Annotated in this window: 117 protein-coding genes and 1 pseudogene (1 of these 118 cut by a window edge); 68 read left to right on the top strand and 50 right to left on the bottom strand. The window is 65.0% G+C overall.

The features are described 5' to 3' along the window. Positions 1 to 556, top strand: partial view of a LysR family transcriptional regulator gene (locus J6525_RS00585; RefSeq protein WP_225641227.1) — the 3' portion only. The gene continues 356 nt to the left of window position 1, outside the view; the window shows 556 of its 912 coding nt (coding positions 357–912); the start codon falls outside the window, past its left edge; the stop codon is at positions 554 to 556. A 20-nt stretch (positions 557 to 576) separates the two neighbouring features. On the opposite strand, the gene J6525_RS00580 is transcribed toward J6525_RS00585, so the two are convergent. After that, positions 577 to 1,494: a LysR family transcriptional regulator gene (locus tag J6525_RS00580; RefSeq protein ID WP_225641225.1), complete on the bottom strand. Its 918-nt coding sequence runs from the start codon at positions 1,492 to 1,494 to the stop codon at positions 577 to 579. Positions 1,495 to 1,699: 205 nt separating this feature from the next. On the opposite strand from J6525_RS00580, the gene J6525_RS00575 reads away from it, so the two are divergent. Next, entirely contained in the window at positions 1,700 to 3,217 is a 1,518-nt protein-coding gene (locus J6525_RS00575; RefSeq protein ID WP_225641222.1) for an MFS transporter, read from the top strand. A 51-nt stretch (positions 3,218 to 3,268) separates the two neighbouring features. Here J6525_RS00575 and J6525_RS00570 read toward each other — a convergent pair whose 3' ends face one another. Next, the gene (locus J6525_RS00570) at positions 3,269 to 3,673 is read right to left on the bottom strand and encodes a cupin domain-containing protein (RefSeq protein WP_225641579.1); all 405 of its coding nucleotides are present in this window, start codon (positions 3,671 to 3,673) and stop codon (positions 3,269 to 3,271) included. 96 nt (positions 3,674 to 3,769) lie between these two features. Then, positions 3,770 to 4,171: an Ohr family peroxiredoxin gene (locus J6525_RS00565; RefSeq protein WP_225641219.1), complete on the bottom strand. Its 402-nt coding sequence runs from the start codon at positions 4,169 to 4,171 to the stop codon at positions 3,770 to 3,772. A gap of 101 nt (positions 4,172 to 4,272) precedes the next feature. Between J6525_RS00565 and J6525_RS00560 the strand changes: the two genes are divergently transcribed. Continuing rightward, a complete protein-coding gene (locus J6525_RS00560) occupies positions 4,273 to 4,785 on the top strand; it encodes a MarR family winged helix-turn-helix transcriptional regulator (protein WP_233288214.1) in 513 nt (170 codons plus the stop codon). A gap of 114 nt (positions 4,786 to 4,899) precedes the next feature. Here the strand turns inward: J6525_RS00560 and J6525_RS00555 are convergent, their stop codons facing one another. From J6525_RS00555 to J6525_RS00545, 3 genes are read right to left on the bottom strand one after another with little or no spacing between them, the layout of a single operon-like run. After that, positions 4,900 to 6,243, bottom strand: coding sequence for an ATP-binding protein (locus tag J6525_RS00555; RefSeq protein ID WP_225641217.1), 1,344 nt, complete (start codon positions 6,241 to 6,243; stop codon positions 4,900 to 4,902). Beyond that, positions 6,240 to 6,962: a response regulator gene (locus tag J6525_RS00550; protein WP_026192667.1), complete on the bottom strand. Its 723-nt coding sequence runs from the start codon at positions 6,960 to 6,962 to the stop codon at positions 6,240 to 6,242. The genes J6525_RS00555 and J6525_RS00550 overlap by 4 nt, the downstream gene beginning before the upstream one ends. Positions 6,963 to 6,982: 20 nt before the next feature. Beyond that, the gene (locus J6525_RS00545; protein WP_225641215.1) at positions 6,983 to 7,204 is read right to left on the bottom strand and encodes a hypothetical protein; all 222 of its coding nucleotides are present in this window, start codon (positions 7,202 to 7,204) and stop codon (positions 6,983 to 6,985) included. Between the two features lie 42 nt (positions 7,205 to 7,246). Between J6525_RS00545 and bamA the strand changes: the two genes are divergently transcribed. Then, the gene (bamA, locus tag J6525_RS00540) at positions 7,247 to 9,757 is read left to right on the top strand and encodes an outer membrane protein assembly factor BamA (protein WP_225641213.1); all 2,511 of its coding nucleotides are present in this window, start codon (positions 7,247 to 7,249) and stop codon (positions 9,755 to 9,757) included. 135 nt (positions 9,758 to 9,892) lie between these two features. Then, positions 9,893 to 10,444 carry a carboxymuconolactone decarboxylase family protein gene (locus J6525_RS00535; protein ID WP_092089828.1) on the top strand — a complete coding sequence of 184 codons (552 nt, stop codon included), beginning with the start codon at positions 9,893 to 9,895 and terminating at the stop codon, positions 10,442 to 10,444. Positions 10,445 to 10,452: 8 nt separating this feature from the next. Here the strand turns inward: J6525_RS00535 and J6525_RS00530 are convergent, their stop codons facing one another. Next, complete coding sequence (locus tag J6525_RS00530) at positions 10,453 to 11,001, bottom strand: AAA family ATPase (protein ID WP_225641211.1); 549 nt, start codon at positions 10,999 to 11,001, stop codon at positions 10,453 to 10,455. Between the two features lie 110 nt (positions 11,002 to 11,111). Between J6525_RS00530 and J6525_RS47410 the strand changes: the two genes are divergently transcribed. From J6525_RS47410 to frp, 4 genes are all read left to right on the top strand, one after another. Beyond that, positions 11,112 to 11,819: an HNH endonuclease gene (locus J6525_RS47410; RefSeq protein WP_376708401.1), complete on the top strand. Its 708-nt coding sequence runs from the start codon at positions 11,112 to 11,114 to the stop codon at positions 11,817 to 11,819. A 90-nt stretch (positions 11,820 to 11,909) separates the two neighbouring features. Continuing rightward, entirely contained in the window at positions 11,910 to 13,076 is a 1,167-nt protein-coding gene (locus tag J6525_RS00520; RefSeq protein WP_225641207.1) for an ABC transporter substrate-binding protein, read from the top strand. A gap of 132 nt (positions 13,077 to 13,208) precedes the next feature. Further along, on the top strand, positions 13,209 to 14,426 hold the full coding sequence (locus J6525_RS00515; RefSeq protein ID WP_225641205.1) for an MFS transporter: 1,218 nt from the start codon (positions 13,209 to 13,211) through the stop codon (positions 14,424 to 14,426). Between the two features lie 157 nt (positions 14,427 to 14,583). Continuing rightward, on the top strand, positions 14,584 to 14,916 hold the full coding sequence (frp, locus tag J6525_RS00510) for a fluorescence recovery protein (protein ID WP_225641203.1): 333 nt from the start codon (positions 14,584 to 14,586) through the stop codon (positions 14,914 to 14,916). A 12-nt stretch (positions 14,917 to 14,928) separates the two neighbouring features. On the opposite strand, the gene J6525_RS00505 is transcribed toward frp, so the two are convergent. Beyond that, on the bottom strand, positions 14,929 to 15,576 hold the full coding sequence (locus J6525_RS00505; protein WP_225641195.1) for a Vgb family protein: 648 nt from the start codon (positions 15,574 to 15,576) through the stop codon (positions 14,929 to 14,931). Positions 15,577 to 15,708: 132 nt separating this feature from the next. After that, positions 15,709 to 16,929, bottom strand: coding sequence for a winged helix-turn-helix domain-containing protein (locus J6525_RS00500; RefSeq protein ID WP_225641193.1), 1,221 nt, complete (start codon positions 16,927 to 16,929; stop codon positions 15,709 to 15,711). Positions 16,930 to 17,021: 92 nt separating this feature from the next. On the opposite strand from J6525_RS00500, the gene J6525_RS00495 reads away from it, so the two are divergent. Continuing rightward, on the top strand, positions 17,022 to 17,270 hold the full coding sequence (locus J6525_RS00495) for a hypothetical protein (RefSeq protein WP_225159130.1): 249 nt from the start codon (positions 17,022 to 17,024) through the stop codon (positions 17,268 to 17,270). A gap of 5 nt (positions 17,271 to 17,275) precedes the next feature. Here the strand turns inward: J6525_RS00495 and J6525_RS00490 are convergent, their stop codons facing one another. Beyond that, complete coding sequence (locus J6525_RS00490; RefSeq protein ID WP_225641191.1) at positions 17,276 to 18,367, bottom strand: adenylate/guanylate cyclase domain-containing protein; 1,092 nt, start codon at positions 18,365 to 18,367, stop codon at positions 17,276 to 17,278. A 77-nt stretch (positions 18,368 to 18,444) separates the two neighbouring features. Between J6525_RS00490 and J6525_RS00485 the strand changes: the two genes are divergently transcribed. After that, the gene (locus tag J6525_RS00485; protein WP_057019819.1) at positions 18,445 to 18,903 is read left to right on the top strand and encodes an SRPBCC family protein; all 459 of its coding nucleotides are present in this window, start codon (positions 18,445 to 18,447) and stop codon (positions 18,901 to 18,903) included. A gap of 7 nt (positions 18,904 to 18,910) precedes the next feature. Here the strand turns inward: J6525_RS00485 and J6525_RS00480 are convergent, their stop codons facing one another. Continuing rightward, the gene (locus J6525_RS00480) at positions 18,911 to 19,552 is read right to left on the bottom strand and encodes an HD domain-containing protein (protein ID WP_225641189.1); all 642 of its coding nucleotides are present in this window, start codon (positions 19,550 to 19,552) and stop codon (positions 18,911 to 18,913) included. Positions 19,553 to 19,757: 205 nt separating this feature from the next. Between J6525_RS00480 and J6525_RS00475 the strand changes: the two genes are divergently transcribed. Further along, the gene (locus J6525_RS00475; protein WP_225641187.1) at positions 19,758 to 20,723 is read left to right on the top strand and encodes a GlxA family transcriptional regulator; all 966 of its coding nucleotides are present in this window, start codon (positions 19,758 to 19,760) and stop codon (positions 20,721 to 20,723) included. A 90-nt stretch (positions 20,724 to 20,813) separates the two neighbouring features. Further along, entirely contained in the window at positions 20,814 to 21,380 is a 567-nt protein-coding gene (locus tag J6525_RS00470) for a hypothetical protein (protein ID WP_018271230.1), read from the top strand. A gap of 21 nt (positions 21,381 to 21,401) precedes the next feature. Here J6525_RS00470 and J6525_RS00465 read toward each other — a convergent pair whose 3' ends face one another. Next, positions 21,402 to 21,755 (bottom strand): MmcQ/YjbR family DNA-binding protein, encoded by a 354-nt coding sequence (locus tag J6525_RS00465; protein WP_018271231.1) that lies wholly within the window; start codon positions 21,753 to 21,755, stop codon positions 21,402 to 21,404. Between the two features lie 191 nt (positions 21,756 to 21,946). On the opposite strand from J6525_RS00465, the gene J6525_RS00460 reads away from it, so the two are divergent. The 5 genes from J6525_RS00460 (at position 21,947) to J6525_RS00440 (ending at position 25,906) form a co-directional block, all read left to right on the top strand. After that, a complete protein-coding gene (locus J6525_RS00460; RefSeq protein ID WP_225641185.1) occupies positions 21,947 to 22,579 on the top strand; it encodes a PadR family transcriptional regulator in 633 nt (210 codons plus the stop codon). A 26-nt stretch (positions 22,580 to 22,605) separates the two neighbouring features. Then, a complete protein-coding gene (locus tag J6525_RS00455; protein ID WP_225641182.1) occupies positions 22,606 to 23,250 on the top strand; it encodes an O-methyltransferase in 645 nt (214 codons plus the stop codon). Between the two features lie 123 nt (positions 23,251 to 23,373). Then, positions 23,374 to 24,069 carry a GNAT family N-acetyltransferase gene (locus J6525_RS00450; protein WP_225641180.1) on the top strand — a complete coding sequence of 232 codons (696 nt, stop codon included), beginning with the start codon at positions 23,374 to 23,376 and terminating at the stop codon, positions 24,067 to 24,069. A 100-nt stretch (positions 24,070 to 24,169) separates the two neighbouring features. After that, the gene (gene hchA / locus J6525_RS00445) at positions 24,170 to 25,045 is read left to right on the top strand and encodes a glyoxalase III HchA (RefSeq protein WP_225641178.1); all 876 of its coding nucleotides are present in this window, start codon (positions 24,170 to 24,172) and stop codon (positions 25,043 to 25,045) included. A gap of 156 nt (positions 25,046 to 25,201) precedes the next feature. Further along, positions 25,202 to 25,906, top strand: a complete 705-nt coding sequence (locus J6525_RS00440; RefSeq protein ID WP_225641175.1) for a PA1136 family autoinducer-binding transcriptional regulator — start codon at positions 25,202 to 25,204, stop codon at positions 25,904 to 25,906. A 48-nt stretch (positions 25,907 to 25,954) separates the two neighbouring features. Here J6525_RS00440 and J6525_RS00435 read toward each other — a convergent pair whose 3' ends face one another. Then, positions 25,955 to 26,896: a LysR family transcriptional regulator gene (locus J6525_RS00435; protein ID WP_225641173.1), complete on the bottom strand. Its 942-nt coding sequence runs from the start codon at positions 26,894 to 26,896 to the stop codon at positions 25,955 to 25,957. Positions 26,897 to 26,994: 98 nt separating this feature from the next. Between J6525_RS00435 and J6525_RS00430 the strand changes: the two genes are divergently transcribed. Both J6525_RS00430 and J6525_RS00425 read left to right on the top strand, forming a co-directional pair. Beyond that, the gene (locus J6525_RS00430; protein ID WP_225641171.1) at positions 26,995 to 28,218 is read left to right on the top strand and encodes an MFS transporter; all 1,224 of its coding nucleotides are present in this window, start codon (positions 26,995 to 26,997) and stop codon (positions 28,216 to 28,218) included. A 62-nt stretch (positions 28,219 to 28,280) separates the two neighbouring features. Further along, entirely contained in the window at positions 28,281 to 28,625 is a 345-nt protein-coding gene (locus J6525_RS00425) for a Lin0512 family protein (protein WP_225641169.1), read from the top strand. A 32-nt stretch (positions 28,626 to 28,657) separates the two neighbouring features. On the opposite strand, the gene J6525_RS00420 is transcribed toward J6525_RS00425, so the two are convergent. Further along, positions 28,658 to 29,539, bottom strand: coding sequence for an SDR family oxidoreductase (locus J6525_RS00420; protein ID WP_225641167.1), 882 nt, complete (start codon positions 29,537 to 29,539; stop codon positions 28,658 to 28,660). Positions 29,540 to 29,633: 94 nt separating this feature from the next. Between J6525_RS00420 and J6525_RS00415 the strand changes: the two genes are divergently transcribed. Next, entirely contained in the window at positions 29,634 to 30,338 is a 705-nt protein-coding gene (locus J6525_RS00415; RefSeq protein ID WP_225641165.1) for a glutathione S-transferase family protein, read from the top strand. Here J6525_RS00415 and J6525_RS00410 read toward each other — a convergent pair. Together J6525_RS00410 and J6525_RS00405 are read right to left on the bottom strand one after the other, a co-directional pair. Beyond that, a complete protein-coding gene (locus J6525_RS00410) occupies positions 30,335 to 30,889 on the bottom strand; it encodes a disulfide bond formation protein B (RefSeq protein WP_225641151.1) in 555 nt (184 codons plus the stop codon). The two genes, J6525_RS00415 and J6525_RS00410, sit on opposite strands and share 4 nt — an antisense overlap. Before the next feature lie 8 nt (positions 30,890 to 30,897). Then, positions 30,898 to 31,056, bottom strand: coding sequence for a DUF5993 family protein (locus J6525_RS00405; RefSeq protein ID WP_016842788.1), 159 nt, complete (start codon positions 31,054 to 31,056; stop codon positions 30,898 to 30,900). 140 nt (positions 31,057 to 31,196) lie between these two features. Here J6525_RS00405 and J6525_RS00400 point away from each other — a divergent pair, with 140 nt between their 5' ends. Then, positions 31,197 to 32,525, top strand: a complete 1,329-nt coding sequence (locus J6525_RS00400; protein WP_076831866.1) for a dicarboxylate/amino acid:cation symporter — start codon at positions 31,197 to 31,199, stop codon at positions 32,523 to 32,525. A 415-nt stretch (positions 32,526 to 32,940) separates the two neighbouring features. Beyond that, complete coding sequence (locus tag J6525_RS00395; protein ID WP_225641149.1) at positions 32,941 to 33,585, top strand: glutathione S-transferase family protein; 645 nt, start codon at positions 32,941 to 32,943, stop codon at positions 33,583 to 33,585. Positions 33,586 to 33,742: 157 nt separating this feature from the next. Here the strand turns inward: J6525_RS00395 and J6525_RS00390 are convergent, their stop codons facing one another. Then, a complete protein-coding gene (locus tag J6525_RS00390; RefSeq protein WP_225641146.1) occupies positions 33,743 to 34,639 on the bottom strand; it encodes a LysR family transcriptional regulator in 897 nt (298 codons plus the stop codon). Positions 34,640 to 34,951: 312 nt separating this feature from the next. Between J6525_RS00390 and J6525_RS00385 the strand changes: the two genes are divergently transcribed. From J6525_RS00385 to J6525_RS00375, 3 genes are all read left to right on the top strand, one after another. Further along, on the top strand, positions 34,952 to 35,719 hold the full coding sequence (locus J6525_RS00385) for an SDR family oxidoreductase (RefSeq protein WP_225641144.1): 768 nt from the start codon (positions 34,952 to 34,954) through the stop codon (positions 35,717 to 35,719). An 85-nt stretch (positions 35,720 to 35,804) separates the two neighbouring features. Next, on the top strand, positions 35,805 to 36,590 hold the full coding sequence (locus J6525_RS00380) for a carboxymuconolactone decarboxylase family protein (RefSeq protein ID WP_225641142.1): 786 nt from the start codon (positions 35,805 to 35,807) through the stop codon (positions 36,588 to 36,590). Between the two features lie 116 nt (positions 36,591 to 36,706). Beyond that, positions 36,707 to 37,102, top strand: coding sequence for a (R)-mandelonitrile lyase (locus J6525_RS00375; RefSeq protein WP_092088330.1), 396 nt, complete (start codon positions 36,707 to 36,709; stop codon positions 37,100 to 37,102). 214 nt (positions 37,103 to 37,316) lie between these two features. Here the strand turns inward: J6525_RS00375 and J6525_RS00370 are convergent, their stop codons facing one another. After that, a complete protein-coding gene (locus J6525_RS00370; protein ID WP_225641139.1) occupies positions 37,317 to 38,606 on the bottom strand; it encodes an IS4 family transposase in 1,290 nt (429 codons plus the stop codon). 430 nt (positions 38,607 to 39,036) lie between these two features. Here J6525_RS00370 and J6525_RS00365 point away from each other — a divergent pair, with 430 nt between their 5' ends. After that, a complete protein-coding gene (locus J6525_RS00365) occupies positions 39,037 to 39,801 on the top strand; it encodes an SDR family NAD(P)-dependent oxidoreductase (protein WP_225641136.1) in 765 nt (254 codons plus the stop codon). A gap of 36 nt (positions 39,802 to 39,837) precedes the next feature. On the opposite strand, the gene J6525_RS00360 is transcribed toward J6525_RS00365, so the two are convergent. After that, complete coding sequence (locus J6525_RS00360; protein ID WP_225641133.1) at positions 39,838 to 41,391, bottom strand: winged helix-turn-helix domain-containing tetratricopeptide repeat protein; 1,554 nt, start codon at positions 41,389 to 41,391, stop codon at positions 39,838 to 39,840. A 164-nt stretch (positions 41,392 to 41,555) separates the two neighbouring features. On the opposite strand from J6525_RS00360, the gene J6525_RS00355 reads away from it, so the two are divergent. From J6525_RS00355 to J6525_RS00345, 3 genes are all read left to right on the top strand, one after another. Beyond that, on the top strand, positions 41,556 to 42,596 hold the full coding sequence (locus tag J6525_RS00355) for an alpha/beta fold hydrolase (RefSeq protein ID WP_225641131.1): 1,041 nt from the start codon (positions 41,556 to 41,558) through the stop codon (positions 42,594 to 42,596). Between the two features lie 20 nt (positions 42,597 to 42,616). Beyond that, the gene (locus J6525_RS00350) at positions 42,617 to 43,126 is read left to right on the top strand and encodes a cytochrome P460 family protein (protein ID WP_225641129.1); all 510 of its coding nucleotides are present in this window, start codon (positions 42,617 to 42,619) and stop codon (positions 43,124 to 43,126) included. Between the two features lie 99 nt (positions 43,127 to 43,225). Then, positions 43,226 to 43,594: an ArsC family reductase gene (locus tag J6525_RS00345; RefSeq protein ID WP_225641127.1), complete on the top strand. Its 369-nt coding sequence runs from the start codon at positions 43,226 to 43,228 to the stop codon at positions 43,592 to 43,594. Between the two features lie 45 nt (positions 43,595 to 43,639). Here the strand turns inward: J6525_RS00345 and J6525_RS00340 are convergent, their stop codons facing one another. Further along, positions 43,640 to 44,257, bottom strand: coding sequence for a hypothetical protein (locus J6525_RS00340; RefSeq protein WP_225641125.1), 618 nt, complete (start codon positions 44,255 to 44,257; stop codon positions 43,640 to 43,642). A 3-nt stretch (positions 44,258 to 44,260) separates the two neighbouring features. Then, positions 44,261 to 44,416: a hypothetical protein gene (locus J6525_RS00335; RefSeq protein ID WP_225641123.1), complete on the bottom strand. Its 156-nt coding sequence runs from the start codon at positions 44,414 to 44,416 to the stop codon at positions 44,261 to 44,263. A gap of 339 nt (positions 44,417 to 44,755) precedes the next feature. Between J6525_RS00335 and J6525_RS00330 the strand changes: the two genes are divergently transcribed. From J6525_RS00330 to J6525_RS00300, 7 genes are all read left to right on the top strand, one after another. Further along, entirely contained in the window at positions 44,756 to 45,511 is a 756-nt protein-coding gene (locus J6525_RS00330; protein WP_016839877.1) for an ABC transporter ATP-binding protein, read from the top strand. Continuing rightward, positions 45,504 to 46,247, top strand: a complete 744-nt coding sequence (locus J6525_RS00325) for an ABC transporter ATP-binding protein (RefSeq protein WP_076831885.1) — start codon at positions 45,504 to 45,506, stop codon at positions 46,245 to 46,247. Before J6525_RS00330 ends, J6525_RS00325 begins: the two co-directional genes overlap by 8 nt. Positions 46,248 to 46,287: 40 nt before the next feature. After that, positions 46,288 to 47,517 carry an ABC transporter substrate-binding protein gene (locus J6525_RS00320; RefSeq protein WP_057019844.1) on the top strand — a complete coding sequence of 410 codons (1,230 nt, stop codon included), beginning with the start codon at positions 46,288 to 46,290 and terminating at the stop codon, positions 47,515 to 47,517. A 64-nt stretch (positions 47,518 to 47,581) separates the two neighbouring features. Next, complete coding sequence (locus tag J6525_RS00315) at positions 47,582 to 48,445, top strand: branched-chain amino acid ABC transporter permease (protein WP_016839880.1); 864 nt, start codon at positions 47,582 to 47,584, stop codon at positions 48,443 to 48,445. 1 nt (position 48,446) lies between these two features. Beyond that, the gene (locus J6525_RS00310; RefSeq protein ID WP_057019845.1) at positions 48,447 to 49,415 is read left to right on the top strand and encodes a branched-chain amino acid ABC transporter permease; all 969 of its coding nucleotides are present in this window, start codon (positions 48,447 to 48,449) and stop codon (positions 49,413 to 49,415) included. Between the two features lie 146 nt (positions 49,416 to 49,561). Continuing rightward, a complete protein-coding gene (locus J6525_RS00305) occupies positions 49,562 to 50,206 on the top strand; it encodes a DUF47 domain-containing protein (RefSeq protein WP_057019846.1) in 645 nt (214 codons plus the stop codon). Between the two features lie 99 nt (positions 50,207 to 50,305). Beyond that, on the top strand, positions 50,306 to 51,310 hold the full coding sequence (locus tag J6525_RS00300) for an inorganic phosphate transporter (RefSeq protein WP_092088304.1): 1,005 nt from the start codon (positions 50,306 to 50,308) through the stop codon (positions 51,308 to 51,310). 50 nt (positions 51,311 to 51,360) lie between these two features. Here J6525_RS00300 and sugE read toward each other — a convergent pair whose 3' ends face one another. Then, positions 51,361 to 51,675, bottom strand: a complete 315-nt coding sequence (gene sugE / locus J6525_RS00295) for a quaternary ammonium compound efflux SMR transporter SugE (RefSeq protein WP_016839884.1) — start codon at positions 51,673 to 51,675, stop codon at positions 51,361 to 51,363. A 153-nt stretch (positions 51,676 to 51,828) separates the two neighbouring features. Between sugE and J6525_RS00290 the strand changes: the two genes are divergently transcribed. Continuing rightward, positions 51,829 to 53,448: a peptide chain release factor 3 gene (locus J6525_RS00290; RefSeq protein ID WP_092088300.1), complete on the top strand. Its 1,620-nt coding sequence runs from the start codon at positions 51,829 to 51,831 to the stop codon at positions 53,446 to 53,448. A gap of 63 nt (positions 53,449 to 53,511) precedes the next feature. On the opposite strand, the gene J6525_RS00285 is transcribed toward J6525_RS00290, so the two are convergent. Further along, the gene (locus J6525_RS00285; protein ID WP_225641120.1) at positions 53,512 to 54,657 is read right to left on the bottom strand and encodes an FAD-dependent oxidoreductase; all 1,146 of its coding nucleotides are present in this window, start codon (positions 54,655 to 54,657) and stop codon (positions 53,512 to 53,514) included. An 86-nt stretch (positions 54,658 to 54,743) separates the two neighbouring features. On the opposite strand from J6525_RS00285, the gene J6525_RS00280 reads away from it, so the two are divergent. The 9 genes from J6525_RS00280 (at position 54,744) to J6525_RS00240 (ending at position 63,707) form a co-directional block, all read left to right on the top strand. Then, entirely contained in the window at positions 54,744 to 55,430 is a 687-nt protein-coding gene (locus J6525_RS00280) for a TetR/AcrR family transcriptional regulator (protein WP_225641118.1), read from the top strand. Between the two features lie 99 nt (positions 55,431 to 55,529). Then, the gene (locus J6525_RS00275) at positions 55,530 to 56,141 is read left to right on the top strand and encodes a UCP034077 family protein (protein ID WP_092088294.1); all 612 of its coding nucleotides are present in this window, start codon (positions 55,530 to 55,532) and stop codon (positions 56,139 to 56,141) included. A gap of 193 nt (positions 56,142 to 56,334) precedes the next feature. After that, a complete protein-coding gene (locus J6525_RS00270) occupies positions 56,335 to 56,919 on the top strand; it encodes an NnrU family protein (RefSeq protein WP_092088328.1) in 585 nt (194 codons plus the stop codon). Between the two features lie 2 nt (positions 56,920 to 56,921). Then, complete coding sequence (gene panB / locus J6525_RS00265) at positions 56,922 to 57,743, top strand: 3-methyl-2-oxobutanoate hydroxymethyltransferase (protein WP_016839889.1); 822 nt, start codon at positions 56,922 to 56,924, stop codon at positions 57,741 to 57,743. 10 nt (positions 57,744 to 57,753) lie between these two features. Continuing rightward, on the top strand, positions 57,754 to 59,352 hold the full coding sequence (locus J6525_RS00260) for a class I adenylate-forming enzyme family protein (protein ID WP_225641116.1): 1,599 nt from the start codon (positions 57,754 to 57,756) through the stop codon (positions 59,350 to 59,352). 267 nt (positions 59,353 to 59,619) lie between these two features. Beyond that, positions 59,620 to 60,276 carry a tetratricopeptide repeat protein gene (locus J6525_RS00255; protein ID WP_225641107.1) on the top strand — a complete coding sequence of 219 codons (657 nt, stop codon included), beginning with the start codon at positions 59,620 to 59,622 and terminating at the stop codon, positions 60,274 to 60,276. A gap of 33 nt (positions 60,277 to 60,309) precedes the next feature. Then, positions 60,310 to 60,867 carry a hypothetical protein gene (locus J6525_RS00250; protein WP_225159102.1) on the top strand — a complete coding sequence of 186 codons (558 nt, stop codon included), beginning with the start codon at positions 60,310 to 60,312 and terminating at the stop codon, positions 60,865 to 60,867. A 213-nt stretch (positions 60,868 to 61,080) separates the two neighbouring features. Continuing rightward, on the top strand, positions 61,081 to 62,463 hold the full coding sequence (gene der, locus J6525_RS00245; RefSeq protein WP_225641105.1) for a ribosome biogenesis GTPase Der: 1,383 nt from the start codon (positions 61,081 to 61,083) through the stop codon (positions 62,461 to 62,463). Beyond that, entirely contained in the window at positions 62,460 to 63,707 is a 1,248-nt protein-coding gene (locus J6525_RS00240; RefSeq protein ID WP_225641103.1) for an MFS transporter, read from the top strand. The genes der and J6525_RS00240 overlap by 4 nt, the downstream gene beginning before the upstream one ends. A gap of 33 nt (positions 63,708 to 63,740) precedes the next feature. Here J6525_RS00240 and J6525_RS00235 read toward each other — a convergent pair whose 3' ends face one another. After that, on the bottom strand, positions 63,741 to 64,133 hold the full coding sequence (locus tag J6525_RS00235) for a YybH family protein (protein ID WP_225641101.1): 393 nt from the start codon (positions 64,131 to 64,133) through the stop codon (positions 63,741 to 63,743). 196 nt (positions 64,134 to 64,329) lie between these two features. Here J6525_RS00235 and J6525_RS00230 point away from each other — a divergent pair, with 196 nt between their 5' ends. The 4 genes from J6525_RS00230 to J6525_RS00215 all read left to right on the top strand — a co-directional run bounded on the left by J6525_RS00230 (position 64,330) and on the right by J6525_RS00215 (position 67,106). Then, positions 64,330 to 64,590 (top strand): hypothetical protein, encoded by a 261-nt coding sequence (locus J6525_RS00230; protein ID WP_159109494.1) that lies wholly within the window; start codon positions 64,330 to 64,332, stop codon positions 64,588 to 64,590. Between the two features lie 169 nt (positions 64,591 to 64,759). Continuing rightward, on the top strand, positions 64,760 to 65,434 hold the full coding sequence (locus J6525_RS00225; RefSeq protein ID WP_225641099.1) for a TetR/AcrR family transcriptional regulator: 675 nt from the start codon (positions 64,760 to 64,762) through the stop codon (positions 65,432 to 65,434). A 391-nt stretch (positions 65,435 to 65,825) separates the two neighbouring features. Then, complete coding sequence (locus tag J6525_RS00220; RefSeq protein WP_225641097.1) at positions 65,826 to 66,488, top strand: DUF3313 domain-containing protein; 663 nt, start codon at positions 65,826 to 65,828, stop codon at positions 66,486 to 66,488. A 51-nt stretch (positions 66,489 to 66,539) separates the two neighbouring features. Next, a complete protein-coding gene (locus tag J6525_RS00215; RefSeq protein WP_225641085.1) occupies positions 66,540 to 67,106 on the top strand; it encodes a DUF2147 domain-containing protein in 567 nt (188 codons plus the stop codon). A 48-nt stretch (positions 67,107 to 67,154) separates the two neighbouring features. Here J6525_RS00215 and J6525_RS00210 read toward each other — a convergent pair whose 3' ends face one another. From J6525_RS00210 to J6525_RS46900, 13 genes are all read right to left on the bottom strand, one after another. Beyond that, a complete protein-coding gene (locus J6525_RS00210) occupies positions 67,155 to 68,381 on the bottom strand; it encodes an ABC transporter substrate-binding protein (protein ID WP_225641083.1) in 1,227 nt (408 codons plus the stop codon). A gap of 149 nt (positions 68,382 to 68,530) precedes the next feature. Continuing rightward, the gene (locus J6525_RS00205) at positions 68,531 to 69,670 is read right to left on the bottom strand and encodes an NHL repeat-containing protein (RefSeq protein WP_225641082.1); all 1,140 of its coding nucleotides are present in this window, start codon (positions 69,668 to 69,670) and stop codon (positions 68,531 to 68,533) included. Between the two features lie 195 nt (positions 69,671 to 69,865). Beyond that, a complete protein-coding gene (locus J6525_RS00200) occupies positions 69,866 to 70,606 on the bottom strand; it encodes an SDR family NAD(P)-dependent oxidoreductase (protein WP_225641081.1) in 741 nt (246 codons plus the stop codon). Between the two features lie 219 nt (positions 70,607 to 70,825). Continuing rightward, positions 70,826 to 72,352: an amidophosphoribosyltransferase gene (purF, locus tag J6525_RS00195; protein ID WP_092088326.1), complete on the bottom strand. Its 1,527-nt coding sequence runs from the start codon at positions 72,350 to 72,352 to the stop codon at positions 70,826 to 70,828. Positions 72,353 to 72,386: 34 nt separating this feature from the next. After that, positions 72,387 to 73,022 (bottom strand): CvpA family protein, encoded by a 636-nt coding sequence (locus tag J6525_RS00190; protein WP_026192677.1) that lies wholly within the window; start codon positions 73,020 to 73,022, stop codon positions 72,387 to 72,389. Between the two features lie 204 nt (positions 73,023 to 73,226). Beyond that, on the bottom strand, positions 73,227 to 74,696 hold the full coding sequence (gene radA / locus J6525_RS00185) for a DNA repair protein RadA (RefSeq protein ID WP_225641072.1): 1,470 nt from the start codon (positions 74,694 to 74,696) through the stop codon (positions 73,227 to 73,229). Positions 74,697 to 74,792: 96 nt separating this feature from the next. Beyond that, a complete protein-coding gene (locus J6525_RS00180) occupies positions 74,793 to 75,407 on the bottom strand; it encodes a hypothetical protein (RefSeq protein WP_225641070.1) in 615 nt (204 codons plus the stop codon). A 172-nt stretch (positions 75,408 to 75,579) separates the two neighbouring features. Next, positions 75,580 to 75,867: a hypothetical protein gene (locus J6525_RS00175; RefSeq protein WP_092088264.1), complete on the bottom strand. Its 288-nt coding sequence runs from the start codon at positions 75,865 to 75,867 to the stop codon at positions 75,580 to 75,582. A 443-nt stretch (positions 75,868 to 76,310) separates the two neighbouring features. Next, entirely contained in the window at positions 76,311 to 77,036 is a 726-nt protein-coding gene (locus J6525_RS00170; protein ID WP_225641061.1) for a sulfite exporter TauE/SafE family protein, read from the bottom strand. A gap of 285 nt (positions 77,037 to 77,321) precedes the next feature. Then, entirely contained in the window at positions 77,322 to 78,092 is a 771-nt protein-coding gene (locus tag J6525_RS00165; protein ID WP_225641575.1) for an exodeoxyribonuclease III, read from the bottom strand. 30 nt (positions 78,093 to 78,122) lie between these two features. Next, positions 78,123 to 79,427: an alanine racemase gene (alr, locus tag J6525_RS00160; protein ID WP_225641059.1), complete on the bottom strand. Its 1,305-nt coding sequence runs from the start codon at positions 79,425 to 79,427 to the stop codon at positions 78,123 to 78,125. A gap of 48 nt (positions 79,428 to 79,475) precedes the next feature. Then, complete coding sequence (locus tag J6525_RS00155) at positions 79,476 to 80,978, bottom strand: replicative DNA helicase (protein WP_225641057.1); 1,503 nt, start codon at positions 80,976 to 80,978, stop codon at positions 79,476 to 79,478. 292 nt (positions 80,979 to 81,270) lie between these two features. Next, entirely contained in the window at positions 81,271 to 81,393 is a 123-nt protein-coding gene (locus tag J6525_RS46900) for a hypothetical protein (RefSeq protein ID WP_256520498.1), read from the bottom strand. Between the two features lie 34 nt (positions 81,394 to 81,427). On the opposite strand from J6525_RS46900, the gene J6525_RS00150 reads away from it, so the two are divergent. Next, positions 81,428 to 81,748, top strand: coding sequence for a hypothetical protein (locus J6525_RS00150; protein ID WP_225641055.1), 321 nt, complete (start codon positions 81,428 to 81,430; stop codon positions 81,746 to 81,748). A gap of 20 nt (positions 81,749 to 81,768) precedes the next feature. Here J6525_RS00150 and J6525_RS00145 read toward each other — a convergent pair whose 3' ends face one another. Then, the gene (locus J6525_RS00145; protein WP_225641053.1) at positions 81,769 to 83,022 is read right to left on the bottom strand and encodes a cyclopropane fatty acid synthase; all 1,254 of its coding nucleotides are present in this window, start codon (positions 83,020 to 83,022) and stop codon (positions 81,769 to 81,771) included. Between the two features lie 257 nt (positions 83,023 to 83,279). On the opposite strand from J6525_RS00145, the gene J6525_RS00140 reads away from it, so the two are divergent. The 3 genes from J6525_RS00140 to J6525_RS00130 all read left to right on the top strand — a co-directional run bounded on the left by J6525_RS00140 (position 83,280) and on the right by J6525_RS00130 (position 85,406). Further along, positions 83,280 to 84,251, top strand: coding sequence for a hypothetical protein (locus J6525_RS00140; protein WP_225641051.1), 972 nt, complete (start codon positions 83,280 to 83,282; stop codon positions 84,249 to 84,251). 91 nt (positions 84,252 to 84,342) lie between these two features. Then, entirely contained in the window at positions 84,343 to 84,948 is a 606-nt protein-coding gene (locus J6525_RS00135) for a TetR/AcrR family transcriptional regulator (RefSeq protein ID WP_225641049.1), read from the top strand. Further along, a complete protein-coding gene (locus tag J6525_RS00130; RefSeq protein WP_225641046.1) occupies positions 84,945 to 85,406 on the top strand; it encodes a PaaI family thioesterase in 462 nt (153 codons plus the stop codon). Before J6525_RS00135 ends, J6525_RS00130 begins: the two co-directional genes overlap by 4 nt. Before the next feature lie 36 nt (positions 85,407 to 85,442). Here the strand turns inward: J6525_RS00130 and rplI are convergent, their stop codons facing one another. The 4 genes from rplI to rpsF form a co-directional block, all read right to left on the bottom strand. Next, a complete protein-coding gene (gene rplI, locus J6525_RS00125) occupies positions 85,443 to 86,045 on the bottom strand; it encodes a 50S ribosomal protein L9 (protein WP_057019875.1) in 603 nt (200 codons plus the stop codon). Between the two features lie 51 nt (positions 86,046 to 86,096). Further along, positions 86,097 to 87,065: a hypothetical protein gene (locus tag J6525_RS00120; RefSeq protein ID WP_225641044.1), complete on the bottom strand. Its 969-nt coding sequence runs from the start codon at positions 87,063 to 87,065 to the stop codon at positions 86,097 to 86,099. Between the two features lie 126 nt (positions 87,066 to 87,191). Next, on the bottom strand, positions 87,192 to 87,431 hold the full coding sequence (gene rpsR, locus J6525_RS00115; RefSeq protein ID WP_016844287.1) for a 30S ribosomal protein S18: 240 nt from the start codon (positions 87,429 to 87,431) through the stop codon (positions 87,192 to 87,194). A gap of 6 nt (positions 87,432 to 87,437) precedes the next feature. Then, positions 87,438 to 87,905: a 30S ribosomal protein S6 gene (rpsF, locus tag J6525_RS00110; RefSeq protein WP_026192679.1), complete on the bottom strand. Its 468-nt coding sequence runs from the start codon at positions 87,903 to 87,905 to the stop codon at positions 87,438 to 87,440. 338 nt (positions 87,906 to 88,243) lie between these two features. Here rpsF and J6525_RS00105 point away from each other — a divergent pair, with 338 nt between their 5' ends. The 9 genes from J6525_RS00105 (at position 88,244) to gmk (ending at position 97,246) form a co-directional block, all read left to right on the top strand. Next, positions 88,244 to 88,960, top strand: coding sequence for a TetR/AcrR family transcriptional regulator C-terminal domain-containing protein (locus J6525_RS00105; RefSeq protein ID WP_092088250.1), 717 nt, complete (start codon positions 88,244 to 88,246; stop codon positions 88,958 to 88,960). Continuing rightward, a complete protein-coding gene (locus J6525_RS00100) occupies positions 88,957 to 89,982 on the top strand; it encodes a fatty acid desaturase family protein (protein ID WP_092088248.1) in 1,026 nt (341 codons plus the stop codon). The genes J6525_RS00105 and J6525_RS00100 overlap by 4 nt, the downstream gene beginning before the upstream one ends. Positions 89,983 to 90,408: 426 nt before the next feature. Further along, positions 90,409 to 91,362 (top strand): ACP S-malonyltransferase, encoded by a 954-nt coding sequence (fabD, locus tag J6525_RS00095; protein WP_092088246.1) that lies wholly within the window; start codon positions 90,409 to 90,411, stop codon positions 91,360 to 91,362. Between the two features lie 21 nt (positions 91,363 to 91,383). Next, entirely contained in the window at positions 91,384 to 92,121 is a 738-nt protein-coding gene (gene fabG / locus J6525_RS00090; protein ID WP_076831958.1) for a 3-oxoacyl-[acyl-carrier-protein] reductase, read from the top strand. A 289-nt stretch (positions 92,122 to 92,410) separates the two neighbouring features. Further along, positions 92,411 to 92,650 (top strand): acyl carrier protein, encoded by a 240-nt coding sequence (locus tag J6525_RS00085; protein WP_002716125.1) that lies wholly within the window; start codon positions 92,411 to 92,413, stop codon positions 92,648 to 92,650. Between the two features lie 96 nt (positions 92,651 to 92,746). Next, positions 92,747 to 94,012 (top strand): beta-ketoacyl-ACP synthase II, encoded by a 1,266-nt coding sequence (gene fabF, locus J6525_RS00080; RefSeq protein ID WP_225641041.1) that lies wholly within the window; start codon positions 92,747 to 92,749, stop codon positions 94,010 to 94,012. Positions 94,013 to 94,238: 226 nt separating this feature from the next. Next, positions 94,239 to 95,489, top strand: a complete 1,251-nt coding sequence (gene mltG / locus J6525_RS00075) for an endolytic transglycosylase MltG (protein ID WP_225641038.1) — start codon at positions 94,239 to 94,241, stop codon at positions 95,487 to 95,489. A 212-nt stretch (positions 95,490 to 95,701) separates the two neighbouring features. Further along, entirely contained in the window at positions 95,702 to 96,589 is an 888-nt protein-coding gene (locus J6525_RS00070) for a YicC/YloC family endoribonuclease (protein ID WP_225641036.1), read from the top strand. Positions 96,590 to 96,592: 3 nt separating this feature from the next. Further along, positions 96,593 to 97,246, top strand: a complete 654-nt coding sequence (gmk, locus tag J6525_RS00065; protein ID WP_225641034.1) for a guanylate kinase — start codon at positions 96,593 to 96,595, stop codon at positions 97,244 to 97,246. A gap of 59 nt (positions 97,247 to 97,305) precedes the next feature. Here gmk and J6525_RS00060 read toward each other — a convergent pair whose 3' ends face one another. The 8 genes from J6525_RS00060 to lptF form a co-directional block, all read right to left on the bottom strand. Continuing rightward, positions 97,306 to 98,412 carry a hypothetical protein gene (locus J6525_RS00060; RefSeq protein WP_225641032.1) on the bottom strand — a complete coding sequence of 369 codons (1,107 nt, stop codon included), beginning with the start codon at positions 98,410 to 98,412 and terminating at the stop codon, positions 97,306 to 97,308. Between the two features lie 291 nt (positions 98,413 to 98,703). After that, entirely contained in the window at positions 98,704 to 99,762 is a 1,059-nt protein-coding gene (locus J6525_RS00055; RefSeq protein WP_225641030.1) for an alcohol dehydrogenase, read from the bottom strand. A gap of 19 nt (positions 99,763 to 99,781) precedes the next feature. Continuing rightward, positions 99,782 to 100,636: a 16S rRNA (adenine(1518)-N(6)/adenine(1519)-N(6))-dimethyltransferase RsmA gene (gene rsmA, locus J6525_RS00050; protein WP_092088236.1), complete on the bottom strand. Its 855-nt coding sequence runs from the start codon at positions 100,634 to 100,636 to the stop codon at positions 99,782 to 99,784. Further along, positions 100,637 to 101,638, bottom strand: coding sequence for a 4-hydroxythreonine-4-phosphate dehydrogenase PdxA (gene pdxA / locus J6525_RS00045; RefSeq protein ID WP_225641028.1), 1,002 nt, complete (start codon positions 101,636 to 101,638; stop codon positions 100,637 to 100,639). Between the two features lie 17 nt (positions 101,639 to 101,655). Further along, a complete protein-coding gene (locus J6525_RS00040) occupies positions 101,656 to 102,603 on the bottom strand; it encodes a SurA N-terminal domain-containing protein (RefSeq protein WP_092088232.1) in 948 nt (315 codons plus the stop codon). A gap of 86 nt (positions 102,604 to 102,689) precedes the next feature. Next, a complete protein-coding gene (locus tag J6525_RS00035) occupies positions 102,690 to 105,107 on the bottom strand; it encodes an LPS-assembly protein LptD (protein WP_225159076.1) in 2,418 nt (805 codons plus the stop codon). A 77-nt stretch (positions 105,108 to 105,184) separates the two neighbouring features. After that, on the bottom strand, positions 105,185 to 106,282 hold the full coding sequence (gene lptG / locus J6525_RS00030) for an LPS export ABC transporter permease LptG (protein WP_028335173.1): 1,098 nt from the start codon (positions 106,280 to 106,282) through the stop codon (positions 105,185 to 105,187). Next, a complete protein-coding gene (gene lptF, locus J6525_RS00025) occupies positions 106,279 to 107,445 on the bottom strand; it encodes an LPS export ABC transporter permease LptF (protein ID WP_016847429.1) in 1,167 nt (388 codons plus the stop codon). The genes lptG and lptF overlap by 4 nt, the downstream gene beginning before the upstream one ends. Before the next feature lie 370 nt (positions 107,446 to 107,815). Between lptF and J6525_RS00020 the strand changes: the two genes are divergently transcribed. The 4 genes and pseudogenes from J6525_RS00020 to J6525_RS00005 all read left to right on the top strand — a co-directional run. After that, positions 107,816 to 109,318, top strand: a complete 1,503-nt coding sequence (locus tag J6525_RS00020) for a leucyl aminopeptidase (RefSeq protein ID WP_225641026.1) — start codon at positions 107,816 to 107,818, stop codon at positions 109,316 to 109,318. Positions 109,319 to 109,333: 15 nt separating this feature from the next. Continuing rightward, a complete protein-coding gene (locus tag J6525_RS00015) occupies positions 109,334 to 109,786 on the top strand; it encodes a DNA polymerase III subunit chi (protein ID WP_092088226.1) in 453 nt (150 codons plus the stop codon). Between the two features lie 101 nt (positions 109,787 to 109,887). Beyond that, positions 109,888 to 110,442 (top strand): hypothetical protein, encoded by a 555-nt coding sequence (locus tag J6525_RS00010; protein WP_083715152.1) that lies wholly within the window; start codon positions 109,888 to 109,890, stop codon positions 110,440 to 110,442. A gap of 395 nt (positions 110,443 to 110,837) precedes the next feature. Further along, positions 110,838 to 110,950, top strand: a pseudogene (locus J6525_RS00005) (IS5/IS1182 family transposase); the annotation flags it as partial.

The raw sequence follows: 110,950 nt of genomic DNA, 5'->3' as shown, positions 1-110,950 counted from the left end.
GCATCCGGAGATCCATCCGGAAATCATCATTTCGAATGCGATGGCGAACCTGACGCGCCGCGAGGCCGAGATCGCGATCCGGCCGACACCGGCGCCATCCGAACTGCTGGTCGGACGGCGCATTGCCGATATTGCCCATGCGGTCTACGGATCGCGCGCCTATCTCGCCCGCCGCGTCGACAGGGATCTGTCGGTGCACGACTGGATCGGGCTCGACGATGCGCTGGCGGGGACCGTCATCGCCGGCTGGATGCGCGAGAACCTGCGTTCGGCGCGGATCACCTGCCGGGTCGATGCGCTTCCGGCGCTGCGCGATGCCGCGGCGGCGGGACTGGGGCTTGCCCTGCTGCCCTGCTATGTCGGTGATGTCGTGCCCACGCTGCGCCGCCTGACGCCGAAAGCAATCGCGGAGCCGCGCTCGGCGCTGTGGCTATTGACGCATGACGATCTCAAGCGCACCGCGCGCATCCGCGCGACGCTCGATTTTCTCGCCAGGGCACTCGCCTCGGAGCGTGCGCTGTTCGAGGGAAAGCGCGCCGGAGGCGCGCGCCGCTAGCCGGCCGGCACGCAGACCGTTCAGGAGCCGACGACTTCCGTGACGGTATGGGCGTCCTCTGCAGCGCGATTCGCAGGCATCCGATGATGCTCGCGAAAGGCGCCAACGATCGTCTTCAGCACCGCGCGGGATTTTGCATCTGACAGCGCCGACAGCAGCATGATCTCGGACGGCGGAAGAGCAGGTAAGCCAAGCCGTCGGCTGACCTCAATCGTCCCGGCCGGTGCAAGGCGGCAGGAGAACACGGACGTGGCGAGACCGGCGGCGACCGCATCGGCGACAGCAAAGGACCCACAGCCCAGGAAGCTTTCCGTCCACGGGATGTTCGCCGCCGCCAGCGCGCGCGTCGCGATGTTGAGCACGCCGCAGGACGGCGAGGAGGCGGCGAGCCGCAGCGGCTCGCCCGCGCGATGGACGAAGTCCGGCGTGGCGAACCAGCCATAGTGGTCCGTCGCCAGCATCTCGCCGTCGCGGCGGTCGTCCTCGCGGCGGATGATGGCGGCATCGATCTCGCCGCGGTCGAAGGCGTCGAGCAGGTCGCGGGAATCCTCGAGCCTTACTTCGATGGTGAGCGCCGGGTCGTGCGCATGCAGCCGCGTCAGCAAGGTCGGAACCTCCGCGCCTCCGACATGGGTGGCAATGCCGAGCGAGAAGCGACGCGGGCGCACGGGCGACAACGCCGCGACGGCGCGATCATGCGCGCCGAGCAATTCCTGCGCCGGGGCGAGGAAAGCTGCGCCCTGCGCCGACAGGCGCACCAGGCGCGGTGTCCGTTCGATCAGCCTGTGGCCGAGCTGGCTTTCAAGCCGCTTCAACTTGACGCTGATCGCGCCTTGCGTGGTGCCGAGTGTTTCGGCGGCGCGCGTAAAGCTCTTGAGATCGGCGATGGTCACGAATGTCTTCACGGCGTCGACGTCGAGCGTGGTCATGTCAGTCATCCGGATTTGTTGTCTCTGAAATATCTAGTCATCCAATTCACCAATGCTCAAGCCATGACTAGCTTTGCGTTGTGAAGCGCCGTGGCCACCCGATTCCTGCCGCTGCTGCCTCAATACATCGTGAGTCGATCGATCGACGCTGCTGCCAGCACCCTGGCAACAGCGTGCGGTACTCCGTTGGCTTGCCACAACAAAAGGCCTGATCATGTCTACTGAACTGAGCCGCCGCGGCGCTGTCGTGCTGTCCGCCGTTTGCCTTGCCTGCCTGATGTTCGGATTGGAGATTTCCAGCATCCCCGCGATCCTGCCGACGCTGGAGCGGGTGCTGCATGCCGACTTCAAGGCGCTGCAATGGATCATGAACGCCTACACGATCGCGGTCACCACGGTGCTGATGGCGATCGGGACGGTCGCGGACCGCTACGGACGCAAGCGCATCTTCCTGGTCGCGATCGCGGCATTCGGCATCACCTCGCTGATCTGCGGTGTCGCCTCGAGCGTCGAAATGCTGATTGTCGCCCGGTTCCTGCAGGGCCTCAGCGGCGGTGCGCTCTTGATCTGCCAGATCGCCGTGCTCTCGCACGAATTCCAGGGCGGCCGGGTGCGCGCCGTCGCCTGGGGCTGGTGGGGCGTCATCTTCGGCATCGGCCTCGGCTTCGGGCCGATCATCGGCGGCGCCGTTGTCGCGGTGCTGAGCTGGCAGTGGGTGTTCCTCGTCCACGTGCTGTTCGCGGCCGTTGCGTTCGTGCTCACGATCGGCGGCGTGCATGAATCGAAGGATCCGAAGGCGAGCAGCCTCGACGTCGCTGGTATCGTGACGATGTCGCTCGCGGTGTTCTGCCTCGCCTTCTATATCACGCAGGGGCCGGATCTCGGCTTTGCCAGCTCGAAGGGGCTTGCGATCCTCGGCGTTTCCGCCGTGAGCTTGATCGCGTTCCTGGTTGCTGAGAGAATCAGCCGGCGGCCGATGTTCGACTTCTTAGTGTTCCGGATCTCAGCTTTCTCCGGTTCGATCGTCGGCTCCGCGGCGATGAACCTCAGCTACTGGCCGTTCATGATCTATCTGCCGATCTGGTTCCACGCCGGCCTCGGCTATGACAGCGTGTCCGCGGGACTTGCCTTGTTGGCCTACACGCTGCCGACACTGGTGATGCCGCCCTTCGCCGAGCGCCTGTCGCTGCGCTATCAGCCGGGACTGATCATCCCGGTTGGGCTGTTCACGATCGGCGCCGGATTCATGCTGATGAAGTTCGGCAGCGCCGCCGCGCAGGCGAACTGGGCGACGATGCTGCCGGGCTGCCTGCTCGCGGGAATTGGCCTCGGCATCACCAACACGCCGGTGACCAACACGACGACCGGCTCGGTCTCGAGCGACCGCGCCGGCATGGCCTCGGGCATCGACATGAGCGCGCGGATGGTTTCGCTTTCGGTCAACATCGCGCTGATGGGCTTCATCCTGGCAAGCGGCGTGCTGGCGCATCTGAAGGCGGTGTCGCCGGCGCTGGACGGCGCGCAACTTCGCACCATCGCCGAGCGGATCGCGGCCGGCGACGTCGCAGCCGCGCCGGAGCTGACCGGCCCGGTCGTGCATCAGGCACTCGCGAGCGGCTTCGGCTGGGTGATGCTCTATGGCGGCATCGGTGTGTGGATCATGGCCGCGCTCAGCTTCCTGATCTTCAACGCGCGGCCGGTGCGGCAGGCCGAGGCTCACGGCACGAAGTGAACACGATGTCGCCGTGCCTGCCCAGGGACAGGGGCGGGCAGGCGGTACCGGTCACTTCACGAGGGTCAGCAGCGGCTTGTCCTTCTCGACGATGTAGGTCGCAAGCTCGCTGGCGGTGACGTCGCCGACATTCCTCGCCGCATGGACCGTGCCGGCGGGAATGAACAGCACGTCGCCGGCCTTCAGGCTCGCCGGCGGCCTGCCGTCGACGTCGTATTCGAGCGTGCCTGCGAGCACGTAGATGATTTCTTCGCCCGGATGCGTATGGCGGCCGAAGGCCTTGCCCGGCGCGATGTCGACCCGCACCTGCACGGCTTCACGTCCGCCGACGCTGAGGTCGTGGCGCTGCAGGTCGGTTCGCGTGAAACCGGCCGATTGCTGCGCCTGTGCGCTCGGTATGGTCAGGAGGCTTGCGGCGAACAAGGCCGTCCTTGCGAGCAGGCGCGTTGCCTTCATCAGCTTGCTGGTCATCTTGAACTCCAGTCTTCTGGACTTGCCCGACCGCGAGCCGGCAAGCGGCCGGCCCGCGTCGGAGATCGTCATGTGCTCGTTTCAGACGAGGGTGGTCGTGACATCGATGTTGCCGTGGACCGCCTTGGAGTAGGGGCAGATGCCGTGCGCGGCTTCGATCAGCTCCTGCGCGACCTCGCGCTCGACGCCGGGGACGTGGACGTTGAGGCGGGCGCTCAGGAAGAAGGCGCTGCCGGCCTGGTTCAGATCGATCTCGGCGTCGACCTCGGGCTCGCTCGCGAGCTTGACCTTGCGCTGACCGGCTGCAAGCTGGATCGCGCCGATGTAGCAGGCCGACCAGGCGGCCGCGAACAGGTTTTCCGCGGCGGGGTGCGGCTGCGGCAGCTTGACGTCGAGGAAGCCGTCGCGCGAGCGGGCGGCGCCGTTCGGGCCGGCGGTGACGTGGGTCTTTCCGGTGACAAGAACCTTTGCAGTGGCGGTCATGGCGAGCTCCTTTGGTGAATATAGATCGTATCCGATCTAATCGTGTACGCGTTGAAATAGGCCCGAGACTTGATTGTGTCAAGCACTTCCGATTTAATCGGATGCGATTTATATTGACTGCGACATCACAAACTCCGGAGACGTCCGTGACCCGCACCTCCAAGGCCGAGACCAAGGGCCGAAAACTCTCGAATTTTCTGTGCTTTGCGGTCTATTCGGCCAATCTGGCTTTCGGCCGCGCCTACAAGCCGATCCTGGATGCGGTCGGCCTGACCTACACCCAATACATCGCCATGGTGGCGCTGTCGGAAGAGGACGAGCAGACGGTCAGCGCGCTCGGCGAGAAGCTGTTTCTGGAATCCAACACGCTGACGCCGATCCTCAAGAAGCTCGAGCAGAGCGGCTATATCAGCCGCGTCAGAGATCCCGCCGATGAGCGGCAGGTTCGGGTGAGCCTGACGGCGGCGGGCCGGCGCCTGCTCGACAAGGACATCAATGTGTCCCTGGTCGAAGCCACCGGGCTCGGCGACGAATTTCCCGTCGTGCAGAAGACCGTCGCGAGGCTGCGCGACAATCTGCTGCGCAACACGCGCGCCGATCCGAAGAAGGGCTGATCCTGCGCGCCGAATTGTAACGCGCTGTATCCGCGCCGCGCCGGACGAACTAAAGCAGTCCGGGTCTGATCAAAAGCGGCCGGGTGGCGGGGGCAAGCGATTCTGAATCTTGCTCTAGCCGGACACGAGCTCAGGAAGCACGGGGCGCGACGCGTTCGTCCCGCTTCGATCCGATCCGAGGTGCACGGGCCCCGGCAATTTGATGCGGACAAGAAGGCCGTGCGGCGTGTTGTCGTGCAGCGACAGCTCGCCGCCATGCCCGCACACCATGGCCTGCGCGATCGAAAGGCCAAGCCCGAAGCCGCTTGTCTCGTCCATGGTGCGGGCTTCGTCGCCGCGGACGAACGGCTTCAGCATTTCGGCCCGGCGGTGCTCTGGAATCCCCGGACCGTCGTCCGAGACATCGATGGTGGCCTGATCGGCTGACGCGGTCAGCCGGATATCGACTTCGCTACCGAACCGCAGGGCATTCTCCACCAAATTGGTCACGGTGCGGCTGATTTCGCTCGGGCGGATCAGAAGCGAAGCCCTGGTCGGGCCCTGGTAGCGAACGACGTGACCGCAATCGGAGAATTGCTCGCAGATCGTCTGCAGCAGCGCCGCCACGTTCACCAGGGTCGGCTTTGCCGCGCTGCCGCCGCTCAGGAATGACAGTACGGATTCCAGCATGGCCTGCATCTGGTCGAGGTCATGCAGGGTCTCCGCGCGCTGGGCATCGTTTTCGATATATTCGGACCTGAGCCGCAGCCGGGTGATCGGGGTGCGCAGGTCGTGACTGATGGCGGCGAGCATCCGCGTGCGGTCATTCATCAACGTGGTGATGCGTTCGCGCATGCGATTGAGCGCGACTGCTGCGGCGCGGATTTCCTCCGGGCCGGTCTCCGGCAGCGGCGCGGCCGCCTGGCTGATGCTGAAATTCTCGGCGGCGCGGGCGAACGCGGACAGCGGCGCGCTGAGCGCGCGGCCGGCCCACACGCCGAGCAGCGTGACGCTGACGAACAGGAACAGGAATGTGCTGACCCAGAATCCGCCGAAGAAGGGCGGCATTTTCGTCGGGCCGATCGTCGCTTCGAACAGGGCTCCGTCCGGCAACCGAACCGCCGCCGGCGCGGTCTTCGAGGAAAACTCGTCGATATCGTCGACGCCGGGCGGCTCTGACGAAGCACCGTCAGACGAGCCCGGACCTGCGTCGCGCAATGTGAGGTGCAGGCGAGGAAAGGCTCGATCGGCCGCGCGCAACAGCGTTGCGCGATCGGCCGCAGGGGCCTCGGCCAGAAGCTTGGCAACCAGCTGGAACTGATGGATCGGCCTGTCCGCGAACGATCTCGGCTTCTGGCTGACGAAATAGAGCCCGATCAGCGCATGGATGAGCACCAGCGACAGCAGGATCAGCGCGGCGATCTGGCCACTGATCCGGTGGAAGCTGAAAAGCGCGGCAATCCTGCGGGTCCAGCTCATGCGTCCTCCACATGCGGTGTGAAGATGTAGCCGCCGGTGCGTACCGTCCGGATCACCGACGATCCTTCGCTCGTATCGAGCTTGCGGCGAAGCCGGCTGACCAGCACATCGATGCTGCGCCCGAACGGACTGGCCGGCCGGCTGCGCGTCATGGTCAAGAGGCCATCCCGCGTGAGGATCCGGCCAGGCCGCTCGCAGAACACCTGCAGCAGGTCGAACTCCGCGCTGGTCAACGGAACCTGGGCGCCGTCGGGATCGCGCAATTCGCGCAGGCGAAGATCGATGGTCCAGTCCTGGAAGCGCAGGCGCGCGGCGCTTTGGCCCGAGCGCCCGGCAAGGCCGGCCTGGGCCTGGCGGCGCAGCACCGCGTTGATCCGCGCCAGCAGCTCACGCGGATTGAACGGTTTGGCGAGATAATCATCCGCGCCCATCTCGAGCCCGAGGATCCGGTCGAGGTCCTCGCCTTTCGCCGTGAGCATGATGATCGGGATCGTCGAGTCGCCGCGCAGGCGGCGACACAGGGTCAATCCATCCTCTCCGGGCAGCATCAGATCGAGGACGACGAGATCGAGCGAATGCCCGGCAAGGTAACGATCCATTTCCCTGCCGTTCGAGGCGGTGGCCACCAGGCAGGATTGGTCGCGCAGGTAGCGGGCAATCAAGTCTCTGGTCTGCAGATCGTCTTCGACGATCAGGATCTTCGGAGTGTTTGCAAGCATGATCCGCGACTGGGTCCTCATCATAACGTCATTGGCGCGCGTTCCAGCGCGCTCAGCCACCAATCGACCAGCATAGGCGTCGCTTGTGGGCGGCATTGCGCCTTTTCGTAAGCATAGTGTTTCTGAACTGTAAGCGTCGCTCGCAGCAAGAAACAATCCGCGATGCCGGCTGCATCGCTTCGCGCTAACAGTCCCAAACCACTGGAAATAATACCGCAATCCTGCAGCCACACCGCAGCCATCACCATCCCGTCACAACGGGCTTGTTGTTCGCGAGGTGTGGAATGAAGACGTGGCGGGGCTTTGTCGCGGCGATCGTGCTGTCGGGCTTTTCGATCCCGGGGACGCCGGTGACATGGCCATTGTTGGCTCCGGCGGCGGCCCAATCGGTTGATGCGATCACTGTCGAAGGTAACCGGAGGGTAGAGGTGGAGACCATCCGCTCCTATTTCAGGCCCGGGCCCGGTGGCCATCTCGATCAGGCTGCCATCGACGACGCCCTCAAGGAGCTGGTCGGGACCGGGTTGTTCCAGGACGTCAAGATCAATCAGGCGGGCGGCCGGATCGTCGTTTTGGTGATCGAGAATCCGGTGATCGACCGCGTTGCGTTCGAGGGCAACAAGAAGATCAAGGACGAGCAGCTCTCGGCCGAAATGCAGTCCAAGCCGCGGGGTACCCTGTCGCGGCCGATGGTGCAGTCGGATGCATTGCGGATCGCCGAGATTTATCGGCGCTCAGGCCGCTACGACGTGCACGTCACGCCGGAGATCATCGAACGCTCGAACAACCGCGTCGATCTCGTCTTCACCGTCGATGAGGGAGCGAAGACCGGCATCAAGACCATCGAGTTCATGGGCAACAACAGTTTTTCGGCGGCGCGCCTGAAGGACGTGATCAAGACCCATGAGACGAACTTCCTGAGCTTTCTCGGCAACGCCGACATCTATGACCCGGATCGGGTCGAGGCCGATCGTGACCTGATCCGCCGCTTCTATCTGAAGCACGGCTACGCGGACGTCCAGGTCGTGGCAGCGCTCGCCGAGTATGATCCGGAGCGCAAGGGCTTTCAGGTGACGTTCAAGATCGATGAGGGGCAGCAGTACCGCGTTGCGACGGTCGGTTTCCGCTCGAACATTGCGGGCTTCGATCCGACGACGCTGCGTTCATTGTCGCGCGTCGGCGAGGGCTCGCTCTACAATGTCGAGGCGGTCGAGAAGTCGGTCGAGGACATGCAGATCGAAGCGTCGCGCCGCGGCTACGCTTTCGCGGTGGTCCGTCCGGACGGCGCCCGGAATTTCGAGGCCCACACGGTGGGGATCGTGTTTCGCGTGGAGGAGGGGCCGCGCACCTATATCGAGCGGATCGACATTCGCGGCAACGGCCGCACCCGGGACTACGTGATCCGGCGCGAGTTCGATCTCTCCGAGGGCGATGCATATAACCGTGCGCTGGTCGATCGCGCCGAGCGGCGGCTGAAGAATCTCGACTACTTCAAGACCGTCAAGATCACCACCGAGCCCGGCTCGACGAGCGATCGCGTGGTGTTGGTTGTCGATCTGGAGGAAAAGTCGACCGGCGATTTCTCCGTGTCGGGCGGTTATTCCACGACGGACGGCGCGCTTGCCGAGGTCAGCATCTCGGAGCGAAATCTGCTCGGCCGTGGCCTGTTCGCCAAGGCGACGGTCAGCTACGGCCAATACTCGCGCGGCCTGTCGCTGTCCTTTGTCGAACCGTATTTGCTCGACTATCGCGTCGCGCTCGGGCTCGATGCGTATTACAAGGAGCAATTGCCGACCGACTACACGACCTATGGCGTGAAGACGATCGGGTTCTCGCCGCGGCTCGGCCTGGCCTTGCGCGAAGACCTGACCCTCCAGTTGCGATACTCGCTCTATCAGCAGGAAATCTCGCTCGATAGCGCCTACGCGAACTGCAACAACAATCCGTCCAACCCGTCGCTCGCGTTCAATCCGACGCCTGCCTACATCCAGAGTGTGCTTGGCGGCGTCGATCCCACGAACTCGGTCTCGTCAGGGCTCTATGGGTATGGCTGCTATGGCGACGGAGAATCCACCTTGCCGGTGCGCAAGGAGCTCGCCGCAGGGGCGACCTGGACCTCGCAGATCGGCTACACGCTGAGCTACAACACCGTCGACAACAACAAGAACCCGACCGATGGCCTGCTGATCGACTTCAAGCAGGACTTTGCCGGCGTCGGCGGCGACGTGACGTATCTGAAGAGCGCGGTCGACGCGAAATACTATACGCCGCTGGTGTCCGACCTGATCGGACTGATCCACCTGCAGGGCGGCCTGCTCACCAAGGTCGGCGACAATGATCTGCGGATGCTGGACCAATTCCAGATGGGGCCGAACCTGGTGCGTGGCTTTGCCACCAACGGCATCGGCCCGCGTGACATCACCTATGCGAGCCTTGGCGCAGTCGGGGATGCGCTCGGCGGCACCAAATATTGGGGCGCGTCGATGGAGCTGCAGATGCCGTTCTGGTTCCTGCCCTCGGAGGTTGGGCTGAAGGGGGCCGTCTATGCGGACGCCGGCTCGCTTTGGGGCTATCAAGGCCCGACGTCGTGGGCCGCAACCGGCGAGGTGAATACGGCTGCTTGCAAATGCGGCCTCCAATACGACGATGGGAACGTGGTGAGGACTTCGGTTGGCGTCGGCCTGATCTGGGCGTCGCCGTTCGGCCCCCTGCGCTTCGATTACGCCGTGCCGATCACGAAGGGTAAATACGACATCGTGCAGGAGTTCCGGTTCGGAGGCGGGACGTCATTCTGAGCCGACAGTCGCTCCGCTTGCCGGATCGCGCCGCGGGTTGCGGCCAGCGTGACGCCTGCCATGCCGTGCTGCCGCTTGCGGCGCCCGGCGAAGCGGGGCAGGCTGCGTTGGTTCAATTCAGATCCGAGGCAATCCATGTCACGCGTGTCAATCAAGACCAGGAACGACCTGCCGAGCGAGCTCATGCCGCTGTGGGACAAGATGACCACCTATGGCGCGTTCGAGAACCAGGCCGGCGTCATGGCGCAGCGCCTACCGATCTTCAAGCACATGTGGTCGCTGCTGGTCGATCTCGCCGACGAGGCGGTGGTCTCGAAGCGGCATCTCGAGCTCGCGCTGGTGACGGTCTCGCTGCTCAACAAGTGCGACTATTGCGTGTCGCACCATGCGCCGAAGCTCGCGATCCAGGGAGTCTCGGAGGCGGGCGCGGAGCGGCTGCTCGACTATCAGGATCATCCCGAGCTCGATGCGCTCGACAAGCTCGTGGTCGAATATGCGATCGCCGTCACCAACAACTGGAACAAGACCCGCGACGAGATCTTCGCACGGCTGCGAGAACACTTCTCGGAACCGCAGATCGTCGAGCTGACCTGGCGGATCGCGCTGTGCGGCGCGTTCAATCGCTTCAACGATATCTTGCAGCTCGATGTCGAGCAGGGCGTTCCGCATCGCGAGGCCGCGGAGTGACGGCCTGATCAGGCCGCAGGTGTGATGTCGCCGAGCGTCGTGAGCACGAAGTCGGCGCGCGCGGACGGCGATACCTTCGGCAGGTGGATCACGTCGTAGCCGAGCGCTGGAAGCGTCTCCATCAGCCGCCGATACTCGGCCATTGCGGCCTCGAAGCCGTGTCGTCGCTCCGGATCGGTGACGTAGATTTCCGGCCATGGCGGCGTCATGAACACACGACCGTGGTAGCGATGGATGGAGCAATTCGGGTGCAGCACCGGCTCGCCTGTCAACGCCTGCAGCGCCGACGCCGCGTCGACGAGGCCGCGATCGAAGAACACCCATCCGGAATGGGCTTTGGTCATCTCCATATCCTTCAGTGCGACGTCAATGGCGCGATACAGGAATGCTGCCGCATCGACCCACGGCAGCGCCTTGCCGCCGGACGCGAGCTCATCGGCGATGATACGGCGGCCGGGCTCTTCGACGACCGGATAGCCGCGTGCAGAGAGTTCGGCCAGCAAGGTCGATTTTCCGCCGCCGGAGCAGCCGGAGATCAGGACGAAGCGGTTTTGCAAAGGGTGTCCTTCTATAAGGATGAAACGGCACGGCCAGGCTCGAGCCACCGATGTGGAGCGCCTTATCTAACCCGCCCTGACGGCCCACAGTCATCTCAACAAGTGGCGCGATGATAATCTCGACATCTGGCACCACGCCTACAGCAAAGCTGCGCATGGTTTCGGGTTTTCCGCTGGCGTTCGGAGTGCTGGCTATGGCTATGTCACAGTTTTCAGAGAATCTTCCGTCGAAGGCGCAAATATATGACTATTGGAAGCACCGGCTTTCTCGGCTGTACTTTCATGTCGAGCCGAGAAAGCCTCGCTGCTGGGCTTGCGGATTTAACTATGGCGCAAGGTACGACATCAAGCGACCTGACGCGGGTTGGGACGAAATACTGCAACGTTGGAACCGGATTCCTCTGCAACGCTGCCACATAATTCCCAGATCACTCAACGGAAGCGACAGTCTGTCAAACTTATTCTTGCTGTGTCGCGAGTGTCACGATCTGACGCCAAATACGAGTATTCCTGAGGTGTTTTTCAGGTGGGGGCGTACTCAAAACTGGGAGTTGCGCGAGGACGCCAAGCTTCGAGATGCGATGAGAGCCTTCCGCATCGACACGGACAGCTTGCGACAACTCGACCAGGTGCTCAACTCATCTGAGTTCAGATATTGGATGTCGGGCAAGTTTGGGTTGCATCGCCCACAATCGAACTACGCGCCGATTTCGTCGCGGCTCACGCCGGCGACCCTTGTAGGGTTGGCGCTCCATTATCACCGCGAATTGGGCTGCGCGTCTCGGAGATCGCGGGGCGCGCCCGCAAGTAAGCACTAGTTGCGCGATTGCGCTCTTAACCAATCTTTTCAAGCCGTGCAGGTAGATTCGGCCGGGGTTGCGCTTGTCGACGGTATGAATCGAGGGCACATGGCATCACGTTTGAACAGCTGCATGGCGTTCGTGCTGCTAATCGGGTCCACAGTACTGCTTCCTTCGCGCGCCGCTGAGCCCGGTGCACCGATCCGCGTCGGCGCGGTGCTGCCGTTTTCCGGAGGTGTCGAGCTCTACGGCCAGCAGGCGCGGCTCGGGCTCGATCTCGCCGCCAAGGACATCAACGCGGCCGGCGGCATTCTCGGCCGGCCGGTCGACATCGTCTATGCCGACGACAAGACGCGGCCGGAGGCGGCCACTGAGGCGATGCATTCGCTGGTCGACAAGGATGGTGTGCTGGCCGTGGTCGGTCCGATCACCTCGCGCAACCTGAATGCGCTGGTGCCGATTGCCGAGAGCTCGAAGACGCCGCTGCTCTATGCCACCAATTACGAGGGCGGCAAATGCAGCCGCTATCTGTTTTCGTTCGGCGCGGTGCCGAACCAGGAACTCGGCCAGCTGCTGCCCTACATGACCCGGACGTTCGGCAACACCTACTTCCTGCTCGGCGCCGACCGGGTCTGGCCGCATCAGATGTTCGGCATCGCGCAGCCCCTGATCGAGAAGCTCGGCGGCAAGGTGGTCGCGACCAAGTACACGCTGGGAACCGAGACCGACTTCTCACCGCTGATCAAGGAGATCGCGGCGAGCAAGGCCAAGGTGCTGTTGTTCGCGCTGAAGGGCGACGGGATGGATTTCATCCGGCAGGCCGACGAAGCCGGATTGCTAAAGGACATCACCGTCGCTTTCCTCGGACTGTCGGAGGTCGATCTCGGCATCTTCCGCGGCAAGGGCCAGAACATGGTCACAGTGGTGCCGGCGGTCGCGGCGAGCGAGGATCCTGCCGTCAAGGCGTTCGTCGCGAAGGCGCGCGCCGCCGCGGAGCCGGGCGTCGCAGTGTCGAACTATGTGATGACGCATTACAACACGCTGATCGCGCTGAAGGCGGCGGCCGAGAAGGCCGGCAAGCTCGACAAGGAGGCGATCGTCGACGCGATGGTGGGCCTTGCCATTCCGTCGCCGACCGGCCCTGTCACGCTCGGTCAGGATCATCACGCGGCGATGAACATGTTCATTGCCAGGACGCAGGGCACGGAGCTCGTGCAGGTGCGAGCACTCGGCGAGATCGCACCGGAGCCGGGGTGCAGTCTGGCTGGCCGCTGACCAGAAGGAATATCTCGGTAGCCGCGCCAGACGCCACGCTCGCAAAAAAGTGAGCTGGCGCGCTCGTCAGCTGTCGGTTTCGCGTCCTCCCGCTCGTCTTGCAGCCAGAACGAGCTGCATGGGAGTTCCGGAATGAGCAATTCAACCTATCGCTGGGTGATCGTCGCGGCTGGCGGCCTGCTCGGCTGTGTCGCGATCGGCGGCATGTTTTCGCTGCCGGTGTTCCTCCAGCCCATGGCGCGCGAGACCGGCTGGTCGGTGACCGGCATCTCCAGCGCGATGACGATCGGCTTCCTCGCGATGGCCTTCACCAGCATGATCTGGGGCACGCTGTCCGACCGCTTCGGGCCGCTTCCGGTGGTGCTGACCGGATCGGTCGTGCTGGCGGCAAGCCTCGCGCTGGCCAGCCAGACAACATCGCTGCTGGCCTTTCAGTTCGTGTTCGGCGCGCTGGTCGGCGCGGCCACGGCGGCGATCTTCGCGCCGATGATGGCCTGCGTCACCGGCTGGTTCGACACCCATCGCAGCCTCGCCGTTTCGCTGGTGTCGGCCGGCATGGGCATGGCGCCGATGACGATGTCGCCGCTCGCGGCTTGGCTGATCTCCCACCACGACTGGCGCACCGCGATGCTGATCGTCTCGGGCGTGGTCGGCGCGATCATGATTCCGGTCTCGTTCCTGGTGCGCCGCCCGCTGGCGCTGCAGGGCGATCACCCTGAAGCGGTCTCCGAAAATGGCGAACCGCCGATGTCGCTGGCGCAGGCGCTGCGCTCGCCGCAGTTCATCATCCTGATCGCGACCAATTTCTTCTGCTGCGCCACCCATTCGGGCCCGATCATCCACACCGTGAGTTACGCTGTCACCTGCGGCATTCCGATGGTCGCCGCGGTGACGATCTACAGCGTCGAAGGGCTCGCCGGGATGGGCGGCCGCATCGCGTTCGGCCTGCTCGGCGACCGCTTTGGCGCCAAGCGCGTGCTGGTGCTCGGACTGCTAGCACAGGCGTTCGGCGCGCTCGGCTACGTCTTCGTGCGCGAGCTCGCCGCATTCTACGCGGTCGCGGCGATCTTCGGCTTCATCTATGCCGGCACCATGCCGCTGTATTCCGTGCTGATCCGCGAGAATTTTCCGCTGCGGATGATGGGTACGGTGATCGGCGGCACCGCGATGGCCGGCAGCCTCGGCATGGCGACCGGACCGCTCGCCGGTGGGCTGATCTACGACACCTTCGCGAGCTACACGTGGCTCTATGTCGGCTCCTGGGCGGTCGGCATCGGCGCGTTCCTGATCATGATGACGTTCCGCCCGATGCCGGCGGCGCGGCCCACCGCGGTGTCGGCGCCGGCGTGAAGTTTGAACTTCGTCATGCAGCGCGCCGCTCGGACAAAAGCATTGGTCTTGCCGAGCGGCGGGCAAAGGGGCAACGTTGTGGCGTCATTGCATCGGCCGGGCGTCCAGGGCTGAATGCCCTGATTGTTGGCACGATGCCAGGCGTATGAGAGCCACTATGTACCGTGATCTCCAATGGTCCCCGGCCGAAAAGAAGATTGCGCGCAAGGCCTATGATTCTGCGGTGGAGTGCGCTCTCGCCAAGGTGATGGTCGAATTCAAGAGCAGGGCCTTTGCGGCAGCGACGCCGTCGGAGATGTGGGAAGTTGGCGAGTATCTGCACCAGCAAAGGAGGGAGCTCGATGAGATGTTCGACTATCGATACTCGCAGCTCCCGCTTGTCTTCGCACGGCTCATCCGAGAACAGCATCTTGACGAGGCGCTGCTCGCGGGTTTGTCGGACCAGAAGCGCCAGGTGATCCGCTCTATTCTTTCCCTGGCCGAAAGGTGATCGCAAATCGCTTCACGCGCGGCCGCGCTTCGGTCGCCGGATGGCACGCACCTTGTTGTTGGCGGAACCGCTTCCGCAGAAGAAGCGGTCGCCGCCGTCGGACTCGAGGCCGGAGACGAACACGCCCTGCGGCATCTCCAGCTTTTCCATGATTTCGCCGGTCTGCGGGTCGATCCGCCGCACGTCGCTTTCATCGCCTTCCCAGGTGCCGTGCCAGAGTTCGCCATCGACCCAGGAGACGCCGGTGACGAACCGGTTGCTTTCGATGGTGCGCAGAACCTTGCCGGTTTCCGGATCGATCTGAACGATGGTGCGGTCGCGATACTGGCCGACCCACAGCGAGCCCTCCGCCCAGGCGAGGCCCGAGTCGCGGCCGCCGCCGGGCGAGGGGATGGTGGACACCACGCGCCCGCTGTTCGGCTCGATCTTCAGAATGCGGTCCTCGGCGATCTGATAGAGGTGCTTGCCGTCGAAGGCGGTGCCGGCATGCGCCGCGATATCGAGGGTGCGGGTGGTGTTGCCGCTGTCGGGATCGAAGGCGACCAGGCGATCGCCGGCCGCGAACCAGACCTGCTCGCCGTCGAAGCTGACGCCGCCGACGTTCTCGACACCGTCGAAGGGGCCGTATTCCCGGATGATCTCGGCCGTGGCCTTTTTCATGTGCGCTCCTGTCGCCTGGAGCTTCAATTCTGATTGAATCAGAATCGAGGCTCCAGAATCCTGTTTTGATGCGTTTTCTTCACGCGAACCGGCATCCGCTTCGCTCGAAAACGCTTCAAGTGCGCCCCAATGCTAGCCGTTCGGCAGCGGGGCAGGGAGTAACAACGTCGTCGTGAATCCCGGTACCGGCGGCGTCATCCAGCGCCGGGCGCGGGCACGGCCGACCGACTGCACCTTACCGGTGGCGGCCAGCACGTCGAGCGCGCGCTGCACGGTGCGCTGGCTCGCCCCCAGCGCGACCGACAGCGCCGAGCTCGACCAGGCCTCGCCGTCGGCGAGAAAAGCCAGCACCGCGGCATGCTCCTCCTCGACCGGCAGCGCCAGCACGGTCACCTCGCGCCGGCCATGCGGCTGGAGCACAAAGCCGTCCGGCGTCGCGCTGAGATCGGCCAGCGGCCGCAGCGCCCGGCGCAGCCGTCCGATCTCGACCCGCAGCCGCGCCCGGTGTGATTCATCGGCGTGCTTGCCGCGAAACGCCCGCGCGATCAGCGTGCCGCGGGACACGTCCTGCGGCCACGCTTCGCCCAGCGCGCGGGCGAGCGCGAACAGCACCGGCCGTCGGGTCAGCGAGACCGTCGTGCCGATATCGCGCACGACATAGCGGCAGGCATCGACGACGAGCGCCTTCGACGCCATCAGGGCTTCGACCTCCTCGAGCAGCAGCGGCCGCTCGCTGCCGCATGCGATCAGTCGCGCCGCGGGCGTGGCCAGCAGGCGCGCGGTGCTTTCGACCTCAGCCGCGAGCTCGGCGATGCCGGCGCGGCGCGCTGCTTCCCTTGCGCGGGCCAGCGCTTCGCGTGCCGGCTTGGTCCGCAACCGCCGTATCGCGATTCCGGCGACGACCAGTTCATGGCCGACCCGCAGCGCCGGCGGGAACGGCGCCGGGTCGAGGCCGTCAAGCATGCGCTCTGCCGCATCAAGGCTCCCGATCAGCAGCAGGCGGCGGATTTCGAGATAGCCGGCATGGGCCGCATTGAGTGCATCGCCTCGTGCTGCGAGCGTTGCGCGCGCCACGGCGAGGCTCTTCCCGGGAAAGGAAAGGTCGCGCGACACCAGCGCGATCTCGGCCTCCGCCACCACGCAGCGCGCCCGCGCGACCGCTTCGCGCGGGCCGAAGGCGCGGCCGGCGCGCCGCAACAGCTCCTTGGCGCGGGCGAAATCGCCGAGCCGGGCCATCGCGATGCCGCGCAGCGCCAGCGCCGGCGCATCGTCGCGCAGGGCCACCCGTTTCAGTGCGCCGAGGGGATCACCCGCCGCGAGCGCGCGCGCCGCAGCCGTTATCAGCGAGTCCATTCGAATCCCGACACACTTGTCACTCTCACCCTCCGAGGCCCGGTCCTAACCTAGCACATGACGACATGGATCATCTCCAGAGAGATCGAACGATGACCGGTTTCGAAACACGAGAAGATTGGGTGAGGGGGCGGCTCAGCGGACGCGGGCCCATCGTGGCGCGCTTTCTGTCGCTGGCGGCGGCGCCGACCTTCGCCGTGATGGCGCTGATTGCCGCGATGGCGCCGGCCGACATGATCTGCGGCGCGATGCAGGGGCCGCTGTCATTGCAGGGCATGGTCCCGATGTACGCGCTGATGAGCGCATTTCATCTGGCGCCATGGCTGCGCCTGTTCAGATGACTGGCTCAGCCCTCCGGCAAAGTGAAGACCGCGCACGGCCGCGCGATACCGCGCAGTTCATGACTGCCGAGCGCGACCAGCGGCGTCTCGGTCTCGGCGGCGAGGGCGCCCGAAACCAGCACGGTCTGCTCCAGCGGCTTGCACAGCCCTTCGAGCCGACTCACCAGATTGACCGCGGCACCGATCGCGGTGAAGTCGAGGCGGTCGGCGGCGCCGATATTGCCCCAGTGCACCTCGCCGAGAAGCAGCGCCGCGCCGAATGGCAACGGCGGCAAACCCTGCTTGCGCCGCTCTGCATCGAGATGCGCCATGCCGACGCGCGCCGCCGACACCGCGCGCAGTGCCGCCTCGGATGCGCTGCGCGCGGTGGTCGTGACCGGAAAGATCGCCAGCAGGCCGTCGCCGATGAATTTCAGCACCTCGCCGCCGAAGGCGTGGATGGCGCCCGCAATGCGGTCGAACCAGGCATCGAGCGCCGCAATCACCTCGGCAGGCGGATGGCTTTCCGACAGGGCGGTGAAGCCGCGGAGGTCGGCGAACAGCAGTGCGGCCCGGATGGTTTCGCCGGTATTGCGCCGCAATGGCGATGCCAGCACGCGCGCCGCGCTGCGCCGGCCGAGATAGGCCTCCAGCGCCGCCGTCAGTGTCGCGCGCGCCGCGAGCGCGGCGAGCGGCGCGGCCATGAACCGCGCCGCCTCGCGCAATTGGTCCGCCTCGGCAGGTATGAAGGCGCGTGTCCCGATCCAGCCGAGGGTCGGGCCATCCGGCCGCGTTCCGATCGTGCCCTCATGGATCGGGCCGGGCGCGAGAGTTCCGAGCCAGCGCCGGCCGGCGTCGCCGGATCCCACCATATCGGGCATCGCAAAAGGTTGTTCCGGCGCGAATCCGAGCGCTTCGATGACCTCGCCATTGTCGGCACGCCACAGCCAGGTTCGTCTTGCAATCAGGGGGTGCGGAACCTCGAGCGTCAGAGCACCGCCGGCAAGCGGCAGGCCATCCGTGATAAGATGGCTACCTAGGTCTGCCAACAACCGGTTAGCGCCCGCGGTCTCGGCGGCGGCGTCGACCAGCCAGCTCAACGTCGAGGACAATTGCATCACACCATCATGGGGTTGACGCACCACTCTTGTCACGAATTATCCCTGAGCACCGACTGTCAATGGAGCATGGATCGATGACTGAAGCCTTCATCGTTCAACGCGAGATCCAGATCGCAGCCCCGGCTGCAACCGTGTTCGCCTTTCTGACCGATCCGCAGAAGATCGTGAGCTGGATGGGGCTCGAAGCCGCGACCGAGACGCATCCCGGGGGCCTCTACTTCCTCAAGGGGCTCGGCAGCGATCGCAGCCGCGCCGCGCGCGGTGCGTTCCGCGAGGTCGTGCCGGTGCATCGTCTGGCCTACAGCTTCGGCTGGGAGGGCAGCGAGGAAGTGCCGCCGGGATCGAGCCTGATCGAGATCGACCTGATGGAGCAGGACAACGGCACGCTGCTCCGCATGACCCATAGCGGCCTGCCGAACGCCGCGCAGTGCGAGAGCCACGACAAGGGTTGGGCGCATTACATGGGCCGGCTCTCCCACGCGGCCGCCGGTCGGGATCCCGGCCCTGACCACGGTCCCGCCAACCGCCATTGACGTCGCGTCATGTCGGCCATTTCGAGCCGAGGATGATCGAGCAGAAGTTCATCCTGGTATAGTTCATGTCCTTCAGCGCCAGCACGTCGGCCTTGACGTTGCCGAAGGTCGTCAGCGGCTTCCTGATGGTGCCGGCGGCGAAATGATCGATGATGTTCTCCTTGAAGTTCGCCTCGCGCGGATGGTGCGCGCAGACATGGTCGCGGTGCTCGTGCGAGAAATCGTCGTAGGCGATGCCGAGCACGTCCATCTCGACGCCGGCGGTGACCAGCGCAATGGTCGGACGCATATGCTCGGGGACGCCAGGCGTGGTGTGCAGGGCGATTGAGGTCCAGACATCCTCGATGTCGCGCTCCGGAATGCCATAGCCCTTGAGAAAGTCGCGCGCGGCGTTGGCGCCGTCGACCTCGAAGCGCAGATCGGGGCTCGCGTGAGCAGCGGTGAGGCCCATGTCGTGAAACATGGCGCCGATATAGAGCAGTTCGGGATCGAATTTCAGCTTGCGGCGGTTGCCGGTCAGCGCGCCCCAGAAGAACACGCGGCGGCTGTGATTGTAGAGCAGGTCGTCCTCGGTATCGCGCACCAGCTGCGTGGCGGCGCGGGCCATCGCGCTGTCGGGTACGCGGATGCCGGCGATGATCTCGGTCATTTCAAGACGCTCCTCGATGTGGCAAGACGATGCCGTGGCGTGCGAACACGCGAGCCCGACGCTCGTCTCTGCGGTGTGTGCGGATCGCCGGGTGGCGCGATCCGTGGTGCGTTTGTCGCCCGCTTTGGCCTGATCCCGCAACGATCGCGCGCCGCCGGATCGGGCCAACCAGACGTCGTTTCGCGCCAGCGGGCAGGGAGAAGGCATGGCGGTTCAGAGAGTCGCGATCGCGATTCACGAAGGGGTGCAGGCGCTCGATGTCGCGGGTCCCGTCGACGTGTTCGCAGAAACGAACGGCTTTGTGCCCGCGGGGAATGGCTATGAGACGGTGCTGGTTGGCGCCGGCTGCGAACCGCTGCGCGCGTCGAACGGCATGAAGATATCGGCCGATCTCAGCTTCGCCGAGGCACAGGAGAGGTTCGATATCCTGCTGGTGGCGGGCGGGCCGGCATTGCCCGACGCCGCGCCGGATCCCGAACTGACACAGTGGCTGCGTGGGGCGCCCGCGCGCGCCGAGCTCTATGGTTCGATCTGCACCGGCGCCTTCGCGCTCGGCCATGCCGGGCTGCTCGACGGCCACAAGGTGACGACGCATTGGCAGAACGCGCAGCGGCTGGCGGCGCGCTTTCCCGCGGCCGAGGTGATCTTCGACCGCATCTACATTCGCGATGGACATCTGATGACCTCGGCCGGCGTGACCGCAGGGATCGATCTCGGGCTCGCGCTGGTCGCCGAGCGGCACGGGCCGCAGGTTGCTGTCGCGGTGGCCAAGCGCCTGGTCGTGGTGGCGCAGCGCCAGGGCGGGCAGTCGCAATTCAGTCCCTATCTCACCGCGCCGGTCGATGAGGATTCGCCGATTGCGCGCGCGCAGGCGCATGTCATGCAGCATGTCGGCGAGCGCCACACGCTGCAGTCGCTGGCGGAAGCCGTCGGCATGAGCGTGCGCAATTTCGGCCGCGCCTTTGCGCAGGAGACCGACATCACGCCGCACGAATTCGTCGAGCGGGCGCGGGTCGACGCCGCGCGCCGGCTGCTCGAGGGCTCAGACCGGCCGCTGAAGGCGGTTGCTTTCGACTGCGGCTTCGGCTCGGCCGACCGGATGCGGATCGTGTTCAGCGAGCGGCTCGGCGTGTCCCCCGCGCAGTACCGCGCGAGTTTTCGCAAACTGTGATGCGGTTCATCAACCGGAGGCTGTATCGCGGATAGGATCGACGTCGCCGACGCCGGATCCTGCCACACATCTTCTCCCGAGAGGCCGCCCATGGACGCGCTCACGCTCTTCATCATCCGTCATGCCGAGAAGCCGGGCGATTCCTGGCCGGGACCCGGTTTCACCGCGGATGGCGTCTCCGACACCGAGTCGCTTGTGCTCCGTGGGTGGGAGCGTGCGGGCGCGTGGACCGCGCTGTTCGGCACCGATCTCACCGGCGGTGACTATGCCAAGCCCGATGCAATCTATGCCGCGACACCGGGCACCACGGCCAATCAGCCGCCGTCGAGCCGTCCGGCCGAGACGATCTCGGCGCTTGCCGCACGGCGCGGCCTGACCCCGAACGAAAGCTTTGGCAAGGGCGATGAGCCGAGGCTGGTGCCTGCGGTGCTGGCGCTGAAGGGCGTCGTGCTGCTGTGCTGGGAGCACAAGGCGATCATCTCCGATATCCTTCCGCTGATCCCGGTCAGCAAGGGCACCCCGCCGACCAAATGGGAGGGCAGCCGGTTCGACGTCGTGCTGCGCTTCGACCGCGCCAAGGGCGACGACAAGTTCGCCTTCAAGGAGCTGTTTCCGAAATTGCTGTCGGGCGATTCCGACAAGCCGCTGGGTGGCTGAATAGCGTCGCAGCTTGGCCGATCAGTCGAGCCCGAGCGCCTTGCGCGACTTCCGCGTCAACTTTTCGACGATGAGCGCATGCGCCTGGTCGAGATAGGCCTTGAGCTCAGCGTCGGGCAGGGAGTCGTTCGCCATCAACTGCACCCATTTGGCGCGCGCGAGATACGGTGCCGGCCGCGCCAGGCCCTGCTCGATCAGCAGCTGATAGGCCATGTTCGAGGTCTTGAACATGAAGCCACCGGTGCTCTCGATGTAGCCGCCGGCCAGCGCGAACATCTTGCCGCCGACCTTGAACACCGACGTGCCTTCCCATTGCACCACTTTGGTGGCGGCGGGCAGGCGCAGGCAATGGGCTTCGAAGGTCTTGGGGCGCATGAGTCGCAGGGCTGGAAGGCGTTCAAAGCCATAGGCCAGCAGCATCGAGGTCGACAAGCCTCGGACTGGGCCGGCCAGCCCTCGGCCAGCACCAGCCGCCGCTTCGTCCCCGACGTCTCACGAAAACGTGGGTTGCCGTCGTTCCATCTGTAGATATATCGTAAGATATGTTTTCAGTAAGGAACGTACAAATGAGACGATCGATGTTTCGCGACCGGGACGACGACGGCTTCCGGTTTGGGTTTTTCGCCATGGGCCGGCACGGCAGGGGCGGCCACCGCTTTGGCCGCGGCGGTCATGGCTTCTTCGGGCGAGGCGGCGGCGGTGATTTTCCGGGATCGCGGCGGCTCTCGTCGCAGGACCTGCAACTGGTCATCCTAGCGCTGCTCGGCGAGCAGCCGGCGCACGGCTACGAGCTGATCAAGAGGATCGAGGAGCGGTCGGACGGCTTCTACAGCCCGAGCCCGGGCGTGATCTATCCGGCGCTGACATTCCTCGAGGAGATCGGCCATGCCAGCGTCACCCAGGACGCGGCGCGCAAGCTCTACAGCATCACCGAGCAGGGCAGGGCGTATCTCGGCGAGAACCGCACGACCGCGGATACCATTCTCGAGGCGCTGTCGCGGATCGGCCGCCGCATGGAGGAGGTGCGCGAAGCCTTCGCCGGCGTGAGCGATCTCGATGGCGAAGCGTCCGACGAGGTGCACCGCGCCCGTCACGCGCTGAAGAGTGCGCTGCGCCAGAAGCGCGGCTGCGATGCCGCCGAGGCGCGGCGGATCGCAAAGATTCTGGACCGCGCGGCCGCTGAGATCCTGCAGCAATGACGCCGTCGCAGCAAAGGAGACCTTTCATGTACAACGCCGAACCGCACAGCGCGATCCGTGATGCTCGCGTCACCGCCGTCATCGAGCGTCTGCAGGCCACCCGCCGGGCGCCCGTGCGCGGCAATCCGATGCAGAGCGGCAGCCGCGACCCGCACGACTATGCCGAGCAGGGATTCTCGATCCACCCGGAGCAGGGCGAGCTGATCTATCTGTTGTGCCGCGGCCTGCGCGCCCAGCGCGTCGCCGAGTTCGCGACCTCGGTCGGAATGTCGACGCTCTATTTCGCCGCCGCGATGCGCGACAATGGCGGCGGCACCGTGATCGGGTCGGAGATCGTTCCGGCCAAGGTCGCAGCGGCGAAGCGCAATCTTGCGGAGGCCGGCCTTGCCGACTACGCCGACATCCGCGAGGGCGATGCGCGCAAGACGCTGCGCGATCTCGGTGGTCCCGTTGACTTCATCCTGATCGACGGCTGGCCGGGCGACAAGGGGCCGACGCTGGCGCGCCAGGTGGTCGAGATCGTCGCGCCGCAGCTTCGCGTCGGCGGCTACGTCATGAACGACAATGCCGAGGCGGATTTCCTGGAGTTCGTGCGCGATCCCGACAACGGCTTCGTGTCGATCACGCTGCCGCTCAAGGGCGGCACCGAGCTCTGCCTGAAGGTGGCCTGACCCGGTGGACGGTATCGCTTGATCGCCGGCTGTCGTGATTGTGAGCCGCAACCACACCATGCCATGCTGGATTTTGCCGGCGCTTCTTGCTCTGTTCGAGGAAAATCAGGAGCGAAGCGCCGCATGTCCGAAGTCCCGCCCATTCATCCGCTCGATCGCCCGATCTGGAGCACGCTGACCACGAGACAACGCGAGCTGGCAGAAGGCGGCGCCGATGCAAGACGCTTTCCGCTCGCGATCGCACCCTTCGCCGACATGGTCGACATGTCGCCAAAGAGCTTTGCCGCGCTCGGTGCGCTGCTGTCGGGACCAGACATCGCGGTGCTGTTCACGCCTGATCCTGTCCCGGTGCCGCCGCAGTTCAAGGTGCTGCTGGCCGAGACCGGCGAGCAGATGATCGGCGTGCCCGCGGACCATTCTGCGCCCGGCGTCGAGATCGTCACGCTCGGCGCTACCGATGTTCCTGCGATGATGGCGTTGACGGAGCTGACAAAGCCCGGCCCGTTCAGTGTGCGGACGCATGAGCTCGGCAGCTTTCTCGGCATCCGCATCAATGGCGAACTGGTCGCGATGACCGGCGAACGGATGAAGCCGGGGAACTACACCGAGATGACCGCCGTCTGCGTGCATCCGGAGCATCGCGGCCGTGGCTACGCGCAGGCGCTGCTGTCGGCGGTCGCCCGCCAGATCGTGGCGCGCGGCGAAATTCCATTCCTGCACGTCTTCACCAGCAATGTCTCGGCGATCGCGCTCTATCGCCGCCAAGGCATGGAGATTCGCCGCCGCCTGCACATCACGGTGTTGCAGAAGCAGGGGTAGGGATGCGCGGCAAAGTGGGTTGAGGGAAATCCCTCATTCCTCATCGCGGATCTCGTGCTTACCTTTGCCGGATCGCAACACGATGAGAGAGGATATCTCGATGTCCGAGCAATCCCAGGACAAGCGTCCCGTACCCGATCCGGCGGAGAACAATGCTTACTTTCCGTCGCCTTACTCGCTTGGGCAATTCACCTCGGCCAAGTCGGATCTCTCCGGCGCAGACTATCCCAACGCCTACAGGGGCGGCCGCTGGAAAATTCTGATGATCGCCGCGGACGAGCGCTATCTGCTGTTGCAGAACGGCACGATGTTCTCGACCGGCAACCATCCCGTCGAGACCTTGTTGCCGATGTATCACCTCGACAAGGCGGGCTTCGAATTCGATATCGCGACCGTGTCGGGCAATCCGGTCAAATTCGAGCTCTGGGCGTTTCCGAAGGAGGACGACGCGGTCAAGAGCATCTACCAGAAATATCTCGCCAGGCTGAAGCAGCCGCTGAAGCTCTCCGACGTGATCGAAAAAAAACTCGGCAAGGATTCCGACTATATCGCGGTGTTCATTCCCGGCGGCCATGGTGCGCTGATCGGCTTGCCCGAAAGCACCGACGTGAAGGCCGCCCTGAAATGGGCGCTCGACAACGACAAGCACATCATCTCGCTTTGCCATGGCCCGGCAGCGCTGCTGGCGTCCGCGGTCGGCGAAGCCAAGGGCGACTATCCCTTCAAGGGCTACAAGATCTGCGCATTTCCCGACGCCATCGATCGGACCACGCCCGATATCGGCTACATGCCGGGCGCGCTGACCTGGGCGTTCGGCGAACAGTTGCAGGCGCTCGGGGTTGAGATCCTGAACAAGGACATCACCGGCAAGACCCATCAGGATCGCAAGCTGATCACCGGTGACAGCCCCTTCGCCGCCAATAATGTCGGCAAGGCAGCCGCAAAGGCTCTGCTCGATACGCTCGGCGGGCGCTGAGCGGGCGGCGGCTCAACCTGCGGGCGGGGTGAACCGCGCCCCGCCGCCGGTGGCGGGCCAATGTCGCGCGCCTTGCAGGCCGACCTCGCTTGAGGGAAAATCCTCAACGCGCTCGGCCGCGCGCGACCGGCCTTCCGCACGACACGATGGCACCGCATGGACCGCTACATCGAAGCCGTGGTTGCGATCGAGGGCAGCGAGAGCTTGCCCGCGATCCAGGCGGCGGTGCGGTCGGCGAGCGTGCCGCTCGGCTACGACCGGTTCGTGATGTTCTCGGCGTCGCCGGCACGTGAGGACCTGGTTGACCGGATCTACTGGGTCGAAGGCGACTGGTTCGGCAAAGGCGTGACCGTCGATGCCGAAACCTATGTCCGGCATTGTCCGGTGACGCGCAATTTCCTCGATGTGGACCAGGCGTTTTTTTGGACCAAGGTGATGTCGGCGCGCGGCGAGAAGTATCGCGTGGTGCGCACGCCGCGCGGGCCCGGTTTCCATGGGCTGCAGGTTCCGGTGTTCGGGCGCACCGGCCTCGAAGGCGCGATGAGCTTCGCCGGAACGCGGATCGATGCGTCGCCGCGAACGCGTGCGGCGCTGACGATGATCGGCGCGGCGGCCTTCCGCGCCGCCCGCGGGCTGATGGAAGCGCACGAGCCGAACGGTGCGTCGAGCCTGTCGCCGCGCGAGCGCGAGGTGCTGCGCTGGATCTCCGCCGGACGGCGCCAGGCCGACATCGCGGCATCGCTGGGCCTGTCGGAACGCACGGTCGAGAACCATTTGCGGCGCGCGCGGCTTCGGCTCGGCGTCGCCACGACAGCGCAGGCCATCCGGCTTGCGATCCGCAGCGGCGAGATCGAGGACTGAGGCGCTTGCGGTCGGCCGCCATAGGGCCGGGCGAGCGATCGCTGCGGCTCAGTATTTCTTCGCCGTCTTCGCCCTGATCTTCGCCGTATGCGCGCCCGCAGCGATCCGCGTCAATGCATCGGCAAATGCACGTGCCGCAGGTCCCAGCGGTTCATCGAGCCGGTGGGCGAGATAGGCCTCCATCGCAAGCGCGGCGTTGCGGCCGAGCGCGCCGGTTTCGACCCGCACCAGGCGGCGCTCCTTCAGGTCGCGCGCCACCTGCCAGAGCGGCAGCCGGCCCCAGCCGAGCCCGGCCAGGATCATGGCGTGCTTGGTGTCCTGATTGCTCACCCGGCAAATCTGCGGCGAGAGCACGCCGAAGCTGCGGCCCTCCGACAGCGGGGTCGGATCCGACAGCACGATCTGCAGATGATCGGCGAGATCAGCCACGCTCTTGCGGCCGCGGCGCGCGAGCGGATGGCCGGCGGAGGCGATGGCGACGATCTGCACCGCGCAGATCGCATCGAGCGCGAGGCGGGGATCGCGAAAATCCTCGCCGACCGTAACCGCGAGCGCGCTGCGCCGTTCGGTCAAGCCAGCGATCGGACCGCCCATCGGTTCGACCGCGAGCCGCACGCTGACGGACGGATAGGCCGCCCGCATTTCCGTCAGCGCCGCGCCGACGGCGGCGATCGGAAACAGCGTATCGACGACGAGCGAGAGTTCCGATTCCACCCCGTCGCCCAGGCCGCGCGCCCGCGCCCGCATCGCATCGACACGGAGCAGCAGGTCCCGCGCGTTGCCCAGCAGTGCCTTGCCTTCGGCCGTCAGCGCCGGGCGATGGCCGGAGCGGTCGAACAGCGTGAGCCCGAGTTCGGTCTCGAGGTTGGCGATGGCATGGCTGACCGCGGATTGCACCCGCGCCAGTTTGGTCGCGGCGGCGCGAAAGCTGCCGCTCTCGGCGATGGCGACAAAGGTGCGGATCTGATCGAGCGTCAGGTTATCGAGCATGATCTATGAAATCGATCAATCGGATGCAAAACTTATCACTCCTGTCGATGGTCGGGAAACGCTATCTCTGTGCCGTGAGCGAGGGGCGGAGTGGACGCATGACGATCGAGACGGCCGTGATGCAGCAGAGCGAGGCGAAGCGATGGGCCACGGTCGCCATCGTGATCGGTTGCGGGATCGGCGCGGCGCTGCAGGTCGGTAAGGTTCCGATTGCCGCCTCGATGCTGCAACAGAGCCTCGGCATCGACCTTGCCGCGGTCGGAACGATTGCCGGCATCTTTGCGGTCCTGGGCCTTGTCGGCAGCGTGCCGGCGGGCGTGGTGATTGCCGCGGTTGGTGCGCGCAAGGTGCTGCTGTGCGGGCTCGCGGCCGTCACGCTGGGGGCAGCCTCGGGCGCGCTCGCGCCACAGCTCGCCGTGCTGTTGGCATCGCGCCTGCTGGAAGGGCTCGGCTTCCTGCTGGTGATGGTCGCGGCCCCTGCATTGCTCGATCGTGTCGTCGATGTCAGCGCGCGTGACGTCACCATGGCGGTGTGGAGCTGCGTGATGCCGTTCGGGATCGCGCTGGCGCTTGTCGCCGGTCCGATCTTCGATGGCTGGCGCACGATCTGGTGGGCCAGTGCTGCCTTTGTCGCCCTGCTGTTCGTGCTCGCCGGCGTCATTGTGCCTGAAGTGGCATCGCGGACCGGCCCGGCGCGGAGCGGCCTGATGCAGGAAGCCACCGCGCTGGCACAGCGCCGCACGCCGGCGCTTCTGATGGTGCTGTTTGCGCTCTACAGCCTGATGTTCTTTGCGCTGTTCAGCTTCCTGCCGATCCTGCTGACCGAGCGGCTCGGCGTGTCCAGCCAAGGCGCCGGCGGGCTCAGTGCGTTGGCCGCGGCCGGCAACATCGTCGGCAATCTCGCCGCCGGTCATCTGCTTGCGCGCGGCGTCAGCCGCAACCTGCTGATCGCCGTGGCGGCATTCGTGATGGGCGCGTCCGCGCTCGGAATCTTCCTGCCGGTGCTCGGCGGCTGGGGCGCATTCTGGCTGTGCCTTTTGTTCTCCGCGATCGGCGGCCTGATCCCGGCGACGTTGCTGGCAACCGCACCTGCGGCAGCGCGATCGGCGGCGATGGTGCCGGTGATGATGGGCCTGTTGATGACGGGCAGCAATTTCGGCCAGGTCACCGGTCCGATCGCGGTCGGCGCTGTGGTCTCGGCATGGGGCTGGCGCGCGGCCTGCGTCATGGTGGTGGCTGCGGCGATCCTTGCCGGTCTCGCGGCGTGGATGCTGGCGCGCGGCGATCACAACAGCGTAAGCGAGGCGAGGGACCCGGCTTGACGCCGCGCGCGCAGGGGCCGAAGGAATGAAGGTCTCTCACGCCAACGACAACAGGAACCTTCATGACACGCGTGCGCTGTATCACCGAAATGGGCATGGGCGTCGACGTCCACGGCCGCGACGCCACCAAGGCCGCCAAGCGGGCCGTCTCGGACGCCATCCGTCATTCCAGCCTCGGCTTCTTCCGCATGCTCGGCAAGACCGCCAACGACATGTTCGTCGACGTCACGATCGCCGTGCCGAATCCCGAAGATGTCGATACCGAAGCGGTCGCGAAGGAATTGCCCTATGGCACCAAGACCGTGAAGGCGATCGTGGGTGGGCTCGAGATTCCGTCTGATCTCGGCAATGACCCGATCCTGATCGCGAACGCTGCCGTCATCGTCAGCTTCGACGACGGCAAGTGACGCAAGCGCGTCAGGCGACCGGCATGCGTGCGCTATTCGCTGCCTCTGAAATAGTCGGGCTTGCCGGTCGTCCAGGTCTCGCCCCAATGCTGGCCGCCGCCGTCGACGGTCAGCATCTCGCCGGTGATGAACTTGCCGGAGGGCGCGGCGAGGTAGACGGCGGCCTCGGCAATGTCCCAGGGGGTGCCCGGGCGCATCATCGGGTTGGAGCGCGGATAGGCGGCGCGCGCCGCTTCGCTGTAAACGTTCCAGCCCTCGGTCTCGATCGCGCCGGGCGCGATGCAGTTGATGCGGATGTTCAGCGGCGCCCATTCGACCGCGAGCGCGCGCGACAGGCCGATCACACCGGAGCGGGCCGCGATCGAGTGCGCAATGCCGTAGAGGCCGTGCGTCGTGACCACGACGATGTTGACGATGCTGCCGGGATGCTTGCGGTCGCGCCAGCGCTGCGCCGCGGCCTGCATCATGTACCAGGTGCCGTTGAGGTTGGTGTTGATGACCGCATTCCAGCCCTTGATCGAGACGTCGATCGCAGGTTGCGGGAACTGGCCGCCGGCGCTGTTGACGAGATGATCGACGCGGCCGTGCTCGATCCACAGCGCCTCGAACATCGCGTTGACCGCGTCGGGATCCTTGATGTCGGCGACATGCGCGGACGCCTTGAGCCCGCGATGGACGAGATGATCGACCAGTGCGTCGAGCCTGCCGGCATTGCGGCCGGCGATCACGACATGCGCGCCGAGCCGGGCGAACAGCCATGCGATGGCGCGGCCGATGCCGCCGGCGCCGCCGGACACCACGACCACCTGACCGGCGAGCGCATCGGCCGCGAACACGGTCGGGTGCGTTGCAAGTTCGTCATCGGAGAGGCCGAGCGTTGCGCCTGTCGTTGCGCCTGTCTGTTGATCGTTCATGGCCGGTTGCAGACCTTGCGGCTTTCACTGAGCTCCGTACATTAGCGATCCAACAACAACCCTGCAAAGCAACAACCGTGCAAAGAATGTCGACATGACCGACTTGTCTGCCTTTTCCATCACAAAGCGCTGGCCCGCCCAGCATCCGGACCGCCTGCAGCTCTATTCGCTGCCGACGCCGAACGGCGTGAAGGTCTCGATCATGCTCGAGGAGATCGGGCTGCCTTACGAGGTCCATCTCGTCGACTTCAACAAGGATGACCAGAAGACGCCGGAGTTCCTGTCGCTGAACCCGAACGGCAAGATCCCGGCGATCCTCGATCCCAACGGTCCGGGGGGCAAGCCGCTGCCATTGTTCGAATCCGGCGCCATCCTGCAATATCTCGCCGACAAGACCGGCAAGCTGTTGCCGGTGGACGCGGCGCGCCGTTATCAGGCGATCCAGTGGGTACATTTCCAGATGGGCGGCATCGGACCGATGTTCGGCCAGGTCGGGTTCTTCCACAAATTCGCCGGCAAGGATTACGAGGACAAGCGGCCGCTGCAGCGCTACGTCGCTGAGTCGAAGCGCCTGCTCCGCGTGATGGAGACGCATCTCGCAGGACGGCAGTGGTTCATGGACGATGAATACAGCATCGCCGACATCTCGATGCTCGGCTGGGTACGCAATCTGATCGGCTTCTACGGCGCGCGCGAGCTCGTCGAATTCGACCAGTTCACGCAGGTCGCGGCCTGGCTGGAGCGCGGTCTCAAGCGGCCGGCGGTAGAGCGCGGCTTGAATATTCCGAAGCGCCCCTAACGCGCCGACGTCAGCAGCTCATAGACGACGGGATTGTCGGCACAGGCGGCAAAGCCACACTCGAGCAGGGTGGATAGCACATTCAGTGCGGTCAGCCCGATCACCAGCCACACCGCGCCTTGCGCGAACCTGCCGGGCGAACTGCCCGGCGCCGCGCGGTGCTCGAACTGGCGGTCGAACAGCAGCATCGCCGCGAGCAGCACGATCGCGGCGACGAAGCCGATCAGCGCCCACGTATAATAGTGATAGCCGAGCAGCGCCGAACCGTAGCCGGCATCGCCGGGGAGGATGTGCAGCAGCACTTGCCGGGTCGAGACCGTGGCGCCGAGGACGGCTGTCAGCAGCGACAACGCATAATGACTCGGCCGCGGCCCGAAGCGGATATTGATGATCGGCCCGATCGCCAGCAGGGCGAACAGGATGCGCTGCAACAGACAGAGCGGGCAGGGCAGCTCGTGGAGGAGCAGCTGCGCGGCAAAGGCGGCGGCCAGCACCAGCGCCAGCCCATAGAGCGCGACGGCATTGAGGGTGACGGCCTGCGTGTCGTTCATGGCCGGCCTCAGAACGACAAGGTCAGACGGTCGGTGGCGTGATGCAGCAAGGTCGCGACGCAGGCGATCAGGATCACCGCGAACAGGCCGATCGCGACGGGACGCGGGCCACGCCAGGCCACCAGCATGGCGATGGTGATGGCGAGAAACAATGCCGTGAATTCCATTCCCAGCCTCCCGATGCGAGCCGGCCGCAGTCTATGACAGATTCGTGTGCGCTCGCGACGGCGCGAATGGGCATTGTCGCTTGCGCGCGGGTCCGCCAAGATGGCATCACCAGTTGAGTTCATCCCAGCCGGGGCATCTCATGACCACAGCCGCGATCAAGCCCGTTGCCCATCCCCGTCATCAGCCCTGGTACAAGATCCTCTACGTCCAGGTGCTGATCGCGATCGTGGCAGGTGTCCTGATCGGATATTTCTATCCGAATCTCGGCAAGGAGCTGAAGCCGCTGGGCGACGGCTTCATCGCGCTGATCAAGATGATGATCGCGCCGGTCATCTTCTGCACCGTGGTGCACGGCATCTCCTCGATGGGCGATCTCAAGCGCGTCGGCCGGGTCGGGTTGAAGACGCTGATCTATTTCGAGGCGGTGTCGACGGTGGCGCTTGCGGTCGGTCTTCTGGTCGGCGAATTGCTGCAGCCCGGCCACGGCTTCAATATCGATCCTTCCACGATCGATCCGAAATCGGTCTCCAACTACGTCACGCAGGCCAAAGAGCAGGGCATCGTTGCCCATCTGATGGCGATCATTCCGGACAGCTATCTCGGCGCGGTCGCGCGCGGCGACCTGTTGCAGGTGCTGCTGATCTCGATTCTCTCGGGCTTCGCCATCGCTCTCATGGGCAAGGTCGGCGAGCCTATTGCGTCCGCGATCGACACGGCCGCCAAGATGTTCTTCGGGATCATCCGGATCATCGTCCGCGTCGCGCCGCTCGGCGCATTCGGCGCGATGGCCTTCACGGTCGGCGCCTACGGCCTCGGCTCGCTGTTGAATCTGGCAGCGCTGATCGCGACCTTCTATCTCACCAGCATCCTGTTCGTGCTGATCGTGCTGGGCGCCATCGCACGGCTCGCCGGCTTCTCGATCATCCGCTTCATCGCCTATATCAAGGACGAGCTCCTGATCGTGCTCGGCACGTCGTCGTCGGAGACGGTGCTGCCGCAGATGATCCAGAAGATGGAGCATCTCGGCGCCTCGCGCTCGGTGGTCGGCCTCGTGGTGCCGACCGGCTACAGCTTCAATCTCGACGGCACCAACATCTACATGACGCTGGCGACGCTGTTCCTGGCGCAGGCCACCAACACGCATCTGACGATCTGGCAGGAGCTCGGCATTTTGGGCATTGCCATGATCACCTCGAAAGGCGCGTCCGGCGTCACCGGCGCCGGCTTCATCACGCTCGCCGCGACGCTGTCGATCGTGCCCGACATTCCGATCCAGTCGATCGCGATCCTGGTCGGCATCGACAAGTTCATGAGCGAGTGCCGCGCGCTCACCAACCTGATCGGCAACGGCGTCGCCTGCGTCGTGATCAGCCTGTCGGAAGGCGAGCTCGACAAGCAGGCGCTGCACGAGACGATGGCGCATCCGCTCGAGCTCGGCGAAGCGCTCGAGCCGGGCGGCTCAGGCTAGAGCAATATGAAGTTATGGGGCCGTCGCAGGGGGCGCTGCCAAAATATCGAAAACAACCCCATGCAACGCAGCCGGTGGCAGCCGGCGTTCGACCAAGCAACTTGACACGTCGGGCAACTCAGGGATATTCTTCTAATATTCCGAAATTGCGCAGGCGTCCGCTCGTCCCACGGCTTTCGCATATGGCATTTGCGGGCTTCTGCAACCGACGCTTCCACGTCGCAGGCGGGAGAGGGAACGCGCCTTGTTCGCGGCCGCAGCCCAGGTCGTGAACTCGTAAGGTGGAAGCGCCCGCACGGTAGGATGACAACTATGCGCCAAGCCTTGAGTGTATGATGCGTCATCGATCGTCCGTTGCGCCGCTGGCTTGCCTCTGCGAGTTCGGTCATCCAGCCCAATCCAGGAATGCTTAACTATGCTCACCGTCTATGGCGAAGGTCGTGGCTTCCGTGTTGTCTGGCTGCTCGAGGAATTGGGATTGGCTTATCGGCTGCGCCCGGTCGATCTGCTCGCAGCCGGCGGGGTTGATCGCGATTTCCTCGCGATCAACCCCGCCGGCTTCATTCCTGCACTGCAGGACGGCGAGACGATCATGGTCGAATCGATCGCGATTCTTGAGTACCTGCTCGCCCGCCACGGCTCAGGTTCGCTTGCCGTCGCTCCGGACGATCCCGCCTTCGCTTCCTATCTGCAATTTCTCCACTTGGGCGAGGCCGGGCTCGCCGGGCCGATGAACGCCGTCATTGTCGGTCGCCAACTGGCGCCCGCAGCCGAGCGAGACGCCCGGGTTACTTGTTGGGCATTCGAGACCTTCGAGAGCCGGCTGGGGTTGGTTATCCGCCGTCTCGCGGATTGCCCCTATCTCGCCGGCGACCGATTCACTGCTGCCGATATCTCGGTGAGCTACGCCCTCCTGCTCGGCATGCGAACCGGCAACTACGTCCCCGGTCCTACCGAGCGGGACTATCTCGCCCGCACGACGGCACGCCCTGCCTACGCGCGAGCGATGGAAAGCTGCCAGGCCACCAAGGCTTGGGCGGCGAGATCACCGGGATTGTAATGCTTGCTTCAATCCGGCTGTGGCTCCGCGCTTACAAGCCTACTGCCTGGGCCGTGTACTGATAAGCGGCTGGCGCCTGATCCCCGCTTAACCCCCACAGCGGCGGAAAAGCGGTCATCTCGCGAGATCGGCGAAGGCCCACAAGCAGAAGTGCCGCCTACTTCCCTCGATACCGAAGAGCTTCAACCAGCAGCGAGAATGCCGGTGAAGGTTGACGACGGCTAGGGTAGTACAGGTGGTATCCGGAAAATGGAGGACACCAATCCGACAGTACCCGAACGAGCCGTCCGTCGGAGACGTAGGGCTGCACGTTACGCTCCATCAGGTATGCGAGGCCAAAGCCGTTCAACGCCGCTTGCAAGAGCGGTCCTGCGCCGTTGAAGACGAGCTGGCCGTCGACCCGCACGTTGAGCGCACGGCCGTCCTTCTCAAATTCCCAAGCGTAGAGCCCGCCATGGGTCGGCAGGCGCAGGTTCAGGCAGTTGTGGCTGGTCAGATCTTGGGGCGTGCGCGGCCTCTTTCGGCTGGCAAAATATGACGGAGCGCCGACGACCGCGGACCGCAAATCCGGTCCGACTCGAACGGCAATCATGTCTTTGGCCACGAGTTCGCCAGGTCGGATGCCGGCGTCGTATCGCTGCGCAACGATGTTCGCGAGGCCATAGTCGACAATCACTTCCACGCTGATGTCCGGGTAATTCGGCAGGATCTTCGCCAGGGCGGGCAGCAGGATCGCTTCGGCGGCGTGTTCGGTCGCGGTGATCCGGATGTTGCCGGCCGGTTTCTCCCGCAGCTCGCCAAGGGCCGACAACTCGGCGTCCATTTCCTCAAATTTCGGCCCGATGCTCCGGAGCAGGCGCTCTCCCGCCGGGGTCGGCGCAACACTTCGCGTGGTGCGGTTGAGCAGCCTCACCCCGAGCCGTTCCTCCAGACCGCGGACGGTCTGGCTGAGAGCGGATTGCGAAATACCGAGCTTGGCCCCCGCGCCGGTGAAGCTGCGTTCCCTTGCGACCGCCAGAAATGCGAGGAGGTCGCCTGCGTTCTCGCGGTTCATTCATAACCTCCACTAATGATTCCAATCAGTTTTTATCACCTAATCTTTGGCGCGCGAAAGACCTAGGTTCAGCCTGGTCGTTGGGATCCGTGGCGGCAAGGAATGTCTTCCGTGGCACTCGTAGCGAGAGCGGTCGCGGCGCGTTTGGTGTCCGGCCGACGAACAATCGCGGCGGAGGCTGAACCTCCACTCTCTCACAGCGGACCAGTCGAGCAGGAGCCTTCATATCGAAGGGGCTCAAACGAATCCCGGGACCGGCGAAGTGACAACCGAACGGATCGAATGATCCTGCAAGATGAAATGAGGAGCTGAATGAACCCGGTCTATGACTTCAAAGGACAGGTGGCCCTGGTCACCGGTGCCGCCAAGGGCATGGGACTGGCAACGGCGCGGATGTTCGCCGAGAGCGGCGCCTCCGTCGTGCTGGCCGACCTGGACGGCGATCTCGCCGCTGATGAGGCCGAGCGGATCGTCCGAGACGGCGGCACCGCAATCGGTTTGGCCTGCGACGTCGCCGACGAGGCGCAGGTGGCGGCGATGGTCGATCGCGCGGTCGCAGAATACGGACGGCTCGACATGGCGTTCAACAACGCCGGCATCCAAGTGCCGCCATCGGACGCCGCCGAGGAGCCGATCGAGCATTTCGAGCGCGTCACCGCGGTAAACCAGCGCGGGGTCTGGGCCTGCATGAAGCATCAGCTGCGCGTGATGCGCGATCAAGGGAGCGGCGCGATCGTCAATTGCTCTTCTTTGGGCGGTCTCGTCGGCCTCCCGCAACGCGCAGCCTATCACGGCACCAAACACGCCGTGCTCGGAATGACCAAGAGCGCGGGTGTCGAATATGCCCCGCGCGGCATCCGCATCAACGCGGTCTGCCCCGGCACAATCGATACGCCGATGGTCGCCGACATGCTCAAAGGCCAGGCCGACGCGATGGCCGAAATCATGAAGCAGCAGCCAATCGGCCGCCTCGGCCGCGCCGAGGAGGTCGCAGCCGCCGTGTTGTGGCTATGCAGTCCGGCCGCAAGTTTTGTCATCGGCGTGGGCCTGCCGGTCGACGGCGGCTTCACCGCGCACTGAGGACCATACCGCGGGGTATGCCGATCCTAGGCATTTTGCACGGATTCAGCCGGGCGAGGGCACGTTCAACAAGAAGGAGTTTCCAATGAGAGCCCTCGCGACGGTCGCCATTGCGCTTTGCCTGGTGGCACAGGCCTCTGCCCGGACGGCGGCGACCAGGATGGAAGGAACCAAGGTCATGCCTACGACAGAAGACATCCGCGCCGTCGCGCCCGTCCTCGAAAAATATGCCAAAGGCGTCGTGCTCGGCGATCTGTGGAAGCGCCCGGGACTGTCGGCGCGCGACAGGAGCATCGTTACCGTCGCCGCTCTGATCGCGCGCGATCAGACGGTCGAACTGCCGTACTATCTCAATGTCGCGCTCGACAGCAGTGTGAAGCCCGCCGAGATCTCGGAGATCATCACGCATCTTGCATTCTATACCGGCTGGGCCAACGCCATCGACGCCGTTCCGGCAACAAGGGACGTGTTCAAGAGCCGCAATATCGGAGCCGATCAACTGCCGCCGGCTTCCGGACCACAACTTCCGCTGGACGGGGCGGCGGAGTCGCAGCGGGCCACGCGCGTCGGGCAGCAATTCGGACAGATCACGCCCAGCCTTGTGCAGTACACGACCGATGTGCTGTTCCGAGACCTCTGGCTGAGGCCGGGACTCGCGCCGCGGGACAGGAGCCTGGTCACCGTGAGCGCCTTGGTCGCGACCGGCCAGGTCGCCCAGATCACCTATCATTTGAACCGGGCGATGGACAACGGGTTGACGAAAGAGGAGGCCGGAGAGGTCGTCGGCCATCTTGCTTTCTATGCGGGTTGGCCCAACGCGTTTTCGGCCGCAGCGGTGGTCAAGGAAGTCATCGAGAAAAGGCCCCGCTAGCAATGTCGTACTCACGTCGACAAGTCGTCGTCGCCAGTGCCGGGTTTGCTGCATTTGCCGCGACGAGCGCCGGCGCGGAAATCTCGAACGTGCAGCGAAGGAGTTCGGATATGGATATCGACATCAAACGAAACGGCTCTCGTCCCGCCGCCAAGGGATCCGCGGACTGGTTCACCGGATCGGTCCGCATCGACCCTCTGTTCCAAGCTCCGGATCCCGCACGCGTCGGCGCCGGCCAAGTCACGTTCGAGCCCGGCGCCCGGACCGCCTGGCACACGCATCCGCTCGGGCAAACGCTGATCATCACGGCGGGGCTCGGCTGGGTGCAGCGCGAGGGCGGGCCCGTCGAGGAGGTCCGTCCAGGCGACGTCGTGTGGTTTCCGCCCGGGTTGAAGCACTGGCACGGCGCTTCGACTACCACCGCAATGACGCATATCGCCATCCAGGAATCAGTGAATGGCAAGAACGTGGATTGGATGGAGAAGGTCTCCGATGAGCAGTATCGAAGGTGAGTTGAGGGCTCAGCGCAAAGACGAAATGATCGACGCCTCAGCCGATGTGACGCGGACGCCGTCGCGTCGCTCCCGAAGGCACACTGCGGACGGACTCTGAGAGGATGCGAAGCTTTGTCCTCACCCACCGTTGTCGTCGCCCGGCCGGGCGATGACACCGCGGGTGTGACATCTTGAATTGCGACTCATCCTCACCGTCGTCCCTGCTTTCGCACTAGGGCATGCACATATCTCTGAGGCTCCATCCTGCTGCGACGGCCAGGAAGTATTCGAGGCCATTTTTGAAGGTGATGGGGCCTGGAGGTTTAGACGACGGGTAGCCGTCCCAACCGCCAAGGCGGCCGATGATCCAGGCTGCCCAGGTGAGGCTGTCGGGCGGATGTGGGTTTTTCAGCCGCTTGCTCCTGGCCTCGAGTTGCCGGTTGAGGGCGGCAAGCGCGTTGATCTCGTTGTCGTTGAAGGCAACGCGAATGGGCTGCTGACCGCCATCGCGCGCTTGCAGAAGCTGGATGGTGATGACGGCTGCCTTGGCGGCGATAGCGACCAGTTTGAGGAGACGATCGGCGGTTCCGATCTGGCTGTCTTCGAGCTTGAGGCCTTGCGTCTTCAGGACGCGGAAGAACTGCTCGATGATCCAGCGCTGCTTGTACCATTCGACGATACGCCAGGCGTCGTCGACGGTGGCGATCTCGTGAGAGGTGATAAGACGCCAGTGCAGCGGCTCTGCGCTGGGCCCGGCATTGATCTCGCACACGTCGACCATCGCCAGCGGCAAGCTTTTCGGCAAATGGCGCAGGGACTTGCTCGGCGGGCGGGCAAGCTCGATTGCGCCAAAGCGGAGTTCGAGATGGGCCTGACGTGCCGGTCGCGCCGCGCGCGCAGGCAGTTGGATCGCCCTCCGATCCACCACAGGCATGGCGTCGGTGGCCTCATACAGGCCGGTGCGGTCGGCAAGCTTGCGATCATGCATGCTGCGCGCGATGACATGGAAGTGCTGCTCGGCCGAGCTGGCATAAAGGGCAAAGATATCGCTCTCGCGATCACCGAGGACCGTCACCGTTCCGGCAGCGGTGAGCAGCGGCTTGGCCGCAATGGCGGTGGATATCCAGCGTTGCGATTCCTTGTCAGACAAGTCACGTGCGTCGTGCGTCGTGGTGCGACGCCCCTGGCGCGTCCATACCTGCCCACTCAAAAGTCCAAGACAGCTGCCATCGTCGGCATCCACGACCAGCAGCGGATGCAGCAGCACGCCGAAGTTATTGCCTCTGCCGATCTCTCCAAGCCCGCGCCGGCGTTGCGGCGTGGTGTTGAAGTGAATCTCGCTGGTGTCCTGGATTGCCAGCACGTGGCGGCCCTCTACCGCGGCAACCGTGCTGTCGCCCCAGCTTTCGATGATCCGCTCCGCCGTCACCTTGTCGTGGCCGAGAAAGCGGTTGAACCGCACCTCCAGCGCACGATCACCCCTGGAAAGCCGCCGCAGGCAGACCGTCTTGCCCGCAACCATGCGTTCGACGAGCGCCGCCCCCCTTTATCGAGACGACGATCCCCGAACCGTCCTAACGTCCAGTCAATTCGTGACAACATCCCGACACCCCCGTCCAACCTGGAGCGTCGCAATAGAAATCACACGGATCGCCGATTCTGGAATCCCCTGTCTCCATCCCGAGTCAATCCGCCGCACCAAATATGTGCATGCCCTAGTGCTTTCGCAGGGACGACAAGTGGAGAGAGCCTTGTCCCCTACACCTGTCATCCCCGGCACTCGACCGGGCGATCCAGAACGCCGCAGCCTCTCGGCTCAACAATCGGCGTCTCTGGAATACTGGATCACCCGCATGCGCGGGTGATGACACTGAGCAAGCTGAGTAAGCCAATTCCGTCACTCTGAGCAGCGCCGCCTATTCGACGAGATCCAGCGTTTTGAAAGGTCAGCAATGGTAGACAGCTTCGAAGGAAAGGTTGCGCTTGTTACCGGCGCCGCTGGTGGCATTGGTCTGGCGACAGCCAGGGCATTTGGTGTTGCAGGCGCGTCCGTGGTCGTTGCAGACAGCAACACAGCGTTGCTCGAAACTGCCGCTGCGGAACTGCGATCCGCGGGTCATGACGTCCTTGCCATCGGCTGCGATGTAACGGATCGGGGCCAGGTGAACGTAATGATCGAGCAGGCGATCGAGACTTACGGGAAGCTCGATGCAGCTTTCAACAATGCGGGCATAAACTGCGATGCTGCGCCATTGGTTGAAACGGAAGATGCCGAGTTTGACAACATCATCGATGTCAATCTGCGCGGTGTGTGGAACTGCATGAAGGCGGAGCTTCGCCACATGACCGCACAAAGAAGCGGCGCAATCGTCAACTGCTCGTCGATCGGCGGGATGAGGGGCTCCAAAGGGCGCGCCGCCTATTCCGCCAGCAAATTCGGGGTGATAGGTCTCACCCGCGCCTCCGCACTCGATTATGCCGGGAAGGGCATCCGTATCAACGCAGTCTGCCCGGGCATTATCGGCAATACTCCGATGGCGAAGCGGGTAACAAGGAACAACGATCCAGAGATCGTCAAGGCGTTCGTAGCAGCCGAACCGATCGGACGCCTTGGCGAACCTGAAGAAATCGCTGCGGCTGTTCTATGGTTATGCGGCTCGGCGGCAAGCTTTGTGGTCGGCCATGCCTTGGTGGTCGATGGAGGTATTTTGGCCTGACCAGCGGGTGAATGACGTCGCGCCGCCAGAGCGGAGTCAGTCCGGGACGCCGGCCGCCTTCAGCGTCTCACGATAAGTCGCGGACATCGCTTCCACCGGGAACGGGATCCGCGACAGGAAGCCGGAGATCGTGAACTCCGGGTCGACCTTGAGCAGCTCGCGCGCGATCTGGGCCGCGCGTGCGGTGTCGCCGGTCTTCACCAGCGCCACGATCAGGACGCGCAGCGCCACCGCGAAGCGGCGGTTCTGCGCCAGCGCCTTGTCGGCCCACATCACCGCCTCGGCAAAATTCTGGTCGAGCACCGCGCAGATCGCCAGCGCCGCGGCGGCGAACCAGCCGCGCGGGTCGCGCGGGTTCAGCCGTTGCGCGCGCTCGATCATGGCGCGGCCGGCTTTCTGGTTACCGCGCATCGCCTCGATCCAGCCGCCGAGCACCAGCGCCATCGCCGAGTTCGGATTGATCGCCAGCGAGCGCTCGAACAAGTCGCGCGCGGGCTCGATCTCGTCGGCCATGTTCCAGATCGCGAATGCCGCCATCCACAACACCTGCGGGTCACCGGGCGCCAGTTCGACCGCGCGCCAGGCTTGCGCGACCGCGCGTTCCCGGTAGGCATCGTTCGGCTTCACCCAGCCCTGGACATGGCGCATCGCATGACAATAGGCGGAGGCCGCCAGCGCGGGCGCGTAGGCGGGGTCGAGCGCCAGCGCCTGGTCGAGGCAATCGAGCGCCGCTTCGATGCTCTCGGGCGTGAACTCGTAACGCAGGCTGTAGGCGCGCAGCAGCAGGTCGTAGGCGTCGAGCCTGTCCGGCGGCGCGGCGCGTACCCGCTCGGCTTCCGCGACGAGCAGGGTCGGCTCGATCGCGCCGACTACGTTCTCGGTGATGCGGTCCTGCAGGTCGAACACATCAGTCGCTGCGCCATCGAACCGGTCGGCCCACAGATGCGCGCCGGAGACGGCGTCGATCAGCTGCCCGGTGATCCGCAGCCGATCGCCGCCGCGGCGGACGCTGCCTTCGAGCACATAGCCGACGCCGAGATCGCGTCCGACCTGGCGGATGTCGACCGCCTTGCCCTTGTAGGTGAAGGCGGAGTTGCGCGCGATCACGGTGAGGCGGCTGCAACGCGCGAGCGCGGTGGTGATGTCCTCGGCAATCCCATCTGCAAAATAATCCTGCTCGGGATCGCCGCTCATATTGGTGAAGGGCAGCACCGCGATCGACGGGCCCTCGCTCGGTCGCGGCGGGCTGGCATTGTCTGCAACCGGACGATCGTGCGCGGTGTCCTCCCTGACATCGCCGACAAAGCGGAGACCCTTGCGGGGCAGGGTGCGGATCAGCCGCTGCTCCTCGCCATTGTCACCGATCGCGGTCCGTGCCGCATTGACCCGGCTGCTCAGCGTCGCTTCCGAGACGATCCGGCCGTGCCAGACGGCGGCCAGCACCTCGTCGCGGCTGACCACCCGATCGCGGGCGCGGATCAGGAATTCGAGGAGGTCGAAGACCTGCGGCTCGACGGCCACCAGAGCATCGCCACGGCGCAGTTCCCGGCGTTCGGAATCGAGGGTGAAGTCATTGAAGTAGTAGGTCAAATTGGAAGGTCCGGTGGCCGGCAGCTGAATGCGTGGCGGAACCTAGCACAGGCGGCGTGGAGCCAAAATCACGACGGTCTGAAGGACAAATCCACGTCCTCTGAAAGCGGACGGGGGCGGTCTCTGCAATATTCCATCCCGACACCAGACTTAAGGAGATCGCCATGTCGCAGTCCATCAATCAGCAGCGCCGCCGCTTCCTTGGCATCGCCGGCGGGATCCTTGCTGCTTCCAGGCTCGGCTTCGTCGGATCGGCCAGCGCGCAGTCCAAGCCGGCGCTGCCTGCGATCAAGGCTGGCGCCCACACCTCGATCGGTCCCGTCAAGCAGATCAATGCCGGCGTGCTTGATACCGGTTATGTCGAGATGGGGCCTGCGTCCGGTCCCGCAGTGGTCCTGCTGCACGGCTGGCCCTACGACATCCACAGCTATGCCGACGTCGCGCCGGCGCTGGCCGAGGCCGGCTACCGCGTGATCGTGCCGCATCTGCGCGGCTATGGCACGACGCGCTTCCTCTCCAGCGACACCATGCGCAGCGGCCAGCCGGTCGCGGTCTCAGCCGACATCATCGCGCTGATGGACGCGTTGAAGATCGAGAAGGCCGTGCTCGGCGGCTATGATTGGGGCGCGCGCACCGCCAACATCATGGCGGTGCTCTGGCCCGAGCGCTGCAAGGCGATGGTGTCGGTGAGCGGCTATCTGATCGGCAGCCAGGCGGCCGGCAAGATGCCGCTGCCGCCGAAGGCCGAGCTGCAATGGTGGTACCAGTTCTATTTCGCGACCGAGCGCGGCCGCGAGGGCTATGCGAAGAACCGGCATGACTTTGCCAAGCTGATCTGGCAGCTCGCGTCGCCGCAATGGAAGTTCGACGACGCAACCTACGACCGCAGCGCGGCGGCCTTCGAGAATCCCGATCACGTCGATATCGTCATTCACAACTACCGCTGGCGGCTTGGTCTCGCCGAGGGCGAGGCGAAGTACGACGCGTTCGAGAAGACGCTCGCCCAGGCGCCCGTCATCGCGATCCCGACCATCACGATGGAGGGCGATGCCAACGGCGCGCCGCATCCCGAGCCGGCGGCCTATGCCAAGAAGTTCTCCGGCCACTATGAGCATCGGCTTCTGACCGGCGGCATCGGCCACAATCTGCCGCAGGAAGCGCCGCAGGCCTTCGTCCAGGCCATCATCGACGTCAGCAAGGTCTGAGACGGAGCGGATCGAGGATCATGAGGCAGGTTTTGAAATGGGCAGCTGCCGCGATCGCGGCAGCCTGCATCAGCGCGTCATTGCCGTTTGCCGTCGGACATGCCGATGACGCCGCACTGGCATCGCCGATCTTCGGCGTGAAAATCCCCGACGGCTATCGCGACTGGAAGCTGATCGCGGTCGGCGAGGAGACCGGGCTGGATGAGCTTCGCAGCGTGCTCGGCAACGCGACCGCCGTGAAGGCCTATCAGGGCGGCGCCGTGCGTTTCCCCGACGGCACCGTGCTGGTCAAGCTGGCCTGGAAGCGCACGCCGGTTGCAGGCCTCGACGGCGCCTTCATCACGGGGCCGGCGACCACCGTGCAGGTCATGGTCAAGGACTCCGCCAGATATGCCGCGACCGGCGGCTGGGGCTTTGGCCGCTTCATCGACGGCAAGCCGGTCGATGCCGCCCAGCACGAGACCTGTTTCGCCTGCCACGAGGCCCATGCCAGCGATCACGATTTCGTCTTCACGCACTATGCGCATTGAATGCCGGCAATATCGGTGTGGAGACCTGATGGCTCCGATCTGGCGCCGGGATTGCCGCGAGGCTAATTTCCCCGCCGCAATCGCATGCGGGGAACGGCATTGACCATCACCATCTACGGCATCAAGAACTGCGACACCATGAAGAAGGCGCGCAGCTGGCTCGACGATCACGGCGTCGCCTACGACTTCCACGACTACAAGACCGCCGGGATCGCCAAGGACAAGCTCAAGCAGTGGAGCGACGAGGTCGGCTGGGAGACGCTGCTCAATCGCGCCGGCACGACCTTCAAGAAGCTGCCCGATGCCGACAAGGAAGGGTTGAACGAGCGCAAGGCGTTGGCGCTGATGGCCGAGCAGCCGTCGATGATCAAGCGGCCGGTGCTCGATCTCGGACCGAAGCGCGTGGTCGGCTTCAAGCCGGACATCTACGCCAAGGAAGTGCCAGCGAAGGCGCGCAAGAAGGGGTGAGGCGCTTCCAGTGATGGGGTGAGCGCTTCGCGTGACGCGACGCGTCTAGATCAACTCGACTGAATCCTGACTTGCCGGACGATCCGCGGGCACGAACCTGCGGTCGATCACCGCCCTGATGGCGACGAGCGGGACCGACTTGGCCTTCACGCCCATCAGATTGTGCAGCCGAAAGCCGCCTTCGATGCTGATCGCCTTGTAGGAGCCGATGATGTGCTCGACGCTGTCGCCGCGTCCGAACGGCAGCAGCAGCCGCTCATAGGACACGTCCTTGCCGTCGGCGTCCGTGACCTCCGCAACCGTATAGGTCGGACGCTTGCGCGCGAGGCAAGCACGATAGGACAGGATCACGCCGGCATAGCGCTCGGGGCCGATCGCGTCATCGAGATAGCGGTTGGTGCGCAGCCGCGGCTCGACGTGCTCGTTGCCATAGGCCGTCGTCAGCCTGGCGCCTTCCTGCGTGATCAGGAAACGGGCGGCCTCGCCACTGCCGACCACGTCAAAGCCCATCATGTCGGCGCGCTCGTCGGCGGTGCCCTCGGTATGGAAGTCGCACAACAGGGGAAGCGCGTCCGGCAGGCGCAGCGCGCGCAGCCAGGCGTTCAGCAGCACCCGCTGCGTGATCGATTTGACCACCGATGGATCGGCGCTTCGGAATTGCATCGGCTAGCCGAACTCAGGCGCAAAGGGGATGCGGCCAAAGACAAGTTCATCGATCTGCGGGATGGTTTGGCTGCGGGCATAAAGTCGCAGCCACGTGCCGGGGAAATCACGTTGCGGGATCGATTTGACGACTGAAGGATTGGCGCGCTCGAAATGCAAGGCTCTAGCCGTTCATCATGCAATGGCCGGAGCTTCGGCGAGAGGCGCAAATATTCTATGAAAGCGGGAGTCCGGAGCAAAACACCGTTAACGACCGCTTTCCCGAGGCGCAAAGCGCGCCGAAATGCCATTCGACTAAGGATCAACCGGAACCGGTCACGCGGATGCCGCAGTGCACAGCTTTCCACCTTGCGTAACCGCCGCAGATGACGGCATATTCCGGCCCGGAGGCGACGGGCCCCGGACGGTTTCCAAGACGTATCGGACGCCTGTCGGACACGAAAAAAGCTGGCCACGCGGGCGAGGGGCTTCGCAGCGATGGCGTATGGGGGAATCTATTTGGCCGATGAGTTCATCCTCGAAACCAGCGGATTGACCAAGGAATTCGCGGGTTTCTTCGCCGTTCGCGACGTCGCGTTGAAAGTGCGTCGGGGCAGTATCCATGCGTTGATCGGGCCGAACGGCGCCGGCAAGACGACTTGTTTCAATCTGCTGACCAAATTCCTGAAGCCGTCGGCAGGCCAGATTCGCTACAAGGGCCACGACATCACCGCGATGCCGCCGGCCGACGTGGCGCGCCTCGGGCTGGTCCGTTCGTTTCAGATTTCGGCGGTATTTCCGCATCTGACCGCGCTCGAGAACGTTCGCGTGGCGCTGCAGCGGCAGCACGGTTCGTCGTTCGATTTCTGGCGTTCGAAAAGCGTGCTCGACCGCTTCAATCCGCGCGCCCACGAACTCCTGAACGACGTCGGCTTGAGCGAATTCGCCAACACGCCGGCGGTGGAGATGCCGTACGGCCGCAAGCGCGCACTTGAAATTGCAACGACGCTCGCGCTCGACCCCGAGATGATGCTGCTCGACGAGCCGATGGCCGGTATGGGCCACGAGGACATCGACAAGATCGCGGCGCTGATCAAGCGGATCTCCGCGAAATACACCATCCTGATGGTCGAACATAACCTTTCGGTGGTGGCCAACCTCTCCGACATCATCACCGTGCTGACGCGCGGGCAGGTGCTGGCGGAGGGCAACTACGCCGACCTCTCCAAGGACGAGCGCGTGAAGGAAGCCTATCTGGGAGCGGGTCATGGCTGAGGCAAAACTGGCGGAGAAGCCCGTCGCTGCGGCCGGCGCCGACGTGCTGACGGTCAAGGATCTGCAGGCCTGGTACGGCGAATCCCACATCCTTCACGGGATCAATTTCAACGTGAAGGCCGGCGAGGTGGTGACGCTGCTCGGCCGCAACGGCGCCGGCAAGACCACCACGTTGAAGTCGGTGATGGGCGTCATCAACAAGCGCTCCGGCTCGATCCGCTTCGACAATCAGGAAATCATCCGCGCTACCTCGGACAAGATCGCGCGGCTCGGCATCGCATTCTGTCCCGAGGAGCGCGGCATTTTCGCCAGCCTCGACGTGCGCGAGAACCTGCTGCTGCCGCCGGTGGTGCGGCCGGGCGGCCTGCCGCTCGACCAGATCTTCACGCTGTTTCCCAACCTGAAGGAGCGCCTCACCAGCCAGGGCACCAAGCTCTCGGGCGGCGAGCAGCAGATGCTGGCGATCGCGCGCATCCTGCGCACCGGCGCGCGCTTCCTGATGCTGGACGAGCCGACCGAAGGGTTGGCGCCGGTCATCATCCAGCAGATCGGGCACACCATTGCGCGCCTGAAGTCGCAGGGATTCACCATCCTGTTGGTCGAACAGAATTTCCGTTTCGCCTCGACCGTTGCGGACCGCTATTACATTGTCGAGCACGGCAAGGTGATCGACGGCTTCGCGAATTCCGAGCTGTCGGCCAACATGGACAAGCTCCATACCTATCTCGGCGTCTGATATCGCCAGAACCAGAAAATTTAGGACGAGGGAATACGACATGAAGAACAAGATTTCGGCGCTCTTGCTCGGCACCGCGATGGTGCTGTCCGCCGCAAGCGTCGCCTCCGCCCAGGAAAAGCTCGACAAGACGGTCAAGATCGGCGCGCTGTCGGATCAGTCCGGCCTCTACGCCGATCTCGCCGGCCCCGGCTCGACGCTGGCGGCGCAGATGGCGATCGAGGACTCCGGCCTCAAGGCCAAGGGCTGGACCATCGACCTGATCTCCGGCGATCACCAGAACAAGCCCGATATCGGCACCACCATCGCCCGCCAGTGGTTCGACGTCGACAAGGTCGACACCATCGTCGACGTGCCGAATTCCGGCGTCGCGCTCGCGGTCAACAACGTCGTGAAGGAAAAGAACGGCGTCTACATCAATTCGGGCGCCGCCACCTCGGATCTCACCAACGCGCAGTGCTCGCCGAATACCGTGCACTGGACCTACGACACCTACATGCTCGCCCATGCCACCGGCCAGGCGCTGGTGAAGGCGGGCGGGGACACCTGGTTCTTCCTCACCGCGGATTACGCGTTCGGCGCCGCGCTCGAGCGCGACACCACGTCCGTCGTCACCGCCAATGGCGGCAAGGTGGTCGGCGGCGTCAAGCATCCGCTCAACACCGCTGACTTCTCCTCCTTCCTGCTGCAGGCTCAGGCTTCCAAGGCCAAGATCATCGGCCTCGCCAATGCCGGCGGCGACACCACCAACTCGATCAAGCAGGCGGCCGAGTTCGGCATCGTCAAGGGCGGCCAGAAGCTCGCGGCGCTGCTGCTGTTCCTCACCGACGTCAAGGCGATCGGGCTCGAGACCGCGCAGGGCCTCAACTTCACCGAGACGTTCTACTGGGACCTCAACGACAAGACCCGCGCCTTCTCCAAGCGCTTCTCGGAGCGGATGAAGAACAGCGCGCCCCCGACCATGGTGCAGGCCGGCGTCTATGCGGGCCTCATGCATTACTTCAAGGCGCTGGAAGCGCTCGGCGGCAATCCGCATGACGGCGCCAAGGTGGTCGCGAAGATGAAGACGATCCCGACCGACGATCCGCTGTTCGGCAAGGGCGAGGTCGAGGCCAACGGCCGCGTCACCCACGACGCCTATCTGTTCGAAGTGAAGAAGCCCTCGGAGTCCAAGGGACCGTGGGACTTCTACAAGCTGGTCGGCACCGTGCCGGGCAACCAGGCCTTCACGCCGCTCGATAAGAGCGCCTGCGCGCTTCTGAAGAAGTGACGATCATGCCCGCCGGCCATGCGCGTGGCCGGCGGGCTTCATCTATCTAGCGAAAGCTCATTCGATGCAGGCTCTCTACGCACAGCTTCTGGTGGGACTGATCAACGGCTCGTTCTACGCGCTGCTCAGTCTGGGGCTCGCCGTCATCTTCGGCATGCTCAACATCATCAATTTCGCGCATGGCGCGCTCTACATGATGGGCGCCTTCGTGGCGTATTTCCTGCTCAACCTGGGCGGCATCAATTACTGGTGGGCGCTGATCATCGCACCCGTCGTGGTCGGCATCTTCGGCATGATCCTCGAGCGGACCATGCTGCAATGGCTGACCGGCCTCGATCATCTCTACGGACTGCTGCTGACCTTCGGCATCGCGCTGATCGTGCAGGGCGTGTTCCAGAACTATTTCGGGTCCTCGGGCCTGCCTTACTCGATCCCGGATCAGCTCAAGGGCGGCGTCAATCTCGGCTTCATGTTCCTGCCGATCTATCGCGGCTGGGTCGTCATCTTCTCGCTCGTGGTGTGCCTTGCCACCTGGTTCCTGATCGAGAAGACACAGCTCGGCGCCTACCTGCGCGCCGCAACCGAGAACCCGACGCTGGTGCGGGCGTTCGGCATCAACGTGCCGCGCATGATCACGCTGACCTACGGGCTCGGCGTCGGTCTTGCCGCGCTCGCCGGCGTGCTGTCGGCGCCGATCAACCAGGTCCGCCCGCTGATGGGCGCCGATCTCATCATCGTGGTGTTCGCGGTGGTCGTGATCGGCGGCATGGGCTCGATCATGGGCTCGATCATTACCGGCTTCGCGCTCGGCGTGATCGAGGGACTGACCAAGTATTTTTATCCCGAGGCCTCCAACACCGTGGTGTTTGTCCTGATGGTGGTGGTGTTGCTGGTGAAGCCAACGGGACTGACGGGACGGGCGGCTTGATATGTCAGCATTGACCGACGATACACTTCCGATCACGCCGCGCGCGATGCGCGACGAGATGATCGTATTCGCCGCGATGGCGCTGCTGCTGGCGATCGTGCCGTGGACGGGGATCTATCCGTTCTTCGTCATGCAGGCGCTGTGCTTCGCGCTGCTCGCCTGCGCCTTCAACCTCCTGATCGGCTATGGCGGCCTGCTGTCGTTCGGCCACGCGATGTTCCTCGGCACTGCCGGCTACGTCTCGGCCCACGCGTTGAAGGTGTGGGGGCTGACGCCGGAGCTCGGCATCCTGGTCGGCACCGCGGCCGCGGCCTTGCTCGGCCTGGTCACCGGCTACATCTCGATCAAGCGGCAGGGCATCTATTTCTCGATGATCACGCTGGCGCTGTCGCAGCTGCTTTACTTCCTCTATTTGCAGGCGCCGTTCACCCATGGTGAAGACGGCATCCAGGGCATTCCGCAAGGCCACCTGCTCGGCATCTTCGATCTCTCGAAGCCGCTGGTGCTTTACTATGTCGTGCTGGTCGGCTTCCTCGCCGGTTTCCTGCTGATCTACCGCACCATCAACTCGCCGTTCGGCGAGGTGCTGAAGTCGATCCGCGAAAACGAGCCGCGGGCGATCTCGCTCGGCTACAAGACCGACCAGTACAAGCTGCTCGCCTTCATCCTGTCGGGCACGCTGGCGGGCTTTGCCGGCTCGCTGAAGGTGTTCGTGGCGCAGAATGCCTCGCTCACCGACGTGCACTGGTCGATGTCCGGTGAAATCGTGCTGATGACGCTGGTCGGCGGTCTCGGCACCATCTTCGGCCCGGTGGTCGGCGCCTTCGTGATCATCGCCATGCAGCAATATCTCGCCGGTTTCGGCCAGTGGGTGACGGTGATCCAGGGTGTGATCTTCGTGGCCTGCGTGCTGCTGTTCCGGCGCGGCCTGGTCGGTGAGCTGGCCCATTTGTTGCGGCGGTCGCTGTAGGGCAGGTCTCGGCGACTTTCGGCCGACTTTAGCGGTGGACGACCGCCCGCTCGGGCGGCCGTTTCAGGTTTTTTCTCCGCCAGATGCTCTATGACAGTTCTGTGACAGTCGCTAAAAGGGCTGTCCCGGAATGATGGAACTGAGACATGCTGCGGTGGTTTCGCGCCTTCCTGCCCAAGGAAGAGCGGTTTTTCGACCTGTTCGCCCGACACGCCCGGACCTCCGTGCAATGCGCATTGGCGTTGCAGGACATGCTGAAGGGCGGGGAGGAGACTCCGGTCTTTTGCCAGCGCGTCAATCAGTTCGAGAACGACGCCGACAGCGTCACCCGCGAGGTCCTGACCGCGGTTCGCCGCACCTTCATCACCCCGTTCGATCGTGGCGATATCAAGAACCTGATCACCTCGATGGACGACGCGGTCGACCAGATGCAGGCGACCGCAAAGGCGGTCATGCTGTTCGAGGTGCGCGAGTTCGAGCCGCCGATGCGCGAGATGGGCGGCCTGATCGTCGAATGCGCCAATCTGGTCGGCCGCGCGCTGCCCTTGCTGCAGTCGATCGGCCACAACGTCTCGATGCTGACCCAGATCACCGAGGAGCTGACCAAGCTCGAGGGCCGGGTCGACGATCTCCAGGATATCGGGCTCAAGGAGCTGTTCCTGAAGCACCGCGACGCCAACACGATGGACTACATCGTCGGCGCGGAGATCTACGACCATCTCGAGAAAGTGGCCGACCGTTTCGACGACGTCGCCAACGAGATCAACTCGATCGTGATCGAGCAAGTCTGAGCATGATCGGGAAAAGTGTGATGCGGTTTTCCCTGCGACAAACGCGAAGCGTTTGCGCGGCGATCATGCTCAACAGAGCACAATAGAGCGGGGCATCACGTGGACGCCACGCTGGGTCTTCCAATTCTGACCATCCTGATCGCGGTCGCGCTGCTGTTCGACTTCCTGAACGGCCTGCACGACGCCGCGAACTCGATTGCGACCATCGTCTCGACCCGCGTGCTGCGGCCGCAATATGCGGTGTTCTGGGCGGCGTTCTTCAACTTCGTCGCGTTCCTGGTGTTCGGCCTGCACGTTGCCAACACGATCGGCACCGGGATCATCGAGCCGTCGGTGGTGGATGCGACCGTGATCTTCGCAGCATTGGTCGGCGCGATCGTCTGGAACGTGATCACCTGGGCGCTGGGCATTCCGTCGTCGAGCTCGCACGCGCTGATCGGCGGCCTGGTCGGCGCCGGCATGGCGAAGGCGGGGATTTCGGCGGCGGTGTGGAGCGGGCTCTCCAAGACCTTGCTCGCGATCGTGCTGTCGCCGCTGGTCGGCTTCCTGCTGGCGCTGGTGCTGGTCGCGATCGTGTCCTGGCTCTCGGTGCGCTCCACGCCGTTCGCGGTCGATCGCGCATTCCGCATCCTGCAATTCGCCTCGGCGTCGCTCTATTCGCTCGGCCATGGCGGCAACGACGCGCAAAAGACCATGGGCATCATCGCCGTGCTGCTGTATTCGCAGGGCCATCTCGGCGACACCTTCGAAATTCCGTTCTGGGTGGTGCTGGCCTGCCAGGGCGCGATGGCGCTGGGTACCCTGATGGGCGGCTGGCGGATCGTCCGCACCATGGGGCTGCGGATCACCAAGCTGACGCCGATGCAGGGTTTCTGCGCCGAAACCGGCGGCGCCGTGACGCTGTTCATGGCGACCTATCTCGGGGTTCCCGTATCGACCACGCACACCATCACGGGCGCCATCGTCGGCGTCGGCGCCGCACGGCGGCTTTCCGCCGTGCGCTGGAATGTGGCGAGTTCGATCGTCTACGCCTGGGTGATCACGATCCCGGCGTCGGCCGCGGTCGCAGCCGCGAGCTATTGGGCGGTGCAGATTCTGAAGTAGCGTTTTCGAGCGAGGTTCGCGTTAAGAAAACGCGTCCCAAAAAGGAGTAATCAGCCGACCAGCTTCAGCCCGACGATGCCGGCAACGATCAGTCCGATGCTGGCAAGCCGCATCGCGGTCGCGGGTTCGCCGAGCAGGATGATGCCGAGCGCTGCGGTGCCGACCGCGCCGATCCCGGTCCAGACCGCGTAGGCGGTTCCAATCGGCAGCGTCTTCAGCGCGAGGCCGAGCAGGATCACGCTGCCGGCCATCGCCGCCAGCGTCAGCACCGACGGCACCAGTCGGGAGAAACCTTCGGTATATTTCAGCCCGATCGCCCAGCCGATCTCGAGCAGGCCAGCGGTGAACAGAATGGTCCAAGCCATCACGAACCCTCCAGATAAGGCAGGGTCGTCCCCGCGAATGGTATGGTGAGGAGAAGGTCGTCCTTCCGGTGCCTATATGGGGATGGTGCGGCCGTTCCGCATTGCGACAAAACGCCCTTGATTGCGCCCGTTTTCCCTGCCAAATGCCCCGCCATGTCCGACATTTCAGTTTCAGCCGAATCGCCGTCCCGCTCGCCGCTTTCAGAGGAAGTGGCGCGACGGCGCACCTTTGCGATCATCTCGCACCCGGACGCCGGCAAGACCACGCTGACGGAAAAGCTGCTGCTGTTCGGCGGCGCCATCAATCTCGCGGGCCAGGTCAAGGCCAAGGGCGAGCGGCGCAACACGCGCTCGGACTGGATGAAGATCGAGCGCGAGCGCGGCATCTCGGTCGTCACCTCGGTGATGACCTTCGAGTTCAACGACCTCGTGTTCAACCTCTTGGACACGCCGGGCCACGAGGACTTTTCGGAAGATACCTATCGCACGCTGACCGCGGTCGATTCCGCGGTGATGGTGATCGACGCCGCGAAAGGCATCGAGGCGCGCACCCGAAAGCTTTTCGAGGTGTGCCGGCTGCGCGACATCCCGATCATCACCTTCATCAACAAGATGGACCGCGAGAGCCGCGACACGTTCGAGCTTCTGGACGAGATCGAGAAGACGCTGGCGCTCGACACCACGCCGATGACCTGGCCGGTCGGCCGCGGCCGCGACTTCCTCGGCACCTATGACGTCGTCAATGGCGGCGTGCGGCTGCTCGAGGGCGGCGGAGCCAAGACCGGCGCCACGGAGCAGATCGACATCGCCGATCTCGGCAAGCGCAATCCCAATCTCGACGTCGCCGAAGTCAAGGACGAGCTCGCGCTGGCCTCGGAAGCCTGCAAGCCGTTCGAGCTCGCTGCGTTCCGCGAGGGCCATCTGACGCCGGTCTATTTCGGCAGCGCGCTGCGCAATTTCGGCGTCGGCGATTTGCTCGAAGGCCTCGGCAAGTTCGCGCCGGCCCCGCGCGCGCAGGACTCGGATTTGCGCAAGGTCGAGGCATCGGAGCCGCGCATGAGCGCGTTCGTGTTCAAGATCCAGGCCAACATGGATCCGAACCACCGCGACCGCATCGCCTTCGCCCGGCTGTGCTCGGGCAAGCTCAGCCGCGGCATGAAGGCCAAGCTGGTGCGCACCGGCAAGAACATGAGCCTGTCGAGCCCGCAGTTCTTTTTCGCGCAGGACCGCTCGGTCGCCGACGAGGCCTTTGCCGGCGACGTCGTCGGCATTCCGAACCACGGCACGCTCAGGATCGGCGACACCCTGACCGAGGGCGAGGATCTGACCTTCGTCGGCGTGCCGAGCTTCGCGCCGGAAATCGTCCGCCGCGTCCGGCTGACCGATGCGATGAAGGCGAAGAAGCTGAAGGAAGCCTTGCAGCAGATGTCGGAGGAGGGCGTCGTGCAGGTGTTCCGCCCGCGCGACGGCGCGCCGGCGCTGGTCGGCGTGGTCGGCCCGCTGCAGCTCGACGTGCTGAAGGCGCGGCTCGACGCGGAATATTCGCTGCCGGTCGAGTTCGAGATCAGCGAATTTTCGCTGGCGCGCTGGATCTCGTCCGACGACCGCAAGCAGCTCGACGCCTTCATCTCCGCCAACAACTCCGGCATCGCCGACGACGTCGACGGCGATCCCGTGTTCATGGCCAAGAACGAGTTCTATCTTGGCTACACCCGCGAGCGCGCCGAGGGCATCACCTTCTCCAACGTCAAGGACGTGAAGAAGAAGTCGTAGTGGCGCTCGCTCCGGTGTCGTCCCCCGGGAAGGCGGGGGACCCGGTACGCCGCGGCTTCTCCGTTACTCGCTACGGTTCTCAGCGGGGAGGTGACTGCCGAAAAAGTCGATCAGGCTCTGCGGCGCGTTAGCGCCGTAGCACAACTCGAGGAGCTCCTCCGCATCAGCCGCTTCGGACGCGCTGCGGGGAAACAGGTCCTCTTCATAGGCGGCGAGCGCGGCTTCGACATTGCCGGGGTTGGCGACGATCGCCGCTGCTAGTTCGGCGCCATCGTGCATTGCGAGATTGGCGCCCTCGCCCGATGGAACCATCAGATGCGCTGCATCGCCGAGCAGCGTGACGCCGGGCACGCGGTCCCATTGATGCGCGACCGGAAGCGCATGGATGAGGCGCAGCACCGGCGCGGTCTCGCCGTCGGTGATCAGCGCGGTCAGCGCCCGGGCCCAGCCATCGAATTCCTCGGCGACGCGGGCGAGGGCGCTCGCAGGGTTGGAAAAGTCGAGGTTGGCAAACCATTCCTCACGCTTGGTCAGCGCCACATAGGTGTGCAGCACGCCGTTCGGCTCACGATGCGCGGCGATGCCCTTTCCCGGCGCCAGCGCGAACATCGCGCCGCCGCCAACCGCTTCCGCGCTCGCTCGGTGACGGACATCGGCGTCGAACAGATATGTCTCGATGAACGAAGTGCCGACATAGGCCGGCTTGTCTGCGGAGAGAAGCGATCGTACGCGCGACCAGGCACCGTCGGCGCCGACCAGAAGCTCAGTCGTTACCGTCGTGCCGTCGGCAAAGCTCAATACATGCCGCCCGCCGCCGAGCGGAGAGGCCGCTATGACCTTGTGTCCCCACCGCACCGTGCCTTCGGGCAGCGAGTTGAGCAGGATCCGGCGCAGCTCGCCCCGCGGCACCTCGGGCCGCCCGCCGGTGCCGTCGTCCGGATGATGCAGCAGGACATTGCCTTGGGTATCGAGCGCGCGGGTTTCTTGGCCGCCGGGGTGGATCAGCTCGCGGAACTCCTTAAAGAGGCCTGCGGCCTTCAGCGCGCGTTGGCCGTTGTGCTCATGGATATCGAGCATGCCGCCCTGCGTTCGTGCCTCTGCGGAGGCTTCCGCTTCGTAGACGATCGCTGCGATCCCGTGGACGTGGAGGACGCGGGCAAGCGTCAATCCGCCGAGGCCAGCACCGACGATCGTGACGGGAGATTTCATACGGAGTCCTTCCGGCGCGGAGGCTGAGAGTTATGGAACGTCGTTCCAATACTTGGAATGCCGTTCCAGACGTGTCAAGGTGCGGCATGGTCAAGAAGGCGCGCAGCAGCCAGCGACGCGAGGACTCGCTCTCGCGGGATCGCATCATCGAGGCTTCGATCGAACTCCTGGACGAAAGCGGCGAGGACGGTCTGACGTTCCGCGCCCTGTCCGAACGGCTCGCGACCGGTCCCGGCGCGATCTACTGGCATATCGCCAACAAGAGTGATCTGCTGGTCGCCGCCTGCGATGCCATTGTCGCGCGCATGGTCGATGAGCACGTGGTCAGCGGATCGCCGAAGGCCACCATTCGCGCCCTTGCGCTCGGCATGTTCGACGCAATGGAGGCGCATGCGTGGGTCGGGACAGCGCTGATCCGTGCTGCCGGGCAGTTGCCGACCGTGCGCGTTCTGGAATGCATCGGCCAGCAGGTTCGCGCGCTTGGCGTGGCTGCCGACACGCAGTGGACGATCGTCTCGGTCCTGCTGAACTACATCCTTGGCGTCGGTGGCCAGAACGCAGCCAACGCGCAGTTCGCGCGGACGCATGGCCTGGACCGATCGAGCTTCCTGGATGCGGTGGCGACCGACTGGTCCGCGCTCGACGCAAGCGACTACCCGTTTGCACGTAGCGTGGCCGGCGCGATGCGGGACCACGACGACCGTGTCGACTATCTCGCCGGCATCGATCTCATCCTCGCCGGCATCAAGGGGGCACGCACCGGCCGAACCTAGGTTTCAGTATGCCAAGCGCAAGGAATTGAACACGGCCCCGCTTGATGCGCTTCGGCCGCGGCACCATTTTCCCCGAAAGCGCAATCCGGGTCCATCTGCATGCTCCGACGCGTCGCCATCTGCCTCGCTTTTGCCGTGCCGGCCTTTGCGCTCGCGAGCGCGGCCTCTGCGCAGCAGCGGCAACAAACCAACCCGGCGCCCTTCGCACACACGCCTTGCAGCGTGCTCGACGAAGGGCCTTGCATCCCGTCCTATTGCAGCGTGTTCAACCACGGGCCATGCCTGCCCGAGATGGATTATCCGTACGGCGAAAATCTCCAGCTCACGATCCTGACCGTGCCACCGCAGGATCAGGCCGAGAAGTACCGCAAGCCGAATCATGATCTCAATACCATCGGCGATCTGTTCGCCGCGCTGCGCGCCTGCTGGGCGCCGCCACCGCCGGACGACGCGCGCGCGGGCATGCAGATGTCGGTGCGTTTCAGCTTCAAACGATCGGGCGAGATGATCGGCGCGCCGCGCCTGACGTTTTCGACGCGGGGCATCCCGGCCGACACCCGCACCACCTACCTCAATGCGATCAACGCCTCGCTGGATGCCTGCCTGCCCCTGAAATTCACCGGCGGATTGGGCGGCGCGCTGGCCGGCCGGCCGATCATGATCCGCTATGTCGACAACCGGGAGCTGGCCAAATCGGCCAACAAGCCGTGAGACACGTCATTCCGGGGCGCGCTGGAAGCGCGAACCCGGAATCCCGGGATTGGCTTGCGCGCCCGGCAACCTCGAGATTCCGGGTCCGGCCCTGCGGGCCATGCCGGAATGACGGAGTCGTGGCGTGACGCATTGCCACCCGCCCGGCGAAGGTGATACGCGAAGGCATTAATTCGATCAGGGGAGGAACATCGTGGGACTGCTCGTCATGATCCTGGGTCTCGTGCTGTTCCTCGGAGTCCATGTGCTGTCCAGCCTGCGCGAGATGCGCGCCGGCCTGATCAAGGCGATGGGCGAGGGCGGCTACAAGATCGCCTATTCGCTCGCCTCCGCGGCCGGGCTCGTGCTGATCATCTGGGGCTTTGCGCATTATCGCGCGAGCGGATGGATCGACGTCTGGACCCCGCCGACAGCGTTCAAGCACATCACGGTGGCGCTGATGCTGCCCGCCGTCATCCTCGTCGTCGCCTCCTATATCCGCGGCCGCATCTACACCACGCTGAAGCATCCGATGCTCGCCGGCGTGAAGCTGTGGGCGTTCGCGCATCTGCTCGCCAACGGCGACCTCGGCTCGATCATCCTGTTCGGCTCGTTTCTCGGCTGGGCGGTCTATGACCGCATCTCGCTGAAGCGCCGCACGGATGCCGGCGCGCCGCCGATTCCGGTGGGCGGCCCAACCAACGACCTGATCGCGATCGCGGTCGGTGTCATCGTCTATCTGGCGCTGGCGTTTGCGTTCCACCCGGTCGTGATCGGCGTGCCTGTCATGGGAGCCTGACTATGTCTGTTCAATCCGCCATCAAGCGCAAGACCGCGCCCGATCTGCGCGCCCGCAAGAACGGCGAGCCGATCGTGATGCTGACGTCCTATCACGCGCACACCGCGGCGCTGGTCGACCGTCATTGCGACGCCATCCTGGTCGGCGATTCCCTCGGCAACGTCATGCACGGCTTCGAGACCACGGTGCCGGTCACGCTCGACATGATGATCCTGCAGGGCCGCGCGGTGATGCGCGGCTCGCAAGCTGCGCTAGTGGTGGTCGACATGCCGTTCGGCTCCTATGAGGGTTCGAAGGAGCAGGCGTTTCAATCCGCGGTACGGATCATGAAGGAGACGCTGTGCGGCGCGGTCAAGCTCGAGGGCGGCGCGCGGATGGCGGAGACGGTGGCGTTCCTGTCCGAGCGCGGCATTCCGGTGATGGGCCATATCGGTCTGACGCCGCAGTCGATCAATACGCTCGGCTCGTTCCGCGCGCAGGGCCGCGAGGAGGAGACCTGGGCGCCGATCGAGAACGACGCCAGGGCGATCGCGGAGGCCGGCGCGTTCTCGATCGTGGTCGAGGCGGTCGCCGAGCCGCTGGCGCGCAAGATCACGCAGTCGATCGCCGTGCCCACCATCGGCATCGGCGCCAGCGCTGCCTGCGACGGCCAGGTGCTGGTGCTGGAGGACATGCTCGGCCTGTCGCCGCGGGCGCCGAAATTCGTGCGCCGCTACGGCAATCTCGGGCCGATGATCGAGGAGGCGATCGCGGGCTATGCACGCGACGTGAAGAGCCGCGCCTTCCCGGGGCCGGAACACGTCTACGGCATGAAGAAGAGCTGACGGGGCGCGCATGGACTCGTCGCAGCACGCAATTCCGCCGATGCGGCTCGAGCCGCGCTTCGGCGACCGCGTCGTGCCGGCTTTCCCGGAGCGGCCCGGCAGCCTGTGGGCGATGATCGCGGAAGCCGTTGCGCAGAACGGCGACGGCGAGGCGCTGGTCTGCGGCGCGACGCGCCTGAGCTGGCGCGATGTCGCGGAGAAATCGGCCAAGGTCGCGGCGGGCTTTGCAAAATTCGGCCTTGCGCCCGGCGACCGCGTCGCGATCCTGCTCGGCAACCGCATCGAATTCGTGCTGACGATGTTCGCCGCCGCGCATGCCGGACTGGTCACGGTGCTGCTCTCGACGCGCCAGCAGAAGCCCGAGATCGCCTATGTGCTGAACGATTGCGGCGCGACGCTTCTGGTCCATGAGGCCACGCTCGCCGACCGCATCCCTGATGCAGCCGACATTCCCGGCCTCAAGCATCGCATCGCGGTCAGCGACGACGGCGCGTCGCAATTCGCTGGTCTCGCCCACAACGCTCTGGCCCAGGCGCCGGCGGAGGTGAGGGAAGAGGACACCGCGATGATCCTCTACACCTCGGGCACCACGGGCCGGCCCAAGGGCGCCATGCTCGCCCATTGCAACATCATCCACTCCTCGATGGTGTTCGTGTCGTGTCTGAAGCTGACCAGGGCCGATCGCTCGATCGCCGCGGTGCCGCTCGCGCATGTCACCGGCGCGGTCGCCAACATCACCACCATGGCACGCTGCGCCGGCGCGCTGATCATCATGCCGGAGTTCAAGGCCTCGGAATATCTGAAGGTCGCGGCGCGCGAGCGCGTCAGCTACACGGTGATGGTGCCGGCGATGTACAATCTCTGCCTGATGCAGCCGGATTTCGACAGCTACGATCTGTCGAGCTGGCGGATCGGCGGCTTCGGCGGCGCGCCGATGCCGGTCGCGACCATCGAAAAGCTCGACGCCAAGATTCCCGGGCTGAAGCTTGCGAACTGTTACGGCGCGACCGAGACCACGTCGCCCTCGACGCTGATGCCGGGCGAACTGACCGCCGCCCATATCGACAGCGTCGGCCTGCCGTGCCCCGGTGCCGAGATCATCGTGATGGGCGCTGACGGCCGCGAACTGCCGCGCGGCGAGATCGGCGAACTCTGGATCCGCAGCGCCTCGGTCATCAAGGGCTACTGGAACAATCCGGAGGCGACCGCGGAGAGTTTCACCGCCGGCTTCTGGCATTCCGGCGATCTCGGTTCGATCGACGCGGCAAACTTCGTCCGCGTGTTCGATCGCCAGAAGGACATGATCAACCGCGGCGGCCTGAAAATCTATTCGGCCGAGGTCGAGTCGGTCCTGGCCGGCCATCCCGCCGTGGTCGAGAGCGCGATCATCGCCAAGCCGTGCCCCGTGCTCGGCGAGCGCGTGCACGCCGTGATCGTCACCCGCACGGAAGTGAACGCAGAGAGCCTGCGCGCCTGGTGCGCCGAGCGGATCTCGGACTACAAGGTGCCGGAGACCATGGCGCTGACAGCAGAGCCGCTGCCGCGCAACGCCAACGGCAAGGTGATCAAGCGCCAGATCAGGGAGAGCCTGTCCGCGGTAGGCGCGTAGCGCGGCGTGGACGTACCATCCGCGAATTCGGTGCACCGCTCCCGCTTGCGGGGGTCGAGACAGCGAAGCTCGCTCTTAGGTCGGCACGTGCAGCGCGGGCTGGGGGCCTGTTGCGGCCAGTCGCAAACGTCCCCCGTTAACGCTTTGATCCGCCTCGCTTTGCCTTGCCTCCGCCACACCATTAGGGTAACGCCGCCGCGATGTGGGGATCGGGTAGGGCTGGGCCCCACCGATAGCAGCGGTCCCGAGGGGATGGGATAGCCTTAAGTGTCTGAATTATTTGACGAAGTCGACGAGGAAGTCCGTCGCGATCAGCTCAAGAAGCTGTGGGACAAGTACTCGCTCTTTATCATCGCCCTGGCGATCCTGATCGTTGCGGGCGTCGGTGGCTGGCGCGGCTACCAGTATCTTGAGGCCAAGAAGGCCGCCGAGGCCGGTGCGGCGTTCGACCGTGCCGTCGAATTGTCCGATCAGAACAAGCACGCCGAGGCCGAGGCTGCGTTCGCCGCTCTCATCACCAAGGCACCGTCCGGCTACCGCAATCTGGCGCGGTTGCGCTTGGCTGCCGAGGTCGCGACCCGCGACCAGCCGGCTGCCGCGAAGCTCTATGACGAGATCGCAGCCGACCGCAGCGTCGGCGGTCCCGAGCAGGATTTGGCGCGGATCCGCGCCGCGCAGCTCGTGATGGAAACCACCACCTATCCGAACATGCTGCAACGGCTCGAGGCCACGGCAACGGCGAAGGACTCGACGTTCCGTCACTCCGCCCGCGAGCTGCTGGCGCTGTCGGCCTGGCGCGCCAACGATGCCACCGCCGCGCGGCAGTGGCTCGACCAGATTGCCAATGACGGCGAGACGCCGCCGAGCCTGCGCTCGCGTGCCGAAGCGCTGCAGGCCTTGTTGCCGCCGGTCGCGAAAAGCTGACTTGGCGCGAAACCCGAGTTTGAGAGATCGACCATGCGCCGCTCGCAACGCCTGATCGCAGCCGCAGTTCTGACAGCGCTTTGCAGCGTGCTGGCGGGGTGCGGCGGTGGCGGCATGTCCAATTTCGATCCGAGCGACCTGCTCGACTTCCTCGATTCCAAGAAGAAGCTGCAGGGCGACCGCAAGCCGGTCTTCCCCGAAGGCGTGCCCGGCCTGGAGCAGGGCGTGCCGAAGGAATTGTACAAGGGCTCGCAGCAGGAACAGCTCGATCAGCAGAACGCCGCGGCAGCCGCCGCTGCCCAGCCGGCCCCGCCGCCGGAGCCGCCGAAGGGCGCCAAGAAGCACGCCAAGGGTAGCGCAGCGCCGGCCGCGGATCAGGCGGCTGCTCCCGATGCCGCAGCCGAGGAGGGCGCGCCCGCCGCGCTGCCGCCGGAGCCGAAGCCGAAGAAGATCGTCCGCCGCCGCACCACCGCGCCGCCCGCCGACGATCAGCAGGCTCAGCCTGCAGCGCCGGCCCAGCAGACCCAGACCACGCAACAATCCGGCGGCGCCTTCCCCGCACCGCTACCGAGCGGCGGATTTTCACGCTAATTGCGAGCGAGATTCCACCTCGTCCCGCTTGCGGGGAGAGGTCGGAATTCAAGCACAGCTTGAATTCCGGGTGAGGGGGAGTTTCAACCCTCTCCCCGTAAGAGCGGGGAGAGGGAGAAGATGCTCCATCATTTGCTTCGACCGCTCCCCATTCCTGCTGTAGTTCTTTCCAGCACCTTGACCCGCGGACAACAGACCGCGCCTGGATGATCCATGTCTTTCACCATCGCCATTATCGGCCGGCCCAATGTCGGAAAGTCGACGCTGTTCAACCGGCTGGTCGGCCAGAAGCTCGCGCTGGTCGACGACGAGCCCGGCGTGACGCGTGACCGTCGCGAGGGTCAGGCCAGGCTCTACGATCTCGACTTCACCATCATCGACACCGCGGGCCTCGACGAAGGCGCCAAGGGTTCGCTGACGGCGCGGATGCAGGAGCAGACCGAAACCGCGATCGAACTCGCCGACGCCCTGATGTTCGTGATCGACGCCCGCGTCGGCCTGACGCCGACCGACCGTGCCTTCGCCGACTTCGCGCGAAAGGCCAACAAGCCGGTGGTGCTGGTCGCCAACAAGGCCGAGGGCAGGCATGGCGAGATCGGCGCGATGGAATCCTACGCGCTCGGGCTCGGCGATCCCGTCCAGATCTCGGCCGAGCATGGCGAAGGCATGGGTGACCTCCACGAGGCGCTGAGCGCGCTGGTGCCGCAGACACCGGAGGAAGACGACGAGCTTGAGGACGATGAGGACATCTCGGAGGAGGAGGCCGCGCAGCGCCCGATCCGCGTCGCCATCGTCGGCCGGCCGAATGCCGGCAAGTCGACGCTGATCAACCATCTGCTCGGCGAGGAGCGGCTGCTGACCAGCCCCGAGGCCGGCACCACGCGCGATTCCATCGCGGTCGAGATCACCTGGCAGGGCCGCCAGTTCCGGGTGTTCGACACCGCCGGCCTGCGCCGCCGATCGCGGATCGAGGAGAAACTGGAGAAGCTCTCGGTCGCCGACGCGTTGCGCGCGGTGCGTTTTGCCGAAGTCGTCGTGATGATGATGGACGCGCAGAACAAGTTCGAGGAGCAGGACCTGCGCATCGCCGACCTGATCGAGCGCGAAGGCCGCGCCATCGTGCTCGCGGTCAACAAATGGGACCTGGTCGAGCGCAAGCCGAACCAGATCTCGCAACTGCGCACCGATGCCGACCACTGGCTGCCGCAGGTCAAGGGCGCGCCGATCGTGGCCGTCTCCGGCCTGATGGGCGAGGGCATCGACCGCCTGATGACGGCGATCCAGGAGGCCTACGCGGTCTGGAACCGGCGCTTGCCGACCTCGGCGCTCAATCGCTGGTTCGAGCAGGCGATCCAGGCCAACCCGCCGCCGGCGGTCTCGGGCCGCAGGCTGAAGCTGAACTACATCACGCAAGTGAAGGCGCGCCCGCCGAGCTTCGTGCTGTTCTGTTCGCGCGCCGACGCGATCCCGCGATCCTATCTGCGCTACCTCATCAACTCGCTGCGCGAGACGTTCGATCTGCCGGGCACGCCGATCCGGATCACGCTGCGCGAGAAGGCCAATCCGTTCGCCCACAAGCGCAAACGCCCGTCGTGAGCGAAAGGTCGGAGGGTGACACGGTTGCTGTAGCGCAACCGCGCAGCGGCGCGGTGATCTTCATCTTCATCACGTTGCTGCTCGACATGCTCGCGCTCGGGATCATCATCCCGATCCTGCCCAAGCTGATCGAGGGCTTCGTCAACAACGACACCGCAAATGCGGCGCGCATCTTCGGCGTGTTCGGCTCGATCTGGGCCTTGATGCAGTTCGTCTGCTCGCCGATCCTCGGCGCGCTGTCCGATCGCTTCGGCCGCCGGCCGGTGGTGCTGCTGTCGAATTTCGGCCTTGCCGCGGACTATGTGCTGATGGCGCTGGCGCCGAACCTGATCTGGCTGTTCATCGGGCGGGCGATCTCGGGCATCACCTCGTCGAGCATCTCGACCGTGTTCGCCTATATCGCCGACGTCACCGCGCCGGAGCAGCGCGCCGCGATGTTCGGCAAGATCGGCGTCGCCTTCGGCGCCGGCTTCATCCTCGGACCGGCGCTCGGCGGCCTGCTCGGCGAGATCGATCCGCGGCTGCCGTTCTGGGCGGCGGCGGGCTTGAGCTTCGTCAACGGGCTCTATGGCCTGTTCATCCTGCCGGAATCGCTGCCCGTGGAGCGGCGCGCGCCGTTCAAATGGAAGAGCGCCAATCCGATCGGCGCGCTGCATTTCCTGCGCTCGAACCGGACGCTCGCCGGCCTGTCGCTGGCGACGTTCTTCGGCCAGCTCGCGCATGTCGTGCTGCCCTCGGTGTTCGTGCTCTACGCCACCTATCGCTATGGCTGGGACACCGGCACGGTCGGCGCGACGCTGGCGCTGGTCGGGCTCTGCGGCATGATCGTGCAGGGCGCGGCGATCGGCCCGATCGTGCAGCGCCTCGGCGAGCGCAACGCGCTGTTCCTCGGCCTCGTCTGCGGCGCTTTGGGCTTCGTGATCTTCGGCGCCGCGCCGACCGGCCAGCTGTTTTGGATCGGCATTCCCGTGATGGCGCTGTGGGGCCTCTCGGGCGCTGCGACGCAGGCGCTGACGACGCAGCTCGTCGCTGCCGACCAGCAGGGCCAGTTGCAGGGCGCGACATCAAGCGTGCAGAGCATGTCGGAACTGATCGGCCCGTTCCTGTTCACGCTGACGTTCGCGTATTTCATCGGCGACAACGTGCCGGTGAAGATGCCCGGCGCGCCGTTCTATCTGGCCGGCGCGCTGCTGCTGCTCGCGCTCGCCATCGCCTGGCGCGCGACGGTCGCAAAGAGAGCGTAGGGCGGGCCGCCGACGGATCCACCACGAGACGCTCTATTCCGTCGCCGGCACCGAATGGTGCTCGTGCGTGACGCGCCACTCGCCGTCGACCTTGCGCAATCCGATCGTCAGCCTGAACTGGAACGTGGCATCAGGTGGCCCGCACCGCATCACCGCGACCGCGAAGGCCACATCGTCGCCGGCCGTGATCGCGATCTCCTCGACATCGAAGGCGTAGGATGGGCGGTGATACCTGAAGAACAAGTCCCACGTCTTCCGGTATTCATCCAATCCGCGTGATTGCAGTGGCGGGGGAACGTCGAACATCACGATGTCCGGATCGTGATGGGCGAAAATGCCCGGATAGTCCTGCCTGCGGACGGCGTCCGTCCAGGCATCGATGAGCGTCCTGATTTCGGTCTCCGCCGTCTGTTTCTGCTGTGTCATCGCTCGCGTGCTCCGAGTGCTGGCTGATGCTTCGAGGACGAATGCGAGCGCGCCGATCCGACACGATGATGTGTCCGGCCGCACCGGGCGGATTGCGTCATATTGTCCATTTACAAACCATCCGGTTGGTTTGTATAAGAGCTGATACCGGATGAAGACGCGCGCCTCGCTCCGGGGGCGCTCTGCGAGGAGCAGCATGGTGACCGACGAGGCCGTTGATATCTGCGATGAGTTGACCCGCTTCAGCGCCGCGCAGGCAGCGCTGCTGACGTCGCGCGGCCTTGTCTACCTGACCGACCTGAAACTCGATGGTGGCAGGCATGGGACAATCGTCGCCGCCAGTCATGCCGAGGCGCAGGCCATCGCCCGCGCACGCGGTCGAGGGGAACGGGTCGTCGGCCGAATGGCCTACGGCTTCCTTCATGGCCTGCTGCAGAAGGTTCGCTTGTGCGCGTGAGCGATCGGATAGGTTGATGACCGATTCCTGAAATTGATGCGTCTTCCGAGGGCGACACCGCCATTCCGGGGACGCCGTTCGCGCTGCCTCGCAGATCAGATGCAGCGCTTGAGATTGACCGAAGCCGCTGAGATACTGTGATCTCAAGCGACTCCTTCCTGAGTACACCATGGACAATCCTTCCCGTTCGGAACGCTCCCGCAACGCCGCACTTGATGCCGCGATCACCATCGTGACGCGCGATGGTCCGGGGCGCCTGACGCTGGACGCGATTGCGCGCGAGAGCGGTCTCAGCAAGGGCGGCGTGATGCATCAGTTCCGCACCAAGGAAGCGGTGCTGCGCGCCTTGCTCGAGCAGCAGATGGCGCATTTCGAGGAATTCTCGAACCGCTACATCGAAAAGGTACGCGGGACCACGGACCAGCCCGAACTGTCGGCGCAGATCGCGACGCTGCGGGAGGCGATCTCAACGCCGCGGGCAGGGGCGTTCGCACTGCTGGCGGCGATGAACGAGAATCCCGAATTGATGGCGATGCCGCGCGATGTCGACATCAAGAAGGTCGCGCTGATGAAGGCCGAGGCCAGCGATCCCGATCTCGCGCTGCTGCGCTGGGCGGCGGCGCGGGGGCTGCTGCTCAGTTCGTTGTTCGGCATGCTGTCGCTGACCGAGGCCGAGCGCGATCGCCTGTTCGAGCGCTTACTCGACGACAGCAAGTGGACCGCGATGGAGCAGGGCGCGACGGAGGCAGCAAAGCCAGTCAAGACGACGTCGGCGCGCACGGCATCTTCGCCTCCGGCCGGTGCGCGCGCGGCAAAGCCCGCACCGGCGCGTAAGCGCGGCTGAATTTCCGGCGCTGCCGAAAGCGCAACGCCGCCCAAGCGGAATATGGATCGCTTGGCGGCGTTGGATCGGCACCGGGCCCCTGAAATCCCCGGCGATTTCTGCCGTACCACACGAGATGTCGCGGGTTTGTGACAACGCGCGGCCGCCATTCGCGAAGCCGCCTCGCCAGCCAACACGACATTTCGACCGCCGCATTTTTCTGACGCGTTTCCTGCGATTGCAACTTTACAAACCAACTGGTCGGTTTTATAGTTGATCGTACTGAGGCAAGATCTGGCGGCGCCGCGACGGCGAGCTAGGTCGGCAGTGACGGCCGCAGCCGTACTTTCAGCCCCGGACGCGGCTGCGGCCGAGCTGCTCTTCCGCTTTAGGGTCGGATGAGGAGGTTGGAATGGAGAGCTCGATCGCCGCGCGCGGTCTGGGAGCGATGGCGCTTTGCGTCCTCGCGGGAGGATGTGCCGCCGTCACGCCGGTGGCCTATTCGGAGGTGGCATCGTCGGCCTACATGACGCCGGATACGTCTGATTCTTCGGGACGTGTGCCGTATCGCTATGCGCCGCCGGTCGACTGGCGCAGCTACAACAAGGTGGTGATCGATCCGGTCGTGATTTATCGCGGCGCGGATCATCAGTTCGGCGACATGTCCGAGAAGGACAAGCAGACGCTCGCCGCCTACATGCAGACCCGCTTTGCCGACAAGCTGCGCGGCCGCTTCACGCTGGTGAACACGCGCGGGCCGAACACGTTCCGCCTGCGGCTGACGCTGACCGGCGCGGTCACCAACACGCCGGTGCTCGGCACGCTGTCGCGTTTCGACCTGGCAGGCGCGGTCTACAACGGCGTGCAGGCCGCGCGCGACGGCGAGGGAACGATGACGGGCTCCGTCATCTATGCCGTCGAGATGTTCGACAGCTCGACCTCGCGCCTGCTCGGCGCCTATGTCAGCAAGCAATATCCCAATGCCTACGACATCAAGGCCAGCGTCGGCGATCTCGCCGCGGCCACCGCTGGCATCGACAAGGGCGCTGATGCTTTCATGGCGCAATTGAAGTGAGGCGCGCCGCGCGCGTCCGCAAACCATCCCGACACTGAAAGGTCCCTTACCATGAACTTTCTGGTTCGCATGTTTCTGCGTAGCCTCGTCGCTGCCTTGCTGATGAGCTCGACCGGCCGCGCCGAAACGATCGCCCCGGCCGATCCCAGCGGCACCTGGCTGACCGAAGACGGCCGCGCACGCATCCGCCTCGAGCGCTGCGGCCCTGCGCATGAGCGCATCTGCGGTTTCATCGTGTGGATGAAGGATCCGCTCGATTCACACGGCCAGCCGTTCCGCGACAGCTTCAATCCCGACCCCGACAAGCGGACGCGTGCGCTGCTCGGCCATCAGCTGATCCTCGGATTGAAGCTGACGCCGGAGGGCAGGTTCGACGGCGACATCTACAACGCCGAGGACGGCAAGTCCTATACGGTCTCGCTGTGGCGCGACAAATCCGACCGGCTGAAGCTCAAGGGATGTCTGCTCAAGCTGCTGTGCCAGACCCAGACCTGGACGCAGACGCTGGACGTGCAGCCGGGCCAGCTCGTCGGCCTGACCGGCGATGTCGGCGGCCCGCGCGCCGACAGGGAATGGGCGTCGTTGCCATCGCCGGCGCGGAAGTCGGCCGCTAAGTGATGAATGCAGGGTGGGTTGCGCTTCGCAAACCCACCCTGCGGACTTCGCTTACTTCTTCAGCAGCGGACAGTCGCTGGCCTCAAGCGGCTTCGCGGCGTCCTCCGGTGCGATCGTGGCGATCAGCTTGTAATAGTCCCAGGGATATTTGGACTCTTCGGGCTTCTTCACCTCGAACAGATAGGCCGGAATCAGGCGCCGGCCGTCGGCGCGCAGCGGGCCCTTGCCGAACAGCGGATCGTCGGTCGGCAATTCCTTCATCTTGGCGACGACCTTGGCGCCGTCATGCGGATTGCCGCCGAGCGCTTCCATTGCCTTGAGATAGTGCAGCACCATCGCGTAGTTGCCCGCCTGGGTCATCGACGGCATCGCGTTTTTGTTGGCCAAAGCGGAGAACCGCTTCGACCAGGCGCGGGTCTGGTCGTTCATGTCCCAGTAGAAGGACTCCGTGAACGTCAGGCCTTGCGCGGTCTTCAACCCGAGCGAATGCACGTCGTTGATGAACAGCAGCAGCGCCGCGAGCTTTTGGCCGCCGGAAACGATGCCGAATTCAGCCGCCTGCTTGATCGCGTTGGTGGTGTCGCCGCCGGCATTGGCGAGGCCGACCACCTTGGCCTTGGACGATTGTGCCTGCAGCAGGAACGAGGAGAAATCGGCGGTGTTGATCGGATGCTTGACGCTTCCGAGCACCTTGCCGCCATTGGCGTTGACGACCGCGGTGGTGTCGCGCTCGAGCGCGTGGCCGAATGCGTAGTCGGCCGTCAGGAAGAACCAGGTGTCGCCGCCGGCCTTCGTCAGGGCCTTGCCGGTGCCGTTGGCCAGCATGTAGGTGTCGTAGGTATATGAAATCGTGTTCGGCGTGCAGGCCTTGCCGGTGAGGTCGGCGGTCGCCGCGCCCGAATTCAGCAGGACGATGTTCTTTTCCTTGACGAGATTATTGACCGCAAGCGCCACGCCGGAGTTCGGCGTGTCGGCGATCGCATCGACCTTCTCGTTGTCGACCCATTGCCGAGCGATGTTGACACCGACGTCGGGCTTGTTCTGGTGGTCGCCACTGAGGACGTCGATCTTCCAGCCCTTCTTGAGCAGGCCGGAATCCTCGACGGCCATCTTGATCGCGACCACCGAGTTCGGGCCGCCGATGTCGGCATAGAGGCTCGACATATCGTTGAGCACGCCGATCTTGACGGCCTTGTCCTGCGCGAACGCAGAAGTTGAAAGGCCGAGTGCGGCGCAAGCAAGAAGCGCGGCGCAGCGCCGCGCAAACGTCGTTGTCATGAAATTCCCTCCACTGTCTAAAGCCCGGGCAGCCCTCTTGCGGAGCCTTTTTGCCGGTCGCTCAAGTTCCCGCTTACCCTTTCCCGGGGGACGCGGCAATCCGCCTAAAGCCGGGTGGGCCTGCGTCGAAGCGTCATCCGGTGAAACCCTTACTTGAGCGCGTCGGAGGTCAGCTTGAATTTCTGGATCCTTTTTCCGGTGTCGACCTCGGCGGTATAGACGTTGCCCTTGGCGTCGACCGCGAGCGCGTGCACCCAGTGGAATTGCCCGGCGTTGCGGCCGTTGCGGCCGAAGCTGCCGACCACCGCGCCGTCGTCACGCCTGATGACGCGGATCTCGTTGTTCTCGCCGTCGGCGGAGAGTAGGTAGGTCTGCTTGGGATCGGGCCACAGCGCGATGTCCCACACCGCGCCGTTGCCGAGCGTGCTCTTCTCGAAGAAGAACTCCTTCACGAAGCCGCCGTCCTTCCTGAACACCTGGATGCGGTTGTTGATGCGGTCGCAGACATAGACCAGTCCGTCATTGGCGATCTTCACGCAGTGCACGGGATTGCCGAACTGTTGCGCGACCTGCGCCTTCGGATCGTAGGGCGGCTGCTTGGTGTCGTCGGGCTTGTTGCCATAGGCGCCCCAGTGCCGCTTGTAGGCGCCGGTGGTGGCATCGAACACGATGACGCGCCGGTTGCCGTAACCGTCGGCGACGTAGATCTCGTTGGCCTCCTTATCGATCGCGGTCTCGGCGGGCTTGCCGAGCTGGGTAGTGTCGTTACTGCCCTTGCTCGGCGCGATCGAGCCGATCTGCGCGACGAACTTGCCGTCGAGGGTGAACTTGAGGATCGCATTGTCATTGTCGGCGTTGCCGCCGATCCAGACGAAGCCGCGCTCGTCGACCTCGATGCCGTGCTCGCGGCCAACCCACTCATAGCCGTCACCCGGACCACCCCAGGCCCGCAGCAGATTGCCGTCAGCGTCGAATTCGAGCACCGGCGGCGCCGAGACGCAGCATTTCGAGCGCGGCGGATTGAGGCTCGCGCCCTTCTCGTCGTCGGTCAGCGAGCGCGGCCGGTGAATCATCCAGATGTGGCCCTGCCAATCCACCGTGATGCCGCCGACCTGGCCGACGATCCAGTTGTTCGGCAGCGGCTTTGGCCATGATGCATCCACGGTGAAGGTCGGGATGTCACCGGCTTTCGCGAGGGTTGGTGTAGCGAAGAGGGCTGATGATGCGATGCAGGCGGAGAGAAACAATCCGGACAGAATGGAGCGCGCGCGATTGAACGTCGGCGTCATGATGCCTCCCGAGATTTTTCTTGGCGGGCGTCCCGCTGGGAAGCGCAGTCAATCGTGGGGACGCGAGCGAGTCAATCGCAAGGAGGTGCGTAGCCCGGATGGAGCGAAGCGAAATCCGGGGCCGGTTTCTCCGCGTAGAGACTATCCCGGATTGCGCTTCGCTCCATCCGGGCTACGGGAGAGACAGAACCGCGCTCACGCCGGCGGCTGGAAGCTGCGCAGCGTGCGCGCCTTGTAGTCGTAGAGCTTGCCGGTCTCGGTCCAATCAGGCGAACACATCGGCACGATGAATTCGGCGGCCATGTCGGGCGTATCCAGCGTCATCGGGTCTTCGCCGGGAAACACCTGCGCGCGCATCCGGGTGCGGATCGGGCCGGGGCTGAACAGGTTGACGCGAAGCTTTGTGTTGGCGGTCTCGTTGGCCCAGGAGCGCACCAGTGCCTCCAGCGCGGCCTTCGAGGCCGCATAGGGGCCGAGATAGGCGTTGGCCTTGTGGGCCACGCCCGACGTCACGAACACCGCGCGGCCGGCGTCGGATTGCCGCAGCAGCGGGTCCATGCAGCGGATCAGCTGGAAATTGGCGGTGACGTTGATCGCGAACACGTCGTTCCATGGCTTCAGCTCGATATGGCCGAGCGGCGACGACGGCCCTGCGGTGCCGGCATTGCCGACCAGGATGTCGAGCTTGCCGTGGCGCTCATGCAGCGCGAGGCCGAGCCGCGCGATGCCGTCGTAATCGGTGAGCGAGAGCGGCACCAGGGTGGCGCTGCCGCCGGCCTTGCGGATCTCGTCGTCGAGCTCTTCCAGCCCGCCTTGCGTGCGCGCCACCGCGACGACATGCGCGCCGGCCTTGGCCAGTGCGACCGCGGTCGCATAGCCGATGCCGCGCGAGGCGCCGGTCACGAGGGCGATACGGGAGGCGAGGGGTGTTGTCATGTCTGTCTGTCCGCGTGTTTGCCCGGGGTATTACAGACGGAAATGGCCGGGACAAGCCCGGCCATGGCTAAAAGACATGGCCATTCCGGGATGGTCCGAAGGACCAGACCTCAGATGCGCAATCGCGCATCGGGGAATCTCGAAATTTGAGGCAAGAACGCAAGACAACTTCGAGATCCCGGGTTCGATGCTGCGCATCGCCCGGGATGACGCTTCGCCTCAGCTCGCCTCCGCCAGCAGCGAGAGCTGGCGCGGCGGGGCCTCGGTTTCGCTCTGGTCGGTGAGGTGGGTCGGGTAGGCGCCGGTGAAGCAATGGTCGGCGAATCTCGGATTTGCCGGGTCGCGCCCCTCATAGCCCATCGCGCGGTACATGCCGTCGATCGACAGGAAGGCGAGCGAGTCGGCGCCGATGATGTCGCGCATCTCCTCGAGCGAATGGGTCGCGGCGAGCAGGCCGCCGCGGTCCGGCAGGTCGATGCCGTAATAGTCGGGATAGAGGATCGGCGGCGAGGCGAGGCGGAAATGCACCTCGCGGGCGCCGGCGTCGCGCATCATGCGCACGATCTTCTTCGAGGTGGTGCCGCGCACCAGACTGTCGTCGATCAGGATGATGCGCTTGCCCTCGATCGCGGCGCGGTTGGCCGAATGCTTCATGCGCACGCCGAGCTCGCGCACGCTCTGGGTCGGCTGGATGAAGGTGCGGCCGACATAGTGGTTGCGGATGATGCCGAGCTCGAACGGCACGCCGGAATACTGGCTGTAGCCGACCGCGGCGGGCACGCCGGAATCCGGCACCGGCACCACGACGTCGACCTCGGGATGGCTCTCGCGCGCCAGCTGGGCGCCAAATGCCTTGCGCACGTCGTAGACCGAACGGCCGCCGACGATCGAGTCCGGGCGCGCGAAATAGATGTATTCGAAGATGCAGGGACGGGCCGGCTTCGGCGGGAACGGCTTGTGGCTGTGTGCGCCGGTCTCGTCGAACACGATGATCTCGCCGGGCTCGATGTCGCGGACGTATTTGGCGCCGATCATGTCGAGCGCGCAGGTCTCCGAGGTCAGGATCGGACGACCGTCGAGATCGCCGAGCACCAGCGGGCGGATGCCGAGCGGGTCGCGCGCGCCGACCAGTTTCTTGTTGGTCAGCGCGACCAGCGCATAGGCGCCCTCGATGGTGCGCAGCGCCTCGATGAAGCGGTCGATGAAGCGGGTGCGCTTGGACTGCGCCACGAGATGCAGGATCACCTCGGTGTCGGTGGTCGACTGCATCATGGCGCCGCCCTTGACCAGCTCGCGGCGCAAGGTCAGGCCATTGGTGAGGTTGCCGTTGTGGCCGACCGCAAATCCGCCTGCGCTGAGCTCGGCGAACAGCGGCTGCACGTTGCGCAGGATGGTGCCGCCGGTGGTGGAGTAGCGGACATGGCCGACCGCGGCGTTGCCGGGCAGGCGCTCGATCACCTCGCGGCGGGAGAAGGCGTCGCCGACCAGGCCGAGGCGGCGTTCACTGTGGAAGCGGCTGCCGTCGAAGGAGACGATGCCGGCGGCTTCCTGGCCGCGGTGCTGCAGGGCGTGCAGGCCGAGTGCGGTGATCGCGGCGGCCTCGGGATGGCCGAAGATGCCGAACACGCCGCATTCCTCGCGGAGCGTGTCGCCATCGAGGTCGGGGTGGTATCTGAGAGGGTCTTGCAGTTCGATCGGGCCGAGGTCGAGATCCATTTGGTCGGTATGATCCGAAGGGGTCTGCATCTCGTTCATCGCCTCTCGTAAGGGCCCAAATAGTTTATCGGCCCGCGGGTTTCTCGATCAGCTTCTTCAAGCTGTCACGCGCAGGTTTGCTATAGCCATCACCCGACGCCGGCGTCGCCTGATCATTGGTATCGGCCGCAGAATCGTCGTCTGGCTTATTCTTCTTGAACTTCTTTAAGATGGTGTTCTCGGGGTCGTCAGGCAAGAGCGACATCAGCCAATCCCCGGTTCCCTGCAGCACCACCCGCGACTTCGCCCCGGTCACCCAGTCGGGCCGCTGCTTGTCGGGAACCAGCCAGGTGAAGAACATGAACGCCACGACCACGATCAGGAGGCCGCGGGCGAGCCCGAACAGGAAGCCGAGGGTGCGGTCGAGCGCGCCGATGCGGGAATCCAAGATCATGTCCGAGATCCGCACCGTGACGATCGAAACCACGATCAGCGTGCCGATGAAGACGCCGGCCACCACGACCACGGCCGCGACCGTGTCGTTGTTGAAATAGGTCTTGGCGGTCGGCAAAAGTTTCGAGAACGCATACAGCGTGACCAAAGCGGCGGCGCCCCAGGCCGCGATCGACAGGATCTCGCGCATGAAGCCGCGCACCATCGCGAGCAGGCCCGAAATCAGCATCACGCCGAGCAGGACGAGATCAAGTATCGTTATGGGCATCGGCTGGTCAGGTCCGCTGGTACGTTTCGGTACGCTGTTAAGGGCTTACGTTGTTAAGGGCTTACGCTGCTAAGGGCTCTCGCGAATCGGCGAAGTCGGTGCCGTCCTAACTGAGGCGCATTGGGGGCATCCGGCAAGGCCAGAGCGCCACCTGTCCCGCGCGGCGGATGTATAGCGGCGGGGGGCTGATACGTCACGCCCGCTTTAGCTGGTCTCGCGACGGAATCGGGCCGGTGTGGCATTTTTCTCAGCCGCATCAGGGCCTCCGGAGCCGTCCTGGTCGCGCCGGCCGCCCCGGGGCGTTCCGCGTGCCGCAATTTCGGCGACCAGCGTGGTGAGATTGCCGATGCTGTTGAGGGTGAGCCCTGAATCGCCGCCGCTCTCGCCGCGGGCCGATTCGGGCAGGATGGCGCGGGCGAAGCCGAGCTTGAGGGCCTCCTTGAGCCGGGCCGGGGTCTGCGCCACCGGGCGGATCGCGCCCGATAGCGAAATCTCGCCGAAATAGACAGCATCCGTCGGCAGCGGCGCATTCACCAGCGAGGAGACCAGCGCGGCTGCCGCGGCAAGGTCCGCGGCCGGTTCCTGGATGCGCAGGCCGCCGGCGACATTGAGATAGACGTCATGTCCGGACAATTTGACGCCGCAATGCGCTTCGAGCACCGCGAGCACCATCGAGAGCCGGCTCGGGTCCCAGCCGACCACGGCGCGGCGCGGCGTGCCGAGCGAGGTCGGCGCCACCAGCGCCTGCAACTCGACCAGCACCGGACGGGTGCCTTCGATGCCGGCGAACACCGCCGTGCCGGGGCTGCCGAGCTCGCGCTCGGAGAGGAACAATTCCGAGGGGTTGGTGACCTCGCGCAGGCCGAGGCCGGTCATCTCGAATACGCCGATCTCGTCGGTCGCGCCAAAGCGGTTCTTCACCGAGCGCAGGATGCGGAACTGCTGCGAGCCTTCGCCCTCGAACGACAGCACCGCATCGACCATGTGCTCGACCACGCGGGGACCGGCGATCTGGCCGTCCTTTGTCACATGGCCGACCAGGATGATCGCGGCACCCGTCTTCTTGGCAAAGCGAATGAGGGCCTGCGCCGAGGCGCGGACCTGGGTCACCGTGCCGGGCGCGGATTCCACCGTGTCGGTCCACATGGTCTGGATCGAGTCGATCACGATCAGGCGCGGCACCGCGCCTTCCGACAGCGTCGCGACGATGTCCTCGACCGAGGTTTCCGAAGCCAGCTGCACCGGTGCGTCCGCGAGGCCGAGCCGTTCGGCGCGCAGCCGCACCTGGGCGACCGCCTCTTCGCCGGAGATATAGACCGCGCGGTGGCCGGCGCGCGCCATCATGCTGGTCGCCTGGGTCAGCAGCGTCGATTTTCCGATGCCGGGATCGCCGCCGACCAGCAGCACCGAGCCGCGGACGAAGCCGCCGCCGGTGACGCGGTCGAGCTCGGCCATCCCGGAGGACAGCCGCGGCGCGTCCTGGGTCTTGCCGGACAGCGATTCCAGCGCAAACGTCCGCCCCTTGCGCTTGCTGCGGATCGAGACCGGCACCGAGCCTGTGGTGTCTTCCTCGGCCAGCGTGTTCCACTCGCCGCAGGAATCGCACTTGCCCTGCCAGCGATTATACGCCGCGCCGCAGTTCTGGCAGACGAAGGAGAGGGTGGATTTGGCCATGGAGCAGGTGAGTCGCGCTATCGCGCACGATGCATAGCACGGTTCGGCCGCCGCGCACGATCCATCGAAGACGGAGCGCCAGATGGCGGGGCCGGCTCAGCGCGAGAACACCCGCGTTCCGCCCGGCCAGCGCGGCTTGTCGCCGACCGGACTTGCGCCGATTTCCCAGCCGACGCCGCCCCACAGCACGTCGACGGCACCAAGCTCTCCGGCGCTGTCGCGGACGTAAAACACGTTCGGCTTGGCGTTGACTTCCAGCGGGCCGTTGCTGCCGCTGGGCTGCCGCCTCAACGCGCACCAGACGTCGGCCAGCCTGCTCTCGTGGCTCTGCCCCAGTTTGGCGAGGATCTCCTTGTCGCTCGAGGCTGCGCTCAGGATGAAGGTCTGCAAGGAAGCGCCGCCGCTATCGTCCTCGATCTTGTTCGTGAAACGCTGCGCGAAGGTCGCGCCTAACCAGGAAATCCTGACCGGCGCGCTCGAGGCGATGTCCTCCTTGAAATGTTCCCGCGCGACGAATTTTTCGGCGTGGGGAATTGCCGAGGTCGACGACGGATCGGACGGTTCCTCATTTTTCGGCTGCAGGGAACATGCAACGCGGTCAGCGGCGGCAACGGTACCCGGTTGTCCCGGTCTTGTCTCGTCTGCCGCGACGCTCAAACCCTGCGTCGCCAGAACAACGGTCAACCACAGGGTGAAGCTTGGTTGGCGCATATTGTTGTTGTCCCTGAATCCGCTGTGCTCGCGGAGACAAGGTAAACCGCATCTTGCAGATGTAAATCAAAGATCAGGTTTCTGGTTAAGGATAAAAAGTAAGTTCAACTACAGCGCGAATTTGAATCAAATGCGCTTCGCGCAAAGGGAACTGCTCTCGTTGCACGCGCGGTCAAACGCGGAGGTCCCGCCGCGACAGCAGCAGCGGCGGATTCTCGCGCGGCGTCAGACTCGTCGGCAGAGCGCGGCAGCATCTCGCCTGCGCGCGCAACGGATCGCTCCAGCTCCAGCGAACCCGCCAGGACGGATTGTTGGCGTAGGCCGGAATCCGCCAGACCCAGATCGTCTCGTAGACGCTGTCGCCGAACTGCGCGACATCGGGCCTTGCCGTCGGCCAGAACGCCGAGCCGGCAACGGCGAACGTCACAATCGCCGCAGTCGTGATCATCATCTTGCGCATCGCGCGCCTGCCTTTCCCGCCTGTCGTGGGCTTTGATGACCCGCGACTCCCAATGCTTCGACTTGCGATCCCGCATTCGTCAGGCCGACATCGGCGACATCAGGCGCCGGGCTGTGCCGCCCGATCTGCACGCCATCTGTCGCTGAACTCGTGTCGCCTGAACTCTCGGGACTCGCATCCGGGTCGTCGATCAACCCTGTGATGCCTGCTGGAGCAAAGTTGTTTTCCGCAAACGATCAAGTGCAAGTAATGAGATTGTCATAAACGCAGCGGCCGGACGATGGCAATCCGGATAACAACGGAAGGTGAGCGCTCAACAAAACTCTTTCGGGGTACACGCCACCCGATGCGCAAAGCTCCGTAGAATTACGACACCATCGGGAGGATGTTGGTGTTCGTCACGGTGAAATCCGTTTGCCCAGGGCCTGGTCGATGTCGGAATTTTACTGCGTCATTGCAGACCACAATAGCGCCGTGCCCGCCGCCAGCATGATGCCGTCCATGATCAGGCGGAACGACTCCGGCTTCAGCTGCAGCACGAAGCGCTTGGCGATGAAGGCGCCGGCCATCAGCGAGGCGCCGGCGATCAGACCCTTCAGCGCGATGTCCGGCGTCAGCGCGCCGAAGCGCTCGAACGTCACCGACTTGCTGACATAGAGCCCGAGCGAACTCGCCGCCTCGGTGGCGAGGAACGCGCCCTTGCTGAGACCGTAGAACAGGAACAGCGGCACGCTGAGCGGGCCGGTCGAGGCCACGATGCCGGTGAGGTAGCCGATGAGCGCACCGCCGATTGCGAGATGCCAGAGATTGGCCTTCAGCCTGTGCCGCGCCAGCCAGTGCCGCACCGGCACCATCGCGATCAGGAATACGCCGATCGCTATATCGACCGCATGCGAGGGCAGCGCGAGCAGGGTGCGCGCGCCGAGCGCGGCGGCCGGGATGCCCGTGATCGAGTAGGTGATGCAGGCACGCCAGTCGACCTCGCGCCACCAGGCGAGGATGCGGGACAGATTGGCCATCACGGCGGCGACAGCCATGATCGGTACCGCCTGCTTCGGCCCGTACTGATAGACCAGCACCGGCATCAGCATGATCGACGAGCCGGTGCCGACGATGCCGGAAATGGTGCCGGCGACCAGGCCGACGATGAGGACGAAGAGGAAGCCCACCTGCGCGCTCCGGTGAGGTGTGATCGCCCCATACCTCTGAGTTGCCCGACCGCGCAAGCCCCCGCAGCTCGCGCAACAAACTCGATGTCGTCCCGGCGCAGGCCGGGACCCATAGCCACCGAAGGTGATTGTTGCACGACGCTGGGGCCACAGCTTTCCCTACCAAGTCAATCCTGTGGTTATGGGTCCCGGCCTGCGCCGGGACGACGGCGGTGTGTGCGGCATCATCCGATCCACGTCGCGACCACCATCATGCTGATTGTCACGAGGCGTGATGCCGGTGCATCACCTCAACACCACCCACGCCGGCGCGTGATCGCTGGCGCCGTCCTCGCCGCGGATGGTGCGGTCGACGCCGGCTTTCACGAGCCGCGGCGCCACTGCGGGGCTGAGCAGGAGATGATCGAGCCGCAGGCCTGCATCGCGTGGCCAGCGCTGGCGCTTGTAGTCCCAGAAGGTGAACATCGGCGCGTCCGGATGCAGGGTGCGGATCGCATCGCACCAGCCCTGATCGACCAGCGCCTTGAAGGCGGCGCGGCTCTTCGGCTGGATCAACGCATCCTTGTCCCAGGACCGCGTCGGGTAGATGTCGAACGGCGTCGGCGCGACATTGTAGTCGCCGGCGAGCACCACCGGGACGTCCTCTTTGAGCAGCTTGGCGGCATGGGCGCGCAGCCGCTTGAACCAGGCGAGCTTGTAATCGAATTTCGGCCCGGGCTGCGGATTGCCGTTCGGCAGATAGAGGCTGGTGACGACGATGCCGCGCACTGCGGCCTCGATGTAGCGCGCTTCGTGATCGCCGGCATCGCCGGGCAGGGCGGTGCGGATCAGCACCGGCTCGGCCTTGCGCGCGAGGATGGCGACGCCGTTCCAGGTCTTCTGTCCCTGCCACACCGCGCCGTAGCCGGCCTGCTCGATCGCGGCCGCGGGAAACTCGACGTCGCTTGCCTTCAGCTCCTGCAGACTGACGATGTCGGGCCTGGCCGACTTCAGCCAGCGCAGCAGGTTCGGCAGGCGGCGGTTGACGTTGTTGATGTTGAAGGTCGCGATCTTCATGCGCACTGGCAATCGCGAACCTTGATCATGTCAGGTGGACGTCGCCGTTGGCTCGGCGGCCGGCAGTGGCGGCGGCGCAGCGGGCGCTGCTGTTGGCAAGGCTGGCGGCGCTGCGGGCGTGGCAGCCGGCTCGCTCGTCTCGGCGACCGCGTCACTTCTCGCAGCGACGGCATCGCCGCCCTTGTAGATGCGCACGAAGCGGCGGCCGAGGCTGGTCAGCACCTCGTAGCCGATGGTGCCGAAATGATGCGCGACCTCGTCGACCGTGATGCCTTCGCCGATCAGCGTCACCATGTGGCCGCGCCGCACGGCATTCTTGTCGAGGTCGGTGACATCGACCGCGATCAGGTCCATCGAGACGCGGCCGGCGATCGGGCAGCGCTTGCCGGCGACCACGACCTCGGCGCCGCGGGTGCCGTCATTGGCGCTGGCGGCGCGGAAATAGCCGTCGGCATAGCCGGCGGCGACGATCGCAAGCCGGGTCGGCCGGCGCGCGGTCCAGGTGCCGCCATAGCCGACGGTCTCGCCGCGGTCGATGTTGCGGATCTGCACGATGCGCGCCTTGAGGTCGACCACCTGCTGCATCGGGTTGTCGGCCTCCGGCGTCGGATTGACGCCATAAAGCGCACAGCCCGGCCGCACCATCTCGAACTGGAATTGCGCGCCAAGAAACACGCCGGAAGAATTCGCCAGCGAGGCCGGCACGCCGGTGAACAGGCTCGCGACCTCGCGGAAGCTCGCGAGCTGCTTGGCGTTGGCGGGATTGTTGAGCAATTCGGCGGAGGCGAGGTGGCTCATCACCAGCGTGATGCCGTGGTCGCCGGCATTGATCCGCGGGATGATGCCCTGCGCCTCGCTGACCGTGAGCCCCAGCCGGTTCATGCCGGTGTCGATATGGATGCCGGCGCCGCCGGACCAGCCGGAGCGGCGGCAGAACACGTCCCATTCGGCGAGCTCGTTGAGATCGCCGATCACAGGTTTGCAGTCGATCCTGGCGTAGGCGTCGCCGGTGTTCTGGAAGAAGCCGCCGAGCGAATACACCGTCGCCTCGGGAGCGGCCGCGCGCACTGCGGCGGCCTCCTCGACGCTGGCGACGAAGAAGGTCTTGCAGCCGGCCTTGGCGAGCGCCCGCGAAACCTGCTCGGCGCCGCAGCCATAGGCATTGGCCTTGACCACGGCGGCACACTCGGCCGGCACCGCGGTCTTCTCGAGCTTGCGCCAGTTGGCGATGATGGCGTCGAGGTCGATGGTGAGGATACCGCCGGCGGTCGGATGGGCCGCCAGCAAACTGGCCTCGGGTGTCAGCTGCGATTTCGCGTCAGTCACGATGTTCATGGCTCAGTTGTACGCGGGTGCCTTGCGTCGTTCAACCGAGTCCGGATCTCAGTGGCTGTGATCCGGAACCTGACCGTCGGGTGCGAGATCGCCGAAGCGCGTGACGCTGGCCTCGAAGTGCAGATCGACCGTGCCGGTCGGGCCGTGGCGCTGCTTGCCGATAATGACTTCGGCCTTGCCGTGGGCAAGGTCCATGTCCATCTGCCACTTCTCATATTCCGGCGTGCCCGCGCGCGGCTCCTTGTTGGCGAGGTAGTATTCCTCGCGATAGACGAAGATCACGACGTCGGCGTCCTGCTCGATCGAGCCGGATTCACGCAGGTCGGACAGCTGCGGCCGCTTGTCGTCGCGGTTTTCGACCTGACGCGACAGCTGCGAGAGCGCGATGATCGGAACGTTCAGTTCCTTGGCCAGTGCCTTCAGGTTGGTGGTGATCTCGGTGATTTCCTGCACGCGGTTGTCGTTGCCGCGTTTGCCCGAGCCTTGCAGCAGCTGGATGTAGTCGATCACGATCAGGTCGAGGCCCTTCTGGCGCTTGAGCCGTCGCGCCCGCGCGGTGAGCTGCGAGATCGAGAGGCCGCCGGTTTCGTCGACGTAGAACGGCAGCGATTGCAGCTCGATCGAACAGTCGCGGATCTTTTCGAAATCGAGCTCGGAGATGCCGCCGCGACGGATCGAGCTCGAGGGAATGCCGGTGCGCTCGGCGAGAATACGGGTGGCGAGCTGTTCGCCGCTCATTTCGCAGGAGAAGAAGCCGACACAGCCGCCATTGACTGCCTTGGTGGTGCCGTCCGCCTGGACTTCGGGCACATAGGCTTTGGCGATGTTGTAGGCGATGTTGGTGGCGAGCGATGTCTTGCCCATGCCGGGACGGCCGGCGAGGATGATGAGGTCGGACGGCTGCAGGCCGCCCATCTTGGCGTCGAGGTCGCGCAGACCGGTCGAAATGCCCGACAGCTTGCCGTCGCGCTGGAACGCCTTCGCCGCCATGTCGACGGCGATCGTCAGTGCCTGCGCGAAGCGCTGGAAGCCGCCGTCATAGCGGCCGGTTTCAGCAAGGCCGTAGAGCTGCCGCTCGGCATCCTCGATCTGGGCGCGCGGCGCGAAGTCGACCGGCGCGTCGTAGGCGACGTTGACGATGTCCTCGCCGATCTGGATCAGGTTGCGGCGCAGGCTGAGATCGTAAACGGTGCGTCCGTAGTCCTGCGCGTTGATGATGGTGGTCGCTTCGGCGGCAAGCCGGGCGAGGTACTGGCCGACCGTCATGCCGCCGATGTCGAGCTCGGCCGGCAGGAACGTCTTCAAGGTCACGGGGTTCGCGACTTTGCCCATCCGGATCAGGCTTCCGGCGGTTTCATAGATTTGCTGATGGATGGTTTCGAAGAAGTGCTTCGGCTCCAGGAAATCGGAGACCCGGTAGAAGGCGTCGTTATTGACCAGGATCGCGCCCAGCAGGCCCTGTTCCGCTTCGATGTTGTGCGGCGCACTTCGGTAGGCCGGGGATGCGGCGTCGGGCGCGAGCTTGTGGACGTTCGAATCAATCAAGGCCATGGACGAGCTTATTCTTCTGATTTCGTCGTTACTGAGATTTTCGGCTGTGGGGCGGCGATGAAGCGCCAGCCCGGCACGAAGCGAAAGGACGGATGTTTCTTATGCACGATTCACACAACGCGAGGTGTGAATCCGAAACAGCCGGATGCATTCCGCTTGACTGGGGTTTTGTCCGAAACCGGGCGGGAGCCGGCCGATCAGCACGGTCGTTGGCAAAAATTGGACGCCGCCTGAACCTTTTGCCAGGCGAGCGGACCCATGGAGAGGCGAGGCGGCTGTTGGCGTCGATTTCTCAGACCAGGATGAGGAAGGCCAGCGCGATCAAGGCGGCCACCACGCCAGTGGCGATCAGGGCGTAGTCAGTCGCGATATCGCGCTGCGGGTCCAACATCGTCTGGTGTGTTTCTCGGGTCATTTCGGACCACTACGACAGTCCGGGAAAGACCTCTGTGAAGCAGATCACATGCGCCGCACTTTTTTTGCGGCAGGTTCGCGGGAACGACCCGGCGGATTCCGGGTTGTCTTCGCTCAGGCAAGATACGGCGGCGATGGATCGAGAGTTTCAGACAGCGCGATCAAGGCTTGGTCGGGCAGATGGCATGGACCGCCGCTGGCTGGCGGCGCTTGTCGATGCCATGGAGCAGGCGGCGCGTCCCGAGGTCCGCAATGTTCCCTGCGATGCCAGCTTGATTTCGGCCGCCGCGGCCCATCTGGCGCGTCCGGCGCCGACCTTTGACCATTGCGGGTCGGCCTACAGCCTGCGCAACTAGCCGCACCCGTTCCTTCAGACCTATTCGCCGGCCAGTTGTAGCCGGGGCTTGGCCGCGCCGGCCTCTTTCAGCCGCAGGCGGACTTCTTCGCCGCCGATATAGTCGCGGGTTATCGGGACGATGCCCTGGCGCTTGGTGAGCTGGAGCTGGAAGTTCATCATATTCTGCACGCGGAACGACATCTCCGAGGCAGCCAGGTAGAATTCCCACATCCGGGCAAAGGTCTCGTCGTAGAGCCGCACGGCCTCCTCGCGCCGCGCCATGAAGCGCTCGCGCCATGCCTTCAGCGTCTCGGCATAGTGCAGGCGCAGGATCTCCATGTCGCAGATCAGCAATCCGGCCTTCTCGATCGCCGGCATGACCTCGGACAGGGCGGGAATGTAGCCGCCGGGGAAGATGTATTTCCGGATCCAGGGGCTGGTGACGTCGGGGCCGGTCGAGCGGCCGATCGAATGCAGCACCATGACACCGTCGTCGCTGAGCAGTTCGGCGCAGCGCGCGAAGAAGGTTTCATAGTAGGCGACCCCGACATGCTCGAACATGCCGACCGAGACGATGCGGTCGAACGGCCCGGGGATGTCGCGATAGTCCTGCAGCAGGAAGCGCGCCGATTGCGCCAGGTTCCGCTCCGCCGCCCGGGCGTTGGAAATTTGCAGCTGCTCGGTCGACAGCGTGACGCCGGTGACATCGGCGCCACTCATCTCGGCGAGATAGAGCCCAAGGCCGCCCCAGCCGGAACCGATGTCGAGGATGCGGTGCCCGGGCTTGATCAGGAGTTTTGCGGCGAGGTGACGCTTCTTGGCGAGCTGGGCATCGTCCAGCGTCGTGTCCGGCGTCTCGAAATAGGCGCAGCTGTATTGCTTGTCCGCGTCGAGGAAGAGGGAATAGAGGCGGCCGTCGAGATCGTAATGACGGGCGACGTTGCTTCTGGATCGGCCGCGTACATTGATCTGCTGGGCGCGGCGCCCCAGGAAGCGTACCCAGGCCTGCAGTCTGGCGAAGTTCGGCAGCATGGCTGCCTGACCCATAAGCACCGCCAACACGTCGGCGACGGTGCCTTGCTCCACCACGAACGTGCCGTCCATGAAGGCTTCGCCGAGATAAAGCTCGGGATCGACCAGGACGCGGAGTTCAGCCCCTCGCGTCATGAAGCGCACGGCAACCGGTACGCCCGTGCCGTCACCGCAGGTGAACTGAGCGCCGCTCGCGGTCGTGAACGTGATCGAACCGCGGCGGATGAAGCGCCCCAAGAAGTATCGCAACAATCGGTCCATCGAAACACCAACGGAACGGCAAGCTGCACACCGACACCACCGGAGTTGATCACTCCAATGTGTCCCCAACCTCAAGATAGGCAGGGAATTAGATCGCGCTATAGCGTTGTGGTCAAAGCCGATATTCCAAAATGTGACAATTGCGTGGATGCGCATGGGCGCGCTTCCATTCGCGCGATAATCGGCTAAAAGGTGACCGCCGCGGCCGATCCATCAGGCGCTGGCGGCGATTTTTCCGGAATCTGGAGACTTAAGGAATGTTGAGCCGAGCCCTCAGTCTGGCGACGGTAGCGCTTCTGATTGGCTGCCTGTCAGCCGTATCGGCGCAGGCGCAAAACCTCGAGGCCGGCAAGAGCCCCTCCCAGATCTTCGCAAGCACCTGCACAGCTTGCCACAAGAGCCCGCGCGGCCTGCTGAAATCGGTGCCGGCCGGTTCGCTGCCGGGCTTCCTGCGCCAGCACTATACGACGTCCAGCGACATGGCCGGCGTGCTTGCGTCCTATCTGATTTCGAACGGCGCCAACGACCCGCGCTACCAAGCCAAGGATCAGCCGAAGGGTGCCAAGGGCGGTAGGGAAGGCAGGCAGGAGGCCAACCAGTCCCCGGAGCAGCCGTCTGAGCGTCCAGCCCGCCGACGGCACCAGGATGCAGCGCCGCAGGAAGGTGCCAAGGAAGGGGCCAAGCCCGACACCGACGGTTTGAATCCCGAAGGACGTCCAGCTCATCGCGGCAAGCGGATGGCCCGCCCGAGCGAGGCGCCGGAGGGCGCGAAGCCGGACGACGGCCAGACGCCGCAGGCTTTGGGCGAGGGCATGCCGTCGCGTCAGAAGCACGGCCGTCGTGGCAAGCCCGTCGAGGAGCCGAAGTCCGAGGAGGCGCCCAAGGGCGCGGCGACCAGCGACGAGCCCAAGACGGAGCCAAAGACCTCCACCAGGCATGATGACAAGGGTGAAGCCGAGAAGCCGGCGAAGCCTGCCGCCGAGCCCGACACGGCAAAGGTCGACGCGCCGAAGAGCAATGGTGGCGGTGAACCGGCTGCCGTGCGATCCGATCCGGTTCCTCAGGTCACACCGGCGCCTGCGGCGGCTGCGCCTGCCGCATCCGAGCCGGCCGCCGCCGCATCTCCCGCTCCGGCGCCAGCCGCGCCGCCGGTGACTGCGACCGCGCCGCCGCCGCCACCGCCCACGACGCCAGGCTCCGGCCCACCGGAAGCCCCAACCTCGAAGTAATCGCCAACGCCGGGCCGCAAGGTCCGGCGTATTCGTTTGACCACTATTAGAGCAATGCTCTAGAGTATCAATCTAATCGGGAGAGGGCGACGTGAGTACAGCGCGCGAAGATCTGCTGGCGGCGGGACTGGCGGTGTTCGACCGCGACGGATTTGAGGGCGCGACGGTGGCCGAGATCCGCTCCCGCGCCCGCGCGTCCAACGGCAGCTTCTTCCACTTCTTCACCTCGAAGAAGGCGCTCGCCGGCACCCTGTTCCTGGAAATCCTGCAGGCTTATCACGCCGCGATCATCACCTCGGTCGACAACAGCTGCGGCGCCGGCGAGGGCGTTGCGCGGCTGATCCACGCCCATCTCGATTGGGTCGTGACCTTCAGGCGTGAGGCACGCTTCCTGTTCGAGATTTCGCGCAGCGAGTGGGGCGAGGAGGTGCGCGGCGCGCAGCGCAGCGAGAATTCGCGGCTCACCGACGGCATCGAGCGCTGGCGCGCGCCGCTGCTCGCGCGCGGCGATTTGCTGCCGATGAGCGCCGTGCTGTTCTTCAGCCAGATCATCGGGCCGGCACAGATCTTCTGCCGCGCCTGGCTATCGGGCCGCCACACCGGCGATCCGCGCGAACAGGTCGAGACGCTGATCGCCTGCGCGGTCCGCGCGGTGGTGGCGCCGGGTGCGCCGGAACGAACAGGAGAGACTTCATGAGCGAGACCTATCCGGACTTTGCACCGATCGCGACGCGAATTCGCGACAATGTCGGCCGGCAGGGCTTCATGGGTCTTGTCGGTGCCGAGGTGGCCGAGCTGTCGCGCGGCACCTGCACGCTCGCGGTCGACCGCCGGCCGGAGCTGTTGCAGCAGCACGGCCTGTTTCACGGCGGGGTGACGGCGTTCCTGGTCGACAACGCCACCACGATCGCAGCGGCGACGTCGCGTGGCCAGCCGGCGCTGACGGCGGAGTACAAGCTGAACCTGCTGTCGCCAGCCTCGGGCGATCGTCTGATCTGCCGGGCGCGCGTGATCAAGCCGGGACGTCAGGTCGCCGTCGTTGCAGCCGACGTGTTCTGCGTGATCGACGGCAAGGAGAAGCACACCGCGACCGCATTGGCGTCGATCGCCATGCTCGACGACAAGGCGGCGGCACGAATCCAAAGCCCGGCCTGATGGGGCCGGGCTTCGTAGCGTTTAGTGGAGAGAAGCTTACTTCTCTTCGGCGGCCGGAGCCGGCGCGGCTTCCTCGTCGTGCTGGGCTTCCGGATCGAAGAATTCGCCGGCGGCGGCGAGCGCCTCGGCGGCAGCGTCCTGGTCTTCCTGGCGGGTCGAGATGTCCTCGCCGCGCTTGATCCGCTCGGCCTCTTCGGCGGAGCGGGCGACCGTCACGGTGACGCTGGTCTCGACCTCGGGGTGGACGGCGATCGTCACCTTCTGCGCGCCGATCACCTTGATCGGCGAGTCGAGCCAGACCTGCGGGCGCGACACCGTCACGCCGTCGGCAGCCAGCGCGGCGACGATGTCGCGCACCGTGACCGAGCCGAACAGCTGGCCGGATTCGGAGGCCTGGCGGATGATGACGATGTCGCGGCCGTCGATCTTCTCGGCGACCTTGGCGGCTTCGCCCTTGGCCTGGATGTTGTTGGCCTCGAGCTCGGCCTTCATGCCGTCATACTTGGCGCGGTTCGCCTCGGTGGCGCGCAACGCCTTGCCGCGCTTCAGCAAGAAGTTGCGGGCGAACCCGTCCTTGACGCGCACGACTTCGCCCATCTGGCCAAGCTTGGCGACGCGTTCGAGCAGAATGACTTCCATTTTCGTTCTCCTTTAGATGCAAAGTACGGGTTTAAGTGGTTGGATCGAATCTCAAGCCGCGGGCAAAGGCGGCGGTCTTGTCTGCAGATAGCGCTGGCGCAGCCCGAACACGGCGTCGGCGATGCCGAGCGCGAACATCGCCACGATCGGCCAGCCGAACATGACGACGACCGCATAGATGCCACTGAGCCAGAAGCCGCGATTGGTGAGCGACAGCGTCAAGGTGTGCAGAACGGCGAAGCCGACCAGCGCATAGGCGATTACGAGTGCCGCGGTGACGATCTGCGCCAGCAGCGCAAGCATGCCGCCGATGAAGCTGACGGCGACCGCCGCGAGCAGCGCGACCAGCGTCACGGCGGGAAGCGCCGTGGTGCGGAAATCCGGCCACGGCCGATTCAACCGCCCCGAGGTTTGCGTGATCTTGCCGGCGAGCCAAAGGTTCAGCGTCTGCGTCACCATGGAGATGACCGTTGCCGCGAGCGGCGCGAAGATCACCAACGCGTCGACCAGCCGTTCGATGTCACCGCTGGGCTGGGCTTCGCCGGCGCTGAGCATCTTGAGCAGGCCGCGCCGCAACGTGCCGGTGATCGTGTCGGTATCGGTGCCGAGCGTGAGCAGCGCGGCGGTCGTGGTAACGATGGGGAAGGCTGCAATCCAGAGCAGGATGCGGCCGACGGGGTACCATTCAATCGCAGGCGGCTGCTGCTTGGCGCTGTCGCCGGCTGCGCCCGCGACCGGCCGTCCGAGCAGGGCGAGGTGGCCGAGCCACCAGCCGGGCACGGCGACCATCATGGCAAACGCGATGCTGTAGGGAAGGCCGAAGAGCGTGCCGAGCACGGATGCCGCACCCACTCCACCAATAGCGGCGGCGAGGGGGCCCCAGCCGAGCGCCGCCACCATGATCGGCAGCGATGCGAGATAGAACAGCAATATGGAGATCAGCGCGCCCGAACTGATCGAGGCGAACATCAGCGCCGACGCGGCGCCGGCTGCGAGTGCAACGGTGAATATTCCGATCATCAGCTGTCCCGCCCCCTTCGAGCGGTTAGGGATCCTGCATCGAGAACCCCAACCATCGGCGACCGGACGACCCGGAAGCCTTATGAGAATGAGCGGCCGGCGGCGCGTGCCGCCGGCCGTCGTCAATTAGCGAATGACGTAAGGCAGCAGGCCGAGGAAGCGCGCGCGCTTGATGGCGCGGGCGAGCTCACGCTGCTTCTTGGCGGACACGGCCGTGATGCGGCTCGGCACGATCTTGCCGCGCTCGGAAACGTAACGCATCAGCAGCTTGGAATCCTTGTAGTCGATCTTCGGCGCATTCGCGCCCGTGAACGGGCAGGACTTGCGACGACGGAAAAACGGACGGCGGGCACCAGCATCAGCCATGATTCATTACTCCTCGGTCGCAGCTTCTTCTTCGCGCGGACGGCGCGGGCCACGGTCGCCACGGAAACCGCCACCATCGCGGTCACCACGGAAGCCGCCTTCGCGGTCGCCACGGAAGCCACCACCACGGTCATCGCGCTCGCGGTCACGGTCGGCCTTGCGCATCATCGCGGACGGGCCTTCCTCGTGCTCTTCGACGCGCACGGTGAGATAGCGGATGACGTCTTCGTTGATCCGCTCCTGACGCTCGATCTCGGTGACGACAGCCGACGGTGCGTCGATGTTCATCAGCACGAAATGCGCCTTGCGGTTCTTGTTCATGCGGTAGGTGAGGGAGCGCACGCCCCAGCTCTCGGTCTTGGTGACCTTGCCGCCGCCCTGTTCGACGATCCCCGTCATCTGGGCCGTCAGTTCATCCACCTGCTGGGTGCTCGCATCCTGACGCGCGAGAAAAACATGCTCATAAAGAGGCATGGTTGTCCTTTCCTGTGTTGGCGCGGCTTCCGGCGACAAGCCCTTCGAGACCTTCGGAAAGGACTCGAGCTGCTCAGAAGGCGGGAGCACGGGACGACGAGCCGACTGGCCCTGCCACATCAAAATCAACGGGTGAATTTGCTGAGACCGTCCGTTCAGCTCCCGGCCGGAGCCCACGAATGGCGCGCTTATACGGATTTTGGCCGCGAAAGCAAGGGTTCTCGGCCCCCGGATGTGCGAGGCGTCGTAGCCCTCCAGGCCGTTTGACGCAACCTCGGGCGATTTCCCGTTGATTTCTTTGTTTGTATATCATACAAACATCTTTGGGAGGACGAGATATGGGTTCGGAGACCGCCAGCGGCATGTCTGCGCCCGATCCGAAGCACGCGGTCCGCGCGACGCGGTCGGCGGGGCGCAAGATGCGCTCGCTGCTGCTCGATGCCGCCAGCCGCCTATTCAAGGAACGCGGGCTCTCGGGCACATCGATCTCCGATATCGCCGCGGCCGCGGACGCCTTTCCGAGCCAGATCACCTATTACTTCCGCACCAAGGAAGCGCTGTTCGTCGAAGCCGCCAGCCGCGACATGCTCTATCTCGCGCGCGCGACCGAGCAGGCCGCCCTGAATGCGCACACCCCGCGGGACTACACCCACGCTTTGGCCGAGACCGTGACCGCGACCGACACGGTCGCCTTTTTCGCGGAGGCCTTGACCCTTACGCGGCGCCGGCAGGACCTCGCGCCCCTCGTCGAGCGCACCATCGAACGGCTGCACAGCGAGGGCGCGCGCGCCTATGCGGGCCAGGTCGAGCGGCATGGCTGGCGCTCGCTGCGCGCGCCCGAGGAGAGCTCGCGGCGGTTCTGGGCGATTGCGATCGGTGTAATCGTCGAAGGTTTTGCGATGGGCCGCGCTGCCGACGAGATGTGCCGCGAATTGCTGCGCGCGCTCGGCGAGCAGGCGACATCAACTTCGACGTCGGCCAATGACGGGACGCGGCTGCGCCTGGTCGGCGATCACAACACTTCATCCTCAACGGACGGGGAGACAAGCTCATGACCGCGCTTCGCATGCGAGCCCGCGATTTCCTGACCGAGGACGAACTGGTCGCGGTGCGCGAGCGCACGACGTGGAAGGGCGCAGCCCTGATCGTGCACGCCTGGGCGCTGATCCTGGGCGCAATCGCGCTGGTCGCGTGGTGGCCCAATCCGCTGACCTATCTGCTCGCCGTTGCGATCATCGGCTCGCGCCAGCTCGGGCTCGCGATCCTGATGCATGACGGGGCGCACGGCTGCCTGTCGGCGGACGAGAGGACCAACCTGACGCTGAGCCAGTGGTTCTGCGCCTATCCGATCTTCGCGGAGACCCGCGGCTATCGCCGCTATCATCTGCAGCATCATGCGCGGACGCAGCAGGAGGACGATCCCGATCTCGTGCTGTCGGCGCCGTTTCCGATCACGAAGCTGAGCTACCGCCGGAAGTTCTTCCGCGATATCACCGGGCAGACCGGCTACCAGCAGCGCAAGGCGCAATTGCTCAATGCGATCGGGCCGAAGGAGTGGCCGTTGTCGCGGCGCGCCGCCAACTTCTGGCAGAAGCTCGGGCCGCAATGCGTCACCAACGCCTTGCTGTTCGCGGGCCTCGCCGCCGCCGGCGTGTGGTGGGCCTATCCGCTGTTGTGGCTGGTGCCGCTGCTGACCTGGATGATGGTGATCACGCGCATCCGCAACATTGCCGAACACGCCGTCGTGCCCGACAGCTCCGATCCCCTGCGCAACACCCGCACCACGCGGGCCAATGTCCTCGAGCGCCTCTTCATCGCGCCGTACTACGTGAACTATCACCTCGAGCATCATCTGCTGTTCTACGTGCCCTGCTACAACCTGCCGCGCGTCCACCGCATCCTGAGCGAAAGCCGCTATGCCGGCCGGATGGAAGTGCAGCCGGGCTATGGCGCCGTGCTGCGGCTGGCGACCGCCAGGCCCGCCAGCGAGGATCGCCCGGGCCAACTGGTCAACAGCGCACGCCGGGCGAGGGCCGGCGCCGAGGTTAACGCCGACCAGAATGCCGGCGGGTTCTAGTGTGCTGAATGCGAAGTTCGTGCGATTTCGCGGCAGCCACTTTCACGAACTTCGCATTCATAAAGCACACTAGAATCATAAGTCTGCTAGTGTCCTTATCGAATCCGAAGTTCGCTCCGAAGGTGCGGCAAATGATGCGAACTTCGGATTCGGGACACTAGCCCGGAGCCGGGACCGGCATCCCCAGGGTTCCTCCGGCGCGGCTTGACAGCACCGCCTCCGTCAGTGTCTTACGGCCCGGTCCGGGGCCGGTTGCAAGGCTGGGCTGCCAAGGCTTGGTTGCCAAGGCCTGATTGCCAAGGCTTGTGCAAGGGATTGGCCCGGACCCGCTGTGGCGCGGTTTTGCGCGACGCGGATACCGTTTTCCCCTGCGGCAGGCCTAAAGCGCCTGCGCGGAGACCACGCTCAACAAGGTAGGGATCGCCGATGACGGCAGCATTTACGTTTCCCGGGCAGGGCTCGCAGGCGGTTGGCATGGGCAAGGCCCTGGCCGACGCCTTTCCGGCGGCCAGGGCAGTGTTCGACGAGGTCGATTCCGCGCTGGGCGAGAAGCTGACCGCGATCATCTGGGATGGTCCCGGCGAGACATTGCAGCTCACCGAAAATGCCCAGCCCGCCCTGATGGCGGTGTCGATCGCCACATTGCGCGTGCTCGAGAGCGAAGCCGGCTTTTCGGTCGGCCGCAACGCGGCCTTCGTTGCCGGGCACTCGCTCGGCGAGTATTCGGCGCTGGCCGCCGCCGGCAGCCTCTCCGTCAGCGACACCGCGCGGCTGCTTCGCACCCGCGGGCTCGCGATGCAGAAGGCGGTGCCGGTCGGCGTCGGTGCGATGGCCGCACTGCTCGGTCTCGACTACGAAACCGCCGTGGCGGTCGCCAACGAGGCGGCGCAGGGACAAGTCTGCCAGGCCGCCAACGACAATGGCGGCGGCCAGGTGGTGGTCTCCGGCGACAAGGCCGCCGTCGATCGCGCGGTCGAAATCGCCAAGACCAAGGGCGCCAAGCGCGCCATGCTGCTGCCGGTGTCTGCGCCGTTCCATTGCAAGCTGATGCAGCCGGCGGCCGATGCGATGGCAGAGGCGCTGTCGGGGGTGACCATCAAGGCGCCCGCGGCGCCGCTGGTCTCCAACGTGCTGGCCTCCGCCATCACCGATCCCGACGAGATCCGCCGCCGCCTGATCGAGCAGGTCACGGGCACCGTGCGCTGGCGCGAGTCGGTTGCCTATATGGCAGGGCAGGGCGTGACGCGGTTCTTCGAGCTCGGCGCCGGCAAGGTGCTGAGCGGCCTCGTCAAGCGCATTGCCGACGGCGCGGTCGGCGTGTCCGTCGGCGGTCCGAACGATATCGCTGCGGCCAAGGACGCGCTCGCAGCTTCGGCTTGAAGCAGCCGGAAGGAGAATTCGATGTTTGATCTGACTGGCAAGACGGCGCTCGTCACGGGCGCAACCGGCGGCATCGGCGGCGCGATCGCGCAGGCGCTGCATGCGCAGGGCGCGACGGTAGCGATCTCGGGGACGCGGCGCGAGGTGCTGGACGGCTTCGCGGCCAAGCTCGGCGAGCGCGTGCATGTCCTGCCGTGCAATCTCTCCAGCAAGGATGACGTCGAGGCGCTGGTGCCGGCAGCGGAAGCTGCGATGGGACAGGTCGACATCCTGATCGCCAACGCCGGCATCACCCGCGACAACCTGTTCGTGCAGCTGCGCGACGAGGATTGGGACGACGTGATCGCGGTCAACCTGACCGCGACGTTCCGCCTGGCGCGCGCCGCGACCAAGCTGATGATGCGCAAGCGTTTCGGCCGCATCATCGCGATCACCTCGATCGTCGGCGTCACCGGCAATCCGGGGCAGGGCAACTACACCGCGTCGAAGGCCGGCATCATCGGCCTGATCAAGACGCTGGGCGCCGAATACGCCAAGCGCGGCGTGACCGCCAATTGCATCGCGCCGGGTTTCATCAAGACGCCGATGACCGATGCGCTGAACGACAAGCAGCGCGAATCCATCCTGGCGAAGGTTCCTGCGGCGCGGCTCGGAACGCCCGAGGATATCGCTGCCGCGGCGGTCTATCTGGCCTCGAACGAGGCTGCCTACGTCACCGGACAGACGATTCACGTCAACGGCGGGATGGCTATGATTTGAGCTACTGGCGGCCTCTCGCAATGCGGCGAAAAGCCGTTTTCGGGAGCCGGTTCAGGCGTGTAGTCAAGGCTTTGGAAGTATGGTAGCTGAAGCCCCCGTGGATGGGCGAAGAACGCCATTGCAGGATTTTGAAACCCTGTATATTGGCGTGGCGACGCCTGCCGTTCGCCGGGGCTTTAATCGGCTACGACCGGGCCGAATCAAGACTATGCGCGACTGAGTAATCGAGACGACCACGATGGCTCGTATCGTCTTGGGGTCGGGTCCAATGGAACAACGAGGTTGAACGATGAGTGAGATTGGCGAGCGGGTTAAGAAGATTGTGGTCGAGCACCTTGGTGTCGAACCCGAGAAGGTGGTCGATAGCGCGAGCTTCATCGATGACCTCGGCGCCGACAGCCTCGACACCGTCGAGCTCGTGATGGCATTCGAAGAAGAATTCGGTTGCGAGATTCCCGACGACGCGGCGGAGACGATTCTGACCGTTGGCGACGCGACCAAGTTTCTCGAGAAGAACGCGAAGAGCTGACGCCGATCGCGAAGTTGACGGGGCCGGACGGACCGTGATCGAGCGGTCCCCCGGCTTCTTATTATCAGCCGCGCATTGCTGGCCGGAGACGTGGAAATGAGACGAGTTGTCGTCACGGGGCTGGGCATGCTTACACCGCTCGGCTGCGGCGTTGACGCAACTTGGGCGCGCATCCTCGCCGGAGACAGCGGCGGCAAGAAGATCGACACGTTCGACGTGTCCGACCTGCCGAGCCAGGTCGCCTGCTATATTCCGCGCGGCGACGGCACTGGCGGCACCTTCAATCCCGATCAGTGGATGGAGCCGAAAGACCAGCGCAAGGTCGACGACTTCATCGTCTATGCGATGTGCGCGGCCAAGCAGGCGCTGGACGATGCCAACTGGCATCCGAAGTCGGACGAGGACCAGTTCGCCACCGGCACGATGATCGGCTCCGGCATCGGTGGCCTCACCGGCATTGCCGAGACTGCGGTGCTGCTGAAGGAGCGCGGACCGCGCAGGGTCTCTCCGTTCTTCATTCCGGGCCGCCTGATCAATCTGGCCTCCGGCTATGTCTCGATCGAGCACGGCCTGAAGGGACCCAATCATGCGGTGGTCACGGCGTGCTCGACCGGCGCGCATGCGGTCGGCGACGCGGCGCGGCTGATCGCGCTCGGCGACGCCGAGGTGATGGTCGCGGGCGGCGCCGAATCGCCGATCTCGCGCATCGGCATCGCCGGCTTCTGCGCGGCGCGTGCGTTGTCCACCGGCTTCAACGAGACCCCGGAAAAGGCATCGCGGCCGTACGACAAGGATCGCGACGGCTTCGTGATGGGCGAGGGCGCCGGCGTCCTCGTGCTCGAGGAATACGAGCACGCGAAGCGCCGCGGCGCGAAGATCTATGCCGAGGTCACCGGCTATGGCCTGTCGGGCGATGCCTTCCACATCACCTCGCCGCCGCCGGACGGCAATGGCGGCTTCCGCAGCATGACCATGGCGCTGAAGCGCGCCGGCCTTGCGGCATCCGACCTCGACTACATCAATGCGCACGGCACCTCGACGCAGGTCGGCGACGAGATCGAGCTCGGCGCGGTCGAGCGCCTGCTCGGCAATGCGGCATCGAAGGTTTCGATGTCGTCGACCAAGTCCGCCACCGGACATCTGCTCGGTGCGGCCGGCGCGATCGAGGCGATCTTCGCGATCCTGGCGATTCGCGATAACGTGGTGCCGCCGACCATCAATCTCGACAATCCGTCGGTGCAAACGGCGATCGATCTTGTGCCGCATACGTCGCGCAAGCGTGACGTCAATGTGGCGCTGTCCAATTCCTTCGGTTTCGGCGGCACCAACGCTTCCGTGATCGTGCAGCGCGTGACCAATTAGTAGGTCGTTAGAGCGTTTTCGAGCGAAGTGGGTGCCGGTTCGCGTGAAGGAAACGCGTCGAAAAAGAGAATCCAAAGTCCCGTTCCGATTCGATCGGGACGGGACTTTAGAACTAGTCCACCATTTTGCCGTATTCCGCGGTGACTCCTAATAGCGGGCGTATGCTATTGGCAGGGCAGGGGTTTGTCCGGCCACGATTCAACCGGCAGGATATTGGTTTGCATCGATGAGTGAGAGGCCGCCCATTTCACCGAGGAGCCCACGCGCCGCGCTGGAGCCCGAACAGCTTCCGCCGCCGCCCAAGCGCTCGGATCGCGCCCGCAATCCCTTCGTAATCGTCGGCAATGCCATCTTCACCATCCTGATCATCCTGATGATCGGCGCCGGCGCGACGTATTACTACGGCAAGCAGGCGCTGGAATCGCCGGGTCCGCTGCAGGAAGACAAGATCGTCAACATCCCGGCGCGCGCCGGCAAGCGTGACATCGCCGACGTGCTCTCGCGTGAGGGCGTGATCAACGTCAATCCGTGGGTTTTCATCGGCGGGGTGTTCGCGCTGAAGGCAAGTTCCGATCTCAAGCCCGGCGAATATTCGTTCCAGAAGAGTGCCAGCCTGCGCGACGTCATAGCCACCATCGTCGACGGCAAGGTGGTGCAGCACGCCATCACGATACCGGAAGGCCTGACTTCCGAGCAGATCGTGACGCGGCTCTCCGACAACGACATCTTCACCGGCTCGGTGCGCGAGATCCCGCGCGAGGGCACGCTGCTGCCGGAGACCTACAAATTCCCGCGCGGCACCACGCGCGACCAGGTGATCCAGCGCCTGCAGCAGGCGCAGAAGCGCGTGCTCGCCGAAATCTGGGAACGCCGCAACAGCGACACGCCGCTGAAATCGCCGGACCAGCTGGTGACGCTGGCCTCGATCGTCGAGAAGGAAACCGGCCGCGCCGACGAGCGCAGCCGCGTTGCCGCGGTGTTCGTCAACCGCCTGCGCCAGCGGATGAAGCTGCAGTCCGATCCGACCATCATCTACGGACTGGTAGGCGGCAAGGGAACGCTGGGCCGTCCGATCAAGCGCAGCGAGATCACGCAGCCGTCGCCCTACAACACCTATGTAATCGACGGCCTGCCGCCCGGACCGATCGCCAATCCCGGCCGCGCCTCGCTGGAGGCGACCGCCAACCCGGCGCGCACCCGCGACCTGTTCTTCGTCGCTGACGGAACCGGCGGCCACGCCTTCACCGAAACCTACGACCAGCACGCGAAGAACGTCGCCAAGCTGCGCGCGTCGGAAAAGCAGATCCAGAACGACACCGTCGAGCCCGCGGATGATCCGGCGCCCGCCGCCGCGGCGCCCGGCGCCGACACCAATCCCACGGCGACGACGCCGAAGCCCACCAATCAAAAGAAGCCGCCGCGCGGTCGGCAGGGCGCAGCCCAGCAGACCAATTCGCCGCCGGTGGTGCAGCGCTAAAGCGCGATCGTCATCGCGCCTTAGCTTCTTGTTTGAGCATGATCGTTCGGAAAACCGCCACACACTTTTCCGGATCATGCCGTAGCTCTGCATTTTCCGGTGGTGGAACGTAATTCCACTTTCACGGAATCCGTTTTAAGGTCGCACCGGCTCCCCACGAGTCTCGCTGGCTCCGGGTGAGTCCCATATCCTTCTGTTGGAGAGTTCACGCGATGGCGCTGTCGAGCATGACTGGCTTTGCCCGAAGCCATGGCGCAAGTGGTCCCTATACGTTCGAGTGGGAGCTGAAATCGGTCAATGCCAAGGGCTTTGACCTGCGGTTGCGGCTGCCGCCGGGCTGGGACGAACTGGAAGCGCTTGCCAAGAAGCGGGCCGGCGAGCTGCTGTCGCGCGGCACGGTCTACGCCAATCTCAGCGTCAAGCGCACCGACGCGGCGCAGACCATCCGCATCAATGAGGACGTGCTCGCCGCCGTGGTGAAGGTCGCCGGCACGCTCGCGCAGCGGATCGACGCGGTGGCACCGAGCATCGACGGACTGCTCGGCATCAAGGGCGTCATCGAGGTGGTCGAGCCCGAGAGCAGCGAGGACGAGGACAAGGCGGCGCGCGAGGCGGCGGCGATGGCCTTCGAGCAGGCGCTCGGCAGCCTTGTCGAGATGCGCCGCCGCGAGGGCGATGCGCTGGGGCAGATCCTGATGCAGCGGATGGACGAGATCGAACGGCTCGCCAAGCGCGCCGAGACCGCTCCCGGCCGCAAGCCCGAGGCGATCAAGGCGCGGCTTGCCGAGCAGATCGCGGCCCTGCTCGAGACGTCCGACCGCTTCGATGCCGACCGCCTGAACCAGGAGGCGATCCTGATCGCCACCAAGGCCGATATCCGCGAGGAGCTCGACCGCATCGCCTCGCACATCGCCCAGGCGCGCGAGATGATCGGCAAGGGCGGTCCGGTCGGGCGCCGGCTCGACTTCCTTGCCCAGGAATTCAATCGCGAGGTGAACACCTGCTGCTCGAAGTCGAACGACGTCGAGCTGACCAACACCGGGCTTGAAATGAAGAACGTGGTCGAGCAGTTCCGCGAACAGGTCCAGAATCTGGAGTGAATGATGACGGCGCAGGGTTTTGACGGCGTTGAGCGGCGCGGACTGATGTTCGTCCTGTCGTCGCCGTCGGGCGCCGGCAAGACGACGCTGTCGCGCATGCTGCTGGAGCGCGAGCCGGGCCTGAAGATGTCGGTGTCGGCGACGACGCGGGCGATGCGGCCGGGCGAGGTCGAGGGCCGCGACTATTTCTTCGTCGACAAGAAGAAGTTCGAGAAGATGGTCGAGCACGGTGAACTGCTCGAATGGGCCACCGTATTCGACAACCGCTACGGCACGCCGCGTGCGCCGGTCGAGGCCGCCCTAGCGGTGGGGCAGGATGTTCTGTTCGATATCGACTGGCAGGGCACGCAACAGCTCCACCAGAAAGCCAGCGCCGATGTGGTGCGGGTGTTCATCCTGCCGCCGTCGGCCGCCGATCTCGAGAGGCGGCTGCATACCCGGGCGCAGGATTCGGAAGAGGTCATCCGCGGACGGATGAGCCGCGCCAGCCATGAGCTGAGCCATTGGGCGGAATACGACTACATCGTCGTCAACCAGAACGTCGACGATGCCTTTGCCGAGGTGCAGTCGATCCTGAAGGCCGAGCGCCTCAAGCGCGAGCGCCGCACCGGCCTCACCGAATTCGTGCGCGGCCTGCAGCGTCAGCTCGAGACGTAGCGCGTTGCGGACGTGATGCGAGCGCATCACGTCCGTTTGCATTTTTTCCTAAGCGGACCTTAGTTCGTCGCGCTGCGCGCAAGCCGCTGCAGCATTGCGGCGATCTGCTTGTTGTCCTGCTCCCTTTGATCCCGATCACGCGTAGTCTCGCGACGTGGAGCTGGCTTCTCGGCGCGGCGTGGAGCGGGCGTTTCCGCACGGCGTGGAGCGGGCGTCTCCCCACGGCGCGGAACGGGCGTCTCGGCGCGTCTCGGCGCGGCCTCGGACAGCCGCAGCGGACGGTCCCGGCTGACAACTGCCATCGGGGGCGCCGGCTCGGTGTGCAGCGAATCCCACGGCGCCTGCCACTCGTCCTCGGTCTGGTAGGGCGCCGAGCGCCTGCGGGTCAGCCGGAACACCAGCGTGCTGACCAGGCCGGCCAGCGCCAACGCTCCAACCATCACGATCAGCAGCATCTGCGTCGACGACGGTGACTTCTCGACGGATGCCTCGGCCGAGGCGGGCGCAGCAGGCACCGGCGCGGCCGCTGGTTGCGGCGTCGTGTCTGCCTGCGCAACCGCGGTCGGCTGGTCTGCGGCGCGCCTGGTTCCGTTGGTTCCGGCCATGCTCGATGCATCCAGCCATCTGGCGTTCACATCGGACGGCTGCGCGCTGGTACCGGCGGGCGTGGCTGACGGGTCGGGCGTCGCTGCCGTTCCGCCGGCCTGGCCGGCGTCGGCGCTTGACGCAGGTACGGCTGCGACCTGCGGCGAGGGCCATTCGGCATGCGCATCGGCGACTGATTTGCGCATCGCCGGCTGCTGCGGCGCGGGCTGGCTCTGCGGCGTCGGCTGGCTCTGTGGCGGCGTCGCGTCGGCCGTTGTGGTCTCGGGCGCTGCTGCCGCTGGCGGCTGCTGCGTGCTCGTGGTCGCCGTCTTGGCGGCCTTGTTCTTGGCCTCGTTCTTGGCCTCGCCGAGATACCAGCACTTCTTCTTGCTGCGATCGAGATGGTAGAACCAGTGGCTTCCCGCAGGCGCGGTTCCCTTGGGCGCGGCCAGGCAGGTGTCCGCCGTCTTGTTGGTGCTATTGGCCGTATTGGCGGCGGTCTGGGCCATGGCGCTGCAACTGGCGCCGGCCAGGATGCTGGCGGCAAGCGCCGCAGCGAATTTCGCTGAACGATTTGACATACGCGTCCCCGGTATCTCTTTTTTAACGCAAACGCTGGAGATCCCAATCTCGGCAAAGAGTTGGGTCGCAATGCGCCGCAAATCCGGAACGGGTAGGGCTTAATTGGGGCTCGCGGCGTGCCGCAATTGCGGCGAGCCCGAGGCCGCGGAACATGAACCGAACGATGGCTTGGTTCGACTGTCAGGTTCCATCGGAGTGACCGCGTCCCGCCGGCGATAGCAGCACCGGCGGCACGTCATGTCTCAGCATGATCTTTCGGAAAACCGCGTCACGCTTTTCCGGATCATGCTCTAGTTCTTCAGGACGATGCGTCCGACGACCTTGCCGGCGCGCAGCTCGTCGATCCATTTCTGGACATCGGCCATCGGCTCTTCCTTCATCGGCGTCGGCATGATCTTGCCGGCGCGGGCGAGCGCCATCAATTCCTGACCTTCGGCCAGCGTGCCGACCATGAAGCCTTCGATGGTCATGCGCTTGTACACCCACTGCACCATCGGCAGCGTGAACTGGCCGCCCATCAGGCCGGACACCACGATCTTGCCGCCGCGCGCGACCGTCGACACCGCAAACGCCATCGACTTCTCGTTGCCGGCAAAGTCGACGACGCCGTCGAAGCCGCCGTCGCTCTCCTTCAGCATGCGCTTGACGACATCGGGCTCTGCCGGGTCATAGGCAGCCGCCGCGCCGTTCTTCAGCGCGGTCTCGCGCGCCGCGGGGCTGAGATCGGCAACCGTGATCGGCTGCTTGAACATCGCCTGCGCGAATGACAGGCCCATCATGCCGACGCCGCCAAGGCCGATCAGCAGCAAATTGCGCTGGCGCGGACGATCGACCAGGCGCTTCAGCGCGCCATAGGCGGTGACGCCGGAGCACATCAGGGTGGCGGCCTGGTTGACCGGCAGCGGATCGTAATCGAGCAGGTATTTTGCGTCGGGCACCAGCACGTGGGTGGCGAAGCCGCCGTCGATCGAGACGCCGAGGAAGCGCTGCTTGACGCAGAGATTCTCGTCCCCGGCGAGGCAGTCGCGGCACTGGCCGCAGCCGATCCAGGGGAAGACGGCCTTCTTCGTCCCGATCAGATCCTTCGGTGCATCGGGGCCGACCTCGTCGACCACGCCCGCGATCTCATGGCCGAGCGTGAAGGGCAGGGTCATGCCGCGGGTGGTGTCGAGCTTCTTGCCGCCGCCGAGATCGGCGTAGCCGTCCTGGATGTGGAGATCGGAATGGCACAGGCCGCAGCGCTCGATGCGCACCAGCACTTCGCGTCCCTGGGGCTTCGGCGTGTCGACGATGGTTTCGCACAGCGGTGCATCGAATTTGACGAGGGATTGGCGAACCATACGCGCCATTACGTTTTCTCCTGTTGTTCTATTTTGTGGCCCGTATATCGGCCAATTCCCGGGCCATGGCAACAAAGCCCGCGACCGGAATGGTTTCGGCGCGCCGTGTCGCGTCGATACCGGCTGCGGCAGCAAGCCGCGCCGGATCGGCCGATAGCGATTTCAGGCTCTGGCGCAGCATCTTGCGGCGTTGGCCGAAGGCGGCGGCCGCGACCTGCTCGAGCATGCGGCGGTCGCACGGCTCGGGCGCGGCGCGCGGTATCAATCGTACCACCGAGGACGTAACCTTCGGTTGCGGCACGAAGGCCGCGGGCGAGATGTCGAACAGGATCTTGGTCTCGGCGCGCCAGTTGGCGAGCACCGCGAGCCGGCCATACGCCTCCTCGTCCTCATGGGCGACGATGCGCTCGGCGACCTCGCGCTGGAACATCAGGACCATCATGTCATACCAGGGCGGCCACGGCTCGATCGACAGCCAGTCGACCAGCAGCTGGGTCGCGATGTTGTACGGCAGATTGGCGACGATCTTGGCCTTGGCGCCATCGAGCAAGGGACGCGGGTCAAAGCGCTGCGCGTCGCCGTGCACGATCTCGATGCGACCGGGATAGCGCTTGGCGATGTAGTCGAGCGCGGCCAGCGCCCGCTCGTCGCGCTCGATGGCGATCACGCGCTTGGCACCCAGCGCAAGCAGCGCGCGCGTCAAGCCGCCGGGACCGGGGCCGACCTCGATCACGGTGGAGTCTTCCAGCGGACCCGCGGCGCGGGCGATGCGCGCGGTGAGGTTGAGATCGAGCAGAAAATTCTGGCCGAGCGATTTGCGCGCCGACAGCGAATGCTCGCGAATGACGTCGCGCAGCGGCGGCAGATCGTCGATCGTGCTCACTTAGCTTGATGCCGCGGCCATGCGCGCGGCGAGCCGGAGGGCGGCGATCAGGCTCGACGGATTGGCCTTGCCGGTGCCGGCGATATCGAATGCGGTGCCGTGATCGGGCGAGGTCCGGATGAAGGGCAGCCCCAGCGTGACGTTGACGGCGTCCTCGAACGCGACGGTCTTGATCGGGATCAGGGCCTGGTCGTGATACATGCAGATCGCGCAGTCATAGGTCTTGCGCGCGGCTGCGTGGAACATGGTATCGGCCGGCAGCGGGCCTCGGACGGCAATGCCGTCGCGGCGCAGGATCTCGACCGCGGGCGCGACGATCTCGACGTCTTCCATGCCGAGCGTGCCGTCTTCGCCGGCATGCGGATTGAGGCCGGCAATGGCGAGCCGCGGCGCCGCGAGGTCGAACCGCGCCTTCATGTCCGCGACCACGATCCGCGCTGTCGACACGATCAGGTCGGTCGTCAATTGCGCCAGCGCCTCGCGGACCGACACATGGATCGTCACCGGGACAACGGCGAGCGCCGGTGACCACAGCATCATCACCGGCTGCGGCGCGCGCCCGCCGCTTGCGGCAAGCTCGGCCAAGAACTCTGTATGGCCGGGATGTCGGAAGCCGGCGCGGTACAGCACGTTCTTGGCGATCGGATTGGTGACGACGGCGCTGGCCTTACCGGCGGCGACATCGGCGACGGCCTGCCGGATCGATGCCAGCGCCGCATCGGCACTCGTGCCGTCGGGCTGACCCGGTCGCGCCGTCGCCGTCTTGCCGGTCGCAACCACGGGAAGGGCGCGTGCGAACGTCGCGGATGCCTCCGCGGCGCTGACCTCGGCCAACTCGACGGCAAGCCCGAGCGTCTTGGCGCGTTCGGCAAGCGCGGCGCGGTCGCCCAGCAGATAGAACGGCGGGAGATCGAGTTCGCGGCGGCGCAGCCATGCGGCGAGCGTGATGTCGGGGCCGATGCCTGCGGGCTCGCCGGATGTAAGTGCGAGAGGTTGAGCCATGCGTCAACGATAGTCGATCATCGCCCGCCTGGATATTCGATCATCGCGGCTTTTCGGACTTCCTGCAGGTAGGCCTTCGACTTCGCCTCGTACTTCTGCACGTACATCTTGTCGCGCATCTCACGCTTCTTCGGCGTGTCGACGGTGGTTGCCTTCCTGCCGCAGAGGGCGACCATTTCAACGCCCTGCTTGGTGACCTCGGGAGGGGTGAGGTGGCCGACCGGGGTCTTGTCCAGGATGTCGCGCAGCGACTGCGGCAGGTCAGCCGAGGTCTTCACGACGATCTCGCGGATCGCGGCGTTGCGCATCGACTTGAAGAAGGTGTTGGCTTCCTCGCAACTGGTAACGCGCTCGCGCAGGCTGTCCGCTTCCTTGCGGCGTCCCTCGAACTCCGACTGCGGCGCGCCGCGGGGCACGATCAGAACGACCGGCTGCATCCTGTATTCGAATGCCTCGGCCTCAGCCGCGCCTCCGGTCTCCTTGACCGCGTTGGCCACGTCCTTTTCGCCAACCTGCAGGCTTTCCTTGAAGCGGCCGCGGACTAGGCTGGTCCAGACCATGTCGGCCCTGATGCGTTGCTTCAGCGTATCCGGGCGGATGCCCTTGCCCTCGAGCACCTTGGTGAGCTGGTCGCCGGAAAGCCGCATCCGCTGCGCCATGCCGCCGAAGGACTGGTCGATATCGCCGGCGGAGGGGTCGACGCCGAATTTCTTGGCTTCCTTGATCTTCAGCTTCTCATCGATCAGCTCGTCGAGGACGGTCTTCCGATCAGGCGTCTTGCCGCCGGTCAGGGCGTTCAGCTTGGCGCGCTGCTCGATGTCGTAATTGGTGATGGGCTCGCCATTGACCATCACGGCGATGGTCTGGGCATGCAGTCGCGCACCGCCTCCGAGCAGGAGGAAAAGAGCCAGCAGGGAACTCAACACTAGCTGATGGCGGCGCGTTGGCAGGCTAGCGGTCGTCATTATCGTCATGTCAGCCGTTTAAACCAATTCAAGCCGGAGCCACAGGTCCGCAGGCAATCCAAGCACCCCGCCAGACCGCTCGCTCGCTACTGCATGCCAGCCGAACTGCTGGACGTGGAGGTCTGCGCGATCGTCCGCAGCCCGATCTGGAACATGAACGCGTGGCTGAGGACGGGCGGCGTCGAGCCGGCCTGATAGGTATAGGACGTGACATAGTTGGCGGCCAGCACGAAGCAGTCGTCCACATAGCCCGCGCCGAACGCGTACTGGTTGATTTTGTTCGCTTCAAGGTCCCAGCGCGCCGCGCCCTGAACCACCCAGTTCGCCGCCACCTTGATCGATCCGCTGGCGAGGATGCCTTCGCGGCGCGTCAAATAGCCAAGCTCCGGCTGCGCGGCATAGTCGCCGTACATCAGGCTGACCGACCAGCGGTCGAAGTTCGCGCTGGCCTGGGCCTCGAACCGGTTGATGTTCCAGGTCGCCTCGTCCATCCGCGAGCGGACGCTGAACGTGTAGGTGCGGTTGGGCGAGTAGGCGAGGCTCGCGACATAGTCCGAGCGCGGATTCTGCAGGCCGGAATCTATGCCGGTGTTGGTGACGTCCGCGACCGCGAACGAGTTCAACCCGAACATCTGATAGGACTGTCCGAACATCGCCTTGACGCTGCCGCCGCGATCGAACTGCGTGGTGGCCTGCACGCCGACATTGGCGCGGCTGCCGCCCTCGACGCGGTCGTAGCCGGAGAACTTGTCGATCGCGAACAGGTTCGAGGTATCGAACACCAGGCTCTGCGCGTCCTCGTTCGGAAGCTTGCCGGCGCTGGGTTCGTCGGGCCGGATGATGACCTGCGCAATCGGCTCGATGGTCGTCGTGCCCCACGGCTGCACGTTGATGAAGGGGTAGCGGTATTCGAAGCCGACGGTCGGCATCAGGCGGACCGTCTGGGTGTCGCCGACCGGCAGGAAGTTGGAAACGCCCGGCTGGTTCGAGATGTCGGCGTTGATGGCATCGGCGCGGACGCCGACGAACGGCGTCCAGATCTGGCCGAGCGGGTCGGTATAGGATTTACGCCACTGCGCCTCGGCGGTCAGCCTTGTGTAGGTGCCGGGCATGCCGCGCAGCAGGCACTGCGACGGCGTGCGCGCCATCGGGTCCGCGGATGTGGTCAGGCACAGGCCGTTGGTGTTGGCCGTCGTCGTGATCGGGTCGAACACCGCGGTTTCGCGGGTCAGGTTGGTGAAGTTCACCTTGTAGCTGAACTCGCCACCAAAGATCGGGCTGTTGATCACGTTGTTGTAGTCGATGACAGGCGCGACCACCGGAACCTGGTTCTGGTTGCCGGAGTAGCTGAGATAATAGATCGCGCGCGCGTCGAAGAAGCTGCGGTTGCCGACGCCGGTCAGATAGAGCTGCGAGATCGCCTCGGTCGGCAGCGACAGGAACGATCCGAACGGATCCTTGTACTGGGCCAGCCGGTAATCGGACATGAAGTAGTAGTCGGACAGCAGCACGCCGTCCCAGCCCCAGGTCCATTTGTCGTTCAGCGCGAACTGACCCTTGGTCTCGATCCCGCCGCGGAACTGGCGGTCACCGGGCTGGCCCTTGAAAGCGTCCTGATCGAGTTGGTCGATGCCGTAGAGTCGGATCTGATAGGCGCCGTTCGACAGACGCTGGCGGAATTCGCCCTGGAACAGCACGCCCTGCTTCGAGGTGATGCGCGGATTGAACGTCGCGTCGAAGTCCGGCGCGAGCGCGAAGTAATAGGGGATTTCGACGCCGACGCCGAACGCCGAATACGTGGTGAAGCCCGGCATCAGGAAGCCGCTCTTGCGCTTCACGGTCGGATCGGGCGTCGAGAAGTAGGGCAGATACGCCATCGGAACGCCGAAGAATTCGAGCTGGGCGTTCTCGAAGTAAAGCATCTTCTCGGTTTGGTTATGGATAATGCGCGCGCCCTTGACCTGCCAGAGCGGCGGCTTCTTCGGATCATCCTTACAGGGCGCGCAGGCGGTATAAACGCCGTTGTCGAACACCGTGTAATTGCCGCTGGACCGATCGGCGCGGGTCGCCGCCATGCGGGTCTGGTCTTCAGTGTCGACGCGCAGCGAATCGACGAACCCGTCGCGGTAGTCGTCGCTGAGATCAAGGATGTTGGCGTAGGTGATCTTGCCTTCCGCATCGGTCATGCGGATGTTGCCTTCGGCATGAAGACGCTTGGTCTTCTGATCGTAGATGACCTTGTCGGCCTCGACGCTGGTGCCGTTGTAGAACATCTGGACGTTGCCGACGGCCGAGATGCGCTGGTTGTTGTAGTCGTAATCGACCTCGGTCGCCTGAACGAGCATCTGCCCGTCATTCTTGGCCGGCGGGCGGGGCGGCTTCGGCGGACGCGGATTGTAGGTGAAGGCCTGCGCGGCAGCCGGCGTCGACGCGACAACGTCGAGCGCGCTGACCACGACGAACGCGGCGAGGAGAGCTGAGATCGAAACGCCAAACGCGGCCATGCGGCTCCGTTGACGGCGCAGCACACTGCGCCGCCCGAGAGCAGGCGACCTCAACTGGCGGGCGGCGACGATAGCCACTACCCGTCCTCCTGGTACAGCAAGGCTAAGAAACCGGTGAGGCTGCCCACAACGACAGGCAACCACGCCGCAGCGATGGGATGCATCAACTCAGCCTTGCTCAAATCTTCAGTTACTTTCGACAGCACGTAGAGCAGAAAGCCTGCGCCCACGCCACTCAAAACCATCTTCTGCACGCCGCCCATCCGAAAGAAGCGGAGGCTCACAGAAGCCGCCAACATCACCATCGCAGCCAGCAAAAACGGCTGCGCGATGAGCTTGTGATACTGCAAGCGATAGCCAGCCGTCGCGAACCCTGAGCTCTCCGACGAACGGATGTAGTTCGGCAGTTGCCAAAAGGACACAGTTTCCGGGGTGGAGAAACTGTTGCGCACCTGTGCCGGGGTAAGGGTGGTGGTCAGGTAGAAGGTGTCCTGATCCACCGGAGGCTTATCGAGGGTGAATCGGCGCACGCCCTTGAACACCCAACGGCCGTCTTCGAGCGCCGCTTCGCGCGCTTCGATTCGCTCCTTGAACTGGAGCGCCGTATCGAATCGGAACACGGTGAGGCCGGTCAGCCGGACGCCCTGCTGCTCGCTGCGGGCCGCATTGATGATCGCCTGACCCTCGTCGTTGATCTGGTTCAGCCAGAAGCCGGACGCGTCCTGAATGCCGCCGCCGGGCGCCGAGCCGAACAGCTCGGCTTCCATCCGTTTGGACAGCTCGCGCAGATTGGCCGATACCGGATTGTAGGCGGTGGTCGCGAAGATGCCGAGCATGATCGCACTGGCCAGCGCCGGCGAGATGAATTGCCAGGCCGAGACGCCGGCGGCGCGGGCCACGACGAGCTCCAGCCGACGCGACAAAGCGAGGTAGCAGGTCATGGCGCCGATCAGCACGCAGAACGGCATCAGCTTCTCGAGCAGCTGCGGCACCCGGAATAGCGAAGTTTCCGCGACCGTGATCGCGGAGGCCGAGACGAGGCCCGACGTCTTGCGCACCATCTCGATGTAATCGACCAGCACGAGCAGCACGAAGATGCCCGCGAACACGCCCACCGCCGCGACCACGAAGCGGCCGGCGAAATAACGCCCGAGCGTGTTTGTGACCATGCTCATGCGGTTGCCGGCCTCCGGAAGAGGCGCGCAATGCGCTCGTTATTCCTGTTGATCGCTTCCATCAGCCGCGGCGGCGGTTCGACGACCACGCCGCCGACGATCATCCAGATGCCGATGCCGATGCCGCCGAACAGCATCAGATACTGCACCAGCGCCGCGAGCGGCGTCTTCACCGCCATGACCGAGCAGGCGAACCCGACCATGCGCAGGCCGAACACCGCGAATACCGAGCCGCCGATCGAGAAATTGCGGCTCTGGCGCGTGGTGCGCGGCGCGCCGAGGAAGGCGAAGGTGAGGGCAGCGAACGCAAATGGATAGATCGGCGCCATGAAGCGATCATGCAGCTCCGCGAAGAACTGGCCCGACAGCTGCTGATAGGTCTTGTCTTCCTCGTCCGGCCACATCAGCTCCCAGAGATAGCGCTCGCGAATCCCGAGCGTGACGTCGCGGCCCTGCGAGAATTTCGACATGTCAAAGGCGTAACGGGCGAACGCGACCAGCGCCGGATCACGCTTGCCAACCTCGAACCGTTGCAGATTGCCGTCATAGAGCACGAGGTACGAGCCTCGGTCGGTCTTCTGCACGGTGCCGTGGTCGGCGATGATGGTGACGCGCTCCTGCGGATCGCGGCGATCGTCGACGAAGACGCCGCCGAGCACGCCGCCGGGCAGGCGCTCGCGGATCCGGATCGTCAAGTTCTGGTCGAGCTGGGCGAAGCGGCCGGGCTGCAGGATGTTGGTCAGCACGTCGGCGGTGATCTCGGCGTCCCACTGCTTGATTCGGCGCATGCCGTCGGGGGCGAGATAGGCGCCGATGAAGGCGACCAGCGCCGCCACCACGCAGGTGGCAAGGAAGAACGGCCGGAACAGCCGGATCGGCGAGAAGCCCGCCGCGTTCATGACGATGATTTCGGAATCGGTCGCGAGCTTGTTCAGCGTGTGCGAGATCGCGATCATCAGCGCGATCGGGGCGATGATCAGCACCAGGGCGGGAATCACGAGACCGGTGATGCCAAGGAAGGTGAGGATGGTCTGACCCTGGCTGGTCATCAGGTCGATGCCGCGCAGCGCTTGCGTAATCCAGATCACGCCGGTGAGGCTGACCAGGACAAGCGCAAACGACGCCAGCGTCGTTTTAAAGATGTACTTGTCGATCGACCCCATCGCTACCGCACGACCCCCAAGGCCCCCTGCACGCAACCAAACGCACGGCTTTCGACCATCCCCGTCAACCCGGGTTCCCCTATGGTCGAGCCGCGGACCCGTCCGGCTCACTCTCTAGTCACTCTCTCACTACCATCCCTTTGATCCGTCAACAAAATGGCCGGGCCAAGGCGCGCTTAATTTATGGTTAATTAATCGCTTTTGTGGCCTTCCGGCCACTCCGGCGCTTGGCAGCGGCGCAGCCGGCAGGTCATAGTGTATGACAAGCCCGGTCCGGGCTGGTTCCGGACCGCCATCGCAATGCTCACCCCGCGTGCCGGAAGGACCGCCTCAGGTCCGAGCAACACCCTGAGTTCTGGAGGATTTTCCTATGTCCGACGCCGTCAAGGTCGGCTTTGTCCCGTTCTCCGCGTCCGCTCGCGGTATTCTGGTGGTCTTTTGCGACGACCAATTGAAGCTGGGAGCCGCCGCCCGGAAGGCGCTGGGAGCCGCCGCCGAGACGGTCAAGCGGGCCGCGGCCGCCAACCAGTTCAAGGGCAAGAGTGGGGCGGTCCTCGACATCCTGGCGCCGGAGGGAATCAAGGTCGAGCGGCTGATCGTGATCGGCACCGGCAAGGCGGCCGACCTCAAGGAGAAGGATTTCCTCAAGTTTGGCGGCGTGGCGGCCGGCAAGCTCAATGCCGGCAGCGGTTCGATGACCGTGGTCGCGGAACTGCCCGATGCCGCGATGGCCGCCGGCCAGGCCGCCGCGATCGCCACCGGCATCCGTCTGCGCGCCTACAAGTTCGACCGCTACAAGACCAAGAAGAAGGACGGCGAGGACGGCGCCCTGCGGGCCGACGTCTCGATCGCCGTCGACGATGTTGCCGCCGCCAGGAAGGCCTATGCGCCTGAAGCGTCCGTCGTCGACGGTGTGAATCTGGCGCGTGAGCTCGTCAACGAGCCGCCGAACGTGCTGTATCCCGAGGAATTCGCTCGCCGCGCCAGCCAGCTCCGCAAACTCGGCGTCAGCGTCGAGGTGCTCGACGTCAAGGCGATGACCAAGCTCGGCATGGGCGCGCTGCTCGGCGTCGCGCAGGGATCGGCGCGGCCCGGCCGCGCCGTGATCATGCGCTGGAACGGCGGCAAGAAGAGCGAGGCGCCGGTCGCGTTCGTCGGCAAGGGCGTTTGCTTCGACACCGGCGGTATCTCCATCAAGTCGGCCGGCGGCATGGAGGATATGAAGGGTGACATGGGCGGTGCGGCCTGCGTGGTCGGGCTGATGCACGCGCTCGCGGCGCGCAAGGCCCGCGTCAATGCGGTCGGTGCCATCGGCCTTGTCGAGAACATGCCCGACGGCAATGCGCAGCGTCCGGGAGACATCGTCACCTCAATGTCCGGCCAGACCATCGAAATCATCAACACCGACGCCGAGGGACGTCTCGTGCTCGCCGACGTGCTCTGGTACGTCGCCAAGAAGTTCAAGCCGAAATTCATGGTCGATCTGGCCACGCTGACCGGCGCGATCATGGTCGCGCTCGGCACCGATCACGCCGGCATGTTCTCCAACAATGACGAGCTCGCCGAGCGCCTGGCCAAGGTCGGCCTCGAGACCGGCGAGAAGGTGTGGCGCATGCCGCTCGGTCCCGAATACGACAAGCAGATCGATTCGCAATTTGCCGACATGAAGAACACCGGCGGGCGCAACGGCGGCTCGATCACGGCAGCGCAATTCCTGCAGCGTTTCGTCGACGGCACGCCGTGGGCGCATCTCGACATCGCCGGCACCGCGATGGGCGCGCCGAAGACCGAGATCAATCAGAGCTGGGGTTCGGGTTATGGCGTTCGGCTGCTCGAGCGGCTGGTCTCCGACTATTATGAAGCCAGGAAATAGAGTGTCGGCCGGCGCATGACCGAGGTTCTGTTCTACCACCTGCAGAACATCACGCTGGAGAGCGTGCTGCCGCCGCTGCTCGAGAAGTCGCTCGAGCGCGGCTGGCGCGTGGTCGTGCAATCGACGTCACAGGAGCGTGCCGAGACGCTCGACGCGCATCTGTGGACCTACAGCGACGATTCGTTCCTGCCGCACGCGACCTCGCGCGTCGCCGACGCGCAGGACCAGCCGATCATCCTGTCGATCGAGGAGAGCAATCCGAATCGGGCCAATGTCCGCTTCCTGGTCGACAATGCGGCGCTGCCGGTCGACTGCGACAGCTACGAGCGGGTGGTCCTCGTGTTCAACGGCGACGACCCCGACGCGGTGGCCTCGGCCAGGGAAAGCTGGACCGCTTGCAAGGCGCGCGGCTTCGAGGTCACCTATTGGCAGACCGACGAGCGGGGACGTTGGCAGCGGCGCCAATAGCGATAGCTACTAATTAATGATAATTCGACGTTTCTTGGGGCGGGCCACGGTCATGCCGCAAAGTGATGTTCGGACAAGCCCTTAGGTAAGGGGTAGGAGCTTTGTCGATCGTGCGGGACGGAACATTCAGTCGGAAGTCGCTGCTGGCGTTGCTGGTGCTTGCACCGGGACTTGCCGGCTGTTCGGGCGCCGGATCCGATTTGTTTTCGCGCGATGCGGAATGGTTCTCGCGTCCCGGGCGGGTGTTCATCCGCAACATCTCGATCGAATCGCCGCCACTGACGCCGGACAAGCCGGTAACCAACGACGATCTCGTCAGTGCCGACGGCAGCTGTCCAGGCATGGCACCGCCGCCGGGCGCCACCGATGCCAACGCGCAGGCCGGCGGTGCACCGCCGCCGCAGCCAACGGGCGGCAGCGTTGCACTCGGCCACACTGAATGCGACGTCGTGCGCGGCATCGGCGCGCCCGACAGCGTCAACCTGTCCAGTGCTCCGGGCGGCGGGCGCGTTGCGGTCGTGACCTGGTCGCGTGGCGCGCGCGCCGGCATCTACACCTTTACCTCGGGGCGCCTTTCGTCCGTCGAACGCGGCCCGGATCCCGTGCCCGAGCCGAAGCAGGCGAAGCCGAAGAAGAAAAAGACCTCGCACGGCTAGAGCGTTTTCGCCGCAGCGGCAGATCTGCATGCGCGGGCATGATACCGGACGCGCGGGCATCACACCGGATAGATGGGAGCCCCGGCTCTCTCCACACGTCGTCCCTGCCTAGTGCGCAATTGCGCACGGGAGCAGGGACCCATACGCCGCGGCCGATGTGGTTGAGCGGACTCGTCGTTCGACGATCGCGCAGCAACGACCATCTGTGGTTATGGGTCCCTGCTTTCGCACTAGCGTATATACATATCCTCCGCAGTCTTTGCGGAGTCTTCTCAAAGAGTTGGCCGAAAACCGCAGAGAACTTACTCATCTGCACTAGGACCGATCGACATTCAGGATTCCCAAGCGGTTTGATCGCTGATTCATAGAGTTCCGTGATTCGAGACACGGAGCAGATGGTGGCGGCGAAACGATATGAGCTGACGGAGGCGCAATGGGCGAGGATTGCGCCACTGCTGCCGGGGAAAGCTGGCGACCCGGGACGTACGGCTGCGGACAATCGACTGTT

It is taken from the genome of Bradyrhizobium australafricanum, from assembly GCF_020329495.1.
GTDB classification, from domain to species: Bacteria; Pseudomonadota; Alphaproteobacteria; order Rhizobiales; family Xanthobacteraceae; genus Bradyrhizobium; species Bradyrhizobium australafricanum.
This window is presented reverse-complemented; position numbering and strand designations above follow the sequence as displayed.

Bases quoted from the DNA above. Each gene is read 5' to 3' on its own strand.
- J6525_RS00580 (WP_225641225.1), bottom strand. From the start codon at position 1,494: ATGACTGACATGACCACGCTCGACGTCGACGCCGTGAAGACATTCGTG.
- J6525_RS00575 (WP_225641222.1), top strand. From the start codon at position 1,700: ATGTCTACTGAACTGAGCCGCCGCGGCGCTGTCGTGCTGTCCGCCGTT.
- J6525_RS00570 (WP_225641579.1), bottom strand. From the start codon at position 3,673: ATGAAGGCAACGCGCCTGCTCGCAAGGACGGCCTTGTTCGCCGCAAGC.
- J6525_RS00565 (WP_225641219.1), bottom strand. From the start codon at position 4,171: ATGACCGCCACTGCAAAGGTTCTTGTCACCGGAAAGACCCACGTCACC.
- J6525_RS00560 (WP_233288214.1), top strand. From the start codon at position 4,273: ATGCGATTTATATTGACTGCGACATCACAAACTCCGGAGACGTCCGTG.
- J6525_RS00555 (WP_225641217.1), bottom strand. From the start codon at position 6,243: ATGAGCTGGACCCGCAGGATTGCCGCGCTTTTCAGCTTCCACCGGATC.
- J6525_RS00550 (WP_026192667.1), bottom strand. From the start codon at position 6,962: ATGCTTGCAAACACTCCGAAGATCCTGATCGTCGAAGACGATCTGCAG.
- J6525_RS00545 (WP_225641215.1), bottom strand. From the start codon at position 7,204: ATGGCTGCGGTGTGGCTGCAGGATTGCGGTATTATTTCCAGTGGTTTG.
- bamA (WP_225641213.1), top strand. From the start codon at position 7,247: ATGAAGACGTGGCGGGGCTTTGTCGCGGCGATCGTGCTGTCGGGCTTT.
- J6525_RS00535 (WP_092089828.1), top strand. From the start codon at position 9,893: ATGTCACGCGTGTCAATCAAGACCAGGAACGACCTGCCGAGCGAGCTC.
- J6525_RS47410 (WP_376708401.1), top strand. From the start codon at position 11,112: ATGATAATCTCGACATCTGGCACCACGCCTACAGCAAAGCTGCGCATG.
- J6525_RS00520 (WP_225641207.1), top strand. From the start codon at position 11,910: ATGGCATCACGTTTGAACAGCTGCATGGCGTTCGTGCTGCTAATCGGG.
- J6525_RS00515 (WP_225641205.1), top strand. From the start codon at position 13,209: ATGAGCAATTCAACCTATCGCTGGGTGATCGTCGCGGCTGGCGGCCTG.
- frp (WP_225641203.1), top strand. From the start codon at position 14,584: ATGTACCGTGATCTCCAATGGTCCCCGGCCGAAAAGAAGATTGCGCGC.
- J6525_RS00505 (WP_225641195.1), bottom strand. From the start codon at position 15,576: ATGAAAAAGGCCACGGCCGAGATCATCCGGGAATACGGCCCCTTCGAC.
- J6525_RS00500 (WP_225641193.1), bottom strand. From the start codon at position 16,929: ATGGACTCGCTGATAACGGCTGCGGCGCGCGCGCTCGCGGCGGGTGAT.
- J6525_RS00495 (WP_225159130.1), top strand. From the start codon at position 17,022: ATGACCGGTTTCGAAACACGAGAAGATTGGGTGAGGGGGCGGCTCAGC.
- J6525_RS00490 (WP_225641191.1), bottom strand. From the start codon at position 18,367: ATGCAATTGTCCTCGACGTTGAGCTGGCTGGTCGACGCCGCCGCCGAG.
- J6525_RS00485 (WP_057019819.1), top strand. From the start codon at position 18,445: ATGACTGAAGCCTTCATCGTTCAACGCGAGATCCAGATCGCAGCCCCG.
- J6525_RS00480 (WP_225641189.1), bottom strand. From the start codon at position 19,552: ATGACCGAGATCATCGCCGGCATCCGCGTACCCGACAGCGCGATGGCC.
- J6525_RS00475 (WP_225641187.1), top strand. From the start codon at position 19,758: ATGGCGGTTCAGAGAGTCGCGATCGCGATTCACGAAGGGGTGCAGGCG.
- J6525_RS00470 (WP_018271230.1), top strand. From the start codon at position 20,814: ATGGACGCGCTCACGCTCTTCATCATCCGTCATGCCGAGAAGCCGGGC.
- J6525_RS00465 (WP_018271231.1), bottom strand. From the start codon at position 21,755: ATGCGCCCCAAGACCTTCGAAGCCCATTGCCTGCGCCTGCCCGCCGCC.
- J6525_RS00460 (WP_225641185.1), top strand. From the start codon at position 21,947: ATGAGACGATCGATGTTTCGCGACCGGGACGACGACGGCTTCCGGTTT.
- J6525_RS00455 (WP_225641182.1), top strand. From the start codon at position 22,606: ATGTACAACGCCGAACCGCACAGCGCGATCCGTGATGCTCGCGTCACC.
- J6525_RS00450 (WP_225641180.1), top strand. From the start codon at position 23,374: ATGTCCGAAGTCCCGCCCATTCATCCGCTCGATCGCCCGATCTGGAGC.
- hchA (WP_225641178.1), top strand. From the start codon at position 24,170: ATGTCCGAGCAATCCCAGGACAAGCGTCCCGTACCCGATCCGGCGGAG.
- J6525_RS00440 (WP_225641175.1), top strand. From the start codon at position 25,202: ATGGACCGCTACATCGAAGCCGTGGTTGCGATCGAGGGCAGCGAGAGC.
- J6525_RS00435 (WP_225641173.1), bottom strand. From the start codon at position 26,896: ATGCTCGATAACCTGACGCTCGATCAGATCCGCACCTTTGTCGCCATC.
- J6525_RS00430 (WP_225641171.1), top strand. From the start codon at position 26,995: ATGACGATCGAGACGGCCGTGATGCAGCAGAGCGAGGCGAAGCGATGG.
- J6525_RS00425 (WP_225641169.1), top strand. From the start codon at position 28,281: ATGACACGCGTGCGCTGTATCACCGAAATGGGCATGGGCGTCGACGTC.
- J6525_RS00420 (WP_225641167.1), bottom strand. From the start codon at position 29,539: ATGAACGATCAACAGACAGGCGCAACGACAGGCGCAACGCTCGGCCTC.
- J6525_RS00415 (WP_225641165.1), top strand. From the start codon at position 29,634: ATGACCGACTTGTCTGCCTTTTCCATCACAAAGCGCTGGCCCGCCCAG.
- J6525_RS00410 (WP_225641151.1), bottom strand. From the start codon at position 30,889: ATGAACGACACGCAGGCCGTCACCCTCAATGCCGTCGCGCTCTATGGG.
- J6525_RS00405 (WP_016842788.1), bottom strand. From the start codon at position 31,056: ATGGAATTCACGGCATTGTTTCTCGCCATCACCATCGCCATGCTGGTG.
- J6525_RS00400 (WP_076831866.1), top strand. From the start codon at position 31,197: ATGACCACAGCCGCGATCAAGCCCGTTGCCCATCCCCGTCATCAGCCC.
- J6525_RS00395 (WP_225641149.1), top strand. From the start codon at position 32,941: ATGCTCACCGTCTATGGCGAAGGTCGTGGCTTCCGTGTTGTCTGGCTG.
- J6525_RS00390 (WP_225641146.1), bottom strand. From the start codon at position 34,639: ATGAACCGCGAGAACGCAGGCGACCTCCTCGCATTTCTGGCGGTCGCA.
- J6525_RS00385 (WP_225641144.1), top strand. From the start codon at position 34,952: ATGAACCCGGTCTATGACTTCAAAGGACAGGTGGCCCTGGTCACCGGT.
- J6525_RS00380 (WP_225641142.1), top strand. From the start codon at position 35,805: ATGAGAGCCCTCGCGACGGTCGCCATTGCGCTTTGCCTGGTGGCACAG.
- J6525_RS00370 (WP_225641139.1), bottom strand. From the start codon at position 38,606: ATGGTTGCGGGCAAGACGGTCTGCCTGCGGCGGCTTTCCAGGGGTGAT.
- J6525_RS00365 (WP_225641136.1), top strand. From the start codon at position 39,037: ATGGTAGACAGCTTCGAAGGAAAGGTTGCGCTTGTTACCGGCGCCGCT.
- J6525_RS00355 (WP_225641131.1), top strand. From the start codon at position 41,556: ATGTCGCAGTCCATCAATCAGCAGCGCCGCCGCTTCCTTGGCATCGCC.
- J6525_RS00350 (WP_225641129.1), top strand. From the start codon at position 42,617: ATGAGGCAGGTTTTGAAATGGGCAGCTGCCGCGATCGCGGCAGCCTGC.
- J6525_RS00340 (WP_225641125.1), bottom strand. From the start codon at position 44,257: ATGCAATTCCGAAGCGCCGATCCATCGGTGGTCAAATCGATCACGCAG.
- J6525_RS00325 (WP_076831885.1), top strand. From the start codon at position 45,504: ATGGCTGAGGCAAAACTGGCGGAGAAGCCCGTCGCTGCGGCCGGCGCC.
- J6525_RS00320 (WP_057019844.1), top strand. From the start codon at position 46,288: ATGAAGAACAAGATTTCGGCGCTCTTGCTCGGCACCGCGATGGTGCTG.
- J6525_RS00315 (WP_016839880.1), top strand. From the start codon at position 47,582: ATGCAGGCTCTCTACGCACAGCTTCTGGTGGGACTGATCAACGGCTCG.
- J6525_RS00310 (WP_057019845.1), top strand. From the start codon at position 48,447: ATGTCAGCATTGACCGACGATACACTTCCGATCACGCCGCGCGCGATG.
- J6525_RS00305 (WP_057019846.1), top strand. From the start codon at position 49,562: ATGCTGCGGTGGTTTCGCGCCTTCCTGCCCAAGGAAGAGCGGTTTTTC.
- sugE (WP_016839884.1), bottom strand. From the start codon at position 51,675: ATGGCTTGGACCATTCTGTTCACCGCTGGCCTGCTCGAGATCGGCTGG.
- J6525_RS00290 (WP_092088300.1), top strand. From the start codon at position 51,829: ATGTCCGACATTTCAGTTTCAGCCGAATCGCCGTCCCGCTCGCCGCTT.
- J6525_RS00285 (WP_225641120.1), bottom strand. From the start codon at position 54,657: ATGAAATCTCCCGTCACGATCGTCGGTGCTGGCCTCGGCGGATTGACG.
- J6525_RS00280 (WP_225641118.1), top strand. From the start codon at position 54,744: ATGGTCAAGAAGGCGCGCAGCAGCCAGCGACGCGAGGACTCGCTCTCG.
- J6525_RS00275 (WP_092088294.1), top strand. From the start codon at position 55,530: ATGCTCCGACGCGTCGCCATCTGCCTCGCTTTTGCCGTGCCGGCCTTT.
- panB (WP_016839889.1), top strand. From the start codon at position 56,922: ATGTCTGTTCAATCCGCCATCAAGCGCAAGACCGCGCCCGATCTGCGC.
- J6525_RS00260 (WP_225641116.1), top strand. From the start codon at position 57,754: ATGGACTCGTCGCAGCACGCAATTCCGCCGATGCGGCTCGAGCCGCGC.
- J6525_RS00250 (WP_225159102.1), top strand. From the start codon at position 60,310: ATGCGCCGCTCGCAACGCCTGATCGCAGCCGCAGTTCTGACAGCGCTT.
- der (WP_225641105.1), top strand. From the start codon at position 61,081: ATGTCTTTCACCATCGCCATTATCGGCCGGCCCAATGTCGGAAAGTCG.
- J6525_RS00235 (WP_225641101.1), bottom strand. From the start codon at position 64,133: ATGACACAGCAGAAACAGACGGCGGAGACCGAAATCAGGACGCTCATC.
- J6525_RS00230 (WP_159109494.1), top strand. From the start codon at position 64,330: ATGGTGACCGACGAGGCCGTTGATATCTGCGATGAGTTGACCCGCTTC.
- J6525_RS00225 (WP_225641099.1), top strand. From the start codon at position 64,760: ATGGACAATCCTTCCCGTTCGGAACGCTCCCGCAACGCCGCACTTGAT.
- J6525_RS00220 (WP_225641097.1), top strand. From the start codon at position 65,826: ATGGAGAGCTCGATCGCCGCGCGCGGTCTGGGAGCGATGGCGCTTTGC.
- J6525_RS00215 (WP_225641085.1), top strand. From the start codon at position 66,540: ATGAACTTTCTGGTTCGCATGTTTCTGCGTAGCCTCGTCGCTGCCTTG.
- J6525_RS00210 (WP_225641083.1), bottom strand. From the start codon at position 68,381: ATGACAACGACGTTTGCGCGGCGCTGCGCCGCGCTTCTTGCTTGCGCC.
- J6525_RS00205 (WP_225641082.1), bottom strand. From the start codon at position 69,670: ATGACGCCGACGTTCAATCGCGCGCGCTCCATTCTGTCCGGATTGTTT.
- J6525_RS00200 (WP_225641081.1), bottom strand. From the start codon at position 70,606: ATGACAACACCCCTCGCCTCCCGTATCGCCCTCGTGACCGGCGCCTCG.
- purF (WP_092088326.1), bottom strand. From the start codon at position 72,352: ATGCAGACCCCTTCGGATCATACCGACCAAATGGATCTCGACCTCGGC.
- J6525_RS00190 (WP_026192677.1), bottom strand. From the start codon at position 73,022: ATGCCCATAACGATACTTGATCTCGTCCTGCTCGGCGTGATGCTGATT.
- radA (WP_225641072.1), bottom strand. From the start codon at position 74,696: ATGGCCAAATCCACCCTCTCCTTCGTCTGCCAGAACTGCGGCGCGGCG.
- J6525_RS00180 (WP_225641070.1), bottom strand. From the start codon at position 75,407: ATGCGCCAACCAAGCTTCACCCTGTGGTTGACCGTTGTTCTGGCGACG.
- J6525_RS00175 (WP_092088264.1), bottom strand. From the start codon at position 75,867: ATGCGCAAGATGATGATCACGACTGCGGCGATTGTGACGTTCGCCGTT.
- J6525_RS00165 (WP_225641575.1), bottom strand. From the start codon at position 78,092: ATGAAGATCGCGACCTTCAACATCAACAACGTCAACCGCCGCCTGCCG.
- alr (WP_225641059.1), bottom strand. From the start codon at position 79,427: ATGAACATCGTGACTGACGCGAAATCGCAGCTGACACCCGAGGCCAGT.
- J6525_RS00155 (WP_225641057.1), bottom strand. From the start codon at position 80,978: ATGGCCTTGATTGATTCGAACGTCCACAAGCTCGCGCCCGACGCCGCA.
- J6525_RS46900 (WP_256520498.1), bottom strand. From the start codon at position 81,393: ATGACCCGAGAAACACACCAGACGATGTTGGACCCGCAGCGCGATATC.
- J6525_RS00145 (WP_225641053.1), bottom strand. From the start codon at position 83,022: ATGGACCGATTGTTGCGATACTTCTTGGGGCGCTTCATCCGCCGCGGT.
- J6525_RS00140 (WP_225641051.1), top strand. From the start codon at position 83,280: ATGTTGAGCCGAGCCCTCAGTCTGGCGACGGTAGCGCTTCTGATTGGC.
- J6525_RS00130 (WP_225641046.1), top strand. From the start codon at position 84,945: ATGAGCGAGACCTATCCGGACTTTGCACCGATCGCGACGCGAATTCGC.
- rplI (WP_057019875.1), bottom strand. From the start codon at position 86,045: ATGGAAGTCATTCTGCTCGAACGCGTCGCCAAGCTTGGCCAGATGGGC.
- J6525_RS00120 (WP_225641044.1), bottom strand. From the start codon at position 87,065: ATGATCGGAATATTCACCGTTGCACTCGCAGCCGGCGCCGCGTCGGCG.
- rpsR (WP_016844287.1), bottom strand. From the start codon at position 87,431: ATGGCTGATGCTGGTGCCCGCCGTCCGTTTTTCCGTCGTCGCAAGTCC.
- rpsF (WP_026192679.1), bottom strand. From the start codon at position 87,905: ATGCCTCTTTATGAGCATGTTTTTCTCGCGCGTCAGGATGCGAGCACC.
- J6525_RS00105 (WP_092088250.1), top strand. From the start codon at position 88,244: ATGGGTTCGGAGACCGCCAGCGGCATGTCTGCGCCCGATCCGAAGCAC.
- J6525_RS00100 (WP_092088248.1), top strand. From the start codon at position 88,957: ATGACCGCGCTTCGCATGCGAGCCCGCGATTTCCTGACCGAGGACGAA.
- fabD (WP_092088246.1), top strand. From the start codon at position 90,409: ATGACGGCAGCATTTACGTTTCCCGGGCAGGGCTCGCAGGCGGTTGGC.
- fabG (WP_076831958.1), top strand. From the start codon at position 91,384: ATGTTTGATCTGACTGGCAAGACGGCGCTCGTCACGGGCGCAACCGGC.
- J6525_RS00085 (WP_002716125.1), top strand. From the start codon at position 92,411: ATGAGTGAGATTGGCGAGCGGGTTAAGAAGATTGTGGTCGAGCACCTT.
- fabF (WP_225641041.1), top strand. From the start codon at position 92,747: ATGAGACGAGTTGTCGTCACGGGGCTGGGCATGCTTACACCGCTCGGC.
- mltG (WP_225641038.1), top strand. From the start codon at position 94,239: ATGAGTGAGAGGCCGCCCATTTCACCGAGGAGCCCACGCGCCGCGCTG.
- J6525_RS00070 (WP_225641036.1), top strand. From the start codon at position 95,702: ATGGCGCTGTCGAGCATGACTGGCTTTGCCCGAAGCCATGGCGCAAGT.
- gmk (WP_225641034.1), top strand. From the start codon at position 96,593: ATGACGGCGCAGGGTTTTGACGGCGTTGAGCGGCGCGGACTGATGTTC.
- J6525_RS00060 (WP_225641032.1), bottom strand. From the start codon at position 98,412: ATGTCAAATCGTTCAGCGAAATTCGCTGCGGCGCTTGCCGCCAGCATC.
- J6525_RS00055 (WP_225641030.1), bottom strand. From the start codon at position 99,762: ATGGCGCGTATGGTTCGCCAATCCCTCGTCAAATTCGATGCACCGCTG.
- pdxA (WP_225641028.1), bottom strand. From the start codon at position 101,638: ATGGCTCAACCTCTCGCACTTACATCCGGCGAGCCCGCAGGCATCGGC.
- J6525_RS00040 (WP_092088232.1), bottom strand. From the start codon at position 102,603: ATGACGACCGCTAGCCTGCCAACGCGCCGCCATCAGCTAGTGTTGAGT.
- J6525_RS00035 (WP_225159076.1), bottom strand. From the start codon at position 105,107: ATGGCCGCGTTTGGCGTTTCGATCTCAGCTCTCCTCGCCGCGTTCGTC.
- lptG (WP_028335173.1), bottom strand. From the start codon at position 106,282: ATGAGCATGGTCACAAACACGCTCGGGCGTTATTTCGCCGGCCGCTTC.
- lptF (WP_016847429.1), bottom strand. From the start codon at position 107,445: ATGGGGTCGATCGACAAGTACATCTTTAAAACGACGCTGGCGTCGTTT.
- J6525_RS00020 (WP_225641026.1), top strand. From the start codon at position 107,816: ATGTCCGACGCCGTCAAGGTCGGCTTTGTCCCGTTCTCCGCGTCCGCT.
- J6525_RS00015 (WP_092088226.1), top strand. From the start codon at position 109,334: ATGACCGAGGTTCTGTTCTACCACCTGCAGAACATCACGCTGGAGAGC.